The following is a 115,343-nucleotide window of genomic DNA, read 5'->3' as shown; positions in this document are numbered from 1 at the left end:
CCTGCACATTACGGTAATGGGGCCAAAAGGTCGTTGGGTAGAAGTACAGATTCGTAGTGAACGAATGGATGAAATTGCCGAAAAAGGATATGCGGCACATTACAAATACAAACAAGTAGGCGAAAAAGAAGATAGTCTTGAAGATTGGATTAATAAACTTCAGGAAGCTCTGGAAAATCCGGAAACAAATGCTGTAGATTTTGTTGAGCAATTCAAGCTTAACTTATATTCAAAAGAGATTTTTGTGTTTACTCCAGCCGGAGAATTAAAATCTTTACCAAAAGGAGCTACCCCTATCGATTTTGCCTTCAGTATTCACACCGAAGTTGGTATGAAAACCCGTGGCGCCAAAGTAAATGGGAAATTAGTTCCTCTTAGCTACGAATTAAAAAGTGGCGATCAGGTAAGCATTTTAACTTCCGAAACCGCTAAACCAACCGCTAACTGGTTAGATTATGCAACCACAGCACGCTCCAGAAGCAAGATTAAATCAGCTTTACGCGAAGACAAAAAACGCATCGGTGAAGACGGTAAAGAACTGCTTAAACGCAAATTAAAGCAACTTAAAATCACACTTAATGAAGCTTCAGTAAACGAACTCGTAAATTACTTTAAGCTTAAAACGAGTTTAGATTTGTTCTTTCGCGTGGGTATTGGCACTATAGACAATGCCATGTTAAAGGATTTTGCAGCATCAAGAAGCAACACCTTAATGAATTTCATTAAGAGTAAAATCTCAAGAAAACCAACCCATCATGTCACAAAAGAGGAATTAGAGAAAGAAGAAGTTACCTCTAATTACGATTTACTGGTTTTTGGTAAGGAAGAAGAAAAACTTGACTATAAACTGTCCAGTTGCTGTAACCCGATTCCAGGTGATGACGTTTTCGGTTTCCTAACCGTTTCCGAAGGTATTAAAGTACACAAAAAGAATTGCCCGAATGCATTGAGTTTACAATCCAACTATGCTTACAGAATTATGCCTGCCAAGTGGATTGATTCTTCGCAACAGGAATTTTTAGCAACGATAGTTATAACAGGCATCGACCATATTGGATTAGTAAACGATGTAACCAAAATCATTTCTGAAAACATGCATGTTAACATGAAAAGTATCAGTTTTGAAAGCCACGACGGTATTTTCTCAGGAAAAATTAACGTGATTGTTAAGAATAATACCCTTCTGAAAAAGTTATTAGAAAAACTTCGAAAAATTAATGGTATAGATAAGGTTACTAGAGTGTAAAAAAAGTGTAAATTTGCAACGAAATTATGAACGCAAGTACAGATACAAAAAATCAAGAAATAGTAAAAAGTGTTTTTACTAACTTTTTAGAAACCAACGGACACCGTAAAACGCCCGAAAGGTACGCTATATTACAGGAGATTTATAATAACAAAGAACATTTTGATATTGAGTCTCTATATCTTAATATGAAAAACAAAAAGTATCGTGTATCTCGTGCTACGCTTTATAATACCATAGAATTACTTCTGGAATGTGGTTTGGTTAGAAAACACCAGTTTGGACAAAATCAGGCACATTACGAAAAATCGTATTTTGATAGGCAACACGACCATGTTATCCTAACCGATACTGGTGAAGTTATCGAATTTTGTGACCCAAGAATTCAGTCTATCAAAAAAACTATCGAAGAAGTTTTCGATATCGAAATTAATAATCATTCTCTTTATTTCTACGGAAATAGAAAAGCAACTAAATAATATATATTTAAAATGGCAGTAGATTTACTACTAGGATTACAGTGGGGTGACGAAGGCAAAGGGAAAATTGTTGACGTACTTACCTCTAACTACGACATTATTGCGCGTTTTCAAGGTGGGCCAAACGCAGGACACACTTTAGTATTTAACGGAAAAAAACACGTTTTACATACCATTCCTTCTGGAATTTTTCACGAAGACACTATTAATTTAGTTGGTAACGGTGTGGTTATAGACCCTGTAATTTTTAAAGGCGAGCTTGATAAATTAGCTGAGCAAAATGTTGATTACAAAAAATCTTTAGTAATATCTCGTAAAGCACATATTATCTTACCAACGCACCGCTTATTAGATGCGGCTAGTGAAGCTTCAAAAGGTAAAGCTAAAATTGGTTCTACCTTAAAAGGTATTGGACCAACTTACATGGATAAAACTGGTCGTAACGGAATTCGTGTTGGTGATTTAGAATTAAGCGATTGGCAAGAACGATACAGATCCTTAGCCGATAAGCACGAATCTATGATTGAGTTCTACGATGCAAAAATTGAATATAACTTAGAAGAATTAGAAGCTGAATTCTTTAAAGCTGTTGAAGTTTTAAAATCATTAACCTTTATCGATTCCGAAGAATATGTTTACCAAGCTCAAAAATCAGGTAAAACGATTTTAGCTGAAGGTGCTCAGGGATCGTTATTAGATATCGATTTTGGAACCTATCCTTTCGTAACTTCAAGTAACACGACTGCTGCTGGTTCTTGTACTGGTTTAGGTGTTGCGCCTAACCAAATTGGTGAAGTATTTGGTATTTTCAAAGCCTACACTACACGTGTTGGTTCTGGTCCATTCCCTACCGAGTTATTTGACGAAGATGGTGAAACTATGAGCCGTGTTGGTAACGAATTTGGAGCAACTACTGGTCGTGCAAGACGTTGTGGTTGGTTAGATCTTGTTGCTTTAAAATATGCTTGTCAGGTTAATGGTGTTACTCAATTAATGATGATGAAAGGTGACGTACTTTCTGGATTTAAAACACTTAAAGTATGTACTGCTTATAAATATAAAGGAGACGTTATTAAGCATTTCCCTTACAACATCGATCCTGAAAACGTAGAGCCTATCTACACTGAAGTTGATGGTTGGGCTGAAGACTTAACAGGTTTATCTGAAGTTTCTCAACTACCTAAAGCGCTTAACGATTATATCGAATTCTTAGAAAAAGAATTAGAAATTCCGATTACTATCGTTTCTGTAGGTCCAGATAGAAAACAAACAATTTTCAGAAATAAATAATTCATTTTATTTCTATTCAAAATGCAAAAGACCACTTTTTCAAGTGGTCTTTTTTTATCTCATTAACCTAGTTAAATTATATTATACAATAAAGGCGTGCCATAGACACGCCTTATTTAGTTTAGTTTGATAGTTAAACGTTTATATAATAGAGTGACCTTTTATATAAACCGATTCGATTTGATTTTCACCAAATGAATATGGGATAAAGTTATAAGAATTTATTGGTTTCGTCAAAATTAAATTCGCTTCTTTTCCTACAGCAATACTTCCTACGGTATCCTGAAGTCCCATGGCATAAGCCCCATTAATAGTTGCGGCGTTTATAGCTTCTTCTGGTGTTAGCTTCATTTTTATACAAGCTGCCGACACGGCAAAATTCATATTTCCTGAAGGTGACGACCCCGGGTTATAATCGGTTGCTAAAGCCAAAGGTAGCCCTGCATCAATCATTTTTCGTCCTGGTGTATACGGAATACTTAAAAAGAACGAACAGCCTGGCAACGCTACCGGCATGGTTTTCGAACCTTTCAACGCTTCAATATCTTCATCTTTCATTTCTTCTAAATGATCAACCGAAAGGGCTTCATGCTTCACCCCTGCTTGTACACCACCAATCGACGTAAACTGATTCACGTGAATTTTTGAAATTAAACCAAGTTTCTTTCCCGCTTCCATAATGAACTCGGTATCTTCAACTGAAAAATAGCCTTCTTCACAAAAAATATCGACAAATTCGGCTAAGCTTTCTTCTGCAATTTTAGGCATCAGTTTTTCAACCAACATATTTAAATAGCCAGCTTTATCATCTTTATATTCCGTTGGAACGGCATGCGCGCCTAAAAACGTAGCTTTTATAGGTAGCTTGTAATTTTCCTTTAAACGCTTAATCACACGAAGCATTTTTAATTCGGAAGCTTCGGTTAATCCGTACCCTGATTTAATTTCAACAGCACCTGTACCTAAAGCGATAATTTCATCTAAACGGATCTTGGTTTGCTCGTATAAATCGTCTTCAGAAGTTTCCTGAAGTTTCTTCGCCGAATTTAAAATACCACCACCTTTAGCTGCAATTTCATGATACGATAAACCTTTAATCTTATCGACAAATTCGCTTTCGCGATTTCCGGCATACACCAAATGCGTATGCGAATCGCACCAGGTTGGTAATATCATTTTTCCTGTAGCATCAACTACTTCATCGACTTCTACCTTCGGGCAATCCGTCATTGTACCAAAATCTTTAATAAGGCCGTCTTCAACCAACAGGTAAGCATCTTGAATGGTCGGTAAGTCATTCATAGCTTCGCCAGCCACGAAATCTAAACCTGCTTCTCTTACCTGAAGTAATTCTTTTATATTTTTAAATAGTGTACGCATTAAAATAAGTTTTTCAGTAAATCGTCTTCTACTAAATTAGGGATGGTCACCGTTAAATTTGGTGTACGCTCCATTTCACGTTTTATAGCGAATAAAGCCTCATCGTTTCTCGCCCAGCTTCTTCTGGCAATACCGTTATTCACATCAAAAAACAGCATGTTTTTTAATTTAGTATCGGCTTCTTCTGAACCATCCAGCACCATTCCGAAACCACCGTTCATCACTTCTCCCCAACCTACGCCACCACCATTGTGGATAGACACCCAAGTAGCACCTCTAAAGCTATCACCAATCACATTATGAATGGCCATATCGGCAGTAAATTTACTACCATCGTAAATATTTGAAGTTTCACGGTACGGTGAATCGGTTCCACTAACATCATGGTGATCGCGACCTAAAACCACCGGACCAATTTGTCCTGCAGCCACAGCATTGTTGAAAGCTTCTGCGATTTTAACACGACCTTCGGCATCTGCGTATAAAATGCGAGCCTGTGAGCCAACTACCATTTTATTCTTCTTCGCATCTTTAATCCAGGTGATGTTATCCTGCATTTGCAACTGAATTTCCTCAGGTGAATTTTTCATGATGTCCTGCAGCACATTCATGGCGATTTCATCGGTTTTATCTAAATCTTCCGGTTTACCTGAAGTACACACCCAACGGAATGGTCCGAAACCATAATCGAAACACATCGGTCCTAAAATATCCTGAACATACGACGGATATTTAAAATCGATATTATTATCGGCCATCACATCTGCTCCTGCACGAGAGGCTTCTAATAAAAAGGCATTTCCGTAGTCGAAGAAATAGGTTCCTCTTTCTGAGTGTTTGTTAATAGCATCGGCATGTCTGCGCAACGACGCCTGTACTTTTTCTTTAAATACGTCTGGTTCTTCACGGATTAATCGGTTTGATTCTTCATACGATAATCCAACCGGATAATAACCACCCGTCCATGGAATATGTAACGACGTTTGATCGGAGCCTACATGAATGAAAATCTCTTCTTCATAAAAACGCTCCCAAACATCCACTACATTTCCAATAAACGCAATAGAAACCACTTCTTTCTCTTCCTGAGCTGTTCTTACACGAGCCACTAAATCGTCTAAATTATCAACCAAAACATCAACCCAACCTTGCTCATGACGTTTTGTAGCTGCTTTTTCATTTACTTCAGCTGCAATGGTAATACACCCTGCTATATTTCCCGCTTTTGGCTGAGCACCACTCATGCCTCCCAAACCAGCTGTCAAAAATATTTTACCTGCCGGTGTATCACCTTTTGGTAATTTTTTTCTGAAGGCATTCATCACGGTAATGGTTGTTCCGTGAACGATTCCCTGCGGACCAATATACATAAACGAACCAGCTGTCATTTGTCCGTACTGCGTCACACCTAACGCATTAAATTTCTCCCAATCGTCCGGTTTTGAATAATTAGGAATCATCATACCGTTGGTTACAATCACGCGAGGTGCGTTTTTCGAAGATGGAAATAATCCCATGGGGTGACCAGAATACATATGAAGTGTCTGCTCATCAGTCATCGTTGCCAAATACTGCATGGTTAATAAATACTGTGCCCAGTTTTGGAACACGGCTCCGTTACCACCGTATGTGATTAATTCTTCAGGATGTTGTGCTACTGCGGGATCCAGATTATTCTGAATCATCAACATAATCGCCGCCGCCTGAACCGTTTTTGCAGGATATTGTTCAATACCTCTCGCATACATTTTATAAGCAGGCTTGAAACGGTACATATAAATTCTTCCGAAGTCATTCAACTCCTGAGCAAATTCAGGGGCTAATTCTTCATGCCATGCTTTTGGAAAATAACGTAACGCATTTCTGATTGCCAGTTGCTTTTCATCCTTGCTTAAAATATCTTTTCGCTTTGGTGCTCTATTGGCATCTGCCGGATAGTTATATTTTGCTGGTAGTTCTAATGGAATACCTTGTAATATGTGTTCTTGGAATGTCATAGTTGGATTATTTTACAATGAATGCCTGCGTTTTTACTAACTGAATCAATGCATTAATATCATCTTTAAGAATACGATCTTCTTCTAACTTAGCGACCTTACTTCTAATAATAGCGAAGTTTTTCTCTAAGATAACCGAGAAGGTATTCGGGCGACGGAATTCCATGGCCTGCGCGGCATACATTAACTCTATAGCTAAAATCTTTTCGATGTTTCCTAATATCTGATTGAACTTACGCCCTGAAATGCTTCCCATCGACACATGATCTTCCTGACCTAAAGAGGTTGGAACACTATCTGCAGATGGAGGAAAACACAGCGATTTATTTTCGGTTACTAATGCCGCTGTGGTGTACTGCGGAATCATAAAACCACTGTTTAATCCACCACTTGCAGTCAATAATCGTGGTAAACCAAATTTTCCTTCTAATAATAAGTAACAACGTCTATCGGCGATATTTCCTAATTCTGAAGCAGCTATCGATGCATAATCTAAAGCCATCGCTAACGGTTGCCCGTGGAAGTTTCCTCCAGAAATAGCTTCGGTTTCACTTAGTACAATTGGGTTATCGGTTACCGAATTCATCTCGATTTCGGCTAATTCACTTAAATGATAATACGCATTTCTTGACGCCCCGTGAACCTGTGGAATACAGCGCATAGAATACGGATCCTGAACGCGCTCACAGTTTTCATGCGACTTGATATTATTGGAATCTTCAAACAGCATACGCATACGTTTTGCCACTTCTAAATTCCCTTGAAACGGACGAATACTGTGTAGTAATTCTTTAAAAGGCGATGCACTTCCCTGGTAGCCTTCTAAACTCATGGCTCCGGCAACATCGGCTAAATCCAACAGATACTCCATTTTCTTCAAGCCTTTAATAGCATGCGCTAATATAAATTGTGTTCCGTTAATTAAGGCTAAACCTTCCTTAGCAGCCAGTTCGATAGGTTCTAAATGATGTGATTCTAAAACCTGTTTTGCAGGAACAATATCATCACCAATCCAAAATTCACCTTCACCAAATAACGGTAAAAATAAATGTGATAAAGGCGCCAAATCACCTGAAGCACCCACCGAACCTTGCTCTGGAACTACTGGTAATAAATCGTTTTCAATAAAATAGATAATACGTTCAATCACCTTTAAACGAATCCCTGAAAATCCGCGACTTAAAGCATGTACTTTACAAATCAGCATGATTTTAGACAATTCCTTATCAATCGGGTTACCCACACCTACGGCGTGTGTAATTAATAAATTCTTTTGAAGTAAGCTGGTTTCTTCAGGCGATATTTTAACATCACATAAAGGACCAAACCCGGTATTTATACCATATACAGCCTTGCTGGAATTAGCCATAACTTCTACCTTCGCTCTACATTCGTTAACCTTTGCAATCGCATAATCGGTTAATACCCCCTTCATTTTTCCTGATGCTATGTTAAGTACCTTATCTACAGTAAGTTTATCAACACCGTATACAAACATATTTATATTATTAAGTTGAATATTCATTTATTTCTACAAAATTATCAATAAATTTGATACCTAATAATACTATTATTGCTAACAAATAATAACTATGAGTTATCAATTAGAATATAGACACCTAAAATATTTCCTCGCTGTTGCTGAAACTTTACACTTTAGAAAGGCTGCTGAAAAGCTATTCATTTCGCAACCCGGATTAAGCCGACAAATCAAAGAAATGGAAGATGGTTTGGAAGTAAAACTGTTTGACCGACACAACCGACAGGTGAAACTCACGTCTGCCGGCATCTATTTAAAGGAGGAGCTTTCGAAAAACCTGAAGAGTTTAGATGGTATTTTGCATCACGCTAAATTACTGGAAGAAGGTAAAGATGGCCAGCTTAATTTTGGTTACGTTGGTTCGGCGATGCAACATATTATCCCTGATTTACTTTTGAAATTCACAAAATCACATCCCAATATTCTGTTTAGTTTAAAGGAAATGGACAATAACAAACAAATTGAAGGCTTAATAGCGCAAGATATTGATATTGGTTTTGTGCGTCTGGAACGCATCCCTAAAGGATTGATGTCAACTCCCGTTTTAAAAGAACCGTTTTGTTTAGTATTACCAAAAGACCATCATATAAATAACAAGAACTTCGAAAACCTGTCACAATTAAAAGATGAACCTTTTATTCTTTTCGATCCGGAATACAGTTCTTCTTACTATGAAAACGTGATGGACATATTTCATAACAGTGGGTTTTCTCCTTTAGTATCGCACAATACCATTCATGCCGATTCTATTTATAAACTGGTTGAAAACAACTTCGGTATTTCAATCGTTCCGAAATCGCTTCAAAACCATTCAATTTCATCTATTAAATTTATTGAATTAGATAAAATTCCGCAGCGCACCATACTTTCTGCTGTTTGGAATACCGATAACCGCAACCCCATCCTTAACAAAATACTCGCCCTAATTCAAAGCGAAATCTCTTTAAACATCCTATAAACAAAGAAAACACTTAACATTTAACGAATAATTAATACCGCACGACATGGCGCGTCGATTGCTATTTAAATAAAAAGCCTATCTTTGCCGCTTGAAATCCCGAAAGGGTGAGATTCCTCAGAGTGGGGATGTGTTACTGGAAGTTTAGGTTTAAGTATGTCGATTCTCTTCTTATGTAACACCACATAACATAATCGAATACTTATAAAAAAGAATGAGCACATTTCATGATTTAGGTCTTAATAACGACCTATTACAAGCAATTACAGATTTAGGTTTTGAAAAACCAAGTGAAGTTCAAGAAAAAGCAATTCCGCTTTTATTACAATCGGAAGGCGATTTAGTAGCTTTAGCACAAACCGGTACCGGTAAAACGGCTGCTTTTGGTTTTCCAATGCTTCAAAAAATAGATGTAAACAGCCGTACAACACAAGGTTTAATTTTATCACCTACACGTGAGCTTTGTTTACAAATTACAAACGAATTAAAAGCATACGGTAAATACTGCAACGGACTTAATGTTGTAGCGGTTTACGGTGGTGCAAGTATTACCGACCAAGCCAGAGACATTAAACGTGGTGCGCAAATTATTGTAGCAACGCCTGGTCGTATGAAAGATATGATTAGCCGTAACCTGGTTGATATCACTAAAATTGAATATTCAGTTTTAGATGAAGCTGATGAAATGTTAAACATGGGTTTCAAAGAAGACATCAACGATATTTTATCGCACACACCGGCTGATAAAAGTACCTGGTTATTCTCGGCAACCATGCCAAGAGAGGTTGCTGCCATTGCAAAAGACTTTATGCACAACCCGCACGAAATTACTGTGGGTAACAAAAATGAAAGTTCTAACAACGTTTCTCACGAATACTATTTAGTAAACGCCAGAGACCGTTACCAGGCTTTAAAACGTTTAGCCGATGCGAACCCTGATATTTTCTCAGTAGTATTCTGTCGTACTAAAAGAGATACTCAAAAAGTAGCAGAACAACTTATTGAAGACGGATACAACGCAGGTGCTTTACACGGTGATTTAAGTCAGAACCAACGTGATTTGGTTATGAACGCCTTCCGTAAAAACCAGATTCAAATGCTAGTTGCTACCGATGTAGCTGCTCGTGGTATTGATGTTGACGATGTAACTCACGTAATCAACTACCAATTACCTGACGAAGTAGAAACCTATACCCACCGTTCTGGTCGTACCGGACGTGCTGGTAAAACCGGGGTATCTATGGTTATCGTTTCAAAAAGTGAGGTTCGTAAAATAAAAAGTATCGAGCGTATCATTAAAAAAGACTTCCTTAAAAAAGATATTCCAAACGGAATGGAAATTTGTGAAGTGCAGTTAATGTCGCTTGCTAACAAAATTCATAATACTGAAATCAACCACGAGATTGATAAATACTTAACCAGTATTAATGAATTATTTGAAGATACCACTAAAGAAGAATTGATTAAGAAAGTTTTCTCTGTAGAATTTACACGTTTCTTCAATTACTATCAAAAATCAAAGGATCTTAATGTTTCTGAAGGCAGTAACAGAGATGAAAGCGAACGTGAATATAGAGGCGGTAAAAACGATTCTACACGTTACTTTATCAACGTTGGTTCTAAAGATGGTTTCGACTGGATGAAGTTAAAAGACTTCTTAAAAGAGCAATTAAGTCTTGGTAGAGATGATATCTTTAAAGTGGAAACTAAAGACAGTTTCTCTTTCTTTAATACCGAAAATGAACTTAGAGAACAGGTATTAGCACATTTTACCGACTTTAAACACGAAGGACGCTTTGTTAATGTTGAAGTTTCTGAAAACCGCGGTGGCGGCGGAAGGCGCGATGGAAAAAAACGTTCTGGTTCTAAAGGCGGCGAAAGACGTGGCGGAAATAAAGAGGGTCGTCCAAGACGTTCTGGAGATTTCAAAGCTTCAAATGGTGAAAGATCTGGAAAACCAAGAAAACGTTCTGAAGGTGATTCTAAATCAAACATCTCAAGACCTAGACGCTCAAGACGTTAATTTTATAAAAAAGCTAAAAAGACCAAAAACGAAAACTAAGTTATTTCATTTTTGGTCTTTTTTTTATCATCTTTTAAACTTTATCCTAGAAAGAAGTCTTTTGTTAATTTTAAGTCAAAAAAAATTACTGACGCCTTATTTTATTCATTAGTTTAGTACTTTTATAAACGAATAAGCGTTATTTAATTTACATGAAAAATTACCTACTACTTTTCTTTTTACTAGTTTTTTCAACTGTTAGTATAGCACAGGAAGCCGAAAAGGCTTTAGGAGTAGTAGTTAATTCTTCTGATGGTAAACCTCTTGAAAATGTAAACATCGTAAACCTGAATCAAGTTATAGGTACAGCAACAAACAAGCAAGGGGAATTTGAAATTAACGCTAAACCTAATGACACCTTACATTTGTCGTATTTAGGTTTTAAATCTATTAAAGTTCGTGTTACCAATGACTGGCTCAGGTTTGGTTCGGCAACCATAGAGTTAACCGAATTAGCACTAGCACTTGAAGAGGTTGTGGTTAACCAGTTAAAATTAACAGGGTATTTAGAGGTCGATGTGAAGCAGGTTCCTGTAATTAACGACAACTACAGATATCAGATTTCCGGACTACCGAGTACCGGCTACGAAGCAAACTCCGCAGGAACCTTATCTAAAATTGTAGGTTCTATTTTTAATCCAGCCGACTTTTTACATCGTGTGTTTGGTAAAAAACCAAACGAAATGCGAAAACTTAAAAAGATGAAGCAGGACGACGAAATACGAAACCTTCTGGCATCGCGTTTCGACAGAGAAATGCTTACCGCTTTGCTGAATATAGATCGTGTTGATTTAGATGAAATTGTGAGCCAGTGTAACTACTCGAAAGAGTTTATACAAACCGCTAACGACCTTCAAATTCTGGATGCCATTAGCGAATGCTATGAAGAATACAAGTTGTTAAACCGAGAACGTTAAACAACTAAAACATAAACCAATAAAGGAAGCTTAGTGCTTCCTTTTTTATTTCAAAAAAACCTAAATAATTGTTAACTAGAACGTTAAAATTTCCCAAAAGACATTAAGGAAAACTTACAAAACCATAATTTAAACACGAATTAACTTACAAACCGTGTTTATGAATAACTTTACCTGGATATTCCTTTTTATCTTTTCCTTCTCCATATCAGCGCAAAACATAAAGGGAAAGATCTATAACGAAAAATCTACCGCTAAAAATATTGGTGTTTTTAATCTCACAACCAAAAACTACACTTATACAAACGAAGAAGGAGATTTTACTATTGAAGCTTCTACAAAAGATACCCTCCTATTTTCATCAGCGTTTTATAAACCTCAACAACTTATTGTAGAAGACAAGCATTTTAAAATAACTAATGTTATAGAACTTAAAACACAGGTAAACACTCTTGGTACAGTAAACCTGAGTAATACTCCTAAATTCAATCCTAATAAATACCAGGCCAATCTTGCAATGCAAATTGCTAACGACATAAAAAACAGACCACATTTATACAGCCCACCTCCTAACCCGCGAGGTGATTTAACTTTGCTAATAGATTTCTTTAAAGATTTGTTTAAATCAAAAAAAATGAAAGATACTCCTCCCGTTCCTATAACCTATAAAAACTTTTACGCTTTATTTAATACAAATTCGGTTTTCACTGAAAATCTACTGGTAAATGATTTAAATATTGAAAGAAAAAACATTCCGCTATTTTTCGATTATTGCGATACCAAAAAACTAAATGATAACCTTCTGAAACCTGAAAACAAAATGATACTATTAGATAGTTTAATAAAATTTAGCAGAGAATTTAAAAAATATATTGCCGAGACAGATCGTATCCTAATAAAAGATTAATCCTGGTAATAACGTGCTACAATATCATCGTAACTTTTAATAGTTTTTTTAACCCAATCTAAACGTTTTTCAAGTTTTTCCTGTTCGGTTAATTGCCAGTCAATATCACTATGCTTTAATTTCGTGGTAACATGCTGAAGAATGATTGCCGCACTAACCGAAATATTTAAACTTTCTGTAAAGCCATACATAGGTATTTTTAAATAACTATCGGCAGCATTTAAAACCTCATCTGATAAACCTTCGGTTTCTCTACCAAAGAAAAAGCAAGACTTTTTAGTGGCATCGAATTCATGTAACTCACAATCGTTGGTGTGAGGTGTTGTAGCTACAATTTGATAGCCTTTCTCTTTTAAATCGGTTATGCAATCCTTAACGGTATGATATCGGTTTAAATCGACCCATTTTTGAGCCCCCATTGCAATCTCGCGATCTATACGCTTAGAGTTTCGTTCCTCAACAATATTCACTTCCTGTATTCCAAATACATCACAACTGCGAATAACAGCACTGGTATTATGCAATTGATACACGTCCTCTGTAGCTACTGTAAAATGCTTGGTACGTTGTTCTAATACTTTATGGAATTTTTCACGGCGAGAATCGGTTAAATACGTTTCTAAATACTCTAAAAGTTTTTCATCTATCATGCGCCAAAATTAATAAATTTATACCACGAATATTCATAACCTTCATTCAGTAATTATTCTTTAAATGAAAAAACACATCGTTGTACTTACAGGAGCAGGAATGAGTGCCGAAAGCGGCATAAAAACCTTTAGAGATGAAAACGGACTTTGGGAAGGACACGATATTATGGAAGTTGCAACACCTGAAGGCTTTGAGGCTAATCCGGAATTGGTTTTAGATTTTTACAACCAAAGGCGAAAGCAACTTTTCGAAGTAAAACCAAATACGGCTCACAAAACCTTAGCTGAATTAGAAAGCCATTATAAGGTGTCTATCATTACTCAAAATGTTGATGATTTACACGAACGCGCCGGTAGTAGTAATGTTATTCATTTACATGGTGAATTATTAAAAGTGCGCAGCACCTATTACGAAGATGATATTATTGACTGGACAACCGACTTAAAATTAGGTGACACATGTAAAAAAGGGTATCAATTACGACCACATATTGTTTGGTTTGGAGAAGATGTCCCTATGATACCAAAAGCTGTAAGCATTTGTGAAACAGCCGATATCTTATTAATTATTGGTACCTCAATGCAGGTTTATCCAGCTGCTGGTTTAAGACATTATATTCCCCAAGACACACATACTTATTTCATAGACCCTAAACCTAGTATTAGTAATAACTCTAAATTAACCGTTATACCTCAAAATGCTACAGAGGGCATAAAAATCTTTCTGGATTTACTAGCTATTTAATCGATTACAACAGCATACACCTCTAAATAACAGACTTTTACACGAAACATTAACGTTTGTTAACTTGTTTTTTTCATATTAATTATTATCTTTAGAATCCTCTCGTGGTATAAAACGTATACCTTAACCCTGACCTTCAATGCGAGCAACTTAGCTACGCAATAGATTTTATTCTATTTACCAACTACAAACTAAAACAAACAACAACACCATGACACCAAACACTAATGTAGACAAAAAACCTTCTTATGCCTCGTTTTACAACAGACAGGATATCTTAAAAAATGAGCATGAAAAAAAAGATTCCAATCTACCTGAAAGTTCATCCTTAGCAAATGTTAAAGAAACTGAAACTTCTTATCATTATGAATTAAAAATTCCCGGGTATATTAAAGATGATTTTAATTTTTATATCGCCGGAGATAAATTAGTTGTTACTACCGAACGTAGACGACACAACAAACAAGTTGAAGAAAACACACCTTCGAGACATTCTTACTGCTACCCTTCTGCTCTTGTTAAACACAAATTTGCATTACCTGACGATATTGTAAGAAATAAAATAACTGTAGAATATTGTGATGAAGTTTTAAGCTTTAAGTTATTCAAGCAATAACTTACAAGACGAATTTCTGAAATATATCATTTAAAGTCTTTTCCGGGTTTTCACATAGCCCGGAGTGGACTTCAGAACTCTGAATTATAGTACTTCGGGACGCGGTTAACCAATGAAATCGATCAGGTAAATCTAGCGCACCTATTCTTCCTCCTTCTTTTTTTCCTTCACAAACAAGTTCCCAGGCTTCAAGATATTTATTAATTAAATTAATATCTATGTCTTTACAAAAAGCTTCCAGTTTTAAGTTATCGATATGATATTTCACGCCAAGAAATTTCTTCTGCTTGGCATATACAATGGCCCCGATATTAAAGAACTCTCCTCGCTCTACTTTAGGAACCAGTCGAATTATGGCGTATTCAAACTTAATTTTATCTTGCATCTTCAGCCTCTTTAACCAGTTTATCAATCATCGCCAGTTTAGCCTGTAAGTATTCCATATAAGCTATTCTCATCTCTTGCGGATTCATCTTTTCCGATTCGTCTAACAACCAATCTTCGGGAATTAAACCAATAATCTCTTCCAGTTTCTCTTTAGTAAAAATCTGCTTAATTTCGGTAGCCACTATATCTAATTTTGTGGCCCAAGGCAACAACACATGATCTTTTATTAATGGAAACGTTCTGGTAAGATGATTTTTATATAAATCCCAATTATGATGAAAATAAAAACTGGCGCCATTATCTATAACCCACAATTCGTTGTTCCAGGTTAGCAGATTGGTATTCTTTACGGTTCTGTCTATATTACTAATTAAACTATCTAAAAGTACAATTTTCGACGCGGTAATAGGATCAACGGTATTCACCAACGGATCGAAGGTTATAGCTCCCGATAAAAAATGTAACCCGAGATTTAAACCAACACTAAATTTGAGTAAATCCTGAATTTCTTCATCCGGTTCCGTTTTACTGAACGAATCGTCTAAATTCATAAATACCAACTCAGGAACTTTTAAACCAAGGATTCTGGCTAACTCACCTCCCATCAATTCCGAAATCAAGGCTTTCTTTCCTTGTCCGGCACCTCGAAACTTCAGTACATAAAGAAAATCGTCGTCAGCATTTACAATGCCAGGCATCGAGCCACCTTCTCGTAAAGGTTTTATGTACTGAACCACATCAACAGTTCGTATTTCTATTGTTTTACTCATACGGCAAAGATAGAAAAGAATGCCGATTTAAGTCCGGTTGATATTTAAGAAAGTAAGCTGATTTTAAGTGTTCGATTTTAAATTTATTGGTTATCCCAGAAACTCCCCTCTTCCTTTAATTGCTTCTCAAACAACTCAAATTCAGTCAATAATTCTGAAACTAATTCCGGATTTTCACTGGCAACGTCTACACGTTCTCCCAAATCTTTTTCTACCTGAAATAATAATGGACTTTCTTTTGAAGCTACATAACCATAATCATCACCGGTCTGGGAGCCTATACGTGTGTGTAATTTCCAGGCATCTTTTCTAATTGCTGACGGATAATTATCATCATAAGAATAGAAAAACTCAAAGTTTTCAAATTGAGGTGTAGTTGATTCATTCAATAATAAATCACTAATATCGCGACCGTCAATCGTTCTGTCTTTTGGTAATTCAGCTCCTGTAATGGATAGAATAGTAGGTAAAATATCCAGAGTACTTATTGGAGTTTGCTCATTTCTATCACCTTTTATTTTCGCTGGCCAACTAATAATACCAGGCACACGATGTCCGCCTTCCCAAGTCGACCCTTTCCCATCTCGAAATGGTGTTGCATATCCCACTTTTAAACGAGTGTCTCCATATTTTTCACTATCAGAGCGCGTACTCCATTTTATCCATGGTCCATTATCAGATGAAAAAATAATAATCGTGTTATCGCGAATGCCGGCTTCTTCAAGCGCGTTACAAACATCTCCAATCGCAGCATCAAGTTCTTCCATAACATCACCTAATTCACCATTTCGAGATGTGCCTTTAAACTTGTCGCTTACAAATAATCCCAAATGTGGCATATTGTATGGAATATATGCAAAAAACGGATTCGATTTATTCTTTTTAATGAAGTTCACTGCTGCCTTAGTGCATACTCCGGTTAAAGATTCTGAAGTCAACGTATCTGATGGTAAATCTTTTGCTAAAACCTTATACCCCTTAGCCGGATTAGTCCCTTCTGAATCACTTTGCAACAACATAGCATTATTATAATCGTGAGACACATTAGTACCAATCCACTCATCAAAACCATGAGCTAAAGGCAAGGCATCTGGTGTAAAATTATTCTTTTCATTAGGCGTTCCTAAATGCCACTTTCCGAACATTCCAGTCTTATATCCCACTGACTTTAACCCTTCGGCTAAAGTCAACTCATTGGTATGAATATACTGTTTTGTTCCTGGAGCAATTACCCACCAACCTAAACCAGATCTACCAGGATATCGCCCTGTAAGCAAAGAGTATCTCGATGCCGAACAAGCCGCTGCCGTAACATAAAACTGGGTAAAACTAACACCACTTTCTTTAAGTTTGGTGATGTTCGGTGTTTTTATTGTTGGGTTTCCATTATGTGCTACATCTCCATAACCACTATCATCGAGATAAAACAAAACCACATTGGGTTTGGATGTATCAACTTGATCTATCTTAGACGTTGATGTATTACAAGAAAAAAACGACAGCGCTACTAAACAATAAAAAAGGGGGTTCATAAATTTTATTCTAAAAAGGGTATGTTTTAATGCTCCCTAAAGTAAAATAATTTTATGGTTTACCTAATTTATTTAGACAGACGCCAGTTTTAAGCCTTTAAATCGATTTGTTTTAAACTCTCTATGCGATTACGTTTTAAGAAATCGTCGATAGTTTCGAAATGCTCAATAACACGCTGGTCCTTGAATTCGAATACCTTTTGCGATAATCCTTGAAGAAAATCACGGTCGTGAGACACCAAAATCAAAGTACCATCGAAATTCTTTAAGGCTTCTTTAAGTACATCTTTCGATTTTAAATCTAAGTGGTTGGTAGGCTCATCGAGAATCAAAAGGTTTACTGGTTCTAAAAGTAATTTAACCATAGCCAGACGTGTTTTTTCACCTCCTGAAAGCACACCAACTTTTTTATCGATATCGTCGCCTTTAAACATAAAGCCACCTAAAATATTCTTTATCTGCGTACGGATATCGCCTTCGGCAACTTCATCAACGGTTTGAAAAATAGTTAGATTATCATCTAATAACGAGGCCTGATTTTGCGCAAAGTACCCCACTTTTACGTTATGTCCCAATCCACATTGTCCATCAACATCAATTTCTCCCATAATCGCTTTGATCATGGTCGATTTTCCTTCTCCATTTCGTCCAACAAAAGCCACCTTCTCTCCTCTTGAAATGGACATATTAGCGTCTCTAAACACCACATGCTCATCGTAAGATTTCGATAAATCCTTAACCGACACAGGATAATCACCAGAACGTGGTGCCGGAGGAAAACGTAATTTTAAAGCCGAAGTATCAACCTCATCGACTTCAATAATCTCAAGTTTTTCCAACATACGCTCACGTGAATTTACCTGATTGGTTTTCGAATATGTTCCTTTAAAACGCTCAATAAACGCTTTCGTTTCAGCGATAAATTTTTGTTGTTCTTCGTAAGCTTTTAATTGGTGTATTCTTCGATCTTCACGAAGCTGCAAGTAGTGTGAATAATTCGCTTTATAATCGTAAATACGCCCCATAGTAACTTCTATAGTACGATTGGTTATATTATCGATAAATGCTTTATCATGCGAAATAACCATTACGGCTTTCGCTTTATTGATTAAGAAATCTTCCAACCAGATTACCGATTCGATATCGATGTGGTTGGTAGGCTCATCAAGAAGAATTAAGTCTGGTTTTTGCAATAAGATTTTAGCCAGCTCGATACGCATACGGTAACCACCACTAAATTCGCTAGTTAATCGCGTGAAATCTTCACGTTTAAATCCTAAACCACGTAAAGCCTTTTCAACTTCGGCATCGTAATTTACTTCTTCAAGTGCATAGAATTTCTCCCCTAAATCTGATACTTTTTCAATGATTTTCATATAATCATCAGACTCGTAATCAGTGCGGGTTTCTAATTCTTTGTTAAGGCGCGCCATTTCGTCGCGCATTTCAAAAATATGATTAAACGCTTTTGATGCTTCTTCAAAAACAGTACAATCGTCTTCAGTTAATAAATGCTGTGGCAAGTAAGCAATCACAACATCTTTTGGAAAACGTACATTTCCACGGGTTGCTTTTTGTTCGCCTGCAATAATTTTCATCATGGTACTTTTTCCGGCACCATTTTTTCCCATTAACGCAATTTTATCGTTCTCATTAATAGTAAACGACACATCACTAAATAAAGCGCTTCCACCAAACTCGACTGCTAAAGCATCAACTGAAATCATATTCTGAATTTTAAAGGCGCAAAGCTAAAAAAAAGCCATTTAATAATCTACGATAAACTACACGTACAAAAGTTAATTTCCATAAACAGGTGATTACCCTAAAATCTATTCTTAACATTTTAATAAACCTTAGGTTACTTTAAAAAAAAGCTAGCGTAATACTTTGCGTCATTAAAAAACCCTCCAACCAATGATTAAGAAAACCACTTACCTTTTCTTTACTATATTTATTTTAAGTTGTTCAAACGAAGAGACTAACACCTCTATCGAAACTTCTATTACTACTTTTAAAATGAGTCTAGATTACTGGAATAATTTAAAGCAACTTAACCATGCGTCGTACGCTTATACAGTGAATTCAAAAACCGAATTAGGCTACAACGGCACCACCACTATTACCGTTGAAAACGGCATAATCATTTCCAGAGCTTTTGAAATATACTCTCAATATGATGACGAAGCTAATTTTCTAGACTATGAAAACCGAATTATTTTAGGGTCGTTTGTTGAAGATAAGAACTCCATAGGCACATACAATTGTGAATCTAACGACGATGACAATAACAGTGTTTCTTTTTGCAATGCGGCCCCAGCCTTAACAATTGATGAACTTTATAATACCTGTTTAAAAAAGTATTTATCTGTTAATCCGTCATCAAACGAGATTAATTTTAGTGTGGATGACAAAAATATTCTTAAAGATTGTTATTACACTTCCAACTTTTGTGTAGACGATTGTTATTTCGGAATTAAATTAACACATTTTGAATGGCTTTAAAATTTACTTCATTTAAATAAAACCAATGGATTAATTACTTGAATAAGCGCATCCTTTTTCTTAATTTTATAGCAACTAAACAAATAAGATTGGATTTATGAAAAAGAAATTTGTTGCCCTTGTTCTACTAATTTTAACAAGTTCACTCTACTATAATTGCGATGGCAACCATGCCTCACAAGCTAAAAGCCTTTATAACTTTAAAATTAGCTTAGACTCCTGGAAAAACTTAAAGGAATCTAACAATGATTCTTATAGCTACACGGTGAGTTCGCGTTCGGTATTCGGGTCTGGAACTAACACAACCATTACCGTTTTAGATGGTAAAGTAACATCAAGAGTTTATGAATCTTATACTCTTTACAATGAAAACACAGGGCATTATTTAGGTTTTGATAACCGAATTATTCTTGAGGCATTTTCAGAAGAAAAAACGACTTTAGGAACCCATACTTCAGGAGCTCCGGCATTAACCATTGACGAACTTTACAACACATGTTTAAACGACTATTTATCTGTAGATGCCCAAGACAACCATATTACGTTTAATTACGACTCGAATAACATTATTGAAAACTGTTACTATGTTCCCGACGGTTGTATGGACGATTGCGCTGTAGGTGTTTCGCTTTCTAATTTTGAATGGCTAAACGACGACCCAATAATTATAGCGAACCAAGAAGGAGAAACATTTAATTAAATCATTGAAGACTTATTTATTCTTTTCTTCAATCCATTTACTCATAAACTTAGTGCTTTGCATTAAATGGTGCTGAAGCATTTGTCCCGTGAAGTTGTTTAAACGGTGTTGCTCTAAATTTTCAACCGCTTCATTTAAAACTTTTGAAAATGTCTCTTGATGGAATTCAGCATTAAAACGGGTGTTAATAATTTCAAATCCATTTTGCTGCTTGGTTTTCCAAAGCACTTTATTTTGATACAATTCAACAGCTTTTTCTGCAAATTGTTCCGGGTTATCTTCTATAAATCCGTTAGGCTCCAAATCACCAAACATACCCTCTGCTGCAATACTTGACATGATGCAAGGGGTACCGTTTTGCATGGCATCAACCAATTTACCTTTTAATCCGGCGCCAAACCTCAATGGTGCTAAACACACTTTAGCCTGTTGCATTACCTGATGAACATCTTCAGCAAAGCCATTAATTAAAAATCCGTCTTTTGTATTATTCAACTGATTCACTTTTTGCGAAGCATATGCACCGTAAACGTGCATTTCTGCCTGTGGCAACTGCTTTTTAATTAATGGCCAGATGGTTTCTTTTAAATACAGAACTGCATTATAATTGGGCTCGTGCAAAAAATTACCGATCGTTATAAAATCCTGGCGCTCTTCAAATTTTGAAAGTTTCTGAATTTGTTCTACTGAAATATTATCAAGTAGAAAAGGTAAATAAACCAATATGTGTTCAGGTACTTTGAATTCGGAGGTTAAAATCTCTATTTCAGCTTCCGATATCATCAAACTTAAATCGCAACGATAAATACTTGCTATTTCGCGTTTCGCCATATCATTGAACAGATAAGCTTTTGAATATGGCTGTTTATCTTTAAATGCCTGATGTCTACCCTTTCGTAGGCTATGTAAATCTTCGGTATCTAAAATCCGTAAAGCATCGGGACATTCCTGAGCCACGCGCCACCCAAATTGTTCTTCAGTCATAAACCTATCGAACATGACAACCTCAGGGTTTAAGTCCTTTACAAAACCATTAAAACTGGAATCATTCAACTCAATAAACTCCTGTTTAATTCCCAAATCTTCGAGATTTACAGCATTATCGGTTTTGGCACAAGAACTGGCAAAGGTAATCTCATAATTTTCAGATTGAAAAAAATGAATCAACTGCATCATTCTGCTTCCGGCAGCAGAACTCTTAGGTTCCGGCCAGACAAAACCAATAATTAATAAGTGCTTACGCATGAAAAGCCATTTAAATTTTCAGCAAAAATAGGTGATTAAGCTGAAAACTATTCCGGCTGTGGCATCATACTGTACTTAACACGTACTAATTTCGCCCAATCGACAACGGCTTTAATCTGATCTTCAGACAGGTTAGCTTCACCATGAGTAATGGTGTATGATTTTAAAGGCATACTTTTATCTTCTACCATCTCAATAAGTTCTTCAAACTTGTGGTCTTTACGCTTTACTGAATTCCCTACCCAATTTGACACATTAAAGTGCTTTTTTCCGTCCTCAATATGCTCAGCTAGCCAATAATTTACAGGCGTAATATTATTGTACCAAGGGTATCGGGTAAAATCACTATGGCAGTCGTAACAGGTTTCTTCTAAAATAGCTTTTACATCTGCTGGCGGATTAGTTTCAGCTAAAAACGGTTCTACAGAAGCCATATCCCCTTCATTTTTTTCAGGTCCGAAAAATTGAGCGATAACAATTAAAACAAGAAGTGCCAGTAATATTTTTTTTAGTAATTTCATCTATATATTATTTTACCATAAGTTTTAAAAGGTCTAAAATAGGAAATAATAGAATGACTTCAGATGAATTTTATAAAGAATTATCTTATATAACAGCTGCTCGTGATGACCGCTTTCAATTTGCTCAGTTCGTTTTAAATGATATGTCTTTATTTCCCGAATTAATAAACATTTCATTCATGGTTGACGACGAAACATCTTTTAAAGCTGCCAGGATTTTAGAATTCGTTTGTCTGGAATATATTTATGCCATGATACCTCATTTAGATTTTTTTACCAACAACCTAAGTAAAGTCCATTTTGATTCTTCTGTACGCCCCATGGCTAAAATCTGCTCGCTTATTGCCGAGCGTTACACCTCGAAGCAACCCAACCCCATTAAAAAATCGTTAGAGTCTAAGCATAAAGAAAAAATGATTGAGGCTTGTTTTGACTGGATGATTAGCGAACATAAAGTAGCGGCCAAAGTGCATGCCATGGAAACTCTGTTTTTATTGGGGAAAGAAACACATTGGGTTCACCCGCAACTGTTAGACATTTTACACCAAGATTTCCATCATCAAAGTGCTGCATATAAGTCACGGGCAAAGCATATTTTAAATAAAATGAAGAAGCTTAAAAACTTATAAGATTGGTTTTCGCTCTTACGCGTAAAAAAGCTATCTTTGCAACTTGAAAAAAATCAAACATCACATGTCATTATCACCACTTAACGCCATCTCTCCTATTGACGGGAGATACAGAAGTAAAGCAGAAGATTTAGCACCTTATTTCTCTGAAGAAGCTTTAATAAAATACCGTGTTTTAGTAGAAATAGAATACTTTATCGCACTTTGTGAAATTCCTTTACCACAACTTCAAGATGTAGACGCTTCAATTTTTGGAGATTTAAGAGCCATCTACAAAAATTTTTCAAGTGCTGATGCTTTAGCGATAAAAGACATTGAAAAAGTAACAAATCATGATGTTAAGGCTGTTGAATATTTCATTAAAGAAAAATTCGATGCTTTAAACTTATCTCAATACAAAGAGTTTATCCACTTCGGATTAACTTCTCAAGATATTAATAACACCGCTATTCCATTAAGTATTAAAGAAGCCGTAGCCAACGTTTACACTCCGGAATATACTTTGGTTTTAGACAAATTGAAAACTTTAGCAAGTGACTGGTCGGGCATTTCAATGTTAGCAAGAACGCACGGTCAGCCAGCTTCTCCCACACGTCTTGGAAAAGAAATCGAAGTTTTTGTTGTACGACTAGAAGAGCAGTTTAAATTATTAAGCGCAGTTCCTAACGCTGCTAAATTTGGGGGAGCAACAGGAAATTACAATGCACATAATGTAGCATACCCAAACATCGACTGGAAAGCTTTCGGAACTAAATTTGTCGAAGACACCTTAGGATTAAACCACTCGTTCCCAACAACTCAAATTGAGCATTACGACCATATTGCGGCTTTATTTGATACCTTAAAACGCATCAACAATATTATTATCGATTTAGACAGAGACATCTGGACGTATGTTTCTATGGATTACTTTAAGCAAAAAATTAAAGCTGGTGAAGTTGGAAGTAGCGCCATGCCACATAAAGTAAACCCTATCGATTTTGAAAACTCTGAAGGAAACTTAGGAATTGCAAACGCAGTTTTTGAACACTTAGCGGCTAAATTACCTATTTCAAGATTACAACGTGATTTAACTGACAGTACCGTATTAAGAAATGTGGGTGTACCTTTCGGACATACCTTAATCGGATTCAAATCAACTTTAAAAGGTTTAGGTAAATTATTACTTAACGAAGCTAAATTTGCTGAAGATTTAGAGAATAACTGGGCTGTAGTTGCTGAAGCTATTCAAACGATTTTACGTCGTGAAGCTTACTCTAACCCATATGAAGCTTTAAAAGGTTTAACACGTACTAACGAGAAAATAAACCAAAACTCTATTTCAAATTTTATTGATACTTTAGAGGTTTCTGATGCAATAAAAGAAGAATTAAAACGTATTACTCCTGCTAACTATACAGGAATTTAATTTATATGCTAAACGACAAACAATCACTGCTACTCTGTGGTGTTTTAATAGGAATTTATTTTGTATCCGGCGTGCTGGATATTTTAGATAACTATGCCATTAAAACCTTATTAGCCATTATTTTTTTAGTGATTGTTGCCAATTTAGTTTATGTCAATTCGAAAACACACCGTAATAACGAATCTGACGATAATGTATAAAAAAGGGTTGCCGTTTGGCAACCCTTTTTCTTTTAACATTTAACTTGATATAATCTATTTAAAAAAGTTCATCACACTTTTCACTTGCTCTTCATCTATATCGGCTCCCTTCATCAATCCGGCAAGTGTCATCATTTTTTGAGGATTCATATCGTTTCCTAAAACTCGTGCAATTCCGAAGCCAAATTCTTTAGAACTTCCAAAAATCACAACCTCATCGGCTTCATCGTCATCACCAATATATTTCATTACAAATTTATTTCCGCGATCGCTAAACTCTATTAAATCCAGGTATTTTTCGTCGCTTAAAATTGCTTTTACTTTATTTACTTCACTGGTGTAAGCATCAACATTAGTACTATCAGACTTGTAGCCTAAAAAATTTAATCGGCTTACCGAGTTATAGGCTTCCTTTTGGTCTTCGGAAAAATTAGAAGTATCTATATTCAGCATAGAAATTGGAATATCCTGAGAAATAAAACTCGCCGACTCCTGATGATCTACAAAGTAACTTTGTAAACTTGGCGTATTGCCACAACTAACCAAAGTTAGTGCGACAATACAACCTGTGATGATATAATGAACTGTTCGTTTCATGATTGATTGATTTTAGTTTTTATTTCTTTTTCTCTAAATGCTCACCTCCGGAAATATTCATTTTTTCGGTAAGTTTTGAGATTTCATTAAGGTCGATATCTCCTGTTAATGAAACCACTACAGTTTCAAAACGCCGTTTTTTACCGTTTATTTCTATATCACTGTCAATAACCTTATCCATGCCGTTTACAAAGATTAAAAGCTCTTTAACGTGATCGGCATCCTTTCCTTCTTTTACATAGAATTTCACTTCAGATCCATCATCTTTTACTTCCATTAATTCTTCAAGAGCGCTGGAACGTGACTTTACCCATTTTGTAATATCAGACGAAATCGTAGCATTATCGGTAGTAATCGTTTTAAAACTGGTAATACTTTTTACCATATCCATATAGGCTTTAGCTTCCGGATCGTCTACGTTGATACCCATTTTGGCTATCATTTGAAACATTTTAGGTTGGATAGATACGTAAGTTACATCGGAACTCTCATTGTATTTCTCAAAAATATCCTTCTGTGCCATTGCTGCTATTGGCAATAACATTAAAGCTAATACAAATACTAATAATTTGCTTTTCATAGACTGTTTATTAAATTTTATTGTTTTCATTTTGTTCGTTTTTACTGTTGATAAATGGTCAAAAGGAATGCCTTTAATATCATTTTAATTCATTAGATTATGTATAGTTAGGCATTTCATTTTGTTCGTTTTTTAATGATTGGTTTTAAAAATAATTCGGGTTGAGTTTTCCAACTCGTTTAAATAATTTAGTGTTTCATAACCTTTTTCGTATTCATTTAAATAGCCCATGGTTGAAACCCCTTTGTTAAAATGCCCAGAAATCATAGCTAAAGATTTAGCCACTTCGTTATAGGCTTCTTGCGGGTCTTGATATGTTCCTAAATCGTCATTTGATTTTGATGTCGATTTAAAATAAAACCCTACCATTAGAACAGCTACGGCAGCTACAGAAATCCATTTATAGTTATATACTTTCTTAGTTTTTAATGGAACGTGTTTCGTAAATTGTTCTTGCTGGCTTACTTTAAAGTAATTAAACATAGACTTATACATCTCTAAATGTGGCGGTACTGTTTCTTGCGCAAAATATTTTTTCAACAGTTGCTCTTCTTTTAGCGATGTTTCGCCGTTCTCGTACTTTTCAAGTAACTTTTCTATACTATTTAATACCATAATTATGTGTATTAGTCAATTTCTCTCTTATTGTTTTTCTTGCTCTTGACAAGGCCACTCGTACCGCTGTATTATTCATTTCCAGCATTTCGGCAATCTCGTCCAAATCATATTCCTCTATATCCCGCAGCTGAACAATTAATTTTTGTTGTTCGGGTAATTCTTCAATTATTTTAGACACCCAGTTAACACTATCGCTTACTTCAACCTGCTTTTGCAAAGATGTATTTCCGTCCTCATAATTACTATGAACAATTTTTAGATTTTGTGCTTGTTTCGACTTTAATTTATCGAAGCAAAAATTCTTGGTCATCGTCATTGAAAAGGCTTCTACATTCTTATACCCTTCTATTTGTTTCTTATTATTCCATAACTTCAACAAAACCTCTTGTGTAGCATCTTCAGCTTCCTCTGTAGATATCAGTAATCGTTTAGCTAAACGAAATACCTTATCTTTAAATGGCATCACAATATTTAAAAACTCTGTTTGAGTCATTTTAATTTTTGGTTTTGGTTGGTTAAAATAGCTTTATTTAGGCTATTTGATATTACGACGAACGACTTTATATTTTGTTACAAAAAATTTTAATTTACCTGATAATGTCGTTACATTTACAACATTTCACCTTTATTATGTTGTTATGAAGATAGTAAAATTGCCCGTTAACCTACTTTTCGCCCTTATTTTTGGACTTTCATTTTTATTTAGCTGTACAGAAAATGAAGAAACCATCATTCAGGAAACTGAAGAAACCGAAGACACACCTGTTTCCTTAAATAATGAAGTAAACGAATTTGTTTGGGCAGGACTAAACGAAGTGTATTTATGGCAGCAGGATGTACCTGATTTAGCTGATGACAAATTCACAACTTACGATGAATATTATACATTTTTAAATGGTTATAACACACCTGAAAGTTTATTTGATGATATGCTATATCAAATTGACGTGGTGGACAGATTCAGTTATATTGTTGATGATTATGTTGCTTTAGAAAATTCTTTTCAGGGAACATCCAACTCAAACGGATTAGATTTTCAACTAGTGCGATTATCAGGATCTGATGATGTTTTTGGATATATTCGTTATGTGGCCAACAACTCTGATGCTGCTTCAAAAGACATAAACCGTGGCGAATTCTTTTTAACTGTAGATGGTGTTCAAATTACAGTAAACAATTATATTGACTTACTGTTTGGTTCTAATAACACCTACACTTTAGGTATGGCCGATATTACTAATAATACCATCGCCTCTAATGGTAAAACAGTTGAATTAACCAAAACCGAATTTACCGAAAATCCAATCTTAATCAACAAGGTAATTGAAAGCAGCGGTATTAAAATAGGGTATTTAATGTACAATAGTTTTGTTGCCAATTTTGATAATGATTTAAACAATGCTATAGCCGATTTAAAATCTCAAAATATTAACGAATTAGTTTTAGATCTAAGGTACAACCCGGGAGGTTCTGTTAGATCTGCCATTAATTTATCAAGCATGATTACAGGTCAATTTAACGGCGGTATTTTTTCTACCGAAAAATGGAACGATAAATATCAGGCCTATTTTGAATCGAATAATCCGGAATACCTTATCAATCGTTTTACCGATAAATTAGCCGATGATACCGCGATTAATTCCTTAAATCTGAATAAAGTATATATTTTAACCACCGATGGTTCGGCTTCTGCCAGTGAATTGGTAATTAATTGCCTTCGTCCTTATATAAATGTTGTACAAATAGGTACCGCTACAACAGGAAAATATACTGCATCGGTAACCTTGTATGATTCTCCAAATTATGGTCGTGATAATGCGAACCCAAATCACACCTACGCTATGCAACCTTTGGTACTAAAATCGGCAAACAAAAATGGTGTCTCAGATTATTATCAGGGGCTAACACCAGATTACTTAATTACTTATCAAACAAGTTCAGGGGCTACTGCAGAGGGAGAAGATTTATTAAATATGGGAACATTAGGTGATGAAAATGAAGTGTTTTTAGCTAAAGCCATTTCTTTAATAACAGGATCTTCCAGTAAATTAATGAATCAAAAATCTACACCTAGTATAGACATCAAACGCATTGCAGATGCAAAAGACTTTACGCCTCTTGGAAAAGGCATGTATAAGAATTTAGAGTTCCCTGTCAAATAAATAACGTATATTTTCAGTTATTAGGAACAATAACAAAAATTAGTAACCCAAAAATATGATCCGAAATATAAAAACCCTGACACTTTTGTGTTTGGTTTCCTTTTTAAATTTTAGCTGTTTTGAAGACAACGACGACAATCAAATTGCTGCAAGTGCAATAAGTGATTTTGTTTGGCGTGGAATGAATGTTTTTTATTTATACAAAGACAACATACCTGATTTAGCAAACGACCGTTTTTCATCAAATGCTGAATACGCTGCTTATTTAAATAGTTTTTCAAGTCCGGAAAGTTTATTTGAAAACTTAATTTACGAACGTGAAACTGTCGACAAATACAGTTGGATTGTAGACGATTATATTGCATTAGAGCAACTTTTTAGTGGCGTTTCAACCAGTAATGGTATGGAATTCATATTATTTTTACAACCAAACAGTTCCACTAACCTAGTTGGTATTGTCCGTTTGGTTTTAAACGATAGCGACGCTGAAACGAAAGGAGTAAAACGTGGTGATATGTTTAATGCCATAAATGGCATTCCGCTTACAACAGCAAATTATTCAAGTTTATTATCTGCTTCTAATTATACCATAAATTTGGCAACCTACAACGACAATGGCACTTCTGAAAACACAGATGACACTATTGATTCAAATGGAGAATCCATCAGTTTAAGTAAATTAGAATACACCGAAAACCCAATTTACTATACCAATATTTATGAAGTAAACGGACAAAATGTTGGTTACCTGATGTACAATGGCTTTACCGCAAATTACGACACTCAGTTAAACAATGTATTTGCCAATTTTAAAGCAAACAATATTCAGCATCTTATTTTAGATTTAAGATATAACCCTGGCGGCTCTGTAAACTCAGCTATTTTGTTAAGCAGTATGATTACAGGACAATTTAATGGCGAAATTTTTAGCACAGAAGAATGGAATAGTGATTTTCAAACTGCTTTAGAAAATGAAGATCCTGAATTACTAATTAACCGATTTAAAAATAATGATGATGGTACAGCCTTAAATAGCCTAAATCTGGATAAGGTATACGTTATTGCTACAGATGCTTCTGCTTCAGCCAGCGAACTGGTTATAAACAGTTTAGACCCTTACATTAATGTTATCCATATTGGTGATTATACGACAGGAAAATATCAGGCGTCTACCACACTTTATGATTCAGAAAACTTTACACGCGAAGGGGCTAATCCAAATCATACTTATGCCATGCAACCTTTAATTTTTAAATCGTTAAATGTTGTTGGGAACACCGATTATGATAACGGACTTACTCCTGATATTCCAATGGAAGAGAGCTTTCTGAATTTAGGCATGATAGGTGATGTAAATGAAACCTTATTAGCCACTGCCTTAGCTGATATTTCTGGAGCTACCAGCAAAATTTCACAAATTAAAAATTCCCCTAAAACTGCTTTTAAACTTTTTAAAGACAGTAATAGCTTTGAACGCTTTGGAAACGAAATGTATGTAGAGAAACCATTACCTAATAATATTTTTAATAATACCATTTTTGAATAAACATAAAACCTACTTTAACTGGAGTTCAGGAAAAGATTCTGCCCTGGCACTTTACCATTTATTACAAGACGAACAATATACGGTCGATGAATTAATCACAACCATTAATACGCATTACAACAGAGTGTCAATGCATGGTTTACGAAAAGAACTTCTAGAGGCTCAAACCCAATCTATAGGCATTAAATCGAGTTTTATTGAACTTCCCGAAATGCCCGATATGGTAACTTATGAGATGAAAATGCTCGAAACCGTTGTCCGCCTAAAAACTGAAGGCTTTACGCATACAGCTTTTGGAGATATTTTTCTTGAAGATTTAAAAGCCTATCGTGAAGCGCAACTGGCAAAACAAAATATATCGGCGGTTTTTCCCATCTGGAAACGTGATACCAAAGAATTAATGCATGAATTTTTAGATTTGGGTTTCAAAACAATAATCGTTTGTGCCAATTCTAAATTCTTTAATGAAGATTTCGTTGGCACCGTTATCGATAAAAATTTTATTGACAACCTTCCTGAAGGTGTTGACCCTTGCGGTGAAAATGGTGAATTTCACACGTTTTGTTTCGATGGGCCTATTTTTAAAAACCCTATTGAATTTAAAATTGGAGAAAAAGTATACCGAGAATACGATAACCCGAACACCGATAATTCAGTTTGCGAAAGCGACAAATACGGCGTTTGGTACTGCGATTTAATTCCGAATTAATATGTACACAACATAAAAAAGGGCGTTCCATTTAGAACGCCCTTTTTATTTCAAAATTTAAATATATCTATAAACTGATATTCAAACCTACATTAACATTTCTACCCTTTGTGGTATAACCTATAACTTCAACATAATCTTCATTTAATAAGTTGGTTACTCCTGCAAAAAGTTTCAATCTGTTTTCTAATAATTTATGGCTGAAATATAAATCTACTAAAGAAAACGAATCTAAGTCTACATTTTGGTAAATGGAAAAATCGGTATCCATTCTACTTCCTACAAACTGATAATTTAAAGACGCATAAGTATTCACACTAAAATTATACCCCAAACCAGCATTAGCTTTATGTTTAGGTAAACGTAAACGTGTTCCATCAATTAATTCGGTAAAGGTATAATTTGCTGTAAACACAACAGCATTACAAGGTTTCACCTCTGCTTCCACCTCAACCCCCTGTACTTTAGCATCGGTCGTTGCATTTTCGTAACCTGTAGTATAAATAATTGTGTTCTCTTCATCTCTATGGAAATATAAAGCATTCAATCGAATCCCTTTTTCAGTATTGAACTCTAACCCTCCTTCAATGGTTAAATTCTCCTCTGGTTCTAAATCAGGATTTGCACCATAATAACCAAATAACTGCGATAAATTAGGAGCTATAAATGAGGTCGCATACGATCCGAAAGCTTTTACATATCCTTCAGTTAAAGGCAAACTATACGAAGGATTTACATTATAAACCAGATGCGAACCATATTCACTATGGTTATTTAAACGAGCACCGGCATTAATATTTAATCCGAAAGGCGATACATAAACAGCATTTAAATAGGGATCGGTGTTGGTATAGCTTTCTTCGTCTGCAAATAAACTTTTATATTCTGTAAAATTTAAACCAGCAATTGTAAAAAGCGTCTCGTTAAACACATACTTATTGAAAGCATCAACTACAAAACTCCCTGCTTCATTGGTGGTAGAATAATCTGAAATACTTTCTCTGTCTATTTTAGAGTATGCTGCATTCACTTGTACACTTCCGTTGACATACGTAAATTTAGGTGAAATCCCTACTCGTGTTTGTTCGCTGTGGTATTCATCGTCGGTATCTGCTAAAGTGTAAGAAGGCGCAGGAAAACCATCGATATCGGTTTTCAATTTATCATAACTTGCAAATGCCAAAATATTAAAAGCATCATTAAACTCGTACCCTAATTTAAGGTTAGTATTAAACCTGTTAAAAGTGTCTTCCTCTGGATTGTCTGATTTTGCCGCCGATAAACCATCTACAAAACGATTGCCAAAACTTGCCAAATAATTAAATTTGTTAGCCGTTCCATTCACCGAAACATTATTGGTAAAACTCGAAGGGTTATAATCTGAATCATCCTGAGATTGATTCGTTCCTATTACCGACATAAAATTTCCAGAAACCGTATTGCTTGAAGCCTTTTTTGTGGTGATGTTAATCACAGCTGTTGCAGCAGCATTACCGTACAAGGTACTGGCTGCTCCCTTTATAATCTCTATAGATTCAACGGTGTTTAAATCGAAAAGACGTAAATCGAACTCATTAGACACCAAGGAAGGGTCGTTAACAGCAATACCATCTACCAAAATTAAAACCTGTCTGGTACTACCTCCGCGCACATAGTATCCTAAATTCTGACCTTCAACACTTCGGCTTCCGTTAATTTCAATACCACTTTTCGTATTGATTAATTCTGCAATGTTTTTTCCTTGATTGTTTTCTATTTCCTGTCTTGAAATTTTAATTACCGTTTTACCTGAATGCTCACGCTTTAATTCGAAACGCGAATCGGAAATAACAATTTCATCTAATTCCTCAATTGTTGCTACTTCCTGATGTTGTTGGGCAAAACCAACCATAGATATACCAAAACACAGTACACCAAAAACACTTGTTTTTTTGTTCATTTTAATGAATAATTACTCGAGAACCGCATGGATTTACATACGTAAACTTTTATCCCGAAAGTTTAACTTATTTGTTTTGAAAATGGCAGGTCTCCTGACTTGCGTCTTCATGCTGGTCTTCCCAAAGATTACTCTTCAGTGACATTGAAGTTTTGCATGAAGCTTTGTAGCTTACAGTTGCGGGAACAGTTCTGGAATTACACCAGATTCCCTTTTAATTCGTTGGCGTGAAGCCAACAAAACCAAATTTCGCAGCAAAAGTAAACCTTTTAGTCTAATGTTTTATTCAAAAGATTAATTAATCTTACTTTTGACACAAATTTTATTCATCTTGAAAAAAACGTTTTTAATAGTCCTATTTTTTATTACGCTTATAGCTTGTAAAAAGAAAACTAAACCAGTTGAAATTTCAAACCAACCCGTTACTGAAATTCCATTAAACTACGCCAAAGGTTTTTCTATAAGCGCAACAAATCAATATAAAATTCTAACCATATCTAACCCATGGCCAAATGCTGATAAAGTTTATAAATATGCTTTGGTTGAAGATAGCATACTTCCTAAAATAGCTTTAAACCCTAATGAATTTGATGGCATCGTCACACTTCCAATAAATAAAATAGTGGTGACCAGTACCACACATTTACCGGGATTAGAACTTTTAAATGCAGAAAATACTTTGGTAGGATTTCCCGGAACCGATTTCATTTCATCTGAAAAAATAAGGGCTCTGGTAGATTCCGGAAACATTAGAGAGCTTGGAAAAAATGAAGGTATAAATACCGAAGTTTTATTAGCAACCCAACCCGAGGTTGTTGTTGGTTTTGGTATTGACGGAAAAAACAAATCTTTGGAAACCATAAAAAAATCTGGAATTCCGGTAATCTTTAATGGGGATTGGGTAGAAAGTTCTCCTTTAGCAAAGGCCGAATGGATAAAATTTTTCGGGGTATTATTTAATAAAGAACAACAGGCAGATTCCATCTTTAATCGTATAGAAACCGACTATTTAGAAGCTAAAAAACTAGCTAAAAACACACAAACAAGACCTACCATTTTAAGTGGTGCTATGCACAAAGACATTTGGTATTTACCTAATGGAACAAGTACCGAGGCTCAACTTCTTGAAGACGCACATACTAACTATCTATGGAGCGATTCTAAAGGAACAGGTAGTTTATCCTTAAATTTTGAAACCGTATTTGCTAAAGCCAAAGATGCCGATATCTGGTTAAGTCCATCAAATTATACCAGTATGGAAAGTCTTAAAAATGGAAACCCACATCATGCGACCTTTAAAGCTTTTGAAACTAAAAATATTTACTCATTCACAAATACCACTGGAGCCACCGGCGGCGTTTTGTATTTTGAGTTAGGCATGACCAGACCCGATTTAGTTTTAAAAGACCTGATTAAAATTTGTCATCCGGAACTCTTAAAAAATTATGATCTTTACTTTTTTAAACGCTTAGAATAATTGACATCCTTAAAAACATATAAGATATCATTTTTGGTACTTACCGTTTTGTTGGTAATGTGCTTTTTTACCAATATAAGTTTAGGTTCGGTTTACATTCCTTTAAAAGATGTTTTTAATAGTCTAACAGGTAGTAATACCTCGCAGGAATCATGGAATTACATTATTATTAACTACCGCTTACCTAAAGCTGTGACTGCTATTTTAGTTGGTTCAGGGTTAGGTATTTCCGGATTACTCATGCAAACCTTATTCAGAAATCCCTTAGCAGGCCCGTTTGTTTTAGGAATCAGCTCGGGAGCCAGTTTGGGGGTTGCAACCATTATTTTAGGATCGGGTTTATTCGGAAGTGTATTCGCTGCCTTTTTAATGTCGAAATGGAGTGTTGTTATTGCTGCCAGTTTAGGAAGTTTTCTTGTTCTTTTTGCAGTCTTAATCACCTCTTTAAAAGTTCGGGATACCATGGCCATTTTAATTATCGGACTTATGTTTGCCAGCATTACAGCTTCAGTAGTGAGTATGCTCTCATATTTTGGTTCTGCCGAACAGTTACAGCAATATATTTTCTGGGGATTTGGAAGTTTAGGCAATTTATCGTGGCATGAACTCTTAATATTTTCAATAATTTACAGCTTCGGATTGTTAATTAGTATCGGCTCTATAAAATCGTTAAACACTTTGTTATTAGGTGAAAATTACGCCAAAAGTTTAGGTTTAAATATTAAAAGAAGCCGTTTAGCTATCATCATTGCTACAAGTTTACTTGCCGGAACTATCACTGCTTTTGCCGGCCCTATAGCGTTTATTGGTTTAGCTATTCCGCATTTAACACGCCAGATTTTCAACACCTCAAATCATAAAATTTTATTACCTGCCGTGTTTTTGTTTGGTTCGATAATTATGCTGGTTTGCGATAGTATTTCTCAGGTTCCAAATAGTGACTTAACCCTTCCAATCAATGCCATTACGGCTTTAATTGGTGCTCCGGTAATTATCTGGTTATTGGTAAGAAAACGTAAAATGATATTTTAAATAGATAAATTTCAGTGGAAAACAACAAACAACATATCATTTTAAAAACCGAAAATTTAAGCATTGGTTATATTTCCAAAAAAGAACAAACTGTTATTGCTTCTAACATTAATATTGAATTGCATCAAGGCGAATTGGTTGGACTTGTTGGTGCCAATGGTATTGGGAAATCTACACTGCTTCGCACGCTTACCAAGGTACAAACTCCAATTAACGGACGAGTTTTTATAAACAACAAACCCATAGAAAAACAAAGCGCCATTGATTTAGCTAAAATTTTAAGTTTGGTGTTAACCGAAAAAATGATTTCTAAAAACTTATCGGTTTTCGAATTGGTGGCATTAGGAAGACAACCTTACACTAATTGGGTTGGAAACCTAACGAACGAAGATATTAGCGTTGTTAATCAAGCCTTGGAGCAAACCCACATTGAAGATATCAAGCACAAAAAATGTTTTGAATTAAGTGATGGTCAGCTGCAGAAAGTCATGATTGCAAGAGCGTTGGCTCAAGATACTAATCTGATTATTCTGGACGAACCAACAACGCATTTGGATATGTATCACAAAGCATATATTTTAAAATTGCTTAAAAAACTAGCCAAGGAAACGGGGAAAACCATTTTGTTCTCATCACACGAAATTGATCTGGCTATTCAGCTATGTGATAGTATGATTGTTATGACTAAAGGTGAAGTGGAAATCGATCAGCCCTGCAACCTGATTAAAAGTGGAGCTTTTGAAAAATTATTTCCTAAAGACCTTATTGCTTTTGATGAAAAAACCGGAAGTTTCCGCATTAAAAAGTAACAGGACTTTCTTATTATCAACAATTTAACTAAATTTATATCAAAGCTTCCTCATAATCAATCAGTTTCTACACCTACCCCTTAGGTAAATTAAAACAACCCTAAACGATTGATATTATGAAAACTAAACTAACCATTTTGTTTACAGCTGTTATACTGTATGCAACGATTTCATATAAAATAAACCGGGAAGACACTTTTGATTACACCAGTAAAATTGGTGCTAATTCTATTAGCTGTACCTCTACTGCGTTTCTTTTAGAAAATATAGACTCAACCAAACAAATCGCCCCACTTTTTGAAAATCTGGGTAATCACAATTATAAAGTAAGCACTAAAAACGAATTAGCTCAACGATTTTTCAATCAGGGTATTCGATTAACCTATGCCTTTAATCATGCTGAGGCACATCGCTCTTTTATGGAAGCATCACGGTTAGACCCGAATTGTGCCATGGCATTCTGGGGGCAAGCCTATACACTAGGACCGAATATAAACGATCCTCAACCTGATGATGAGCGAAAACTTAAATACAACGAAGCTATTGCCAATGCTGTGAAGCAAATGAAAAATGCATCGCCCAAAGAACAGGCGCTTATTGAAGCTTTAACACATCGCTATTCTACCGATTTAACCAAAGATGTTGAGGAACTGAATATGGCTTACATGAAAGCCATGGAGAACGTTGTAGCTCAATATCCTAACGATAGCGACATACAAACGCTGTATGCTGCATCAGTAATGAATACGGTTCCATGGAATTACTGGGACAAAAAAGGGAATCCTTCGCCTAATATAGACAAAGCTAAATCAGCTTTAGAAAAAGCCATGGAGCTAGATCCTGATAACCCGGGAGCTCACCACTATTACATTCATATGGTAGAACTACCTAAACCAGATAAGGCTGTACCAAGTGCAGAAAAACTGGCTTCTCTCATGCCAGCTGCTGGACATATTGTACATATGCCATCCCATATTTACATAAGAGTTGGTCGTTATAAAGATGCCGTTGAAGCCAACCAAAAAGCCATTTTAGCTGATGAAGACTATATTTCTCAATGCTTTTCGCAAGGCATGTATCCGTTAGGATATTATCCGCACAACATTCACTTTCTATGGTCGGCTTCCAGTTTATTAGGCAATAGTCAACTCGCAATTGAAGCGGCGAAAAAAACCGCTGAAAAAGTACCGGTTGGTGAAATGAAAGAACTTCACTTTTTACAAAACTTTGCATCAACGCCTCTACTCGCCTACACCCGATTTGGTAAATGGAATGATATTTTAACCTATCCAAAACCAAATGATGACATTAAACATTTAAAACTCATCTGGCATTATACAAGAGGGATTGCATTCACTCGAAAAAATAACTTAAAAGAAGCCAAAGAAGAACTTCAAGCAATTAATATTCTGATGAATGATCCGGATATGGCAACCAATTTAGCCACTGGTTTCGATAGCGGCACCATCCTTGCAAAACTAGCTTATGAAATAGTTTCAGGTGAAATCGCGGCAAACACTAAAGATTACAACACCGCTATTACCCATTTCGAAAAGGCTGTCGCAATTGAAGACGATTTAATTTACAACGAACCCTCGGCGTGGCATATTCCGCCAAGACAAAATTTAGGAGACATATTAATGAAAGCCAAACGATATGAAGACGCCGAAAAAGTCTATAAAGAAGATTTAGTCAATTTAAGACAAAACGGCTGGTCGTTAATGGGATTATATAACAGCTTGCTTGCTCAAGGCAAAACTAAAGAAGCGAAAAAAATAAAAAGCGAATTTAATAAAGCCTGGCAAGACAGCGATATAGCCATTACAACATCGGTGCTGTAAATAACTTTTAAAAATTCAACATAATATACGTTCGTAAAAAATTTATCTTTGAATAAATACATTTTTACATGAACGACAACCTCATTCTTATTCTTGTCATTGTTATTTCGGCGGGTATCGGTGCCTATATTGGTATGCTTATCAACAAATTAAAAGGCAAAAGCGAACTGAGCGCCTTAACGGAACGCAATGCTATTTTGCAGCAGCAATTTAGTGACATGAAGCAAGCTTCAGTATCTGAACTGAATAAACAAACCGAAATGTTCAACAAACAGATTATTGAATTCAAAGAAACGATTTCTAAGGTTGAACATGAGCGTGAAGACATTCGTCGTGAAAAAGAGTTTTTAAATTCTGAATTGGCTATAAAAAACACAGAATTTGAAAATCTGAAACTTAAAAACGAGGAACAAAAAAGTGAAGTAGAAAAGCTTCAGGAAAAATTCACCAAAGAGTTTGAAAATTTAGCTAACAAGATTTTAGACGAAAAATCGGAGAAATTCACCCTTCAAAATAAAGAAAACCTAAAACATATTTTAAATCCGTTACAGGAAAAAATACAAGGCTTCGAGAAGAAAGTTGAAGATTCTCAAAAGGAAAGCATTAGTATGCATTCGGCCTTAAAGGAGCAATTATTGGGGCTTAAAGACCTTAATCAGCAAATGACCAAAGAAGCCACAAACCTGACACGCGCCTTAAAAGGTGACAGTAAAATGCAGGGAAACTGGGGCGAATTGGTATTGGAGCGTGTATTAGAAAAATCGGGATTAGAAAAAGATCGTGAATATTTTGTTCAGCAAAATTTCACTTTAGATACCGGTGCTCGCGTATTACCCGATGTGGTTTTACATCTGCCGGATAATAAGAAAATGATTATTGACAGTAAAGTTTCATTAGTTGATTACGAACGCTATGTAAATGCTGAAGATGAAGACAAATCTAATTTTTTAAAAGCGCATGTCAACTCCATTAAAAAGCATGTCGATCAACTTTCAGAAAAAAACTATCAGGATTTATACGATATCGAATCGCCTGATTTCGTATTGATGTTCATCCCGATAGAACCTGCTTTTGCCGTAGTAGTTAACGAAGATAACAGCATATACAATAGAGCTTTTGAAAAGAATATTGTTATTGTAACCCCTTCTACCCTTTTGGCGACCCTTAGAACCATCGATACGATGTGGAACAACGAAAAGCAGCAACAAAATGCTATTGAAATTGCTACACAAGCCGGTCGTCTTTACGATTCTTTTGTCAACCTTACCGACGAATTAATTAAAGTCGGAAACCAGATAGGAACCGTTCAAAAATCGTACGAGAGTGCCATGGTAAAACTAACTGGAAAAGGCAATCTGGTTAAACGTGTTGAGAACCTTAAAAAGCTAGGAGCAAAAGCCACAAAACAGCAAAACGAAAAACTATTAAAACGTGCTGAAGAGGAATAATTAAATCTTTTAGCTTCAATAAATTATAAGGAACACCTGTATTACACAGGTGTTTTTTATTTACGGTATTTTCAAGACCTAAGTATTTTTACTGAGAAAATAATTTTAAAAAACTTAATTATTTTAAAACTCACGAAAAATAAATTTAAGCTTAGAATAACTCAAAGAGATATAATTATATTAGATAAATATTAGAATTTCAATCTCCTAAAAATTAATTATTAAGTCATTACTCATGTTTAAAACCATAGAAGAATCTCAAATAACCTTAACCCAATTAATGCTGCCATCGCATTCTAATTTTAGTGGAAAAATACACGGTGGTTTTATTTTGAGTTTAATGGACCAGATTGCGTTTGCCTGCGCCTCAAAACACTCCAGAAATTACTGTGTAACGGCCTCTGTTAATAAGGTTGATTTTTTAAATCCTATTGAAGTTGGTGAACTGGTAACCCTAAAAGCATCTGTAAACTTTACCGGTAGAACCTCTATGGTTATAGGTGTTCGCGTAGAAAGTGAAAATATTCAAACCGGAGAGAAAAAGCATTGTAACTCATCATACTTTACTATGGTTGCCAAAGACGAAAATGGTAAAAATGTACCCGTTCCCGGAATTATTTTAAAAACGAAAGACAGTGTACGCCGTTTTGCAAGAAGTATCGAACGCCAGGAACAATCGAAACACCGAAGTTCTAAATTTAAACCTTCTGGATTTGTTATTGAAGATTACATCGATATTGTTAAGCAACAAAATGCTCAGGTCGAGTTGTAAAATTTTAAAATCATCAATATTTTTTATTTTTTTTTTGAAAGGCGGGGTAGGAATTTCAACAAGTATCTTGTTATATATGCATATAACAATTAACATAATTCCTAAATCAAAAAAAATGAATTTAAAGACATTAAAAACCTACTTATTTATTGGAATTTCTATTATCTCATTAAGCTTTTTTCAAAGTTGTAATGATGATAAAAATGACAGTCCTTCAAGAGTTCAATTAAAATTAGTTGATGAAATAGGCGATTACGAAGAAGTCAACGTTATAATTACAGATATTCAATATAATGCCACCGATAGCGAAGCAGGCTGGCAAAGTTTTGACCCTGCAGAAGCATATCCTATTGAAGTTGATTTAACAGAACTTATCGCGGGCAATAGCCTTTTATTGACGGATCAATTAATTCCGGCAGGAATGATGAAACAAATCAGACTTGTTTTAGGTGATGGTAACACCCTTAAATTAGAAGGTGACGACACATTAATCCCTTTAGATACACCAAGCGCAATGCAATCTGGTTTAAAATTAAATTTAAACACTGTATTAGAAGGTGGTTTCACTTACACTTTTATTCTTGATTGGGTGGTAAGTGAATCTATTGTTGAATCAGGAAGTACTGGCAAGTACAATTTAAAACCTGTAATTAAAGTCAATGCTGAAGTTAATTCTGGGTCTGTAAGTGGTACTGTAGTTGAAACCATTGAAGAGACTGAAACGGCTATGGAAGGCGTTACCGTAGAAATTTACAATGCTGAAGCTGTTAAAATTACCGACACCATGACCGATATGGATGGAAACTTCCTATTCCAGGGTCTTGAGGCAGGAACATACATATTAAAAATAACCAGAGAAGGTTACAACGAGTATAGTGCAGAAACCACTGTTTCGGTTGGTGAAGTAACTGAAGCAGGAACCATTGTACTAACCGCAGTTACCCCTTAAATTTCCTCATAAACTTCGGAAATAATTTTATTTAGGCTTTTAAGGAATACACATAAAAAGTGCTTTCTTGAAAGCCTAAATCAATATAATTAGCAATCTTAAAAACGAATACGAAACGTTGCAGGTATTTTTTCTGCTTTTAAATGTCGTTTTTTTTTGCTAAATTTAAAAAAAAATGCAAAAAAGGTATTACATATATATACTTGCCGTTTTCCTTATTGCACTTTATTTTGGTTATAGTTATATATACCAAGATCACAGAAATATTGAAACAGAATCAGCCGATTTTGTAATTGAAGCTTCTGCGCTTAATGAGGCCTTCATACTATCCCCTGCTCAATCAGAACTTAAATATATAAACAAAACCATTGAGGTTTCGGGTATTATAACCGACTTAAACCAAACAGACATGACATTAAACAACAGTGTATTTTGTCAGTTTAGTAATAGTATTCAACCTCCCCAAAAAACAAATACAATTGTCAAAGTTAAAGGACGTTGTATTGGATTCGACGATTTATTAGAACAGGTAAAACTGGATCAGTGTAGTGTTATTAATAATTAATTAAACAACTACCACATGAAAACAATTCTACTCCTTTTTGTATTAACTGCTTGTGGAATACATGCACAAAGCATTCACGACCTTAACTGGCATACTTCTGTTGGTACCAGCTTGAATTTAACTATAAAAGTTGGAGAAACCGTAAGATGGACTTGGACAGATAACTTACGTCATTCCGTTGTAAGTCAACCAGGAAGCTCAGAATCTTTTGATAGCGAAGAATTTACAGAAATAAATCACGTTTTCGAGTATACCTTTACCGTCGTAGGTACTAATCCTTATATATGTGGAGTTCATACTCAAACTATGGGAGGTACTATAACCGTTGAAGAAGCTTTAAGTGACAAAGAGTTTTCCATAAAAAGCATCACCTTATCGCCAAACCCTGCAAAAGAATTATTGACTTTAAACATACCAAATGGATTAGATTTAAAAACGGTTTCTATTTTCAATATTCTTGGTAAAGAAATCAATAGCACACCCTATTTGGGTAATAAAATCAATATTTCTAATTTAACCTCAGGCATGTATCTATTAAAACTTAGTACATCCAATTCAAGCATAACCAAGCGCTTTTTTAAGCGTTAAACTTTTAAACATAATTAACTAAACTACTTTATACATGAAACACCTGCTTATTTTTCTTTTTTGTATTCCTATACTGGTTTACGCTCAGGATGATTTATTAGATGAAATAGACACTGATGCATCATCTCAATACGCCTCGGCCGCTTTTAAAGGACTTAAAATTGTAAACTTTGAATCTACAAAGCTAGTCGCCAAAGGCGAATTTACTTTTGTGGTAGCACACCGGTTTGGAAGCTTAGAAAATGGTATCGATACCTTTTTCGGACTAGATGATGCCGTAACCCGATTAAATTTCATTTTCGGTATTACCGACGATTTAAATGTGAGCGTCTCCAGAAGTTCGTTTCAAAAAATTTATGAAGCTGCTGCAAAATACACTTTAATTAAACAGGAAAACAATGGTTTTCCACTTACAATAGTAGGATACAATTCCATATTAATAAATACAGGACTGGAGAAAGACAACCTTCCGCTTTTAGAATTTAAACATCGACTGGGATACACTGCACAAGTATTGGTATCCAGAAAAGTTAATTCTAATTTATCACTTGAACTGGCTCCTACGTTTTTTCATGATAATTACGTAACTATTGACGAACAGGATAATTCTCAATTTGCTTTAGGTTTTGGTGGTCGTTATAAACTAGGTAAACGCTGGTCTTTAAACGCCGATTATGGATGGCATTTAAACCGTGCCGACAATTCTCCGTTTAAAAATCCGTTATCTATTGGTATAGATTTAGAAACCGGAGGTCATGTTTTTCAAATGCACTTCACCAATGCTCAAGGTATGAACACCAACACCTTTTTAGGACAGGGTACCGGAGATTGGAGCGATGGCAACATTTATTTCGGATTTAACCTAAGTCGTGTATTTTAACTTGTTATAATATGAAACAATCTACCTTAATATTATCTCTTTTTTTCATTTGCTTATTTAACTGCGCCAATGATAGCGAAGACGATTTAATTGAAATAACACCACTCCCAAATGTGGTTACCTATAGCAAGGATATAAAAACTATTATTGATAATAATTGTACTTCTTGTCATGGCAATACACCTAACAGCGGCGCCAGTGTCTCATTAATTACCTATGCTAACGTAAAATCTGCAGTACAGAACAATAATTTAATTAGCAAGATTAATGGTAATGGTCCAGGGGCACAAATGCCATTTGGTGCTCCTAAATTACCACAGAACCTTATCGATCTCTTTGAAAAATGGGAAACTGATGGATTACTAGAAAACTAAATAACTTTAAACTCTCTACTATGAATTTTAAATCTCTTTTTTACGGTTTAGCGATAGCGCTTTTTATTTTTAACTGTTCGAGTAGCAGTGATGATGACATGACGGCTCAACCAGACCCCGACCCAGGTCCAACACCTACTGAAAAAGTGACCTACAATGCCGATATTAAAAGTATAATTAGTAGTAATTGTACGTCTTGTCATGGAAGCACACCTACAAACAGTGCTCCAATGTCGTTAACAACATACGCTCAAGTTTCAAGCTATATAAATAGTATTTTAGACAGAATTAACCGAACAGGAGCTGGTAAAATGCCGGTTAATGGCACTTTATCTACAACCCAAAAAAACCTGATCCAAAAATGGAAAGATGATGGTTTACTGGAAAATTAATCTGGGATTTGACAGAATGTTTTAAATAAAACCTTAAAATTTCACAATGAAATATCTACTCTATTGCATAGCATTTATCAGCTTAAATGTCTTTGCTCAGGATAAATATTTAACCAAAACAGGCACGGTTGCCTTCGAGGCTTCTGTTCCTTCATTTGAAGAGGTTAAAGCCACAAACCATTCGGTAACTGCTATTCTAAATGCTGAAAATGGTGAATTTGCAGCGCTAGTTCTTGTAAAAGGTTTCCGGTTTAAAAATGCCTTAATGGAAGAACACTTTAATGAAAACTATGCTGAATCAGACACCTACCCTAAAGCAACCTTTAAGGGTCGTATTGATGCCTTTAATTTTCCAGATATAAAACAAAATACAGCGCTAACCATTAGTGGAGAACTCAGCTTTCATGGCAAAAGCAAAACCTTAAACAAGGTTCCTATTGTTATTTCAAAAGTGAATGACATTCTTGAAATTTCTGGCGCTTTTAAGGCTTATGCTTCCGATTTTGATATTGAAATTCCGAAAATAGTTAGTAACAAAATAGCTGAAACGATAGATGTAGTTTTCAATTTTAAACTTACAAAAAAGTAATTCGGATTTTATTATCTTTAGCCTATATCAAATCATTACCATGAAAAAATTTCTTTATAAATTGATTGCAGCCATTGTTATTATAACGATTGGATATTTTTGCTTTGTTTACTATGTTCCCTATAGCGAGGGTGTTCGCTCAGGAGATTTAATTAAATTTAGTAACAAAGGTATGTTTACAAAAACCTGGGAAGGCGAATTAAGCCAGGGAGTTTCAGAAGAGCAACGCTTTGCTTTTTCGGTGGAAAAAGGCAACAAAAAAATTATCGAAGACCTACAAAAATATCAAGGTCGTTTTGTTAGACTCACCTATTTTGAACGTTACCGAACTTTCTTTTGGTTGGGGGACACCAAATATTTTATAACAAAAGTTGAAGAAGATAAGGAACGACAAACCTTATATAAGAAATAAAAAAAGCCGCTTTAAAAGCGGCTTTTTCATGTATTTAATTCAAGATTATTTACTCAAATACATTTTACGTCTTGAGTATAAATCGTAAAACTCATCGTCTTTTAAGCTCTCAATAAATAAGATACTTTCTCCTGTACTCTTCATCTCTGGCCCTAATTGTTTATTTACTTTCGGGAATTTATTAAAAGAGAATACCGGTTGCTTAATCGCGTACCCTTCTAATTGAGGATTAAAGTTAAAATCTTTAACTTTCTTATCTCCTAACATGACTTTAGTAGCGTAGTTTACGTAAGGCTCACCGTAAGCTTTAGCGATAAATGGTACCGTTCTAGATGCTCTTGGGTTTGCTTCAATAATGTAAACCACATCGTCTTTTATTGCAAACTGAATGTTAATTAATCCAACAGTATTTAAAGCTAATGCAATTTTCTTCGTGTGATCTTTAATTTGCTGCATTACCAAGTCTCCTAAGTTGAACGGAGGTAATGTTGCATTACTATCACCTGAGTGAATTCCACAAGGCTCGATGTGCTCCATGATACCGATGATGTAAACATCTTCTCCATCACAAATTGCGTCAGCTTCAGCTTCAATCGCACCATCTAAATAATGGTCAAGTAACAATTTGTTGTTAGGGATTGTTCTTAATAAATCTACTACGTGCTTTTCAAGCTCTTCTTTGTTGATTACAATTTTCATTCCTTGTCCTCCTAATACATAAGATGGTCTTACAAGGATTGGGAAATCTAATTTATCAGCAACTTTTAAAGCTTCTTCAGCAGACTCAGCAGTATCGAATTCTGGGTAAGGAATGTTATTCTCTTTTAATAAGGTTGAGAAACTTCCTCTGTCTTCAGCTAAATCTAAAGCTTCGTAGCTTGTTCCAATAATTTTAATACCGTAACGGTCTAATTTTTCAGCAAGTTTTAAAGCGGTCTGACCACCTAACTGAACAATAACACCTTCTGGCTTTTCATGTTTGATGATGTCGTAAATGTGCTCCCAGAATACCGGCTCGAAGTATAATTTATCTGCTGTATCGAAATCGGTTGAAACCGTTTCTGGATTACAGTTAATCATGATGGTTTCGTAACCAGCTTCAGCAGCAGCTAACACCCCGTGCACACAACAGTAATCGAACTCGATACCTTGCCCGATACGGTTTGGTCCAGAACCTAATACAATGATTTTCTTTTTATCAGAAACCACACTTTCGTTATCTGCATAACGTTTTCCGTCTGCAGTTTCCATATCACTCTCGAATGTTGAGTAATAGTAAGGCGTTTGCGCTTTAAACTCGGCAGCACAAGTATCTACTAATTTGTAAACACGGTTAATACCTAATTCTTCACGTTTATTATAAACTTCACTTTCTAAACAACCTAACATGTGAGCAATCTGTCTGTCACCGTAACCTTTTTGTTTAGCTTCAAGTAAAAGTTCTTTATCTAATGTATCAATTGTATACGTAGAAATTTCCTTTTGTAATAAGAATAACTCTTCGTATTGTTTTAAGAACCACATATCAATCTTAGTGATTTCGTGGATTCTGCTTAACGGAATACCCATAGCGATGGCATCGTAAATGGTGAATACACGATCCCAAGACGCATAGGTTAATTTCTCGATAATTTGATCGTAGTTTTTGTTCTCTTTACCATCGGCACCTAAACCATTACGCTTAATCTCTAAAGATTGTGTTGCTTTATGAAGTGCTTCCTGGAAAGAACGACCAATACCCATAACCTCACCTACAGACTTCATTTGAAGACCTAAAGTTCTGTCTGACCCTTCGAACTTATCGAAGTTCCAACGTGGTATTTTAACGATTACGTAATCTAAAGTAGGCTCGAATAAAGCCGAAGTAGATTTTGTAATTTGGTTTTGCAATTCATCTAAGTGGTAACCGATAGCTAATTTCGCAGCGATTTTAGCAATTGGATATCCAGTTGCTTTACTTGCTAAAGCCGAAGAACGAGATACACGAGGGTTAATCTCGATAGCGATAATATCTTCCTGATCGTCTGGCGATACTGCGAACTGTACGTTACATCCACCGGCAAAGTCACCAATACTACGCATCATTAAGATAGCCATATCACGCATTTTCTGGAATGTACTATCACTTAAAGTCATTGCCGGAGCAACGGTGATAGAATCTCCAGTGTGGATTCCCATTGGGTCCATATTTTCAATAGAACAGATAATAACTACGTTATCGTTAGCATCTCTTAAAAGCTCTAACTCGTACTCTTTCCATCCCATCATTGCTTTATCAATCATTACCTCATGGATAGGAGAAATTTCTAATCCGCGAGTTAATAATTCATCATAATCAGCCTCATCATATACGATAGCCGCTCCTGCTCCACCTAAAGTGAACGACGAACGGATACATAATGGGAAACCAAATTCCTGTGCAATTTTCTTTCCTTCTAAAAATGAGGTTGCAGTTGCCTGAGGAGCCATTTTTACTCCAATCTTCTCCATTAATTCACGGAACTGCTCTCTGTCTTCGGTAATATTAATAGCATCGATATCAACACCAATAATGTCTACTCCAAAATCTTTCCAGATTCCTTTTTCATCTGCTTCAATACATAAATTTAACGCTGTTTGTCCTCCCATTGTTGGTAAAACAGCATCAATTTGCGGATGTTCTTTTAAGATTTTAATAATAGACTTGGTTGTTAACGGTAGCAAGTAAACATGATCTGCCATAGAAGGATCTGTCATGATTGTTGCTGGGTTAGAATTGATTAATATTGTTTCAATTCCATCTTCTCTAAGAGATCTTAAAGCTTGAGTTCCAGAATAATCAAATTCACATGCCTGTCCTATAACGATAGGACCCGAGCCAATTATTAATATCGATTTAAGTTTTGAATTTTTAGGCATTTTTCCTGTTTATGTATTCTAATTATGTATGTTACTGTAGTAAGTGATAAGTATGCATAAAAAAAGGCGTTACACTAAAGCAACACCTTTATATTATAACAATATAATATCATTATTTTTTATGTCTAGATTCAGTCGATACAGACAATTTTTTTCTTCCCTTAGCTCTTCTGCGAGCAAGTACTTTTCTTCCATTAGCAGAAGCCATTCTTTCTCTAAAGCCATGTTTGTTTCTTCTCTTTCTTTTCGATGGCTGAAATGTTCTTTTACTCATTATCTTGTATCTTTAAAAATCTGAATTGTACTTAATTATTATTTCTTTGGGTTCCTCCAAAACTGAGCGCAAATATACAAAGACTTTTCACATTGACAAACGTTATTTAAAAAAATATTTTGAAATAATTTTTTGATACGTTTTCGAGCCCTTCATAAGCCTATTTATTTAGGATAATCGCCCGCTTTTTGTTAATTATCTTTTATTCTATTTTGATAAAATTTTAGTTTATTTGCAAATCGAATAAAGGTAACCAGGTTTTAAAAAGCCTATTAAACACTACAAACCTAATAAAAATGTACAATAAAATTATAAAACTTATCATAGCGATCGCCATTTTCGGGTATGCTATTTATCAATTTGTTGAGAATAATATTGGTAATGGTATTATGCTTATACTACTATCTTTAATATTTGTATTCTTATATTTTAAAAACGAATTTATTTTACTGGCATTTTTAAGATTACGTAAACAGGATTTTGATGGTGCTAAAAAATGGTTAGATAAAATTAAAAACCCTGAAAGTGCTTTAGTAAAAAAACAACAGGGCTACTACAACTACCTACACGGTTTAATGGTATCGCAGTCTAATGTTAATGAAGCTGAAAAATTCTTTAAGAAAGCGGTAACTTTAGGATTATCTATGGATCATGACTTAGCTATGGCTAAATTAAATTTAGCTGGAATTGCTTTTTCTAAACGCAGAAAGCAGGAAGCTCAGAAATTATTGAGCGAAGCTTCTAAATTAGATAAACAAGGCATGCTTGCCGATCAAATTAAAATGATGAAAGATAATATGAAGCGCGCACAAGGACCAAGTCAACATTACGGTGCTGGCGGATCGATTAGAGCACAAAAAAGAAGAGGATAATTTCCTTCTAAATAGGATATAAAAAAAGCACATCTAAATGATGTGCTTTTTTTTTATCTATACATTATTAATCTTAATTGTAATACCCTTCTTTTGGAATATCAATCTCATACATTTTTCGAGACTTGTTATTCAGGTGTGGTTCTCTTAACCAAGGGTTGTGCAATTTCAATATCTTGTAATTAATACCAAAACCTTCAGCAAACTTAGTAAAGTCGGTTACCGCTGAATCCACTTTCACTTTATAGGTAGGCACTTCCTGATATAAATCTTTTTCTCTAAAGTTGAATCCGTATTTCGCAGGATGAGATAAAATTTCTTTCAACGCAACGATTCTAAACAAATAACGCCCTGTTTCTTCCCCTAAAAGTAAATCGTAATAATCTGTTACATTTTGCTCTCTTAAACGTCTTGCCACACCAGCATTACCTGCATTGTAAGCCGCTGCTGCCAATGTCCAGCTTCCTAAATTGTTTTTTGCATCCAATAAATACTTACAAGCAACTTCAGTAGATTTTTCAAGATTATAACGCTCATCAACATTATCATTTACTTCTAATCCATTTTCTTTTGCTGTTGCTGGCATAATTTGCCAAACACCTCTTGCTCCTGCAGGAGACACGACATTGGTTAAGCCACTTTCTATTACGGCCAAATATTTAAAATCATCGGGGATACCATTCTTCTTCAAAATAGGCTCGATTACCGGAAAATATTTATTGGCACGCTTAAACATTAACAACCCGTTAGATTGCCAATACGTGTTAACCAACAACTCTCTATCCATACGCTCTAAAATATCAGGATTTTTTAATGGCAAAGGTTCTCCCGAAAACTCCAAATCATCTGGTACCTGAATGGCATAAACGTTATAATCGTTTATCAATTTCTTCTCAAAATTTTCATCTGTTGGCGCGTCTTGCAGAGCATAAATAAATAACGCACATAAACTTAATAATCCCACAAACGCCAAGGCTTTCTCTATAATCTTCATCGCTAAAAAGTTTTTCTCTAAAGGTAATAAAATTGATTATGCTTCTAAAATAATCTGTGGCAAATTTTCATTGAACCATTTATATTTATTGATAATCATAATATGGGTTCCTCCCTTTATAATTATACAATTTTTAATATTCTTAATTGGAAATACAGAATCGTTATCACCATGAATATGAACCAAACCCTCAGGAACAATTGTTTGACTCCAACATACCATCTGTTCTATAGCCCAGCTTAAATATCTGCTATCGTTTACCGACAGGTATTTTTTATATAAATCCAAGCGCTTGGTAACATTATTGCCAAAAGCATATTTAGCAACAACGTCAATTTTACTTGCTAATTGTGTAGGCACTAATTTATAAGCCATAGTAGCCTTTGCTATAAGCATTTGCCTTGGTAGTTCATTCTGTTGTTTAACACTCGATACAATAATTAGTTTTCTAACCGAAATATGCTTACTCATCTCCTGCACCAATACACCACCAAAAGACACGCCAACCAAAACAACATTGTCAAATTCTATATGTTCACATATACGTAAGGCATAATCGTTAATCGACTCCTCTCTTTCTGGCATTATCCACTCTAAAAAGTGAAGTTTAAATTGCGGCTCCGGAAATTTGATATACTCAAAAATTTTAGGGCTTGCCGCCATACCCGGCATAAAATATACATGTATAGTTTCTGTTGCCATAGTTAAATATACTTTATCTATTTTAAAATCCTCAAACGTACAAACACTAAACATTTATACAGCAAGGCATTAAGGCGCCATTTACTTTCCTTTAAGGATTATTTTTCGTAACTTGCAAAACAAAGTTATACAAATAGCACCCACTTTTTTAACGATTCCTAAGAAATAAAAACAATCATGATTGATGCCGCAGAATTAGTAGACAATGATTTTTTACGTCAGTTTGAACTGAAAATTGATAGCCACTTAGCTAAGATTGAGTACTCACTTCAAGAACGAAAAATTTTTTTAACCAAGCTTATCATTCCTGAACAGATTAAAGATGATGAATTCAGGAAAGAATTTTTAGAAGCTGTGTTTAAATCAATTGAAGAACGCAATTTAAGCGTTGTTCCTACAAGTCCTGAAATAGCTAAGTTTGTGAGAAGCAACCGAAAATACAAGCGCATGCTGCCGGTTGGTGTTAGAATTTAATTTTTAAAATTTAAAACATAAAAAAATCCAAAACCTTAAGGTTTTGGATTTTTCTTTATATCTAATTTGATTCTTAAAGTCTTGTATAAACCAACGTAATATCTTTTGTTTCTAAAATATCTGTTTTAGCAATATTGTGAATCTTCTGAGCATTTTTATAAATCATTGTTAATGTATTACCACTAACAACCGCTTCTCGTTCATTAATAAAAACACTTGAGCCCTTATGCTCATATGACGCAGCGAAACCTATAGAACCTTCATTATCACACTGCACCTGATATACATATACACCTAAAGTTTCGTTCAGGCTAATCATAACACTCGGGTTAAAAGTTAAATTTGACACCACAGTACCATCAACAGAGAATGTTAATATTTCCAAACTCTCACAAGAAACCTCTTCTATAAGATTAGTACTTAAAACAGAATCTCCATTTAAATCGACAGGAATACCAACTGTCCAGGAGGTTAACTTCCAAGTTCCTTCAACAGCATTATCGTTAACATCTACAGACTCTGTGTTACAGCTTGTAAATAATGCAAGAAATATAAATAGTATTGGAATCAATGATTTCATATAATTTGGGACATTACATGCGCTAAAATATATGGTAAACGCCCAAACTACAGAAAAAAACAGTTGAGTTGCCTGTTTTTTCAGATTAACTAAACATTAAACTGCCAATTCGTTGGTAAATTCAAACCTTACCAAGCCATCTGTATCAATTTTGGTTAACTTCACTTCGTGTAGAGTATTGACCAATTCCGGATTCCAAGGCGCTTTTACTTTTACGTAATTTTCTGTAAATCCGTGAATATAGCCCTCTTTATTTTCTCCTTCAAAAAGCACAGTTCTCGTGGTTTCTATCTGACTTTCATAAAATGCACGACGCTTTTTAACCGATAAACCTCGTAACATTTTACTACGCTTAGAACGTACATTATTAGCTACCACGCCATCCATTTCGGCTGCCTCCGTATTATCACGCTCTGAATACGTAAACACATGCAGATATGAAATATCCAGTTCATTTAAAAAGTTATAGGTTTCTAAGAAATGTTCATCTGTTTCCCCTGGAAAACCAACAATAACATCTACCCCAATACAGGCATGCGGCATCACTTCTTTAATTTTTGAAACACGATCTACATATAACTCACGCATGTAACGGCGCTTCATTTTCTTTAGTATATCGTTACTTCCGCTTTGTAATGGCACGTGAAAATGCGGCACAAAAGCTCTGGATTTTGAAACCAAATCAATTGTTTCGTTTTTCAATAGGTTAGGTTCTATAGATGAAATTCGTAAACGCTCAATACCATCTACTTTATCCAGTTCGGTAACCAGATCTAAAAAGGTATGCTCGTGTTTTTTATTACCAAATTCTCCTTTTCCGTAATCACCAATATTTACACCGGTTAAAACGATTTCTTTAATATTTTGAGCTGAAATTTCTCTGGCATTTTTAAGCACATTTTCCATAGTATCACTTCTGGAAATACCACGTGCTAAAGGAATTGTACAGTAAGTACATTTATAATCACAACCATCCTGAACTTTTAAAAAGGCACGTGTTCTGTCTCCAATAGAATAACTACCTACATAAAAATCGGCTTCTTCAATCTCACAGGAATGCACTTCCCCTAAATCGTTCTTGGTTAAATCGTTAAGATAATCGGTAATTTTGAATTTTTCTGTAGCTCCTAAAACCAAATCTACCCCATCTACATCGGCTAATTCCTGAGGTTTCAATTGGGCATAACATCCTACGGCAGCAACAAAAGCATCTGGGTTTATCTTCTGAGCCTGCTTCACGATACTTTTAAAACGCTTATCGGCATTTTCAGTTACCGAACACGTATTTATCACATATATATCTGCATTTTCAGAAAAATCCACACGATCGAACCCTTCTTCAGAAAAACTTCTTGCAATTGTTGAAGTTTCAGAAAAATTAAGTTTACAGCCTAACGTATAAAATGCTACCTTCTTTCTTGAATCCATAACCTTTTTAAAAACGTGCAAAGATAAGAAAAAAAGAGCGTTTCTAATCGAAACGCTCCGAATTTCAGGACATAACATAAATTATAAGCCCACAGTGAGAGACTTGAAAATAGGATTTGCCAATAATAGCAAATTTGCTTAACCATTAATTAGGACACACATTTTCTTAAAAAGTCACTAAAATCATCAATGAAACCTTAAAAATAATTTAGATATAGAACACAAAACTGCTATTTTTGAAACACCTTAATACTACCAATGTGATAAAAAAACAAACTCGTATTTTCGTTTTATTAAATTGTTTTACAGCAATTCTTTTATGCTTTTCATGTGATTCTAAACAAAAAAACAATCGAGATCATTTAGTTTTTAAATATAACGAACACAAAAACATTGGTTCTTTAGACCCTGCCTTTTCAAAAGACATAGCCGATATCTGGGCTACTAATCAACTTTTTAACGGGTTAGTTCAAATGGATGACGACATGCAGGTATTACCTTGTATTGCAAAAAGCTGGACCATTTCTGAAGATGCCTTAACTTACAATTTCTCACTTCGTAGCGACGTTAGGTTTCATAAACACGAACGCTTCGGAAAAGATTCCACAAGAACTGTTACTGCAGCAGATTTTGAATATAGCCTGAACAGATTACTGGACAAACAAGTTGCTTCTCCGGGAAGCTGGGTTTTAAATAAAGTCAACAACTTTAAAGCTGTTAACGACACCATTTTTCAAATAACCCTAAAACAACCATTTCCTGCCTTTCTTGGTCTACTAACCATGAAATACTGTAGTGTGGTGCCTAAAGAAATTGTAGAATTTTATGGTAGCGATTTCAGATCTAACCCTATTGGCACCGGACCTTTTAAATTAAAACGCTGGGAGGAAAACATAAAACTGGTATTCAGAAAGAACGAAAACTATTTTGAAAAAGATACAAACGGAAATAAACTACCGTATCTTGAGGCTATAGCCATTACATTTTTACCGGACAAACAAAGTGAATTTTTACAATTTGCTCAAGGAAACATTGATTTTGTTTCGGGATTGGATGCTTCGTACAAAGATGAAATACTGACTGCCGACGGGAAGTTACGAGATTTGTATAAATCTGAGGTTAATATGATTCGTGGCCCCTATTTAAACACTGAATATTTAGCGTTCTATATGGATGCTGAAGTTCCTGAAATACAGTCTGAATACATCAGAAAAGCGGTAAATTATGGTTTTGACAGAAATAAAATGATGATTTACCTGCGTAATGGCATTGGTATTCCGGCAAACGGTGGATTTATCCCAAAAGGCTTACCTGGCTACAACGATAATATCGGATTTACTTACCAACCCGAAAAAGCCAAAGATCTTGTTACTAAATTTAAAGCTGAAACCGGTATAGAAAACCCTGAAATTACCATCACAACAACCAGCAACTATTTAAGTTTTTGTGAATATATTCAGCGGGAAATTCAAAAAACAGGATTACAGGTTCATGTTGATGTTATTCCTGCGGCTACTCTAAAAGACGCTAAAGCAAACGGGAAATTAGATATGTTTAGAGCCAGTTGGGTGGCCGATTATCCTGATGCCGAAAATTACTTATCGCTTTATTACAGTAAAAACTTTGCTCCCAACGGACCAAACTATACGCACTTTAAAAGTGAATCATTCGATACTTTATACGAACAGGCTTTTAAAGAAACAAATACCGAAAACCGAAAACAGCTGTACACTAAAATGGATAGCTTGGTCATGCAACAAGCCCCGGTAGTTGTTATGTTTTATGACGAAGTTGTTAGATTTACCAGAAAAAATGTAATGGATTTAGGTATTAACCCAATCAATTTATTAAACTTAAAACAGACAAAAAAAGTAAAGCACGATTAATTATCAATGCTTTTGCCTATATCCTGAATTTCATCCTTTATAATTACAACATTATTTTTCCAACGAGATTCTAAGAATTTATAAAATCCATAAAGCGTTAGCAAACCAACAGGTATCCCTAAATAGCTTATAGACGAATTATTATCCCAATCAATATACCAGTTGAATACAAATTCATCAAAAATAACTAATCCGATTACAAAAAGTACCATTGAAGCGTAATACACCACAATACTCAAAATAGCAAACAACCATTGATTCTGATTGTACCGACCAGCTAATTCATAAAACTTTTTGCCGATAAAATAAATAAAAAAGATACCTAACATAAGTAACAGATAGAATTAAATAAAAAAGAGAAACACCTTATTTTTAAAGGTGTTTCTCTCAAATATAGAAAATGATTTTTAATTCTCCTGAAAAATCTATTGACGTCTGTACTTCGCTGTTTCCTCAAAAATGTGTTCAAAAATAGCCTTATCCTGCTCTGTTAAAGACAAATTACGTCTAGACATGACCACTTCCATCACTTCAAAAGCCTTTTTGGTTGTGTAGGTTGTAAATCCGGCGCTTCCACCCCAACTATAACTTGGCACAAAATTTCTTGGGAATCCACTTCCAAAAATATTAGCACTTACCCCAACTACTGTACCTGTATTAAACATGGTATTGATCCCACATTTACTGTGATCTCCCATCATTAAACCACAAAACTGCAATCCGGTTCTGGCAAAACCTTCGGTTTCATAATTCCATAGTCTAACTTCAGCGTAATTATTTTTAAGGTTAGAATTATTAGTATCGGCCCCTAAATTACACCATTCACCTAATACAGAATTGCCTAAATACCCTTCATGACCCTTATTGGAATACCCAAAAATAACAGAGTTCTTAACCTCTCCTCCAACTGTACTGCTAGGCCCTACCGTGGTTGGTCCATAAATTTTAGCTCCCATTTTAACTGTAGAAGATTGCCCTAATGAAAAAGGTCCGCGAATTAAAGACCCCTCCATTATTTCGGCGTCTTTACTAATATAAATTGGTCCGCTACTCGCGTTTAGGGTTACAAACTCAAGCTTAGCCCCCTCTTCAATAAATATATTTTCAGCTGCAATAATGTTGCAACTCGATGGAATTGGTTGTGAGCGTCTTCCTTTAGTTAACAGATTAAAATCTTCCTGTATAGCTTCTCCGTTTTTAGAAAATATATCCCAGGTGTTTTCAACTTTAATCAATTCATCATGAAACTCTAAAGCTTCATAATTCTCAAAATTAATATCATCCTGAGTATCCTTGGTATAAAATGCAATAACATCTTCATCTTTAAAAATCGCCTGATTTTCCTGTAAATCTTTCACCATTTCTACCAATTCAAAATTTGGTAAAAACGACGCATTAATCATAATGTTTTCGTCCATCTCTACCATGGGGTATTTATCAGATAAATAGTCTTCCGTTACCGTAGTAGTGGTAGAATCTAAAAAGGTTTCCCATTTTTCGCGAATGGTTAAAATACCAATTCTTATATCTGCTACCGGACGTGTAAAAGTAAAAGGGAGTAAATTATTTCTGGACGGACCATCAAAAAGGATGTAGTTCATAACGTTAGGACGTATTAATTAATACCTAAACAACCTGTGTTTTGGCATCCCAAAAATAGCTTAATTAACGAAAACAAAAAAGCCTTCAACATAAAATATTGAAGGCTTTTAATATTATATAAAGTACTAAGATTATTTGCTAAACTTAGCGTATTTGTTTTTGAATTTATCAATACGACCAGCAGTATCTACTAATTTAGATTTACCAGTGTAGAATGGGTGCGATGTTCTTGAAATCTCCATTTTAACAAGTGGATACTCAACACCATCAACCTCAATAGTTTCGTTAGTGTTTGCTGTAGACTTAGTTAAAAATACATCTTCGTTAGACATATCTTTGAATGCTACTATTCTATAATTTTCTGGATGTATACTTTTTTTCATCGCTAAAGCTTTTATTCTGTTCAATTTTGGAAGTGCAAAAATAAGCATTTTTTACAAACTACCAATACTTTTTAATATTTTTTATTTAGATTTAAATTGTAACGATTTTCTATCTTTGACAACTAATCATTCAACTTACCTTATAAACGCAAAAATATGGAAAAATCTTTAAAATCTATAGCTACTAACTGGGGACTCTTTCTAGGAGCTTTATTAGCAGGTATTATTGTGGTTGCCTATGCTGTAAATCTGGACCTATTAAATAATATGTGGGTTGGTATTTTTATTCTAGTAGCTATTATTGCTTTTGGAATTATATCTGTAGCTAAAGTAAAACAAGCTCAAGATAGCTTTGCTTCTTTTAAGGAGGCTTTTACTTCTTTCTTTCTTACCGCATTAATAGGTTTGGTGATATACACTTTGCTTACATTTGTCTTATTTAGCGTAATAGATACTGAAGCTGGTGCCGTGTTAAAAGAAAAAACAATAGAAAACAGGGTTGAAATGATGAAAGGGTTTAATACCCCAATAGATGATATTGCTAAATATGTAGAACAAATGGAAACTCAAAACATTTTTTCTCTATTAAATATGCTAAAGGGATTAGCCATCTATCTGGTTCTTTTTAGCATCATAGGCCTTATAGTTGCAGCGGCAATGAAAAAAAGTAAGCCAGCCATTGAATAATTTAAGTATTTTTGATTTTTACAAATATCTGAAAGTCTTTAAATGAATATATCAGTAGTCATACCACTACTTAACGAACAAGAATCTTTAACAGAATTACATGATTGGATTGCAAAGGTTATGCAATCCAATCGTTTTTCGTACGAAATCCTATTTATTGATGATGGTAGTACCGACGATTCCTGGAAAATTATACAACAATTATCGAAACAAAACGAAAGTGTAAAAGGCATTCGTTTTGCTAAAAACTTTGGCAAATCTCAGGCCCTGCATGCCGGTTTCGAAAAAGCGCAAGGCGATGTAGTAATTACCATGGATGCCGATTTACAGGATAACCCGGACGAAATTCCAGAACTATACGACATGATAACCAAAGATCGTTTCGATTTGGTTTCTGGATGGAAAAAGAAACGCTACGACTCAGTTATTGCTAAAAATTTACCTTCCAAATTATTTAACTGGGCGGCCCGTAAGACCTCAGGCGTAAAGCTTAATGATTTTAACTGCGGACTTAAAGCCTATAACAACGATGTTGTAAAAAACATTGATGTCAATGGTGAAATGCACCGTTATATCCCTGTACTGGCTAAAAATGCTGGTTTCAACAAAATTGGCGAAAAAGTGGTTCAACATCAGGCCAGAAAATACGGTGAAACTAAATTTGGTATGAACCGCTTCATAAACGGCTTCCTTGATTTGATTACCATTTGGTTTATTTCACACTTCGGTAAACGCCCAATGCATTTATTTGGGGCTTTGGGTGTCCTTATGTTTATTATCGGATTTGCATTTTCATTTTATTTAGGCATTGATAAACTCTTTTTAAATCCGTCAGGAAGATTGATTACAGAACGTCCACAATTCTTTTTAGCCCTGTCAACCATGATTATTGGCACACAATTTTTTGTTGCAGGCTTTCTTGGTGAGATGATTTTACGATCGAAACAAGATAAAAAACGCTATTTAATCAAGGACGAGACTTCAAATTTTTAACGAAATAAAAAAAATACTGAGAATCCTTCAAATGTCTTAAAAAATAAGGCTTACAAAGGGTTCTTTTATTTTTTTTTAATAACTTTAAAACAGTTTCATACCCTTCAAAAATTGAAACCAACAAACTAAACTAAGTACAATAATTTCTTTTTTTGAAAATATATTTTAAAACACATTATGATACACATCGAACCAAAAATTTTAGACCGAATTAACACCTGGTTAACCCCAACTTTTGACGAAGAAACACAAGATTTTATAAAAAACAGTATTGCTCACAACCCAAAAGATATTCAGGAGAGCTTTTACAAAGATTTAGAATTTGGTACCGGAGGTATGCGTGGTGTTATGGGTATTGGTACGAACCGTATTAATAAATATACACTTGGAAAAAGCACACAAGGCTTAAGCGACTATTTGCACAAATCATTTCCTGGAGAAACACCAAAAGCCGTTATTGCTTACGATTGCCGCCACAACAGTAAAACTTTAGCAAAGGTAGTAGCTGATGTATTTTCGGCTAATGGCATTGAAGTGTATTTATTTGAAGACTTACGCCCTACACCAGAATTATCGTTTGCTGTAAAACATTTAAACTGCCATTGCGGAATTGTTTTAACAGCTTCTCACAACCCACCAGAATACAACGGATATAAAGTATATTGGCAAGATGGTGGACAGTTAGTACCACCACAAGATGGTGAAGTTATCACTATGATTAACGATATTGATTATTCTGATATTAAGTTTGAAGCTAACGATGCTTTAATCCATTATATCAGCACAGATGTTGATAATGCATTTATAGAAGCATCAGTAAAAAACGGATGCGTTGGTGCAACCCAAGCCGCAAAAGACGATTTAACTATCGTATTTACCTCTTTACACGGAACATCGATTACTGCTGTTCCTGAAACCTTAAAACGTGCCGGATATAAAAATGTTCATATTGTAAAAGAACAGGAAGTACCTAATGGCGATTTCCCTACGGTAGCTTCTCCAAACCCGGAAGAGCCAGCTGCTTTAAAAATGGCTTTAGAATTAGCTGAAAAAGTGAATGCCGATATCGTTATTGGAACCGACCCCGATTGCGATCGTTTAGGTGTTGCTGTTAGAAACAGTGATGGCGAATTACAATTGCTTAACGGAAATCAAACCATGTTAATGATGACCGATTTCTTATTAAAACAATGGAAAGCTGAAGGCAAAATTAACGGAACCCAATTTATTGCTTCAACCATCGTATCAACGCCGATGCTAAATAAACTGGCTGAAGCTTATAATGTAGAAAGTAAAATTGTTTTAACAGGATTTAAGTGGATTGCCAAATTAATTAAAGACTATCCGCAATTAGACTTTATTGGTGGTGGTGAAGAAAGTTTCGGCTACATGGTAGGTGACTTTGTACGCGACAAAGATGCGGTAACTTCTACCTTATTAGCTTGCGAAATTGCTGCCATTACAAAATCTAACGGAAGCTCTTTTTACAATGAATTAATAAAACTTTACGTTGAGCACGGCTGTTTTAAAGAAAAACTGGTATCTCTGACTAAAAAAGGAATTGAAGGTGCACAGGAAATTACTCAAATGATGATTGATGCCCGCGAAAACCCGCTTAAAGAAATCAACGGGTCAAAAGTTGTTAAACTGGAAGATTACGACACATCGATTGCCAAACATTTATTAACGGGAGAAGAAACTACTATTGATGTACCAAAATCGAACGTATTAATCTATTATACAGAAGACGGTAGTCAGATTGCTTTAAGACCTAGTGGTACCGAGCCAAAAATTAAATTTTACGTGAGTGTTAATACAAAATTAAACTCTGCAGAAGATTTCAAAACCGTTGAAGCAGAATTAGACACTAAAGCGGAAACCATTTTAAAAGACATGAAGCTTATCTAATTATTAACAGTAAAGAAGTCAAAAAATTGTTAAACAGATATATTTAATTTAAATAGCTATATCTTTGTAAAATATGCATGCTTTTATGTTTTTCATAAAAGCATGTTTTTTTAACACACCTTTTTAAATGAAGCAATTTTTCAACATTTTACAATACGCAAAGCCATATAAAAGCTATGCTATTGGTCACATTATTTCAAACATATTTTACGCACTTTTCGGTGCACTATCTTTCGTTGCTCTTATCCCTATGTTGGATATTCTATTCGAAAAGAATTCTAAAAAAATCACCGAAGCTCCCGTATATGAAGGCTTAAGTCATTTAAAGGATTACTACAAAGATTATCTTGCTTATCAGGTAAATCAGTATACAGAAAGTGAACCTCAAAAAGCACTATTACTGGTTGTTGGCTTAATCATAATTTTATTCCTTCTTAAAAACATCTTTGGCTATTTAGCGAATTACTTCATGGTATTTTTAAGAAATGGTGTAGTGCGTGATTTAAGAAATAACGTTTATCAAAAGACTATAGAACTTCCGCTTGCTTACTTTTCTGAACAACGCAAAGGTGATATTATGGCTCGTGTTACTCAGGATGTTGCAACGTTACAATATTCTATGCTTCCTGCTTTAGAATTAATCTTCCGTGAACCATTAACGATTATTTTTACAATCATCATGATGGTTATCATAAGTTTTAAATTAACCCTATTCGTATTCATTTTCATTCCTTTAGCAGGATTAATTATTTCTAGAATTGGCAGGAGTTTAAAACGAAAATCAGATCGTGTTCAAAAAGAACAAGGAATTCTTTTATCGACTTTAGAAGAAACTCTAACGGGGTTACGTATTATAAAAGGATTTAATGCTGAAGAAAAATTTAATGACAGATTCCAAAATTCAACGAATCGTTTTTTTAATTTTTCTAACAAGCTTTTAAATAGACAAAATTTAGCCTCTCCAACAAGTGAATTTCTTGGAATTCTAGTAATTTCAGTGCTTTTATGGTATGGAGGTCAATTGGTACTTGTTGACGGCTCATTAGACGGGAGTTCTTTTATTGCATACATAGGTTTAGCTTATAATATTATGGTGCCTGCAAAAGCTATTTCTCGCGGATTATACAACATCAAACAAGGTGATGCAGCTGCCGAACGTATTCAGGAAATTATCGATGCGCCAAACCCATTAAAAGACAAAGAAAATGCTATCGCTAAAACAGGGTTCGATGCTGAAATCGTATTCGAAAACGTTTCTTTTAAATACGATAAAGACTATGTGCTTAAAAACTTCTCATTAACCATTTCTAAAGGTGAAACCATTGCTTTAGTGGGACAGTCCGGAAGTGGAAAATCGACTATTGCGAATTTAGTAACCCGTTTTTATGACGTTAATGAAGGTCGCATCTTAATTGATGGTATCGACATTCGTGAGCTGACTACCTACTCACTTCGTAACCAATTAGGAATTGTTACTCAAGATGCTATTCTGTTTAACGACAGCATTAAAAACAACCTAAAATTAGGTAAAGACAATGCTTCAGACGAAGACATTATCGATGCATTGAAAGTAGCTAATGCCTGGGAATTTGTAAAGGAATTACCAGAGGGCATTAATACTAATATTGGTGATGCCGGTAACAAATTATCCGGAGGACAAAAGCAACGTTTAAGTATTGCCCGTGCCGTACTAAAAAGTCCTCCTATTATGGTATTAGACGAAGCAACTTCCGCTTTAGATACCGAAAGCGAACGTTTAGTACAGGTAGCTCTGGAAAATATGATGAAAAACAGAACATCTATAGTTATTGCACACAGATTGTCAACCATTCAAAATGCCGACAATATTATTGTCATGAGTAAAGGTGAAATTGTTGAGAAAGGTAAACACAGCGAACTTATTGCTAAACAAGGTGTTTACCAAAAGCTTGTAGAAATGCAAAGTTTTGAATAAACAATCATTTTAATGGATATAAATAAAAAAGGATAGAGCCCCAGGTTTCTATCCTTTTTTTATTCTAAGTAAACAAACAAAATAAGACACAACCTCACATTCTATTTTAACTTATTTTTATAATCAACACATTAAACTTTCTGTAATTTTATAGGTCTAACCTTTAATGCATTTAGTGATTGACGAAGATTTATTAATTGAGCAACTAAAATCTGACTCTGTAAAAGAAGAAGCTTTTAGACACCTTATAACGCTTTACAAAGAGCGCTTATATTGGCATATCCGAAATATTGTGAAATATCACGACGATGCAGACGATGTTTTACAAAACACTTTTATTAAGATTTATAAAAATATTCATAATTTTAAAGGAGAAAGTAAACTATTCTCTTGGATGTACCGTATAGCTACTAACGAGTCGATAACATTTATTAATAAAAATGCTAAGCGACTGCAAACCAACAATGAGGAAGCACAGCAATTAGCTATAAATAATTTAACATCCGATGTGTATTTTGAAGGTGATGCCATACAGCTAAAATTACAAAAAGCCATAGCCACCTTACCAGAAAAACAACAACTGGTTTTTAATATGAAATATTTTCAGGATTTAAAATTCAAGGATATGGCAGAAATTTTAGAAACCAGTGAAGGTGCTTTAAAAGCATCTTATCATATAGCAACAAAAAAAATAGAAGCTTATTTAACTAAAGATTAAACCTTTAGTTAAAAATAAAGTCTTACTTATATGAGTCAGGAAAAACTACATACTATCAAAAATTCAGGATTTAAAGTCCCAGAGAATTACTTCGATACTTTAGAAGACAGGTTGTTTACCCAAGCAAAACTTAAAGCATCGACAGATTCTTCTGGATTTACTGTTCCTGAAAATTATTTAGACACGCTCGAAGACAAGATTCTTAGCCAGGTTTCTAAGCAGCAGGAAGAACCTAAAGTTATTTCTCTGTTTAACAGAAAAAATCTGCTTTATGCTTCAAGTATTGCTGCTGCAGTTACCTTATTGTTTACACTTTCCATCCAAAAAACGAAACCTATGTTAGACGGTGTAGACAATGAAACGCTAGAAAGTTATTTATTAAATGAAGATATCGATTTATACGAAATAGCCTCAAGATTAACAGTTGAAGACTTAGCCGAAGAAAATTTTAAAGAAGTAAAAATTGATGAAGCAACCTTTGAAGACTACATTCTTAACGATGTAGACCTTGAAGGTATAATGACTAATTAAAAGTTTGTTATGATGAAAAAATTAATACTCCCTATATTATTTCTTTTAATTTCAGTCACTGGATTTGCCCAAGGTCACGACGAAAAATTTAAAGAACTAAAAATACCTTTCATTTCAGAACGCCTAAATTTAACTCCTGATGAAGCTGAAAAGTTCTGGCCGATATATAATGATTACGAAGAAGTATCATCTAAAATAAGAAATGACATTCATGGTATTCAGTATAAAATAAAAAAGAACATTAACGATTTATCAAATGAAAAAGCAAAAGAATTGCTAGATAAATTAAGTGCTTCGGAAAGAAAACGAATCGATGTCGATGACAAATTAAACCGGGACCTCCTTAAATTCTTACCTCCAAAAAAAGTATTAATTTTAAAAGGAGCTGAAAAAGAATTCAAAAAACGACTGTTTGACAGTTATTTAGAAAAAAAAATGAAATCTGAAAAACGATAATAAAAAAAAGGAGCTTTAAAAAAGCTCCTTTTTTTTATTCCCTAAATGTTAGTTTGGCTATTCGTTTTGAACCTCCTGCATACGCTGTAGAATCGTTTATAAATCGTATAGTATAAAAACCCTCATCACTTAAATGCATCCACGATTCTCCACCATCTTTACTGTAATCAATCCCTTTAAAACCAGTGGCAATCAATTCCTTTCCTTCTCGATTTGGCAAAAACTGTACACAGCTTCGATAGCCAGGCATTTGTCCATCAGCGACCAGATTCCAGGTTTTACCGCCATCAACGGTTTTCATCTTATTGGCTTTATTTGCATCTGGCTTTGTAAAATCTCCTCCAATGGCATAACCTAAATTATCATCATAAAAAGCAACAGAATATATACCTTCAGTTTCAGCATCCTGAATCATAGGTGACTTTGTTACGGTCCAGGTTTTCCCTTTATCTTCTGTTAAATATACATTACCTTTCGTAGTGGCAACCCAGGCTTTATCTCCCATTACTGCAATATTGGTATTACTAGCGGCAAAAGCCCCTTCTCCAACTTCTCCTTCTGGTAAATTTTCACAAGACATCTTATTCCAGCTCTGTCCACCATCGCGAGTAATAATAATGGATAAACAACCATCTACACTATCACCAACGGCTACGCCTTCAGTATCATTCCAAAACGTCATGGCATCATAAAATACGCCTTCGGTGGTTTCTTTGTAAACTAATTGCATTCTGCCATCATCACCAGTTTTATATAACAAAGCTGGATTTTCAATACTCAACATAAAAAAATCAGATGAAGTATGTGCTACAGCTCTAAAATGAAGATTTAAAGAATCATATTGCTGAACCGAACTTTGCCACATTTTAGTATTTGGGTTATACAACCCAAACATTCCATTGTTCGCTGCAAAAGCCAGACTTTTGTCATTTAGAATTTCAATCGCACGCACACTTAATAATGAATCTTCAATAATTTCTTCAACGGCTACCGATTTAAAATCCCTAGGAATAAATTCTGCTTTCTTCTGGCAGGAAAATAATGTTGTAATCAATAAAAGGGTAACGAATAACTGTTTCATATATAGTATGTATTTGTTTTAAAATTGAATAATATACATCTTGTTACGTACAAACGCGCTGTTATAGCTCATTTTAAAGTCGAAATTTTCGCTAAATGTATAAAAGCTATGTAAATAAAAACTTAAAGCTATAAACAAATTAACTTTTAAATGTACCTTTGCAGCCTCATATTTTATTTACAATGCGATTACACAGAAATTTATGCTTCTCAGTTATAGATGGTTTAACTCTAATCTTTAACGAAGGACAATATGCCGACAAAGTTATTCAACAACTTTTAAAACGCGACAAGCGTTGGGGAAGTCGTGACCGTGCTTTCGTTGCCGAAACAACTTACGATATTGTACGTTGGAAACGTCTTTATGCTGAAATTGCTGAAGTTAAAGAACCGTTTGACAGAGATAATCTGTGGCGCATGTTTGCTGTGTGGGCAACCCTGAAAGGTATTAAATTACCGGATTGGAAATATTTTGAAAACACACCAACTCGTAAAATTAAAGGACGTTTTGATGAGTTATCGAAAATCAGAAAGTTTAAAGAATCTATACCTGACTGGATTGATGCCATTGGCGAGAAAGAATTAGGAGCTGATGTCTGGTCTAAAGAAATCGAGGCTTTAAACGAACAGGCCGATGTTATTTTACGTGTAAATACACTAAAAACTACTAAAGAAAAACTTCAGGCTGAACTATTCGATTTAGATATTGAAACCGAATTTTTAGCCGATTATCCATATGCTTTAAAATTAAAAGAACGTGCTAATGTATTTTCTACAGAAGCGTTTAAAAACGGATTGTTTGAAGTTCAGGATGCCTCTTCTCAATTAGTGGCCGATTTATTAGATGTAAAACCTGGTATGCGCGTAGTAGACACCTGTGCTGGTGCGGGGGGTAAAACCTTACATATTGCTTCTTTAATGGAAAACAAAGGGCAAATTATTGCTATGGACATCTATGCTAACAAGCTTCATGAGCTAAAACGTCGTGCAAAACGTAATAGCGCTCATAATATCGAAACTCGTGCTATTGACTCTACCAAAGTAATTAAAAAGCTTTATGATAAAGCAGACCGTGTTTTAATTGATGCACCATGTTCTGGTTTAGGCGTTTTACGTCGTAACCCAGATGCGAAATGGAAACTTGAAGAAAGCTTCTTAGACCGTATCAGACAAACACAACAAGATATTTTACAACAATATTCTAGAATGGTTAAACCAGGAGGCAAATTAGTTTACGCAACTTGCTCGGTGTTACCTTCTGAAAATCAACAACAAGTTGAAAAATTCTTAACATCAGAATCAGGAAAAGACTTTATATTTGTAAAAGACGATAAAGTATTATCGCACAAATCTGGTTACGATGGATTTTATATGGCGCTTTTAGAAAAGAAAGCCTAAACCAAAACATATACTGTTTCATCTGACCATCAAAACCCATAAATTGATTCAGATGAAACAGCTTTACTTGTTATCTTTCTTCCTTCTTTCAACTTTCGTTTTTGCCCAAATACCTTCAGGATACTACGATTCTGCTACAAGTACAGGAGCTACCTTAAAAACACAGTTATTTAATATTATAAACAACAACACCAATAGTTCCACAGTAGCTAATTATGGTGATTTATGGACTTTATATGATCAAGCTGCCTTCAAAGATAGTTACTACGATAATGATAATAGTTTGGTTGATTTATACACTGAAATTCCTTTATCACCTGACACTTTTAACTTTACAACCATAACAAATCAATGTGGAAATTATAATAGTGAAGGTGACTGTTATAATAGGGAGCACGTTATTCCTAAGTCTTATTTCGGAGGTGATAATTCATACCCAATGTATTCTGATGCTCATTTTGTTTTTCCTTCAGACGGTTATGTTAATGGAAAACATGCTAATTACCCGTATGGCACAGTAAACTCTGCTTCATATACTTCTTCAAACGGCTCTAAACTAGGGAGTAGTTCTGTTTCCGGATATTCGGGATCTGTTTTTGAACCTATCGATGAATTTAAAGGTGATGTTGCAAGAGCCTACTTTTATTTTATAACACGCTACGAAGACCAACTTTCTACTTTTTACACCAATTATGCGTCAAGTGAAGTAAGTGCAATGTTTGATGGAAACACCTTCCCTGGAATAGAATCTAACTTTTTAAATATTCTATTAACTTGGAACAATTTAGACCCTGTTAGTCAATATGAAATTAATAAAAATAACGAGATCTATAACTTTCAAGGCAATAGAAACCCTTTTATAGACGACTCAAGCTATATCACAAAAATATGGGGAACTGCTTTATCTACTAATGATTTCACAACCCTTAACTTAAAAATCTACCCAAACCCGGTTAAAGACCATTTTATTTATATTTCTACCACACAAGATTTAGATGCCATCATCTACAATGTTTTAGGTAAAGAAATTCTAAAACAACATCTAAACACAAACAATAAAAAAATGGATGTTAGCGCACTTAATAAGGGTGTGTATTTGTTAAAACTTAGTTCCGATTCTGGAACCATCACTAAAAAACTAATAAAGCAATAATGTAATACTGATATAACCAAAGACCATCGAAATGATGGTCTTTTATTTTTATGATATGACCGAAGATTTTATCGCACATATTTCAAAACAAATTAAAGCTCCCATTGAATCTATACATTCAGTTTCGGGCGGTGATATTTCGTCTGCTTATAAAATCATAACTTCAGGTCAAAGTTATTTTCTTAAAACCAATACCATTTCCAATGCTTTGCAAATGTTTCAAACTGAAGCGGAAGCTCTAAAAACCATAGCCAACACTAATACGATTTCAACTCCAAAGGTTTTGGATTACTCTCAGTTTAAAAACACCTCCTTTTTACTTCTTGAATTTATTGACAGTAAATCACCCGATTCAGAAGATTTCAAAACTCTGGGAAGACAACTAGCCGAACTTCACAAAAATACAAATGCTTATTTCGGCTTACAGCAGGACGATTTTATTGGAAGTCTTATTCAATATAATAAACCTACTGATTCCTGGAACTCCTTTTACGTTAACGAACGGCTGTATCCTCAGCTACAATTAGCAATCCAAAGACAATTACTACTGGAATCTGAATGTCCTTCAAAAGGGCAGATGTTAAACAAACTAAACCCCTTATTTCAAAACATAAAACCTTCGCTTTTACATGGCGACTTATGGAGCGGGAATTATTTAATTGCTACAAATGGAAAGCCATATCTTATCGATCCGGCAATGTATTTCGGGGATTCGGAAGTAGATATTGCCATGACAAAACTCTTTGGTGGATTCTCTGAAGACTTCTACAAAGCCTATCATAATATGATACCAGAAGATGAATTCACATCTAATCGCATCGAAGTTTATCAATTGTATTACCTGTTAATTCACCTTAATTTATTCGGAAAAAGCTATTATTCATCAGTGATTAATCTCCTTAAAAAATACTTTTAAACTCCTTGAAAAACATCCTATTAATTAATCAAAAATGCTTTCATAAAAAAAGCCATTTAAATGACTAAAAAAGTGTATTTTTGCATTTTCAAATTACAACCATAATACATCTAAAATGATTCATTTCTTTGGAAACGTAACCGGTAAAGTTTTTGCCGTTCAGACAACAAAAGAATTATCAACCGAAACCATTGCTAAATTAACATGGTTATTTGGCAATCAGCCAAAAATAGAGCAAGCATCGCTGGATGCTTTTTTTGTTGGACCACGTGCGGCTATGATTACGCCTTGGAGTACCAACGCTGTTGAAATCACTCAAAACATGGGGATTTCAGACATCATTAGAATTGAGGAATTCGAAGCTGTTTCTGAAGATTTCAAAGGTTACGACCCAATGATTTCTGAAAAATTCAACGGATTAAACCAAGAATCATTCACCATTGATATTCAACCAGAGCCTATTCTGGATATTGAAGATATTGCGGCTTACAATGCTCAGGAAGGGCTTTCTTTAAGCGACGAAGAAGTGGCTTACTTAGAAGGTGTTTCTGAAAAAATTGGTCGCCCGTTAACCGATTCTGAAGTTTTCGGTTTCTCTCAAGTAAACAGTGAGCACTGTCGTCACAAAATTTTCAATGGAACATTTGTTATTGATGGCGAAGAAAAACCGACGTCATTATTTAAAATGATTCGTAAAACGTCTGAAACAAATCCTAACGATATTGTTTCAGCTTATAAAGACAACGTAGCGTTCATTAAAGGACCTGTTGTTGAGCAATTCGCTCCTAAAAGTGCTGATAAACCAGATTTTTACGAAACTAAAGATTTCGAATCTGTGATTTCATTAAAAGCGGAGACGCACAACTTCCCGACTACTGTAGAGCCTTTTAACGGAGCTGCAACAGGTTCAGGAGGTGAAATTCGTGACCGTTTGGCAGGAGGAAAAGGATCTTTACCTTTAGCTGGTACTGCGGTTTATATGACCTCTTACTCGCGTTTAGAAGAAAATCGTCCTTGGGAACAAGCTATGAATGAGCGTAAGTGGTTATACCAAACACCAATGGATATCTTAATTAAAGCGTCTAATGGTGCTTCAGATTTTGGTAATAAGTTCGGTCAGCCATTAATTTGTGGTTCGGTATTAACATTCGAGCACGAAGAAGATGCCAGAAAATTAGGTTTCGACAAAGTAATTATGCAAGCCGGAGGTATTGGTTACGGCAAAGCCGACCAAGCCTTAAAAGCAACACCAAAAGTTGGAGATAAAGTGGTTATCCTTGGTGGTGAAAACTACCGTATTGGTATGGGTGGTGCTGCAGTATCATCGGCTGATACTGGTGAATTCGCTTCAGGTATCGAATTAAACGCAGTACAACGTTCGAATCCTGAAATGCAAAAACGTGCTGCCAATGCGGTTCGTGGTATGGTTGAAAGCGATGAAAACTACATTGTTTCTATTCACGATCATGGTGCTGGTGGACACTTAAACTGTCTTTCAGAATTAGTTGAAGAAACTGGTGGACACATCGATTTAGATAAATTACCTGTAGGAGATCCTACATTATCAGATAAAGAAATTATCGGTAACGAATCTCAGGAACGTATGGGATTAGTGATTGCCGAAAAACATATTGAAACATTACAAAAGATTGCCGATCGTGAGCGCTCACCAATGTACACTGTTGGAGATGTTACTGGTAATCACCGTTTCACATTTGAGTCTAAGACCAATGGTCACAAACCAATGGATTTAGCTATGGATGATATGTTTGGAAGTTCTCCAAAAACATACATGCACGATAAAAAAGTGGCTCGTAATTATGCCGATGTTGCTTACAACAAAGAAAACTTCTATGATTATTTAGACCAGTTATTACAATTAGAGGCTGTCGCTTCTAAAGACTGGTTAACCAATAAAGTAGACCGTTGTGTTGGTGGAAAAGTAGCCAAACAACAATGTGCCGGACCATTACAATTACCGTTAAACAACGTTGGTGTAATGGCCTTAGATTACAAAGGAAAAGAAGGTATCGCAACCTCTATCGGACACTCGCCAGTTTCAGGATTAATCAATCCGGTAGCTGGAAGTAGAAACTCGATTACTGAAGCTTTAACTAACATTATCTGGGCGCCTTTAAAAGACGGATTACAAAATGTGTCTTTATCGGCAAACTGGATGTGGCCTTGTAAAAATGAAGGTGAAGATGCGCGTTTGTATGAAGCTGTTGAAGCGGTTTCAGAATTCGCAATTGATTTAGGCATCAATGTGCCAACTGGAAAAGATTCCTTATCAATGAAGCAAAAATACCCTAACGAAGAGGTTATTGCTCCTGGTACCGTAATCATTTCGGCTGCTGCAAACTGTATCGACATCAATAAAGTTGTTGAGCCTGTATTCCAAAAAGGTGCTGGTGATGTGTATTACATCAACTTATCACAAGATAACTTTAAATTAGGAGGAAGTTCATTTGCTCAGGTGGTTAACAAAATTGGTAACGACACTCCAAATGTTCAATCTGCTGCTTACGTTAAGAACGTATTCAACACCATTCAACAACTCATTCTTGACGGACAAATTGTTGCCGGACACGATGTGGCTTCTGGTGGATTAATCACTACCTTATTAGAATTATGTTTTGCTGACAACAATTTAGGTGCTGAATTAGATATCACGGCTTTAGCTGAAAACGATTCATTTAAAGTGTTATTTGCTGAAAATGCAGGTTTAGTAATTCAGTCGAAAGATGCTTCAATCGAAACGGTATTATCTGCTGCTAATATTGAATTCTTTAATATTGGTAAAGTCTCAGAAAGTGATGTATTAAGCATCATCAACGGAACGGATGTATTCACCATGACGGTATCTCGTTTACGTGATATGTGGTACAAAACATCGTTCTTATTAGACCAAAAACAAACAGCTAACGGTTTAGCACAAGACCGTTACGACAACTATAAAAATCAACCATTACAGTACACCTTCCCAAGTCACTTTACAGGAAAACTTCCTGTAATCGATGCAAGTAAGCCAAGACCGAAAGCAGCGATTTTACGTGAAAAAGGAAGTAACTCTGAGCGTGAAATGGCAAACGCTATGTACTTAGCTGGATTTGATGTAAAAGACGTGCACATGACCGATTTAATTTCTGGTCGTGAAACCTTAGAAGACATTCAGTTCTTAGGTGCCGTTGGTGGATTCTCAAACTCAGACGTTTTAGGTTCTGCTAAAGGATGGGCCGGAGCTATCAAATACAACGAAAAAGCGAATGAAGTGATTAAAAACTTCTTTAAACGTGAAGACACGCTTTCAGTTGGTATTTGTAACGGTTGCCAGTTATGGATGGAATTAGAATTAATTAACCCAGAGCACGAGGTTCATGGTAAAATGGTTCATAATGATTCTCATAAACACGAAAGTTCATTTACTTCAGTAACTATTCAGGAAAACAACTCGGTAATGCTTTCAAGCTTAGCAGGAAGTACTTTAGGAGTTTGGATTTCTCACGGTGAAGGTAAATTTAACTTGCCAGAATCTGAAGACCAGTACAACATTGTTGGTAAATACGCTTACGCGGAATATCCACACAATCCTAATGGTTCTGATTATAACACAGCCATGATGTGTGATAAAACAGGGCGTCACTTAGTAACGATGCCACACATAGAGCGTTCTACATTCCAATGGAACTGGGCACATTACCCAAGCAACAGGCAAGACGAAGTATCGCCTTGGGTTGAAGCTTTTGTGAATGCCAGAGAGTGGATTGCAAACAAATAATTCAAAATTCATTATATAAAAAAACCTCTTCCATTTAGAAGAGGTTTTTTTTCCCAATAAATATAAATTAAGCCAAAGCTAATTCTTTCTCTTTCTTATGTTGTGCTTTAACCACCAATTGCTTCATTAATAGCGACACAATAAAAGCTATTACGAATAATCCGGAAAAGACGGCTAACGTAGTATCCAAAGAGCCTGTAGCCGATTTAACAACATCGTAAATGGTTGGGCCTATAATTCCTGCCAGTGCCCAGGCCGTTAATACCATACCGTGAATTGCACCTAACTGTTTCGTTCCAAACAAATCACCTAAAAAGGCGGGCAAGGTTGAAAAACCACCACCGTACATGGTTATCACGGTAAATAAAATCACTAAGAATGTTAACTCTACCGATATTTTGGGTAGGAAATAGAAAGCTAATATTTGAAAAACGAAAAAGATGATATATGTATTAGCTCTTCCTAAATAATCTGAAAGACTGGACCATAACAACCTACCCAGACCATTAAAGACTCCTATTAATCCAACAATAGCAGCAGCTTCCATGGGTGTATAATTTAGTTTTTCCTGCATCATAGGGCTGGCTGCCGAAATTATAGCAATACCACATGAAATGTTGATAAACATCATTATCCATATATAGTAGAAACGTCTGGTTTTCAACGCTTCATTGGCATCAATATTTGCCATATCAGCCTTAATGACTTTTCCCTCTCCAGCTTTAAATCCTTCTGGCATATATCCCACAGGAGGACGTTCAATATATCGTGCAGATGATAAAATAATGACCATATAAATGGCTCCTAAAATATAAAATGCATTTGCTACTCCAACAGCATCAAATAAAGACTGCATAATTGGCCCAAAAATTAAGGCTGAAAATCCAAATCCCATAATAGCCATTCCTGTTGCTAGACCTCGTCTATCGGGAAACCATTTTACCAGAGTACTTACCGGGGTAATATACCCTAAACCGAGTCCTATACCACCAATAACTCCGTAACAAAGATAAAATAGTGTTAACGACTCTAGTTGTACTGCCAATCCTGATCCCAAAATACCAATACCATAAAAAATTCCAGCCGTTGTTCCACTAACTTTTGGTCCTACTTTTTCAACCCAGCGTCCTAAAAATGCCGCAGACAACCCTAGTAAAAGAATTGCTATTTTAAATGCCCATTTTATAACGCTTCCATCAACTTCAAAAATATCTTTAACTGGGTTAGTCATTACAGAATAAGCATAAACAGAGCCTATTGAAATATGTATCCCAACTGCAGATGCTGCAATTAACCATCTGTTTTTTAGTTTTTGTCCGTTCATAATTAGTTGGTTTTAAATTTGATTAGTTCACTTCTTACTTCCTATAAAAAGGATTGTATACCGTAAATGCCTTTAAACATCCCCACCGTAAACACAGCTGAAACGCAAACAACAAGTATAGCCAACGGTATTATAAACTTATCTGCTATGGATAAATTTTTAGGTCTGTCTTTATCGCCGATTAAGCCATTATTATCTAAAAACATAGCTAACGCCCATGCTAATACCGGATTGGTCACCATGGCTGTAAAAATACAAACCCCGGCAGCCTGAGCACAGGCACTTTTTTTAACCATTTGTATACCAGCTTCAATCATTGGTAAAAACACACCTACAAGTAGTGCTATACATCTTACCGGAGGCCAGACAGCAACATCCATCGGACTACCTAAAAAAGCAACCGCCATAACCATAAGTCCTAGTAAAATAGCTCCTGCCGGAATTGGTCTTTTTGCAATGGCTGCAGGAATCATGTAAGTTCCCCAAGACGAGGTTATATTTCCTCCACCAACAGCAGTTCCAACCATTTGACGGAAAGAACACATGGTCATAGTATCGTCTACATCCATTAATACTTTTTCTGTTTTCTTAGGATAATTCATCTCCTGAAAAATACGATGTCCTAAAAAGTCTGGCGACCACATGGCCACAGCAAGAATAGCAAAAGGTAAGGACGCTATAAAATGCTGAGCAGTAGGTAAACCAAGCATCCAGCCTTCTTCGGTACTACCCCACCAATACGCAGGATTTAAATTAGGTAATCCCATTTGTGTGGTAAACTGAAGATCGAAACCTGCGCCACTAATCAATGCTATAGCTAAGGCAGCAGCTGCTGCTGCAGGAATGGCTAACCAACGTTTATCAATTCTGGCAAGGTAACTGTATAAAACAACGGTTACCGCTAGGATAATTAATCCTAAAAATCCCATAGAACCCGCAGTAACGGTTTCTGACTCTAGCCCCATTCCCCAGGATTGAATTGAATTTATCTGACTAATGGCACCCGTAAATCCTAAAAATATAAGTAATCCGCCAGCGACACCTTTACTGGTTAAATCCACCAGTCGAGACCCCAATTTAAAGACACTGAGTAAGAGTCCTAAAACACCAATTAAAATGGCTAATGCCAAAGGGTGGGCACCTGCCAAAGCAATACTGGCAATCAAAGGAATCATTGGTCCGTGATTCCCTGCTAAATTAGCCCTTGGATTAAAAAAACCAGAAGCCAGAATAACAAATAAAAACGCAGGTATAATCATTTCTACCCGCGATACTTCAATAGCAAAATCTTTACCTAATGTAACATGCTCCCATGCTTCAGAAAGTCCATTAGCCCAGGCCATCATTACAGAGGAATACATAGCAATAATACCGAGGGTTCCTGCCAATGCCGGAACAATATCTTCCCATTCAAATCTGTAATCTCTTCCCGGTAAATTAAGCCTGAATCGTTTAGGTTTCATGATTTGTAATTCATGATCCAGATATTCTGATCGGCTTTCGAAGTCTGATGCCGGTCTATGCGCTTCTTTATATGTTTTCATTTTGAAATATTATTAGGGGTCAGTTGGTTTAATTTGATTATAAGTTTAGTAATATCTAATCCATTGCTTGTTAATTCACTTTCACTTCTTTAAAATAATTTTGTAATACTTGAACGGCATCGTTAATTTCTTCTTCAGTATTTTCTCTTGCATCCATTAACGGATACTCCCATCCTAAGGCTTCCCATTTATGAATTCCTAACTTATGATAAGGTTGTAATTCAATTTTTTCAATCGTTTCATAATTCTGGAAGTATTCTCCAAGTGCTTGTAGTAATTCTGGTTTGTTGGTTATACCAGGAATAAGCACATATCTCAACCACATAGGTTTTCCTGAAGCTTCACGATGTTTAGCAAAGTTGAATGTTGTTTCTTTATTTTTTGCGCCTGTTAATGTCTCAAATCCCTCTTCAGTCATGTGTTTTATATCTAACATCACTAAATCGGCATAGCTATCAAGTAATTCTTCTGTAAAATGATTTAAAATGCGTCCGTTAGTATCAATATTGGTATGAATACCTTCTTCCTTTAATCGTTTAAAAAAAGGAATTAAAGCTTTAGACTGTAATAGGGGTTCTCCGCCGGAAACCGTAACGCCTCCCTTTTTTCCAAAATAAGGTTTAACTTTTAGCGCCATTTGAACCAAATCTTCAATGTGATATTCCTCTCCTCCATGGGTATCTATGGTATCCGGATTGTGGCAATACTGGCATTTTAATTTACAGCCCTGTAAAAATACAACCATACGAATACCAGGCCCATCATGGGTTCCAAAGGATTCAACAGAGTGCACATTTAATATATTATCTTGATAGTGTAGAGACATAACCTTTTAAGAATACCTGAAAGAAAGTGTTTTTGTCGACTCTTTCTTCCAGGTATTTCTGACTTAAATTGATATTAAAAAAGTTTACATGGATTCATGAAAAGAACGTGTAATAACTTCAAGCTGCTGTTCTTTTGTTAATCTTACAAAGTTTACAGCATATCCTGAAACACGAATGGTTAACTGTGGATACTCTTCCGGATGTTCCATTGCATCGATAAGTGTTTCCTTATTCAACACATTAATATTAACGTGATGTGCGCCTTTAGAGAAATAACCATCTAAAATTGTTGTTAGATTCTCTATTCTAGTTTCTTCATTGTGTCCTAATGATTTTGGAACAATAGAGAAGGTATTTGAAATACCATCCTGAGAATCTTGATAATTAATTTTAGCTACAGAGTTTAATGATGCAATGGCGCCTTTAGAATCTCTACCATGCATTGGGTTTGCTCCTGGTGCAAAAGCTACTCCTTTGGCTCTACCATCTGGTGTTGCTCCTGTTTTCTTACCGTAAACCACGTTAGATGTAATGGTTAATACCGATAAGGTAGGCTCTGCATCTTTATATACAGCTAACTGTTTTAATTCGCTATTAAAATCGGCTACGGCATTAGCTGCTAAAACATCTACACGATCATCGTCGTTACCGTAGCAAGGGAATTCACCTTCAATTTTAAAATCGACAGTTAATCCTTCCTCGTTTCTAATTGGTTTTACTTTAGCATATTTAATTGCTGATAATGAATCGGCAACAATTGATAAACCTGCAATACCGTAAGCGATATTAATACTTGGGTTGGTATCGATTAAAGCCATTTGTGCTTTTTCGTAATAGTATTTATCGTGCATGTAGTGAATAATATTCATAGAATCGTTATACACTCGTGCTACTTGTTTCATCGCTACTTTAAAGTTAGCCATGACCTTATCGTAATCTAAATACTCTCCTTCAAGCGGTGCAATACCATCAACCATTGGAGTACCGGTCATTTCACAACGTCCTTCGTTAATGGCCAATAACAGCGTTTTTGCTAAATTGGTTCTTGCTCCAAAGAATTGAATTGACTTACCAATAGCCTGGTGAGATACACAACATGCGATTCCGTAGTCATCACTTCCTCTGCTTTTTCGCATTAAGGCATCATTTTCAAACTGAATAGACGACGTATCAATCGCAACTTTAGAACAGAAATCTTTAAAATTTTGTGGTAAATCCTCAGACCAAAGAATCGTCATATTTGGCTCTGGTGATGGCCCTAGATTATATAATGTGTTTAAGAATCGGAAAGAGGTTTTAGTTACTTTAGTTCTTCCGTCTTCAAACATACCTCCAATAGCTTCAGTTACCCAAGTTGGATCTCCTGCGAAAATCTCGTCGTAAGCTCCCATTCTTAAGTGACGCACCATACGTAATTTCATTACGAACTGGTCAATATACTCTTGTGCTTCTTGCTCGGTGATAAGTCCTTCTTCTAAATCATTTTGGATGTATATATCTAAGAATGTAGACACATTACCTAAAGACATCGCTGCTCCATCTTGTTCTTTAACCGCTGCCAAGTAAGCCATATACGTCCATTGTACAGCCTCTTTAGCTGTTTCAGCCGGACGACTTAAATCTAAATCGTATTTAGCGCCTAAAACAATCATGTCTTGAAGTGCTCTAATTTGTTCTGCTACTTCTTCACGTAAGCGAATAACAGCATCTGTCATTGGCCCCTCAATATTGGCTAAATCGGCTACTTTAGATTCAATTAAAAAATCAATTCCATATAAAGCAACTCTTCTGTAATCTCCAATAATTCTACCTCTGGCGTAATTATCTGGTAAACCGGTTAAGAAACCTAGTGAACGGAATTTTTTAATTTCGTCGTTATAAGCATCAAAAACACCATCGTTGTGTGTTTTAACATACTTAGAGAATAATTCGGTTAATGCCTCATTTGGCTTTAAATCATGTTCTGAAAGTGCTTTTTGTACCACTTTAAATCCTCCGAAAGGTTTCATGGTACGTTTTAACAATTCATCGGTTTGTAAACCTACAATTACTTCATTTTCACGATCTATATATCCCGCATTAAATGCGCTGATTGTAGATATGGTATCGGTATCTACAGAACGAACACCATTATGCTGACGTTCTTCCTGAATAGCCTTTTTACATACATCCCATAACTTAAGGGTTTTTTCGCTAGGTCCAACTAAAAATTGATCTGTTCCATGATAAGGAGTAATGTTTTCTAATACAAAATCTCTAACATCGATTTGTTTTGTCCAAATTCCACCTTTTAAACTTTTTGTTTCCATTTTATGCCTGGTTAAATGTTATAATAATCATTTCTATTTAAGCTACTTCAAAAGTAGAAACATGACACTTCTAAAAAGATGACTTTTATCATGAAACCCATAATAATGAAGCTTTTAACTTCTTATATTTTTACGAAAACGTTTGAATTAAACCCGATAAAAAACAAATAATTTACACTTTTATTGAATTTACCTCAGAAAGAATAACATCCTATTATTTTAGTAGAATTTTTGATGACTTTTAATGAAAAACTATGTGATTTTCATAAAAATAAATGAATCTCTCAAATAATTTAACCAAGTTGTTTACTGCTCTCAGGGAAACATTGGTCTAAAAAAATATGATATCTAAGTTTAAATTTTAATTTTAGTGGCTTCTTAAACTATAAAACTTAATTGATTTGAAAATGCATTCTATTTCAAATATTCTTAAAACCTATTTTACTGTTATTACCGTTTTAACCGGAATTCACCTTTTTGCCCAATCTCAAAAAAAACCTAATGTAATTGTTATTTACACCGACGACCAGGGTGCTATCGATTTAGGCAGCTATGGTGCAAAAGATATTTATTCACCAAACATAGACCAGCTTGCTAAAGATGGTACTCGTTTTACCCAAGCTTATGTAGCGGCACCCGTTTGTGCGCCATCCAGAGCTGCACTTTTAACAGGTCGCTATCCTCAAAATGCGGAACTTACAGGAAATACCTCGGCTGAACCAGGAAGTTCCGGACTTCCAGCCGAACAGTATACTTTAGCTGAATTATTTAAGGATAATGGTTACAGTACAGGCCATATAGGAAAATGGCATCTTGGTATGGATGAGGCTTCAAGCCCTAACGGACAAGGCTTCGATTATTCCTTCGGACACTTAAGAGGTTGTATCGATAATTATTCGCACTTCTTTTACTGGGAAGGTCCAAACACGCATGATTTATATGAAAACGGAAAAGAAGTCTTTTACGACGGACAATACTTCCCTGATTTAGCTTCCGATAAGGCTATAAATTATGTTGAAGAACATAAAGATGAACCGTTTTTTATGTATTACGCCATAAATATGCCGCATTACCCGTATCAACCAACTCAAAAATGGCGTGATTATTATAAGAATGTTGAAAAACCACGTGGCGACTACGCTGCATTTATCTCCACTATTGATGAGCGCATTGGCTTTTTAATGGATAAACTAGACGATTTAGGCATTCGTGAAAATACGATTGTCATCTATCAATCAGATAATGGCTATTCCACCGAAACACGTGCTTTTGGCGGCGGCGGAGACGCTGGTCCTTACCGTGGTGCTAAAAGTAGTTTGTTTGAAGGCGGTATCAGGCTCCCAACCATTATCAGCTGGAAAAATAATTTACCCGAAAGCATCGTAAACGATGAGTTTTTAATGAATATCGACTGGATGCCTACACTGGCTAAGCTTTGTAAGCTTGATAAGATCAAAACTGAAATAGACGGGATAGACATGTCTGATATGATTAAGCGTCCAAATACAGCTTCTAAAAGAACCTCAGCTTTCTGGAAATATGGCAAACAATGGGTGGTTAGAAAAGGAAACTGGAAACTAATTGGTTTCCCTAAAGATACCTCTAACAAAGGAGAATTAAATTTAGAAGAAGACGTACTGTTTTTATCGGATTTAAGTCAGGATGTTTCCGAAATGGTAAACCTTGCTTCAAAATACCCTGAAAAAGTAAAAGAACTAACTCAGGAATTCTTATCATGGAAACACGGTCATGAAGAAGATATTCCGAAGAAAATAGAAAAAGTATCCAATTTAGCCGTTGGTGCAACTATTAAAGCAACATCTGCGCTTAACAAATCATATAACAATGCCGATTTATTAATTGACGGCAAATTAGGCTATACCGATTATGCTTCCGGCCAATGGGTTGGTCAGGAAGGAAAGAACTTAGAATTTATTATTGATTTAAATTCAGTGAAAGCCATTAAAAGCATCAGTGTTAATTCGCTTATCAATTCCGGTAACTGGATTTTTCCGCTACATGCTATGGAAGTTAGTTTTTCTGATGACGGAAAAACCTTTGGTTCTTCAAAAGATATTAAGAGAGATGACAATAAAGCAAAAACTGAAAACACAACGGAGCGCTTAACAATTAACGTCGATAAGAAAAGCCAGTTCATTAAAATTAAAGCTGAAGGCATAGGGAACTGCCCGAAAGGTCATCCCGGAGCTGGATTCCCTGCCTGGTTCTTTATAGATGAAATTATTGTTGAATAATTCTTTAAAATTATGAAACCTTTTAAATCATTATTATACATAACATGTACGTGTCTTCTATTTAGTTGCAATTCTTCTAAAAAAGAACAGAAAACAGAAAGACCGAACATATTATTTATCATGTCCGACGACCATACGTCACAAGCCTGGGGTATTTATGGCGGAGTTTTAAAAGATTATGTTCAGAACAAAAACATAGAAAGACTGGCAGATCAGGGTATGGTTTTAAACAATGCCTTTTGCACGAACTCTATTTGTGTTCCGAGTCGCGCAACCATTCTTACCGGACAATACAGCAATAAAAATGGTGTATATACATTAAGTGACGCCTTGCATTCCGATAGTTTAAACATTGCTAAAGTGTTACAAAAAAGTGGCTACCAAACCGCCATTATTGGGAAATGGCATTTAAAAGAAGAACCGTCCGGATTCGATTATTACAATATTTTACATGACCAAGGACGTTATTGGGATCCTATTTTAAGAACTGCCGAGAATTTCAACAAGCCCGCTGAAGCGTGGGATGTGCACAAAGGCTTTTCAACCGATGTGATTACCCAACTATCTTTAAATTGGCTGAATCAAAGAGATAAAAACAAGCCTTTTATGCTCATGACGCATTTTAAGGCAACGCACGAGCCCTTTGATTACCCAGAACGTTATAAGCATTTATATAAAAATATTGAGGTCCCTGAACCTGCGTCGCTTTACGATTTTTCACCTGAAACTACAGGGCGCTCTATTGTAGGTCAAAAACTTGAAAACTTAAGCTGGCGTTACGAACAAGCCTCTAACGACCCCGATGCCTGGTGGTGCCAATACCCGGGCTTGCCATTTTACACCAAAGGCATGGATAGCATTACTGCCCGAAAAGCCGTTTATCAAAAATTAATAAAAGATTTTATGCGATCTGGTGCGGCTATAGATGACAATATTGGTAAGATTCTGGACTATCTGGAATCTTCTGGTTTAGCCGAAAACACCATTGTTATCTACACTGCCGATCAGGGTTACTTTTTAGGGGAGCATGGCTTTTTCGATAAACGCTTAATTTATGAAGAATCACTTCGTATGCCTTTTGTTATTCGTTACCCAAAAGAAATTGAAACCGGAGGTCGTTTAGATGACATTATTTTAAACATTGACTTCGCTGCCTTATTTGCTGATTATGCAGGTGTACAGCAACCAAAATCGTTTCAGGGAAGAAGCTTTAGAGAAAACCTTAAAGGACATACATCCGAAAATTGGAGAACCTCAGCCTATTACAGATACTGGACCAATCATCCGGAAAGACCAGGACATTTTGGTATAAGAAACAAACGTTATAAACTGGCACTATTCTACGGACAATCGTTAGACATGACAGGCTCTTCAAAAGAAAGTACCGAACCGGCGTGGGAGTTTTATGATTTAGAAAAAGACCCGAAAGAAAACCATAATGCCTACAACGATTCAGAATATCAGGATATCATTAAAGACATGAAAGTTGAATTGATAAAACAACGTGAAGCGGTTGGCGATACCGACAAACAATATCCTGTCATGCAGGCCATTTTTGAGACCCACTGGAATTAAGTACATAAACACATAGAAAAAGCAAAAAGGTCAGGAACGCATTCCTGACCTTTTCTAATTTAAAACATAATCAACTCTAGTATATAAATATACTAAACTCTTCTTTCTGCTTTTATGGTGGCTTGCGCCGAAACTAACCTGGCAATTGGCACTCTGTATGGCGAACAACTTACGTAATTCATTCCTGTGTTATAACAGAATTCTACCGAGCTTGGTTCTCCCCCATGCTCGCCACAAATACCAACTTTTAAATTAGGTTTTATACTTCTACCACGTTCAGTTCCTAACTGAACTAATTGTCCAACGCCTTCCTGATCCAGAACTTCAAAAGGATCTACTTTTAAAATACCTTTTTGAATGTAAATTGGCAGGAACTTACCGGCATCATCTCTCGAATATCCGAACGTCATTTGGGTTAAATCGTTTGTTCCGAACGAGAAGAAATCGGCGTGTTCAGCAATTTTATCGGCTAATAAAGCGGCTCTTGGCACCTCTATCATAGTCCCAACCGAATACTCGACTTTATCATTGCGTTCTTCAAAAATGATTTTCGCTGTTTCTCTAATAATGCATTCCTGAGCAATAAACTCATCAACAGTACCAACCAGTGGCACCATAATTTCTGGTTTACAGGAAATGCCACGTTCTTTTAAATTAAGCGCTGCTTCTATAATGGCTCGGGTTTGCATCTCTGTAATTTCAGGATAGGTATTTCCCAGACGGCAACCTCGATGTCCTAACATAGGGTTAAACTCTTCCAGTTCGGCTACTTTATTTTTAACCGCCTGAAGTGATATATGCATTTCCTCTGCCAGTTCTTTTTGAGTTGCTAACTGGTGAGGCACAAATTCATGTAATGGTGGATCTAATAACCGAATCGTAACCGGAAGGCCTTCCATTGCTTCAAAGATACCTTCAAAATCGGAGCGTTGCATAGGTAATAAATCTTGTAGAGCCTGTTTACGTCCTTTCACTGTATCGGCGAGAATCATTTCACGCATGGCTTTTATTCGATCGACTTCAAAGAACATATGCTCAGTTCTGGTAAGTCCGATTCCTTCTGCTCCAAAGGTTCTGGCTATTTTAGCATCTTTAGGCGTGTCGGCATTGGTGCGCACTTTCATTTTTGCGTACTTATCAGACAGCTTCATGATTTCTGCAAATTCACCGCTTAATTCGGGTTCTACGGTTTCTACTTTCCCTTCAATAATATTTCCGGTAGATCCGTTTAAAGAAATCCAGTCGCCTTCATGATACTCATGACCATCAACAGTTAAGGTTCGTGCTTTATAATTAATTTTTAAAGCACCAGCTCCCGAGATACAGCATTTGCCCATGCCACGAGCCACAACGGCTGCGTGGGAGGTCATTCCACCGCGAGCGGTTAGAATACCTTTGGCAATATGCATCCCTTCCAAATCTTCGGGTGAGGTTTCAATACGAACCAGAATACTGTTTTTAAACTTAGCAGCTTCATCGGCAAAGAAGACTATTTTTCCGGTTGCAGCCCCCGGCGATGCTGGTAAACCTTGAGCTATAACATGAGCGCGTTTTAATGCTTTAGGATCAAATACCGGATGAAGTAATTCATCTAACTTGTTCGGCTCAATTCTAAGCAGAGCTTCTTTTTCATCAATTAAACCTTCATTTAATAAATCCATGGCAATTTTAACCATTCCCGCTCCGGTACGTTTACCATTTCTGGTTTGTAAAATCCATAATTTACCTTCCTGAATGGTGAACTCCATATCCTGCATATCGCGGTAATGCTTTTCAAGTTTTTGCTGATAGCCATCGAGTTCTTTAAATAAACCTGGCATCACTTCTTCCAGAGACGGATAATTTTCCTTTCTATCTTCTTCTGAAATCTGAGCCAGTTCTGCCCAGCGTTTAGAACCTAAAACCGTGATTTGCTGTGGCGTTCTAACTCCGGCAACTACATCTTCTCCCTGTGCATTGATTAAATATTCACCATTAAATACGTTTTCACCGGTTCCGGCATCACGGGTAAAACAAACACCTGTAGCGGAACTATTTCCCATATTACCATACACCATGGCCTGTACATTTACAGCAGTTCCCCAGTCGGCTGGGTAGCCATTCATATTTCTATAATACACCGCACGATCGCCATTCCAACTGTTAAACACAGCTATTATGGCGCCCCATAACTGTTCCCATGGATTGGTTGGAAAACTATGTCCGGTTTGTTTTTTAACGGCTTCTTTAAAATCGTATACTAAATCTTTTAAATCCTGAACAGTAAATTCGGTATCTAACTGAATGCCGCGTTTACCTTTTAGGTTTTCCATAATTTCTTCAAAAGGATCGATATCGTCTTTTGAAGCTGGTTTCATTCCTAAAACCACACCGCCATACATTTGAATAAAACGGCGGTAAGAATCCCAGGCAAATTGTTCGTTATCTGTTTTTTTAGCTAAACCCAGCACGACTTCATCATTCAATCCTAAATTTAAAACGGTATCCATCATACCTGGCATAGAAACACGAGCTCCGGAACGTACAGATACCAATAACGGATTGTCCTTATCGCCAAACCGAGTTCCCATTAAAGTTTCAATATTTGTTATTGAAGCTTCAACTTCATCTCTAATCATATCTATTACCGCGACTTCACCCAGCAAATTATACTCGGTACAAACCTCGGTTGTTATAGTAAATCCCGGCGGAACCGGTATTCCAATGGCACTCATCTCGGCCAGATTGGCTCCTTTACCTCCTAAAAGATTTTTCATTTTACTGTTTCCGTCCGCAACCTTGTTACCAAATCGGTAAACTCGGGTTTTTTCTGCTTCAAGTAATTCCATAGTAATATCCCGTTTAGTTAGACACTTTAGTGTGTCATAAAATTACTTCATAGAGACCGCCATTTAAATGATATAAATCATATTATAATCTTTTAAATTTTCCTATCAATACTTTTATTAACCTACCTTTGTAACAGGCATGGATTTTGCTATTGAAAACTAAAATGGTTCAAATTTGAAAATCATTTTTAATTCTTTATTTTGCGGTACCAGAAACTAAGACTAAATAATGGCAAACATTACGAGAATTTTTGACTTTCCTTATTATCAGTTAAAGACTTATAATTTAGACAAAGCACTAACAACAAAATATAATAACGAGTGGGTATCTATATCGACTCAGGAATTTATTGACCAGGCGAATGCTATTAGTCGAGGATTGCTTCGATTGGGTGTTAAGCCAAACGATAAAATTGCCGTTATTTCGTCGTCTAACCGAACCGAATGGAATGTCTTAGATATAGGCGTACTGCAAATCGGAGCTCAAAACGTACCTATTTACCCTACAATTGCTTCAGAAGATTATGAATACATTTTAAATCATTCTGAATCGACTTATTGTTTTGTATCCGATATTGATGTTTTAGAAAAACTAAACAGTATTAAGGCAAACACAAAACTACAGGGCGTTTATACTTTCGATAACATTGAAGGCGCGGACCACTGGTCAGACATTTTAAAATTAGGAGAAGACACCGAAAATCAAGACCAAGTTGAAACCCTTAAAAACGGTATTAAAGCAGAAGATTTAGCGACTATAATTTATACTTCAGGAACAACAGGAACACCTAAGGGCGTAATGTTATCTCACAATAATTTGGTATCAAATGTACTAGACAGTGACAGACATGTACCTTTTCAACACGGTAAATCTAAAGGCTTAAGTTTCCTTCCGGTTTGTCATGTTTTCGAACGTATGATTTTGTACCTATATATGTATTGCGGTGCTGAAATCTATTTTGCCGAATCGATTGATAAAATGAGCGATAACTTAAAAGAAGTTAGACCCCATGTTATGACTGCCGTACCTCGACTCTACGAAAAAGTATACGATAAAATTATAGCTAAAGGTGCCGAATTAACGGGTTTAAAAAAGAATATTTTCTTTTGGGCTGTAAATTTAGGTTTACGTTATGAGCCCTACGGACAAAATGGCTGGTGGTACGAATTTCAATTAAAATTAGCCCGAAAACTCATTTTCAAGAAATGGCAGGAAGCTTTGGGTGGCAACATAGAAATTATGGTCTCTGGAAGTGCCGCATTGCAACCTCGATTAACGCGTATTTTTGCTGCTGCGGGACTAACAATTCTTGAAGGCTACGGTCTTACTGAAACATCACCTGTTATTGCTGTTAACGATATGATAAATCATGGGTTTAAAGTAGGAACCGTTGGAAAAGTCATAGATAATGTTGATGTAAAAATTGCTGAAGACGGCGAAATTCTTGTTAAAGGACCTAATGTTATGATGGGATATTATAAGGATCCTGAGCGTACCGCCGAAGTGATGACAGACGGTTATTTCCACACTGGAGATATAGGTGAGTTTGATAATGAAGGTTTCTTAAAAATTACCGATCGTAAAAAAGAAATGTTTAAAACCTCGGGTGGCAAATATGTAGCTCCTGCCCTGTTAGAAAACAAGTTTAAACAATCGCGCTTTATCGAACAAATTATGGTTATTGGTGAAGGCGAAAAAATGCCTGCTGCCCTAATTCAATTAAATTTCGATTTTGTTAAAGAATGGGGTAAACGTCACCATATCATCTTCAAAAACAATGAAGAGATGATTACCAATCCGCAATTATTAGAGCGCATTCAGGCTGAAATTGATGTTGCCAATGCCGACTTTGGTAATTGGGAACAAATAAAGAAGTTTGAAATCACTCCAGATGTGTGGTCTATTGATGCCGGACACCTAACACCTACCATGAAATTAAAACGGAAGGTGATTAAGGAGATCTATAAAGACCTGATTGATAAAATCTACCGTCCTTAAAACGGTTACACGCTCCGCTTCTATTTCTTTGGGGTAACTCTGTTAAAATTCATTAATTTATTATGCGCGCATAATAAATTTTCATATATTTGAAATAACCATCAAATTTAAAAAATGAAAATGAATTACACCCTAACACATTTCAATACACCTAATTTGGTTAAGATATCTAACATCTGCCCCTATGTAAATCCATAAGTACTCTCAGATGAAAGAAAAGACAACTAAAGAACCAACCATCGATTATGTATTAAGAACAACCTGGCTCACCGTACAAAAGATGTATAACGAAGAAGCTGCTAAATTTGGAAGCACCATGGCAACCGGTTTTACATTATTAAGTATAGATCCCGAAAAAGGCACTGCTTCAACAGCCCTAGGTCCTAAAATGGGTATGGAAGCTACAAGTCTCTCACGAATTTTAAAAACCATGGAAACCAAAGGACTTATAGAACGACGTCCTAATCCAGAAGATGGTCGAGGCGTTATTATACACCTTACCGAATTTGGTCGCGAGAAAAGAGAATATGCTAAAAACCAGGTTTTAATTTTTAATAACACTATTAAAAACCACATTTCAGAAGACAAATTAAAACACTTTTACGAGGTAACCGATTTAATTAATGAAATGATTTCGAACAAGAAAATATACAATCAAAACGATTAGAAGTATATAAAAACCATGACTAAACGAAGAATGAAAAAAGTAGCCATTATTGGTTCTGGAATTATGGGTAGCGGTATCGCCTGCCATTTTGCAAACATTGGTGTCGATGTCTTGCTATTGGATATTGTTCCCAGAGAACTTAATGATGCCGAAAAGGCCAAAGGCCTGACATTAAATGATAAAATTGTTAGAAACCGCATAGTAAATGATGCTTTAGGTAAGGCATTAAAATCGAACCCCTCACCTATTTATCATCAAAAATTTGCCTCACGGATTACCACTGGAAATCTTGAAGACGACATTAGTAAAGTAGCCCATGTCGATTGGATTATGGAAGTCGTTGTTGAACGCCTTGATATTAAAAAGCAAGTCTTCGAAACTTTAGACAAACACCGAACTCCCGGCACCTTGATTACTTCAAATACATCAGGTATTCCTATTCATTTTATGAGTGAAGGCCGAAGTGAAGATTTTCAAAAACATTTCTGTGGGACACACTTTTTCAATCCCACACGCTATTTAAAACTATTTGAAATCATTCCAGGACCTAAAACGTCGTCTAATGTTTTAGATTTCCTGAACGGATATGGTGAACAATTTTTGGGTAAAACTTCGGTTGTTGCCAAAGACACACCTGCATTCATCGGTAACCGTATTGGTATTTTTGGCATTCAAAGTTTATTCCATCAGGTAAAAGAATTGGGCTTAACAATCGAAGAAGTCGATAAATTAACGGGGCCGGTAATTGGCAGACCTAAATCGGCTACCTTTCGCACAGTCGATGTGGTAGGTTTAGACACTTTAGTTCATGTGGCAAATGGCATATATGATAATTGCCCGAATGATGAGGCTCATGAGCTTTTCAAACTTCCGGATTTCATCAATACCATGATGGAAAACAAATGGTTGGGCAGTAAAACAGGACAAGGGTTTTACAAAAAAGTTAAACATGCCGATGGATCAAGTGAAATACTATCATTAGACCTCGACACACTGGAATACCGTAAAAGTAAAAAAGCCAACTTCGCCACTTTAGAGCTTACTAAAACTATTGATAAAGTCATCGAACGCTTTCCAATTTTAGTTAGCGGAAAGGATAAAGCAGGCGCCTTTTACCGTAAAAACTTTGCGGCGATGTTCGCTTATGTTTCTAATCGTATTCCAGAAATATCAGACGAACTTTATAAGATTGATGATGCCATGAAAGCCGGTTTTGGCTGGGAACATGGCCCGTTTCAAATCTGGGACGCTATTGGCATTAAAAAAGGTATCGACATCATGACATCTGAAGGTTTAGAACCTGCATCTTGGGTAAATGACATGCTTACTTCGGGAAGTAAATCATTTTACACCATCAAAGAAGGGGCTACCTATTTCTATAATATTTCAAGCAAATCTCAGGAAAAAGTTCCAGGACAAGATGCCTTTATCATATTAGATAACATCAGAAAATCTAATGAAGTTTTTAAAAATTCAGGAGTTGTTATTGAAGATTTAGGTGATGGTATTCTTAATTGCGAATTCCAAAGTAAAATGAATACCATTGGAGGCGATGTTCTTGCTGGATTAAATAAAGCAATAAATATTGCTGAAAAAGATTTCGATGGATTGGTTATTGGTAACCAAGGTGCAAACTTCTCCGTAGGTGCTAATATCGGCATGATTTTCATGATGGCTGTCGAGCAGGAATACGACGAGTTAAATGCTGCCATAAAGTATTTCCAGGATACCATGATGCGCCTGCGCTACTCAGCTATCCCAACCATTTCAGCGCCACACGGCATGACACTTGGTGGTGGGTGTGAACTATCCATGCACGTGGATAAAGTTGTTGCTGCGGCAGAGACTTATATCGGATTGGTTGAATTTGGCGTTGGAGTTATCCCTGGTGGTGGCGGTTCTAAAGAAATGGCGTTGCGGGCTTCAGACGCTTTCAGAAAAGGTGATGTGGAATTGAATACATTACAGGAGTATTTCTTAACCATTGGTATGGCCAAAGTATCAACCTCAGCTTACGAAGCTTTCGATTTAGGCGTGCTTCAAAAAGGAAAAGATATTGTTGTAATAAACAAAGACCGACAAATTGCAACAGCCAAAGCTCATGCCAGATTAATGGCAGATGCCGGCTATACGCAACCCATAAAACGTAACGATGTTAAAGTACTTGGTAAACAAGCCTTGGGAATGTTTTTAGTTGGAACTGATGCCATGGAAGCTTCCAAATACATTAGCGAACACGACCATAAAATAGCCAATAAATTGGCTTACGTTATGGCTGGTGGCGATTTAAGTGAACCTACTCTGGTAAGCGAACAGTACTTATTAGATTTAGAGCGTGAAGCCTTCCTGAGTTTATGTACCGAACGTAAAACTCTGGAACGTATTCAGTACATGCTAAAAACAGGTAAACCATTAAGAAACTAAACTAAAATGAAACAAGCATATATAGTAAAAGCATATAGAACGGCAGTTGGAAAAGCTCCTAAAGGCTTATTCCGCTTCAAGCGAACTGATGAGTTGGCTGCTGAAACCATTCAGTATATGATGAAAGAATTACCCCAACTCGACAAATCGCGCATTGATGATGTTATTGTGGGTAATGCCATGCCTGAGGGTTCTCAAGGACTTAACATGGCTCGATTTATTTCTTTAATAGGTTTGAATAGTGTGGATGTTCCCGGAGTTACTGTTAACAGATTTTGTGCTTCAGGTATTGAAACCATCGGAATTGCAACAGCTAAAATTCAAGCCGGAATGGCCGACTGTATTATTGCCGGTGGTGCTGAAAGTATGAGCGCCGTCCCTATGACTGGATTTAAACCTGAACTAAGTTACGATACCGTTAAAGCCGGACACCCAGATTATTATTGGGGTATGGGAAATACAGCCGAAGCTGTCGCCAATCAATTTAAAGTGTCTCGTGAAGATCAGGATGAATTTGCCTACCGTTCTCACATGAAAGCCTTAAAGGCACAAGCTGAAAATCGTTTTCAGGATCAAATTGTTCCCATTGAAGTCGAACAAACCTACATTGATGAAAACGGTAAGAAAGCAACAAAAAGCTACACAGTTACAAAAGACGAAGGACCACGTGCAGGAACTAATTTAGAAGCCTTAGCAAAATTGCGTCCGGTATTTGCTGCCGGCGGAAGTGTAACTGCTGGTAACTCTTCTCAAATGAGTGACGGCGCTGCTTTCGTCATGATTATGAGTGAAGAAATGGTTAAGGAACTTAATTTAGAACCCATTGCACGCCTTGTAAATTATGCAGCAGCTGGTGTAGAACCACGCATTATGGGTATTGGTCCTGTAAAAGCCATTCCTAAAGCCTTAAAACAAGCTGGTTTAAAACAAGCCGATTTAGAGCTTATTGAATTAAATGAGGCCTTTGCGTCGCAATCCATTGCCGTCATCAGAGAACTAGATCTTAATCCCAATATCGTTAATGTGAACGGAGGCGCTATTGCGCTTGGACACCCATTAGGCTGTACCGGAACAAAACTTTCCGTCCAGCTGTTTGATGAAATGCGCAAACGTAATATGACAGGTAAATACGGTGCAGTAACCATGTGTGTCGGCACAGGTCAAGGTGCCTGTGGAATTTTTGAATTTTTAAACTAAAAAGAACTTAATACTATTATTAATATGGAAGCAACAGAACAAGATATTTTACGTGGCGGACAATTTTTGGTAAAAGAAACCAACTGTGAAGATGTGTTTACTCCCGAAGATTTTAACGAGGAACAACGCATGATGAAGGATGCCGTTACCGAGTTTGTAGATCGCGAATTATGGCCTAACAAACCTCGTTTTGAAGCCAAAGATTATGCCTTAACCGAATCCTGCATGCAAAAAGCGGCTGAAATGGGATTCTTAGGCGTTTCCGTTCCTGAAGCATACGGCGGTATGGGTATGGGATTTGTTGACACCATGTTAGTCTGCGATTATATTTCAGGTGCCACAGGGTCTTTCAGTACGGCATTTGGTGCGCATACTGGTATTGGAACCATGCCTATCTTATTATATGGTACCGAAGATCAAAAACAAAAATATGTACCAAAATTGGCGTCAGGCGAATGGTTTGGTTCTTATTGTTTAACAGAGCCAGGCGCAGGTAGTGATGCCAACTCAGGAAAAACCACTGCTACCCTATCTGAAGACGGTAAAAGCTATAAAATTAATGGTCAGAAAATGTGGATTTCCAATGCGGGATTCTGTAGCTTAATGATAGTTTTTGCTCGCATTGAAGATGACAAATACATTACCGGATTCATCGTGGAATACGATTCAGCAAATCCTAACGGAATCACTTTAGGGGAAGAAGAACATAAATTGGGAATTCGTGCCTCTTCAACGCGTCAGGTGTTTTTCAATGACACTGTAGTTCCTATTGAGAATATGCTGTCTACAAGAGGCAATGGTTTTAAAATTGCCATGAATGCCCTTAACATTGGACGCATAAAATTAGCAGCTGCCTGTTTAGATGCACAACGTCGCACCATCACCGAATCGGTGAAATATGCAAACGAGCGCATTCAATTTAAAACGCCTATTTCAAGTTTTGGAGCCATGCGTCAAAAAATTGCTGAGATGGCCACGAATTGTTGGGTAGGTGAAGCAGCGAGCTATAGAGCCGCAAAAAATATTGAAGACCGTATTGAAATAAGAAAAGCAGAAGGAAAAGACACGCATCAGGAAGCTGAACTTAAAGGCGTAGAAGAATATGCCATTGAATGTTCCATTTTAAAAGTGGCGGTTTCAGAGTTTATTCAGCATTGTACCGACGAAGGTATTCAAATTTTTGGAGGTATGGGATTCTCTGAAGATACACCTATTGAATCGGCTTGGAGAGATGCCAGAATTTCAAGAATCTACGAAGGAACAAACGAAATCAATCGCATGCTTTGCATTGGGATGCTTATCAAAAAAGCGATGAAAGGTCATGTTGATGTCCTGACTCCTGCCATGGCAGTTAAAGACGAACTTATGAGTATTCCTTCATTTGAATCACCAGACTATTCAGCTTTATTTTCAGAGGAAAAAAACATCATTAAAAATCTTAAAAAACTGTTCTTAATGGTGGCAGGTGCAACGCTTCAAAAATATGGAGAAGAGATTGAGAAGCACCAGCAACTTATGCTAGCCGCTTCCGATATTTTAATTCAAATCTATTTAGCAGAATCGGCAATTTTACGTGCTGAAAAAATGGCTAAAAAAGAAGGCGAAGACAAAGCAAAAGAACAGATAGCCATGGCAAAACTGAATTTATTCCATGCTATTGATGTGATTGAAACAGCAGGTAAACACTCCATCATTTCATTTTCTACGGGAGATGAGCAACGTATGATGCTTATGGGCTTAAAACGTTACATTAAATACGTGAATATGCCTAATATTATAGAACTAAGAAACATTATTGCCAATAAGGTTATTACTGAAAACAAGTACTGTTTCTAAAACATAAAGTGACTAATTTAATTTATAAAAGCGTTTCAATGTAATTATTGAAACGCTTTTATTTTTTAAGTATTTTAGTAGAAATTAAAAGTTTATGAAACAAACTACAATTTATATTTTACTATTCTTTACTTCAATAATTACAGCACAAACCAATCAAAAAATCTACGATATTATTGATGCCATTTCTGCCGAACGAATTGAAAAAGACATTGAAACTTTAGTGAATTTTGGAACCAGAAATACCTTTAGCGACACCTTATCAGACACAAGAGGTATTGGTGCTGCGCGTCGATGGATAAAACAGGAATTTGAAAATATTTCTAAAGATTGTAATAACTGCCTTGACGTTTTTTACCAGAAAGATTATGTAACCAAAAAAGGAAATAATCGAGTACCTCATGACGCCTGGGTGGTTAATGTTATTGCTATTCAAAAAGGCACAAAATACCCAAACAGTTATATTATTATGAGTGGCGATATAGATTCTCGAGCCAGCGACACTATGGATTTCACTACCGATGCACCAGGAGCCAACGATAACGCCTCCGGAATGGCTGGAACTATTGAAGCTGCCCGAGTTTTATCGAACTATAAATTTGAACACAGTATTGTATATGTAGGCCTATCTGGTGAAGAGCAAGGTTTATTTGGTGGCAAAGGCTTAGCTAATTATGCCAAAAACCATAACTGGGATATTGTTGGCGTTTTTAACAACGATATGATTGGAAATATAAAAGGTGTTGATGGTGTTATTGACAACCGTGCTTTTAGAATTTTCTCGGAGCCTGTGCCAGCTAACGAACCCGAACAAACCAGAAACCTACGTCGTTTTTATGGTGGTGAAGTCGATGGAATCTCCCGTCAGTTGGCAAGATACATTCACAAAACTACCAAGACCTATATGCCCGAAATGAACCCCCTGATGATTTACAGGTTAGACCGTTTTGGGCGCGGCGGTCACCATCGTCCGTTTAACGACTTAGGCTTTCCTGCCATTCGTATTATGGAGGCCCATGAAAATTACACACACCAGCATCAGGATATCCGTGAAGAAAACGGTATAAAGTACGGCGATGTTTTAGAGCATGTTAATTTTGAATACGCAAAAAAACTCACGGCTGTAAATGCTATTAATCTGGCTAGCCTGGCCTCTGCCCCTCCCGCACCTAAAGAAGTTGCTATTGGTGGTATTGTTGAAGCTTCAGCTAAATTAAAATGGAATAAAGTGGATGGCGCTAAAGGCTACAAAATATACTGGCGCGATACCACTTCACCTACCTGGGATTATAGTCGATACGTTGGTGATGTTTCGGATTTTACGTTAGAAGGGTTTGTTATTGATAATTATTTCTTCGGCATTGCAGCAATTGATGAAGATGGCTTTGAAAGCATTGTTACATTTCCAAATGCCATCATTAGAAATTAACATAGATTTAGCAGCCTTTTATATGGGTTTTTAATTAATTTACGGTTTAAACACAAACTAATGAACACCCGTTTTTTACTATTTTCTATATCGTTTTTAGCATTATCTCTTTCGGCGAAAGCCCAGTTAATGACCGATAAAAATGAATTTACACAACAAGACACCTTACGAGGTAGTATAACTCCCGAACGTTCTTGGTGGGATTTAACCTATTATCATTTAGATGTGGAAATAGCCCCTGATAAAAAATTCATCTCAGGAAAAAACACCATTCAATATAAAGTTTTAGAGCACCAATCGGTGATGCAAATCGATTTACAGGAACCACTTAAAATTACCAAAGTAACTCAAAATGGAAAATCCTTAAAAGTAGTTCAAAATGGTAACGCTCATTTTGTCTATTTAAAAAAGAAACAGGAAATTGGTAAAACTAATAGTATAGAAGTCTATTACGAAGGACATCCTAAAGTAGCCGTTAAAGCCCCATGGGATGGTGGTTTTTCTTGGAAAACAGACAAAAATGGCAATCCGTTTGTGGCAACCTCTTGCCAAGGTCTTGGAGCTAGTGTTTGGTGGCCTTGTAAAGACCACATGTACGACGAGGTAGACAGCATGGATATTAGTGTAACGGTTCCGAAAGGATTAATGGATGTCTCAAACGGGCAATTTGCTGGAAAAACTGAAAATGAAACCTCGACCACTTACAACTGGACAGTAAAAAACCCTATAAACAACTACGGAGTTAACGCCAATGTCGGTGATTATGTGCATTTCACTGAAATATACGACGGAGAAAAAGGGCCTTTAAAAATGGACTATTATGTGCTTCGTGATAATTTAGAAAAAGCTAAAGAACAATTTAAACAAGCTCCTAAAATGATGAAGGCGTTTGAATACTGGTTTGGACCATACCCTTTTTACGAAGATGGATTTAAAATTGTTGAAACGCCATATTTAGGTATGGAACACCAAAGTTCGGTAACCTACGGAAACGGTTTTAAAAATGGCTATTTAGGACGTGATCTTTCAGGAACGGGATGGGGTTTAAAGTTCGATTTCATTATTGTTCACGAATCGGGACACGAGTGGTTTGCCAACAATATCACTTACAAGGATGCCGCAGATATGTGGATTCATGAAAGCTTCACAAATTATTCTGAATCGCTCTATTTAGAATATTACTTCGGAAAAGAAGCCGCTTCAGAATATGTTATAGGCATTAGAAAAAACATTTTAAACGACAAGCCAATTATCGGGCCATACAATGTTAACAAAGAAGGTTCTGGCGATATGTACTACAAAGGGGCTAATATGATTCATACCCTTCGTCAATTGATTGAAGATGACGAAAAATTCCGAAACATTTTACGCGGTATGAATGAAACTTTTTATCATCAAACAGTTACGACGCAACAAATCGAAAATTATATTAGCAAACAAACAGGTTACGATTTACAACAATTTTTCGACCAATATTTAAGAACAACAAAAATTCCAACACTGGAATATTCAATTAATAATAAAGAGCTTAAATTCCGTTGGACAAACATTGTTGAAAAATTCGACATGCCGGTACTTGTATCACTTAACGGAAAAGCGCAATGGATTTACCCAAAAGCAGATTGGAAAACTATTCCGCTTGACGGTTCGGAAAACACTTTTAAAGTTGATCCTAACTTTTACATCGAAACAAAAAAATTATAACATAAATGCTGCCTGAACTTTACTTTAAAACCGATACAGAATGGCGCAAGTGGTTACATGACAATCACAGTAAAGCAACGGGCATTTATTTAATTTTTTATAAAGTAGACCACGAAAACGACAGCATGCGTTGGGAAGAAGCGGTAAAAGTGGCGCTTTGTTATGGTTGGATTGATTCTACGGTTAAAAGTTTAGGTGACGGCAAACGCCGACAATACTTTACCCCCAGAAATCCTAAAAGTGTATGGAGTGCGCTTAATAAAAAATACATTCTAGAATTAGTTGCAGATAACTTAATGCATACAAGTGGTTTGAAAACCATTGAAATCGCAAAAGGAAATGGTAGTTGGTCGGCTTTAGACGATGTTGAAAATGGTATCATCCCTGAAGATTTACAACAAGAATTCGATAAACATACCGAAGCTTACAATAACTACCTCAACTTTGCGCCTTCCTACAGAAAAAGTTATTTGTACTGGCTAAATCAAGCCAAGCGTGAAGCCACAAGGAAAAAGCGCATAACTGAAATCCTTCAATTATGCGCTGATAATATAAAATCGAGAGGTTCTTATTAATGTTCTAATTATTAAAATGAGAATAAATACTCGACTCCATTGAGCGCTGGTTTATAGAACTATTAAAAATCGCTAAAATACGCTTAGCAATTCCTGTCCAGCCAAAATTTCGACGTGCAAAACGAGCCCCTTCAACCGACAATTCATTACGCAATTTAGGATATAATAACGGCATAGACATCATGGCTCCAAACTCTAATGGACGATGCGGATCAGCGAATAACGCCTGATTTCCAAAATCGATTAAATCATATAGACCACCATGTACGGTTACCACACTTGGGGTACCACAAGCCATAGCCTCAATAGCTACCATACCAAAAGGTTCATAACGCGAAGGCATGGCAAAAATATTCGCAGATCGGTATACATTTGCCAAATCGGCATCGGCAATGTAATTTTTCCAGGTAATCTTGTCTAACACTCCTAATTCTCCTGCTAACTTTTTTAAGCCTTCAACCCCTTTATCATCTTGCTTTGAATTATCGCCTCCAATAGCAGCCACCAATCGCGCTTCCGGACAAAGTTCAAAAACGGTTGGTAACGCCTGAATTAACAAATCGTAGCCTTTATTATGAGCCATTCTTCCTAATGCTAAAATATCGGTAGGATGTATATCGTATTTTGCTCTTATTCTGTCGTTTTCTTTTGAAGGAACCGGGTAAAAGCGGTTTTCGTCAATGCCAGGAGGAATCATACCACAATTTCGAGGCAATACATCATATTGTTGCGTTAATAAATCAACCTGAGGTAAGGTAGTTGCAATCACATAATTACACATTTGATAAACGAAATATTCTTTTCTAATACGCTCTTTAAAACGGTATTTTTTTTCCATATCCTCTTCACTCATATCGCTTCCCATAGTATGCTGCTTCCACCAACCCAAAGAATGAGGTGTGTGTACATGGCAAATGCCTAATTCTTCGGCTATTTTTTGTCCTGCCCAACCCGCATCCCAGTAATGCGTATAAACTACATCATACTTTTTACGTTCCTTTTGAATAGCCGCCAGACAGTTGGTTACAAACTTTTTCAGGTGGTCGTGCATGTCTTCTTTTCTAATGAATTTTTTTCCTCCAAAAGGAATACGCCAAACACTGTAATTTTCATCGACGTGATCGTATTCCGGCTGATCTTCAAATTGTCGGGTTACCAAATCCACTCGTTTTCCTAATCTGCTAAAACGTTCTGCGAGCTCTAAAACATAAACTACTTGTCCTCCCGTATCGGGTTTTCCTAATTCGGCATTAGCACCTACATATCCGTGCAAAGAGATCATTAAAATTGACTTCATAATATATATTTTAGTTATTAATTACTTTTAAATCGTTACAAGCAGAAATGTACTGAGCCGCAGACCACGCCTGATAGGCTTTCCCCATAGCTTTACCTGAAGTTCCATGAGCCCACTCGGTAAATTCCCATTCTTCGGTTAACCCCTGTTTATTAATTAAGGCCAGTTTATACAACTCTGAAATAGCGACTTCACGTAATCCCAGCTTATTAACAAACTTCACCCAGAATCCTCCAACAAAAGGCCATATACCTCCATTGTGATAATGATGCGGAAGATTTAACAAATTAACGGTGTAATAAGGTCTCCAATCCGGATCACCAGGCGTTACTACTGGATACACATTTCTTATAGGGAATGGATCGTTAACGCCTACTCCTAAAATAAATTTGAAGGTTTGATGCGCTTTTTCGGCATCGACCGTGCCATGTAAAAAGGCTAAAACGTTTCCAAAAATATCACAACGCCAGCTAAAATCGAAAGGTGTGGTTTGCGCAATTAAATAGGAAGTATCACCAAGAGTAAACTGACGCTCGGCAAAGGATACCGACTGAAATAATTTTTGTTGTGTTGATGGCCAAAAATTTTGAAGAATCTCCTTTTTAATAACCTGAGACCATCGAATGTATTCGCCTGCTTCTTCATAATCACCCAACATTTCCAGCATTCGACCGTAACATACATTAGCACGATACCATAAAATTTCGTCGTATAGGATATTATAACTTCCTCCAAATAAATCGGTCCAATCGCCTGCTTCAGGTATTTCCAACAAAGCATCATTATTACTGTCATGAGCACCAAGCCAACGCATAGTTTCTTTGATATCTGAAATATATTTACGAAGAAAATCGATATCCTTAGTAACGTTTACATACTCGTAAAACGCAATAACTACCCAAATACCACTATCAATCGAGCAAATACCACCTACCCCAGAATAATCGGCGACATTATCTTTTATGCGCACATTAGACGGAATCTGACCATTTCGTGAAATATGTTCGAATAAAGTCACTAAAGTTTGACGCTGGCATTTATGAATTTCTTCATCGTGAATAAGTGATAGCGAACCAATAACCGTAATAGCACCATCACGTGCCCATACACTATGGTAATTCTCATCGGTACCACTTGGTACATTATCTTTTATAGAACACGCTGAAAATCCGAGTGGTGTTATATTCTTCTTTAGTGCAATAATAGCCTTTTCATAGCCTTCGCGTATTAGTTCTAATTTTTCCTTGTCGTCATCTTCAGCAATATGATTTAATTCCTGCTGTATAAAATAATCATCGGTATGATCTTCTTCCAGACATGTTTTAGCTTCTTCTGGCAAGACTTTATAATACACCAAACCTTCAATAACACCATCACCATGATCGCCTTCGGAATGATACACCTGTCTGTATTTTGTGAATTTATATAGTTCTTCGTGTGCGTTAGCAACTACGATGCCTCGAATACCTTTCATATTAAACATGGCAGAATCGTTTCCGCTATCGCCGGCAACCAAAACGTTGTCGGCTGTTAAATTGAGTTTAGTTAACAGCCACTGCAAGGCATTACCTTTGTTTGCCCATTTTGGAAGTACATCCAGAAACTTATTACCCGAGTATACAATATTCACCAACATATTAGCTTTGACAAAATCGGCTTCAATACTCTCAATAAGTTCATCGTTGGCATCATGAAAAAAGTAACTGCGTTTATAGGAATGCTGAAACTTTGCTGGCTGATCGCTAATAGGATGATCGATGCTTTGAATTAGCTTTTCAACAGCATCTAAATCCCAACCTTCATCTAAAACATCATTAAACTCTTTAACTATGCAATCCTTATTACAATCGTAAATTAGAGTACCAACGCCACCTATTATATAATCTGGTTTGGGAAGCACCCCTTTTTTAATAAGCCGCAGAACATCATCTATTAACCGTCCGGTATTATAAGTGAGTATGACATCCTCAGGTTTATAGGTCTTCCAGATTTTTTTAAAATTACTTTTAAGCGTGTGAAATTCTATTAACGTGTTATCAATATCAAAAGAAAGGAGCTTGATAGGACTCTTAGTAAGGTTTGTTTCCATATTAAGAAATTCTGAAGCGTTTTTATTTGTTTTTTATTAAAAAACCACGAAAAACACATGGTTCTTGCTTAATATACACAAAAAATCACGAAAAACAGATCAAAAACGACACTAACAAAACCTTTAGAAAGACTTTTTAGGGGTATAAAAAAAATTAGTGGTTTAAAATACAGATTTGCAAATTAAACCACCATATACCGTGAATATGAAAAAAGAAGGAAATTTCATCTAAATACCACTTATAAAACTTCCATAAGGATCTTTAAATTGCATGCCGTCTGAAAAACGATGCTTACTTAATTGGTTGAATTCTGAAAGTCCCCAGAGTACAAATTCTTTCATAAAATAACTGTCTATCGGATTCAGTTTAGGCTGATATTTTCCTAACAAATCGTTTAACGGACTTACACCATCTAATAGACTTTTGTATTCCTTGTCACGCAAACTATCACCCAATTCAAAACCATCTTTCTGATTGAAGAACCAAGAAATGATATCATCATAAGGCGTTTCTTCTTCCTGTTTCTTTAGTTTTTCAATTTTAGGAAAGTATTGTACAAATAAACTTTTCACTGCTTCACCAATTAAATTATAAGCCACAACAGCCGCTCCTTCCTGTTCGCCTTCATACACCAGTTCTACTTTTCCGGTAATAGAAGGAATAACCCCCATAAAATCTGATAAACGTACCGTTGTAGTTTCATCGCCTGCAAGTAAAGCACGACGCTCGGCAGTACTTAATAAATTTTCTAAAGCTGTAATACTTAAACGAGCGCTTACACCACTTTTAGCATCGATATAATCGCTTTTACGCGCTTCAAAAACAATCTGTTCTAATAAATCGCGGGCTAAATCCGGAACCACAACGGTCTCTTTCTGACTTTCCTCCAATTTTGCTTCTTGTTCTGTAATCTGTTTAGCCGTTTCAATATTAACCGGATAATGCGTTAATATCTGTGAGCCAATTCTATCCTTTAACGGTGTAACAATACTACCTCTGTTAGTATAATCTTCAGGATTGGCGGTAAACACGAATTGAATATCTAAAGGTAATCGCAACTTAAATCCACGGATTTGTATATCTCCCTCCTGCAATATATTAAATAAAGCCACCTGAATTCGGGCTTGCAGGTCGGGCAACTCATTAATCACAAAAATGGAACGGTTGGCCCGAGGAATCATTCCATAATGAATCACACGATCATCGGCATAACTAAGTTTCAGGTTTGCTGCTTTTATTGGGTCAACATCACCTATAATATCAGCCACAGTAACATCGGGGGTCGCCAATTTTTCAGCAAAACGTTCACTGCGATGTAACCAGGCAATTGGAGTATTATCACCTTTTTCTTTAATTAGTTCTGTTGCATATCGAGAAATTGGATGAAAGGGATCGTCGTTAATCTCAGAACCTTCAACAAAAGGAATATACTCATCTAAAAGATTCAGCATTAAACGCGCCAAACGCGTTTTCGCTTGTCCGCGTAATCCAAGTAGATTAATATTATGTCTTGATAAAATAGCACGCTCTAATTCGGGAATCACAGTATTTTCATACCCGTGAACACCTTCAAAAGTCGTTTCCTTATTTTTTATTTTTTGAATCAGATTATCTCTTAATTCGTCCTTAATAGATTTACTTTGATAACCTGATTTCTTTAAGTCTCCAAGTGTTTTTATGTTTTCAATATTCATAAGCTATCCTCTAATTCTCTTTTTTCTATTGGTTTCGTAATCTTCAAAAATCATTTCTCCTAAACCTTTAATGCCAGTATAAAAGGCTTTGCCCTGATTGGCATAGGTAAACTCCCTGACAAATTGCATTAAGTAATTGTCTTTTGCAATCATAAAGGTTGTAATAGGAATATGCAAACGTCTGGCTTGCTGTGCCATGGCATAACATTTATTAACGATATTAGGATTTAGTCCAAAACTATCTTTAAAATACTCGCCATTAGATAACCGCAAACAACTAGGTTTTCCATCGGTGATCATAAAGATTTGCTTATTGGTGTTGCGTTTTCTTCGAAGTAAATCCATTGCCAGTTGCAATCCGGCTACCGTATTGGTATGGTAAGGTCCTACTTTCAAATAGGGTAAGTCTTTAATTTCTATTTGCCAGGCATCGTTTCCAAATACTAAAATATCTAAGGTATCTTTTGGATATCGAGTAGTAATTAATTCGGCTAAAGCCATGGCTACTTTTTTTGCCGGTGTTATACGATCTTCACCATATAATATCATACTATGGCTAATATCTATCATAAGCACCGTGCTCATTTGCGATTTATGAAGGGTTTCCTCAACTACTAAATCACTTTCCGATAGGTTAAAATCTGAAATGCCGTGATTAATTTGAGCATTTTTTAAACTTTCGGTCATGGACACCTTGTCCAAGGCATCACCAAACTGATACCCCCGAAAATCTCCGGTATGCTCATCACCTACTCCAGGACTTTTACTTCGATGATTACCCTGTCCGCTTCGTTTTATTTTTCCGAAGATTTGATCTAAAGCCTGCTGACGAATGGCGCGCTCGGTTTTGGCAGTTATTGCCATACCACCATTACCATCTGGATCAAGTTCTTCACGAATAAAGCCTTTCTTGATAAGGTCTTCGATAAAATCGTCTATAGAATAGTCTGGAGTGGTTAATTTGTATTCTTTATCGAGTTCACGCAACCAATCGATAGCCTCATCGAAATCACCAGAAGTATGCGTTATTAATTCTTTAAAAATTTCGAATAAAGTATCGAAAGGTGATTTATTCGGTGCTTCGTACGACTTGAAAACAAATCCTTTTCTTGTAGTATTATCGTGTGTCATAGCTGTATAAAAATACTATATTTTTACACACCAAACACAGTTATACAATTAGAAATATCTATGGCAATCAGAAGAATGCTAATAGTTTCTATTCAACACGCTTCAATCCTTCAAGGTCTTCAATTTTAATTTTTTTACCTGAAGTTGAAATTAAACCTTGTTTTTTAAACTGAGAAAGTACCCGAATAGCAGACTCGACAGCTGTACCTACAATATTGGCATAATCTTCACGAGATAAAACCACACTTAAAGTCTTATCTGAATTTGTTCCGAAGCTTTCGTAAAGGTAAACTAATGTCTCGGCTAAACGCTGACGTACCGATTTTTGAGCCATATTAACAATAATATCATCGGCTTGTCTCAAATCGTTAGCCATATCTTTTAAAACATCCAGGGTAAAATTGGAATTTTTCTGTAGATCACTAATAATTTCAGATTTAGGAATAAAGCAAACTTCCATATCGTTTAAGGCTACGGCACTTAAATTTGCTGTCTCATCTGTTACCAACGAGCGCTGCCCAAGTAAGTCTCCTTTCACTACCAACTTTACAATTTGATCTTTACCGTTGGCACTTAATTTAGATAACTTACAAACCCCATCGCGGATACAAAAAACCCCATTTATAACGTCTCCTTCTTCAAAAATAGTTTCTCCTTTTTTGATTATTTTAGAAGTTTTGCACCCGGAAATACGCACCAATTCATCTTTGGTAAGCGATTTTAACGAATTAAATTGCTTAACAATACATTGTTCACATTTACTCATACCTGAAATTTATATGTTCGGTAAAAATACTTAAAATTCATGATAAAAGTCATATATTGTAAGGAGTTCTTTTGGGAATTTTGTTACAGGTATAATAATGAGCAAATTGTATGGATCAAGAAAATTGTTTCCACTGTGGCGACGTATGCGATTCGCAGGCTATTACATTTAACGATAAAACATTCTGTTGTAATGGTTGCAAGACTGTATATGAAATTTTTTCAGAAAACGACTTAACCTGTTACTACGACTTACAGGCAGCACCTGGTGCAACCCCAAAGGACATTGAAGGTAAATACGATTTTTTATCTCAGGAAAACATTATTGAAAAATTAACCGAATTTAACGATGGTAAAACACAGATTACCACACTTTATATTCCGCATATTCATTGTAGTTCATGTATCTGGATTTTAGAAAACCTCAACAAATTAAATCCAGGCATTTCTGCTTCCCAGGTGAATTTCGGCAAAAAAAATGTTCGGGTAACCTACAATACTCAAGACACATCACTTAAAGATGTTGTGATTCTTTTAAGTAGTATTGGCTATGAACCGTATATATCTCTTGACGATTTCAAGACCGGAAAAGCACAAGTTAACCGCTCACTTATTTACAAATTAGGGATCGCAGGTTTTGCCTTTGGAAATGTCATGTTCTTATCCTTTCCTGAATATTTTGAAGTGGGCGAATATTGGTTAGAGCAATACAAACATTTGTTTCGCTGGCTTATGTTTACCTTTTCGTTACCTGTAGTGTTTTATGCTGGTCAGGATTATTTTATTTCGGCCTACAAAGGTTTACGTAAAGGGCTTTTAAATATAGATGTACCTATTGCTTTGGGCATCGCTGTACTTTTCATTCGCAGCACCATAGATATTATTTTCGATTTGGGCTCGGGGTTTTTCGATAGCCTGACCGGATTGGTTTTCTTTTTATTACTCGGAAAGTTTTTTCAACAGAAAACCTATTCATTTTTATCCTTCGAACGCGATTACAAATCCTATTTCCCTATTGCCATAACTAAAATTGAAAATGGCATAGAAACCCCTATTCAGGTTTATGATATTAAACAAGGTGACCGACTATTAATTAGAAACGAAGAATTAATTCCTGCCGATGGCATTTTAATTAACGGTAATGCCCAAATAGATTACAGCTTTGTTACCGGTGAATCTAAAACAGTCAGTAAAGATTCAGGTGATAAACTTTTTGCCGGCGGCAAGCAAACAGCCGGACTTATAGAAATGGAAGCTTTAAAATCGGTAGAACAAAGCTACCTAACACAGTTATGGAGTCATGATGTGTTCAATAAAAATAAGGAAGACCATTTTACCACACTTACCAATGCCATTAGTAAACGTTTTACTATTGCCATATTAAGTATTGCTGTATTAGCAACAACGTATTGGTATGTTGTTGATGCTTCCAAAGCTATTAATGTTTTTACCGCTGTTCTCATAATTGCCTGTCCCTGCGCTTTGGCTTTAGCAGCTCCATTTACTTTCGGAAATCTGCTTCGTATTTTTGGCAAACTAAAATTCTACGTAAAAAACGCTTCGGTTATTGAGCAGTTAGCTGAAATTAATACGGTTATTTTTGACAAAACAGGAACAATAACCTCAAATGAAAAAAGTATTGCGACTTATGATGGTGATATGCTATCTGCTTCAGAAGAAATTCTATTAAAAAATACACTTCGCGGTTCTAACCATCCGTTAAGCAGAACCCTTTACGACATTCTGGATGAACACAATATTATTTCTTTAAATCATTTTGAAGAACATTTAGGAAAAGGTATTGAAGCATCTTACCTAAACGACAATATTAAAATTGGCTCGGCGAGTTTTGTGGGAGGCAGTGATCCATCAATTTTAAACACAACCGTACATATTAGCACCAACAATCAATACAAAGGAAAATATACCTTCTATAACAGCTACCGTACAGGTTTATCTAAACTATTTAATAAACTTAAACAGGAATTCGATTTAGTTATCCTTTCGGGTGATAATGCCGGAGAACAGGAAAATCTAAAAAAACTTCTACCTGCCAAGACCAAATTGATTTTCAACCAGAAACCAGATGACAAGCTGGAATACATAAAATATCACCAGACCGAAGGTGCCAAAGTACTTATGGTTGGCGATGGTTTAAACGATGCCGGAGCACTGGCACAAAGTAATGTAGGGATTGCGCTATCAGAAAATGTGAATGTCTTCAGCCCTGCCTGCGATGCTATTTTAGACGCTTCAAAATTTAATCAGCTATATCAATTTATTAAAGCCTCTAAACAGGCCATAACTATAATTAAGTGGAGTTTTGTGCTTTCTTTTATTTACAACAGCATTGGACTTTACTTTGCGGTAACCGGGCAATTAGCACCTGTTATTGCAGCGATATTAATGCCATTAAGTTCTATTAGTGTTGTGGTATTTACCACTATTGCTACAAACTTTATAGGTAAGAAGATAAAATAAAGGTTATTTTTTTAAACATGATAAAAGTCATGTTTTAAGAAACCTTTCACATTTAATTTTGACCCGTAACTTCAATAGGTATGAGTGTTATATATATGTTATTAGGTATTAGCATCGTGGTGGCTATTGTCTTCTTCGTTGCTTTTATTGTTGCTGTTAAGAAAGGACAGTACGATGATGATTACACCCCTTCGGTAAGAATGCTTTTTGAAGACGAATTAGTAAAAGACCAATCGAAAACAACCATTAAAAACAAAAAGACCAATTAATCATTATGGAAGTACAACAATTTTACTACGACAACAAGATTGTTAAAAAATTCTTATTTGCTACCATGCTTTGGGGAGTTGTAGGAATGCTTGTAGGCTTGCTCTTAGCCTTTTTATTTTTGTTTCCAAACCTAACCGACGGAATTCCGTGGTTAAGCTTTGGGCGACTAAGACCACTACACACCAACGCCGTTATTTTTGCCTTTGTAGGTAATGCCATTTTTGCCGGTGTGTATTATTCCTCTCAACGCCTTTTAAAAACCAGAATGTTCAGTGATGTACTGAGTAACATTAACTTCTGGGGGTGGCAATTAATTATTGTGGCCGCAGCCATTTCCTTGCCTTTAGGATACACTACATCAAAAGAATACGCCGAACTGGAATGGCCTATTGATATTGCCATTGCTTTAGTTTGGGTAGCCTTTGGCGCCAACTTAATAGGAACGATTTTAAGACGTCGTCAACGTCACTTATATGTTGCCATCTGGTTCTATTTAGCAACGTTTGTAACAGTTGCTGTACTACATATTTTTAATAATATAGAACTTCCTGTAAGCGGTATGAAAAGCTACTCGGTTTACGCCGGTGTACAGGATGCCTTAGTACAATGGTGGTACGGACATAATGCCGTTGCATTCTTTCTAACTACACCTTTCTTAGGATTAATGTATTACTTTGTACCTAAAGCAGCGAACAGACCTATCTATTCATACCGTTTATCTATCATCCACTTCTGGTCTTTAATCTTTATTTATATCTGGGCTGGTCCTCACCACTTATTATATACCGCATTACCTGAGTGGGCGCAAAACTTAGGTGTTGCTTTCTCTGTCATGTTATTAATGCCTTCTTGGGGTGGTATGATTAACGGACTACTAACCTTACGCGGTGCCTGGGACAAAGTTCGTGTAGACCCTGTTTTAAAATTCATGGTGGTTGCACTAACCGGATATGGTATGGCTACATTTGAAGGTCCGATGCTATCTCTTAAAAATGTAAATGCTATTGGTCACTTTACCGACTGGATTATTGCTCACGTACACGTTGGAGCACTTGCATGGAACGGATTTCTTGCCTTTGGTATGATTTATTGGTTAGTTCCTAAACTATTTAAAACACAATTATACTCTTTAAAACTTGCTAATGCGCACTTCTGGGTAGGAACCTTAGGTATTATTATTTATGCCTTACCTATGTACGTTGCCGGATTTACTCAAGCTAGTATGTGGAAACAGTTTAACCCAGACGGCACCTTAATGTATGGTAACTTCCTGGAAACTGTAACCGAAATTATTCCAATGTACTGGATGCGTGCTATTGGTGGTTCGTTATATATCTTCGGAATGTTTATTCTGGCTTATAACATTATAACCACTATTAGAAAGTCGCAGAATGCCGTAACCGACGAATTAGCTGAGGCTCCTGCACTGGAGCGTGTGTCTAAACACCGTGTGGCTGGTGAAGGATGGCATACCTGGTTAGAACGTAAACCAATTAAACTTACCATTTATGCAACCATCGCCATTTTAATTGGTGGTATTGTACAAATCGTTCCGACTTTAATGGTAGAATCTAATATTCCAACCTTAACAAGTGTTAAACCTTATACTCCTTTAGAGTTAGAAGGACGTGATATTTACATCCGTGAAGGTTGTGTGGGCTGTCACTCACAAATGATTCGTCCGTTTAGAAGTGAAGTAGAACGCTACGGAGAATATTCGAAAGCTGGAGAATATGTTTACGATCACCCGTTCTTATGGGGTAGTAAACGTACCGGACCGGATTTACACCGTGTTGGTGGTAAATATTCAGATAACTGGCACTTAAACCACTTATACGATCCACAAAGCACCTCTTCAGGGTCTATTATGCCAGCTTATCAATGGTTGGTTAAAAACAGACTGGACAAATCGAAAACCGAAGATAAAATGCGTGCTATGGTTAGTCTAGGTGTTCCGTATACCGAAGATGACATTGCCAATGCTCAACAGCACATGCTAGACCAAGGAACTAAAATCGAGAAAAACCTGTATACCGACCCAGATTTTGCTGCAAATTATGAAGCAGACAAAAAAGCTGCCGGTACAGATTTTACCGAAATGCGCAATCGTGAAATTGTAGCTGTTATAGCTTATTTACAACGATTAGGAACCGACATTAAGGTTAAAGATTCTGAAATTTCTTCAACTAAAAACTAAACGTCATGATGAAATTTATAAAAAACCATATGGAGACCATTGCCGGGGTAGAGATCTACCCTATCATCTCCCTGCTAATCTTTTTTATCTTTTTTGTTGTACTATTTTGGTGGGTTGTTACTGCTAAAAAAGATTATATAAAAACTGTTAGTAACCTACCACTAGAAAACCAAAACGACCAAACATTATGAGACAATCATTCCCTTCATGGTTAAGAGTTCCAATAATATTCTTTGCGATATTTTTCTTAGCCGAATTCCTTATAGATTCCGGAGACAAACCAGCCTTTGTAGAATACCCGTTACTGGCACTATTCCTTTTACTGGTCATCTTTATTTTAATTGCAATAGAAGGTATAGTAAGCTCTATGAAGTCTATACTTTATCAAAGTTTAGACGAAGCTGCAAAGGCACGCTTTGATGCTGAACAAGAAACACCTTCTAAATTCATTCAATGGGTTAAAAATTTATATAAGGCACTTGCAGGTACAAAACCCATTGAAAAAGAACACGAAATTATTCTGGATCACAACTACGATGGTATTCAGGAATTAGATAACGATTTACCACCGTGGTGGTTATATGGGTTCTATGCTTCAATCGTTTTTGCTGCAATCTATTTACTACGTTTCCACGTTTTTAATGGCGAAGGACAATACGACGAATTAAATACTGAATATGCTGAAGCTCAAAAAGCCATTGAAGAATACAAGAAAACCGCTAAAGACTTAGTAGATTTCAATACTGTTGAACTATTAACCGATGCTTCCGATTTAAGCAACGGTAAAAAAATATTCGATGCCAACTGTATAGCTTGTCATAAAGCTGACGGTGGTGGTGGTATCGGACCTAACTTAACCGATGAATACTGGATTCTTGGTGGTGGTATTAAAAATGTATTTAAAACAGTTTCTGAAGGTGGCCGTGATGGAAAAGGTATGATTGCCTGGTCTAAAAACGGATTAAAACCATCAGAAATTGCACAAGTATCAAGCTATGTTTTAAGCTTTCAGGGCACAACCCCTGCCGAGCCTAAAGCTGCTGAAGGAGAAATTTGGAACGACGCAAACTAAAACGTTAAACACCTAACAAAAAACCTAAAACCAAAACAACTTGGAAACACCTAGCAACGAATCGTTCAGAGATAGTATTGGTACTATGACCAAAGAAGGAAAGCGTGCCTGGGTGTACCCTAAAAAACCCGGCGGCAAGCTATACGAGTACCGCAAGATAACAAGCTACGTATTGCTGGCCTTTTTGTTTGCCGCTCCGTTTATTAAGGTCCAAGGAAATCAATTTTTGATGTTTAATGTTTTAGAGCGTCGTTTCAATATTTTCGGTTTTCCATTCTGGCCACAGGATTTCTATTTGTTCGTTTTGTCCATGATTATAAGTGTCGTGTTCATCACCTTATTCACAGTGGCATTCGGGCGCGTGTTTTGCGGTTGGGTTTGTCCGCAAACCATTTTTATGGAAATGGTCTTCAGACGTATTGAATACTGGATTGAAGGCGATCGTAATAAACAACGCAGGTTGGATAACCAAGAATGGAACGCCGAAAAAATAAGAAAGCGTGGCCTGAAATGGTTTATATTTTTAGTCATCTCGTTTCTTATTGCTAATATATTTTTAGCCTATTTAATTGGTAGCGATAAGCTTTTACAATACATTGGTGAAAGCCCGTTTAACCATTTAGGCACACTTGTTCCACTTATTATTTTCACTGGGGTATTCTATTTTGTTTTTGCCTGGTTTAGAGAGCAGGTATGTATTATTGCTTGCCCTTATGGAAGATTACAAAGTGTACTGCTTGACAATAAATCTATTGTAGTAGCGTACGACCACAAACGTGGTGAAGGCGAAAGCGGAAGAAAAAAATTCAGAAAAAATGAAGACCGTCAGGCCTTAGGTCATGGCGATTGTATAGACTGTTTACAATGTGTTCACGTTTGCCCTACCGGTATCGATATTCGAAACGGTACGCAACTGGAATGTGTAAACTGTACCGCTTGTATTGACGAATGCGACCATATTATGGAAAGCATCAACCTGCCTAAAGGGTTAATTCGTTATGCCAGTGAAGACGAAATAGAAAAGAAACAAAAATTCAAACTTACAGCCCGAATGAAGGGCTACATAGCTGTTTTAACTATTTTAATAGGCGTATTTACAGGGCTTCTGCTTCTTCGAAACGATGTTGAAGCCACTGTGTTACGTTTACCAGGACAGCTCTATGAACGTAAAGGCGATAATATTATCAGTAATATTTTCACCTACAAACTGGTTAACAAAACCGTAAAAGAAATAGACAACGTAAGTTTTAAACTTAGAAAGTATAACGGAGAAATTAAACTGGTTTCGGCCAGCGATAATTTTAAAGTACCAAAACAAGGCATTGCCGAAGGCACCCTGTTTATAGAAATAAATCAAAGTGAATTATCAGGAGACAAAAATAAACTGATTATAGAAGTTTATAGCGATGATGAACTTATTGAAACAACCAGTGTAAATTTTCTAGGACCTAGAAGTTATAATTAAAAAATAAGACAGATGAAATTCAATTGGGGAACAGGTATTGCCTTAGCGTTTGTAGCTTTTATAAGCTTCATTATGTATTTTATTATAACTATGAGTGTCGATAAAAAATACAATCATGATTTGGTTACCGAAGATTATTACGGTCAGGAACTGGAGTTTCAAAACGACTTAAATAAAGAAAATAACGCTAAAAATTTAGCTCAAAATATTACATACAATATATCAGCAGAGGGGTTGATAATTAATTTTCCCAGTGATCTAGATTACACAAAAATTACAGGTAAAGTGTTCCTATACAGACCATCTAATAAACAATTCGACTTTGAAACGCCTATTTCATTGTCAAACCACAATTTGCTCATACCTGACAAACGTTTATTGGATGGTCGCTGGAACATTAAAGTAGACTGGAAATATAACGAAAATTCTTATCTCTATAAAAAAGAAATTATATACTAGATGCTTTGGTCTGCACTCATATTTGGTATTTTAGGAAGTTTCCACTGTGTTGGTATGTGTGGCCCTATTGCCTTTATGCTACCTGTAGACCGCAGCAATTCGGTTAAAAAAATCGCTCAAATCTTCTCATATCATATTGGGCGTTTATTAGCTTACAGTATTATAGGACTGCTTTTCGGCTTTATTGGTAAAAGCTTTTACCTGTTTGGTATGCAACAGCAATTATCTATTGCTATTGGTATTTTAATGATTGTAATTATTTTAATTCCGACACAACTATTTAATAAATACAATGCTTCAAAACCTATTTATAACCTTATTGCTAAAGTAAAGTCTGCATTAGGAAAAGCCCTTAAAAAGAAAACTGCCGATACGTTTTTAACTATAGGCTTTCTTAACGGATTTTTACCTTGTGGATTGGTTTATATGGCCGTGTTTGCTGCCATCACCATGTCATCTGCATTTCAAAGCAGCTTATACATGATGTTGTTTGGGTTAGGCACTATTCCGTTGATGACCTCAGCCATTTACCTTGGTAAATTTTTAAACAGTAGCATTAAGCAACGTATTCAGAAAGCTGTTCCTGTTTTCGTGGTAATCATTGGTCTTCTATTTATTCTTCGTGGTTTAGGTTTAGGTATTCCTTACCTGTCTCCTGCTCCTGTTGTAGAACTTGCCACGAGTTCTATAGACTGCCATTAAACATTTCTTATTCAACATGATAACCAACTGATTTTAATCATTTTTCAGTTCTACGGTATTCTGTAATTTTAAACATGGTAAATTCTTGTGTTGAAAGATGAATGTTCCCTGAATCGATTTTACTAAAAACGCATTAATGAACCCGCCATATTTAAAAACCAATAAAACTAATGCTCATGGAAACTTTAGATTTACAAAAATGCGAGTACATTTTGCACAACAACTACGTTGGCCATTTGGCCTATATATATAATAATCGCCCGTTTGTAGTTCCCATCACCTATTTGTACAATAAAGACCATATTATTATTGGTTATTCAGGTGAAGGTCACAAAATTAATGCTCTTCGATTAAACCCTAATGTGGCTCTTGAAGTTTCAGAAATTGATGCCATAGACAAATGGAAATCGGTTGTGGTTCACGGCACTTATCAGGAACTATCTGGTAGTGGAGCTAAAGCCATGTTACACGAATTTTCTTTAGGAGTTAAAGAAGTCATTCTAAATAACGAAGGACGCGATTTAGATTATATTCAAGAGTTTTCGGCTAAGGTAGAAGAAGATTCGCCTGTTATTTACGCCATAAAAGTAGACGAAATAACAGGCAAACTCAGAATATAGTCACCACTGATAAATAACAAATTCTATACAGTCATTGAAAACAACTGGGTATCCGGTTGTTTTCTTTGTAATAACACATCAAAAGCCATGCATACATTTCTAACAAAAGGTTTACCTTTTGATGTTACAACAATACTGCTCTTCTTAATTTCTATTAAACCATCACGTTCCATTTCTGCCAGACGACTTAAAACCTGTGGTAATTCATCAAAATATAAATTATCATTACTCCAACTGGTTTTAAACTGACACATTAAGTTTAAAACATGTTTTCGAATAATAAGGTCTTCATCATTTAAAATATGTCCGCGGTATACAGGAATAATATTTTCTTTCAATAAATGATAATAAGCCTCTATGCTCTTTTCATTTTGTGCAAACCCATACCAGCTATCACTAATAGACGAAACGCCCAAGCCTATCATAGCCTGGGTTTTTGATGAGGTGTATCCCATGAAATTACGGTGTAATTTCCCGTTAATCATGGATGTGTAAAGGGTGTCTGTTGGTAAAGCAAAATGGTCCATCCCTATTTCGTGATAGCCGATATTAGTTAGCAATTGTTTTCCTAATTGATATTGTTCGCGTTTCAATTCTGCCGATGGTAAATCTTCATCATTAAATCCGCGTTGTCCGTTACCTTTTATCCATGGCACGTGTGCATAGCTGTAAAAAGCCAAACGGTCAGGTAATAAAGCCTGTGTTTTTAAAATGGTTTCTTTAACGTGTTCTAAGGTTTGAAATGGCAAACCAAAAATAATATCATGACCTACCGAAGTGTAACCTACTTCTCTGGCTAACTCGGTAGCGCGTTTTACATGTTCAAATGGTTGTATTCTATGAATCGCTTTCTGTACGGTTTCATTATAGTCCTGAACACCAAAGCTTACACGACGAAAACCTACATTGTATAAAGCCTGTAAATGTTCTCGCGTGGTATTATTCGGGTGGCCTTCAAAACTAAATTCATAATCTTCAGCAACTTTGGCATGTTTTAGAATGCCTTCAATCAACAATGTTAAATGCTCCGGAGAAAAGAAAGTCGGTGTACCACCTCCTAAATGAATTTCTTTAATCACTGGTTTTTCATCAAACAACTCCAAGTATAAACTCCATTCTTTTAAAACAGCCTTAATATAAACCGGTTCTACACTATGCTGCTTAGTAATACGTTTATTACAACCACAAAATGTACATAAACTTTCACAGAATGGTAAATGAATATATAAACTCAAGCCTTCGGAGGCATTACTTGCCTTAAACGATTTTATTAGCGAAGCTCTCCAGTTTTTCAGAGAAAAAGTATCTTGATTCCAATAAGGTACCGTCGGATAACTGGTATATCTTGGCCCAGCAACATTGTACTTATTGGTTAGTTGTTTTATCATGGTGGTTTTTTAAAGTTCAAAAGTATCCTTATTCTTTTGTTAAAAACATGACTTATGTCATGTATAAACATATGCAATTAGTATATTAGTACTCTATTTCACATCTTAAAAAAATTCTTAATTCATGAAAAAAATAAGTTACCTGATTATTGTTTTGGCATTAAGTTTCGTAGCCTGTAAAGACAATAAAAAAGAGACCTCTACTGAAGAAAACACAGAAATTACGACTGCAGAAAAGTTTGTGGTAAAACCAGAAGCTACTTCGGTAAAATGGACCGCCTACAAAACCACAGATAAACTACCAGTTGGAGGAGAATTTACCGTATTAAAATTCGATGAAAAAACGGGAGCATCAGCTGAAGAAGCTCTAAATAATTTAAACTTCACTATTCCTGTAAGCAGTTTATTTACTAAAGATCCATCAAGAGATACAAAATTAAAGGAATCCTTTTTTGGGGCTATGTTAGATACAGACCTTATTGATGGAACCATTAAAGTAACAAATGGTAATTATGTAGCCACTTTAACTATGAATGGTGTTACAAAAGATTTACCTCTTACTTTTGAGGTTACCGATGAACGCCGTGTAAC

At 35.9% G+C, this 115,343-nt stretch carries 101 protein-coding genes and 1 riboswitch (2 of these 102 only partly in view); of the genes, 65 read left to right on the top strand and 36 right to left on the bottom strand.

Annotated elements, in window-relative coordinates:
• The 3 genes in view from NO995_RS13115 to NO995_RS13105 are tightly spaced (at most 26 nt apart) and all read left to right on the top strand, a layout consistent with a single transcriptional unit that may run on beyond the window.
• Window positions 1-1,246: the 3' portion of a bifunctional (p)ppGpp synthetase/guanosine-3',5'-bis(diphosphate) 3'-pyrophosphohydrolase gene (locus NO995_RS13115; RefSeq protein ID WP_258227898.1), read on the top strand. It extends 980 nt beyond the left edge of the window; the window shows 1,246 of its 2,226 coding nt (coding positions 981-2,226); the start codon falls outside the window, past its left edge; its stop codon occupies window positions 1,244-1,246.
• Window positions 1,247-1,272: 26 nt separating this feature from the next.
• Window positions 1,273-1,725, top strand: a complete 453-nt coding sequence (locus NO995_RS13110; protein ID WP_240572846.1) for a Fur family transcriptional regulator — start codon at window positions 1,273-1,275, stop codon at window positions 1,723-1,725.
• A gap of 12 nt (window positions 1,726-1,737) precedes the next feature.
• On the top strand, window positions 1,738-3,015 hold the full coding sequence (locus NO995_RS13105) for an adenylosuccinate synthase (RefSeq protein WP_258227897.1): 1,278 nt from the start codon (window positions 1,738-1,740) through the stop codon (window positions 3,013-3,015).
• Between the two features lie 141 nt (window positions 3,016-3,156).
• Here the strand turns inward: NO995_RS13105 and hutI are convergent, their stop codons facing one another.
• From hutI to hutH, 3 genes are read right to left on the bottom strand one after another with little or no spacing between them, the layout of a single operon-like run.
• Window positions 3,157-4,395 (bottom strand): imidazolonepropionase, encoded by a 1,239-nt coding sequence (hutI, locus tag NO995_RS13100; RefSeq protein WP_258227896.1) that lies wholly within the window; start codon window positions 4,393-4,395, stop codon window positions 3,157-3,159.
• Window positions 4,395-6,392 carry a urocanate hydratase gene (locus NO995_RS13095; RefSeq protein WP_258227895.1) on the bottom strand — a complete coding sequence of 666 codons (1,998 nt, stop codon included), beginning with the start codon at window positions 6,390-6,392 and terminating at the stop codon, window positions 4,395-4,397. The genes hutI and NO995_RS13095 overlap by 1 nt, the downstream gene beginning before the upstream one ends.
• Before the next feature lie 7 nt (window positions 6,393-6,399).
• Window positions 6,400-7,890 carry a histidine ammonia-lyase gene (gene hutH, locus NO995_RS13090; RefSeq protein ID WP_258228018.1) on the bottom strand — a complete coding sequence of 497 codons (1,491 nt, stop codon included), beginning with the start codon at window positions 7,888-7,890 and terminating at the stop codon, window positions 6,400-6,402.
• 94 nt (window positions 7,891-7,984) lie between these two features.
• Here hutH and NO995_RS13085 point away from each other — a divergent pair, with 94 nt between their 5' ends.
• The 4 genes from NO995_RS13085 to NO995_RS13070 all read left to right on the top strand — a co-directional run bounded on the left by NO995_RS13085 (window position 7,985) and on the right by NO995_RS13070 (window position 12,776).
• Window positions 7,985-8,890: a LysR family transcriptional regulator gene (locus tag NO995_RS13085; protein ID WP_258227894.1), complete on the top strand. Its 906-nt coding sequence runs from the start codon at window positions 7,985-7,987 to the stop codon at window positions 8,888-8,890.
• A 214-nt stretch (window positions 8,891-9,104) separates the two neighbouring features.
• On the top strand, window positions 9,105-10,913 hold the full coding sequence (locus tag NO995_RS13080) for a DEAD/DEAH box helicase (RefSeq protein ID WP_258227893.1): 1,809 nt from the start codon (window positions 9,105-9,107) through the stop codon (window positions 10,911-10,913).
• A 191-nt stretch (window positions 10,914-11,104) separates the two neighbouring features.
• Window positions 11,105-11,869: a carboxypeptidase-like regulatory domain-containing protein gene (locus NO995_RS13075; RefSeq protein WP_240572840.1), complete on the top strand. Its 765-nt coding sequence runs from the start codon at window positions 11,105-11,107 to the stop codon at window positions 11,867-11,869.
• Window positions 11,870-12,029: 160 nt separating this feature from the next.
• Window positions 12,030-12,776, top strand: a complete 747-nt coding sequence (locus NO995_RS13070; protein ID WP_258227892.1) for a carboxypeptidase-like regulatory domain-containing protein — start codon at window positions 12,030-12,032, stop codon at window positions 12,774-12,776.
• Here the strand turns inward: NO995_RS13070 and NO995_RS13065 are convergent.
• Window positions 12,773-13,426, bottom strand: coding sequence for an RNA methyltransferase (locus NO995_RS13065; RefSeq protein WP_258227891.1), 654 nt, complete (start codon window positions 13,424-13,426; stop codon window positions 12,773-12,775). The two genes, NO995_RS13070 and NO995_RS13065, sit on opposite strands and share 4 nt — an antisense overlap.
• 64 nt (window positions 13,427-13,490) lie before the next feature.
• Between NO995_RS13065 and NO995_RS13060 the strand changes: the two genes are divergently transcribed.
• Both NO995_RS13060 and NO995_RS13055 read left to right on the top strand, forming a co-directional pair.
• The gene (locus NO995_RS13060) at window positions 13,491-14,171 is read left to right on the top strand and encodes an NAD-dependent deacylase (protein WP_258227890.1); all 681 of its coding nucleotides are present in this window, start codon (window positions 13,491-13,493) and stop codon (window positions 14,169-14,171) included.
• Window positions 14,172-14,382: 211 nt separating this feature from the next.
• Window positions 14,383-14,787 (top strand): Hsp20/alpha crystallin family protein, encoded by a 405-nt coding sequence (locus NO995_RS13055; RefSeq protein WP_258227889.1) that lies wholly within the window; start codon window positions 14,383-14,385, stop codon window positions 14,785-14,787.
• A 1-nt stretch (window position 14,788) separates the two neighbouring features.
• Here NO995_RS13055 and NO995_RS13050 read toward each other — a convergent pair whose 3' ends face one another.
• The 4 genes from NO995_RS13050 to NO995_RS13035 form a co-directional block, all read right to left on the bottom strand.
• Entirely contained in the window at window positions 14,789-15,172 is a 384-nt protein-coding gene (locus NO995_RS13050; protein ID WP_258227888.1) for a DUF3037 domain-containing protein, read from the bottom strand.
• Window positions 15,162-15,944 (bottom strand): HipA family kinase, encoded by a 783-nt coding sequence (locus tag NO995_RS13045; protein WP_258227887.1) that lies wholly within the window; start codon window positions 15,942-15,944, stop codon window positions 15,162-15,164. Before NO995_RS13045 ends, NO995_RS13050 begins: the two co-directional genes overlap by 11 nt.
• Before the next feature lie 83 nt (window positions 15,945-16,027).
• Window positions 16,028-17,476, bottom strand: a complete 1,449-nt coding sequence (locus NO995_RS13040; RefSeq protein WP_258227886.1) for a sulfatase — start codon at window positions 17,474-17,476, stop codon at window positions 16,028-16,030.
• Window positions 17,477-17,565: 89 nt separating this feature from the next.
• Complete coding sequence (locus tag NO995_RS13035) at window positions 17,566-19,203, bottom strand: ABC-F family ATP-binding cassette domain-containing protein (protein ID WP_258227885.1); 1,638 nt, start codon at window positions 19,201-19,203, stop codon at window positions 17,566-17,568.
• Between the two features lie 190 nt (window positions 19,204-19,393).
• Here NO995_RS13035 and NO995_RS13030 point away from each other — a divergent pair, with 190 nt between their 5' ends.
• Together NO995_RS13030 and NO995_RS13025 are read left to right on the top strand one after the other, a co-directional pair.
• The gene (locus tag NO995_RS13030; protein ID WP_258227884.1) at window positions 19,394-19,981 is read left to right on the top strand and encodes a hypothetical protein; all 588 of its coding nucleotides are present in this window, start codon (window positions 19,394-19,396) and stop codon (window positions 19,979-19,981) included.
• Window positions 19,982-20,078: 97 nt separating this feature from the next.
• Window positions 20,079-20,681: a hypothetical protein gene (locus NO995_RS13025; RefSeq protein WP_240572830.1), complete on the top strand. Its 603-nt coding sequence runs from the start codon at window positions 20,079-20,081 to the stop codon at window positions 20,679-20,681.
• Between the two features lie 12 nt (window positions 20,682-20,693).
• Here the strand turns inward: NO995_RS13025 and NO995_RS13020 are convergent, their stop codons facing one another.
• A complete protein-coding gene (locus NO995_RS13020) occupies window positions 20,694-21,926 on the bottom strand; it encodes a glycosyltransferase family 4 protein (protein WP_258227883.1) in 1,233 nt (410 codons plus the stop codon).
• A gap of 47 nt (window positions 21,927-21,973) precedes the next feature.
• Complete coding sequence (locus NO995_RS13015; RefSeq protein WP_258227882.1) at window positions 21,974-22,447, bottom strand: heme-binding domain-containing protein; 474 nt, start codon at window positions 22,445-22,447, stop codon at window positions 21,974-21,976.
• 53 nt (window positions 22,448-22,500) lie between these two features.
• Here NO995_RS13015 and NO995_RS13010 point away from each other — a divergent pair, with 53 nt between their 5' ends.
• The 3 genes from NO995_RS13010 to NO995_RS13000 all read left to right on the top strand — a co-directional run bounded on the left by NO995_RS13010 (window position 22,501) and on the right by NO995_RS13000 (window position 24,684).
• Window positions 22,501-23,076 carry an adenylosuccinate lyase gene (locus tag NO995_RS13010; protein ID WP_258227881.1) on the top strand — a complete coding sequence of 192 codons (576 nt, stop codon included), beginning with the start codon at window positions 22,501-22,503 and terminating at the stop codon, window positions 23,074-23,076.
• A 64-nt stretch (window positions 23,077-23,140) separates the two neighbouring features.
• Window positions 23,141-24,484, top strand: a complete 1,344-nt coding sequence (gene purB, locus NO995_RS13005; RefSeq protein ID WP_258227880.1) for an adenylosuccinate lyase — start codon at window positions 23,141-23,143, stop codon at window positions 24,482-24,484.
• A gap of 5 nt (window positions 24,485-24,489) precedes the next feature.
• On the top strand, window positions 24,490-24,684 hold the full coding sequence (locus NO995_RS13000) for a hypothetical protein (protein WP_258227879.1): 195 nt from the start codon (window positions 24,490-24,492) through the stop codon (window positions 24,682-24,684).
• 54 nt (window positions 24,685-24,738) lie between these two features.
• Here the strand turns inward: NO995_RS13000 and NO995_RS12995 are convergent, their stop codons facing one another.
• The 4 genes from NO995_RS12995 to NO995_RS12980 form a co-directional block, all read right to left on the bottom strand.
• Window positions 24,739-25,281 (bottom strand): DUF4252 domain-containing protein, encoded by a 543-nt coding sequence (locus NO995_RS12995; RefSeq protein ID WP_258227878.1) that lies wholly within the window; start codon window positions 25,279-25,281, stop codon window positions 24,739-24,741.
• 19 nt (window positions 25,282-25,300) lie between these two features.
• Window positions 25,301-25,891: a DUF4252 domain-containing protein gene (locus NO995_RS12990; RefSeq protein ID WP_258227877.1), complete on the bottom strand. Its 591-nt coding sequence runs from the start codon at window positions 25,889-25,891 to the stop codon at window positions 25,301-25,303.
• 102 nt (window positions 25,892-25,993) lie between these two features.
• Window positions 25,994-26,476, bottom strand: a complete 483-nt coding sequence (locus NO995_RS12985) for a hypothetical protein (protein WP_258227876.1) — start codon at window positions 26,474-26,476, stop codon at window positions 25,994-25,996.
• Window positions 26,463-26,972, bottom strand: coding sequence for an RNA polymerase sigma factor (locus NO995_RS12980; RefSeq protein WP_240572821.1), 510 nt, complete (start codon window positions 26,970-26,972; stop codon window positions 26,463-26,465). Before NO995_RS12980 ends, NO995_RS12985 begins: the two co-directional genes overlap by 14 nt.
• A 145-nt stretch (window positions 26,973-27,117) precedes the next feature.
• Between NO995_RS12980 and NO995_RS12975 the strand changes: the two genes are divergently transcribed.
• The 3 genes from NO995_RS12975 to NO995_RS12965 are packed head-to-tail and all read left to right on the top strand — an operon-like array spanning window position 27,118 to window position 30,896.
• Window positions 27,118-28,641 carry a S41 family peptidase gene (locus NO995_RS12975; RefSeq protein ID WP_258227875.1) on the top strand — a complete coding sequence of 508 codons (1,524 nt, stop codon included), beginning with the start codon at window positions 27,118-27,120 and terminating at the stop codon, window positions 28,639-28,641.
• A gap of 55 nt (window positions 28,642-28,696) precedes the next feature.
• Window positions 28,697-30,187 carry a S41 family peptidase gene (locus NO995_RS12970; protein ID WP_258227874.1) on the top strand — a complete coding sequence of 497 codons (1,491 nt, stop codon included), beginning with the start codon at window positions 28,697-28,699 and terminating at the stop codon, window positions 30,185-30,187.
• Window positions 30,180-30,896 carry a diphthine--ammonia ligase gene (locus tag NO995_RS12965; RefSeq protein WP_240572818.1) on the top strand — a complete coding sequence of 239 codons (717 nt, stop codon included), beginning with the start codon at window positions 30,180-30,182 and terminating at the stop codon, window positions 30,894-30,896. The genes NO995_RS12970 and NO995_RS12965 overlap by 8 nt, the downstream gene beginning before the upstream one ends.
• A gap of 67 nt (window positions 30,897-30,963) precedes the next feature.
• On the opposite strand, the gene NO995_RS12960 is transcribed toward NO995_RS12965, so the two are convergent.
• Window positions 30,964-32,835: a TonB-dependent siderophore receptor gene (locus NO995_RS12960; protein ID WP_258227873.1), complete on the bottom strand. Its 1,872-nt coding sequence runs from the start codon at window positions 32,833-32,835 to the stop codon at window positions 30,964-30,966.
• A gap of 66 nt (window positions 32,836-32,901) precedes the next feature.
• Window positions 32,902-33,088: riboswitch (cobalamin riboswitch) on the bottom strand.
• A gap of 78 nt (window positions 33,089-33,166) precedes the next feature.
• On the opposite strand from NO995_RS12960, the gene NO995_RS12955 reads away from it, so the two are divergent.
• The 14 genes from NO995_RS12955 to NO995_RS12890 all read left to right on the top strand — a co-directional run bounded on the left by NO995_RS12955 (window position 33,167) and on the right by NO995_RS12890 (window position 44,963).
• On the top strand, window positions 33,167-34,312 hold the full coding sequence (locus tag NO995_RS12955) for an ABC transporter substrate-binding protein (RefSeq protein WP_258227872.1): 1,146 nt from the start codon (window positions 33,167-33,169) through the stop codon (window positions 34,310-34,312).
• A complete protein-coding gene (locus NO995_RS12950; RefSeq protein ID WP_258227871.1) occupies window positions 34,313-35,344 on the top strand; it encodes an iron ABC transporter permease in 1,032 nt (343 codons plus the stop codon).
• A 14-nt stretch (window positions 35,345-35,358) separates the two neighbouring features.
• On the top strand, window positions 35,359-36,153 hold the full coding sequence (locus tag NO995_RS12945; RefSeq protein ID WP_258227870.1) for an ABC transporter ATP-binding protein: 795 nt from the start codon (window positions 35,359-35,361) through the stop codon (window positions 36,151-36,153).
• Between the two features lie 116 nt (window positions 36,154-36,269).
• Window positions 36,270-37,994, top strand: a complete 1,725-nt coding sequence (locus NO995_RS12940; RefSeq protein ID WP_258227869.1) for a hypothetical protein — start codon at window positions 36,270-36,272, stop codon at window positions 37,992-37,994.
• A gap of 68 nt (window positions 37,995-38,062) precedes the next feature.
• The gene (rmuC, locus tag NO995_RS12935; protein WP_258227868.1) at window positions 38,063-39,442 is read left to right on the top strand and encodes a DNA recombination protein RmuC; all 1,380 of its coding nucleotides are present in this window, start codon (window positions 38,063-38,065) and stop codon (window positions 39,440-39,442) included.
• 235 nt (window positions 39,443-39,677) lie between these two features.
• On the top strand, window positions 39,678-40,214 hold the full coding sequence (locus tag NO995_RS12930; protein ID WP_240572812.1) for an acyl-CoA thioesterase: 537 nt from the start codon (window positions 39,678-39,680) through the stop codon (window positions 40,212-40,214).
• A 115-nt stretch (window positions 40,215-40,329) separates the two neighbouring features.
• Window positions 40,330-41,163 (top strand): DUF4382 domain-containing protein, encoded by an 834-nt coding sequence (locus NO995_RS12925; protein ID WP_258227867.1) that lies wholly within the window; start codon window positions 40,330-40,332, stop codon window positions 41,161-41,163.
• Between the two features lie 175 nt (window positions 41,164-41,338).
• Window positions 41,339-41,728, top strand: a complete 390-nt coding sequence (locus NO995_RS12920) for a hypothetical protein (RefSeq protein ID WP_258227866.1) — start codon at window positions 41,339-41,341, stop codon at window positions 41,726-41,728.
• A gap of 15 nt (window positions 41,729-41,743) precedes the next feature.
• Window positions 41,744-42,316, top strand: coding sequence for a T9SS type A sorting domain-containing protein (locus NO995_RS12915; RefSeq protein WP_258227865.1), 573 nt, complete (start codon window positions 41,744-41,746; stop codon window positions 42,314-42,316).
• Between the two features lie 34 nt (window positions 42,317-42,350).
• The gene (locus NO995_RS12910; RefSeq protein WP_258227864.1) at window positions 42,351-43,196 is read left to right on the top strand and encodes a DUF5777 family beta-barrel protein; all 846 of its coding nucleotides are present in this window, start codon (window positions 42,351-42,353) and stop codon (window positions 43,194-43,196) included.
• 11 nt (window positions 43,197-43,207) lie between these two features.
• On the top strand, window positions 43,208-43,570 hold the full coding sequence (locus NO995_RS12905; protein ID WP_258227863.1) for a hypothetical protein: 363 nt from the start codon (window positions 43,208-43,210) through the stop codon (window positions 43,568-43,570).
• 20 nt (window positions 43,571-43,590) lie between these two features.
• The gene (locus tag NO995_RS12900) at window positions 43,591-43,962 is read left to right on the top strand and encodes a hypothetical protein (protein ID WP_258227862.1); all 372 of its coding nucleotides are present in this window, start codon (window positions 43,591-43,593) and stop codon (window positions 43,960-43,962) included.
• A 46-nt stretch (window positions 43,963-44,008) separates the two neighbouring features.
• Entirely contained in the window at window positions 44,009-44,551 is a 543-nt protein-coding gene (locus NO995_RS12895) for a YceI family protein (RefSeq protein ID WP_258227861.1), read from the top strand.
• A gap of 40 nt (window positions 44,552-44,591) precedes the next feature.
• Complete coding sequence (locus NO995_RS12890) at window positions 44,592-44,963, top strand: 6-phosphogluconate dehydrogenase (protein ID WP_240572804.1); 372 nt, start codon at window positions 44,592-44,594, stop codon at window positions 44,961-44,963.
• A gap of 45 nt (window positions 44,964-45,008) precedes the next feature.
• On the opposite strand, the gene carB is transcribed toward NO995_RS12890, so the two are convergent.
• Together carB and rpmH are read right to left on the bottom strand one after the other, a co-directional pair.
• Window positions 45,009-47,861, bottom strand: a complete 2,853-nt coding sequence (gene carB, locus NO995_RS12885; RefSeq protein WP_258227860.1) for a carbamoyl-phosphate synthase large subunit — start codon at window positions 47,859-47,861, stop codon at window positions 45,009-45,011.
• 112 nt (window positions 47,862-47,973) lie between these two features.
• On the bottom strand, window positions 47,974-48,135 hold the full coding sequence (rpmH, locus tag NO995_RS12880; RefSeq protein ID WP_188215129.1) for a 50S ribosomal protein L34: 162 nt from the start codon (window positions 48,133-48,135) through the stop codon (window positions 47,974-47,976).
• Between the two features lie 296 nt (window positions 48,136-48,431).
• On the opposite strand from rpmH, the gene NO995_RS12875 reads away from it, so the two are divergent.
• The gene (locus NO995_RS12875; RefSeq protein ID WP_258227859.1) at window positions 48,432-49,007 is read left to right on the top strand and encodes a DUF2892 domain-containing protein; all 576 of its coding nucleotides are present in this window, start codon (window positions 48,432-48,434) and stop codon (window positions 49,005-49,007) included.
• 73 nt (window positions 49,008-49,080) lie between these two features.
• Here the strand turns inward: NO995_RS12875 and NO995_RS12870 are convergent, their stop codons facing one another.
• Together NO995_RS12870 and NO995_RS12865 are read right to left on the bottom strand one after the other, a co-directional pair.
• On the bottom strand, window positions 49,081-50,001 hold the full coding sequence (locus NO995_RS12870) for a lytic transglycosylase domain-containing protein (RefSeq protein ID WP_258227858.1): 921 nt from the start codon (window positions 49,999-50,001) through the stop codon (window positions 49,081-49,083).
• Between the two features lie 36 nt (window positions 50,002-50,037).
• Complete coding sequence (locus tag NO995_RS12865; RefSeq protein WP_258227857.1) at window positions 50,038-50,703, bottom strand: alpha/beta hydrolase; 666 nt, start codon at window positions 50,701-50,703, stop codon at window positions 50,038-50,040.
• A gap of 177 nt (window positions 50,704-50,880) precedes the next feature.
• Here NO995_RS12865 and NO995_RS12860 point away from each other — a divergent pair, with 177 nt between their 5' ends.
• A complete protein-coding gene (locus NO995_RS12860) occupies window positions 50,881-51,177 on the top strand; it encodes an N-acetyltransferase (protein ID WP_240572799.1) in 297 nt (98 codons plus the stop codon).
• A gap of 73 nt (window positions 51,178-51,250) precedes the next feature.
• Here NO995_RS12860 and NO995_RS12855 read toward each other — a convergent pair whose 3' ends face one another.
• Window positions 51,251-51,757 carry a hypothetical protein gene (locus NO995_RS12855; protein WP_258227856.1) on the bottom strand — a complete coding sequence of 169 codons (507 nt, stop codon included), beginning with the start codon at window positions 51,755-51,757 and terminating at the stop codon, window positions 51,251-51,253.
• A gap of 96 nt (window positions 51,758-51,853) precedes the next feature.
• Window positions 51,854-53,185, bottom strand: coding sequence for a tRNA (N(6)-L-threonylcarbamoyladenosine(37)-C(2))-methylthiotransferase MtaB (gene mtaB, locus NO995_RS12850; protein WP_258227855.1), 1,332 nt, complete (start codon window positions 53,183-53,185; stop codon window positions 51,854-51,856).
• A gap of 260 nt (window positions 53,186-53,445) precedes the next feature.
• On the opposite strand from mtaB, the gene NO995_RS12845 reads away from it, so the two are divergent.
• Window positions 53,446-55,071 (top strand): ABC transporter substrate-binding protein, encoded by a 1,626-nt coding sequence (locus NO995_RS12845; RefSeq protein WP_375141557.1) that lies wholly within the window; start codon window positions 53,446-53,448, stop codon window positions 55,069-55,071.
• Here the strand turns inward: NO995_RS12845 and NO995_RS12840 are convergent.
• The 3 genes from NO995_RS12840 to NO995_RS12830 all read right to left on the bottom strand — a co-directional run bounded on the left by NO995_RS12840 (window position 55,068) and on the right by NO995_RS12830 (window position 57,056).
• A complete protein-coding gene (locus tag NO995_RS12840) occupies window positions 55,068-55,400 on the bottom strand; it encodes a hypothetical protein (RefSeq protein ID WP_258227854.1) in 333 nt (110 codons plus the stop codon). The two genes, NO995_RS12845 and NO995_RS12840, sit on opposite strands and share 4 nt — an antisense overlap.
• Before the next feature lie 96 nt (window positions 55,401-55,496).
• Window positions 55,497-56,672, bottom strand: coding sequence for a GlmU family protein (locus NO995_RS12835; RefSeq protein ID WP_240572794.1), 1,176 nt, complete (start codon window positions 56,670-56,672; stop codon window positions 55,497-55,499).
• 132 nt (window positions 56,673-56,804) lie between these two features.
• A complete protein-coding gene (locus tag NO995_RS12830) occupies window positions 56,805-57,056 on the bottom strand; it encodes a type B 50S ribosomal protein L31 (protein ID WP_240572793.1) in 252 nt (83 codons plus the stop codon).
• A 156-nt stretch (window positions 57,057-57,212) separates the two neighbouring features.
• Between NO995_RS12830 and NO995_RS12825 the strand changes: the two genes are divergently transcribed.
• The 7 genes from NO995_RS12825 to NO995_RS12795 all read left to right on the top strand — a co-directional run bounded on the left by NO995_RS12825 (window position 57,213) and on the right by NO995_RS12795 (window position 64,303).
• Window positions 57,213-57,743, top strand: coding sequence for a DUF4199 domain-containing protein (locus NO995_RS12825; RefSeq protein ID WP_258227853.1), 531 nt, complete (start codon window positions 57,213-57,215; stop codon window positions 57,741-57,743).
• Window positions 57,744-57,785: 42 nt separating this feature from the next.
• The gene (locus tag NO995_RS12820) at window positions 57,786-58,736 is read left to right on the top strand and encodes a glycosyltransferase family 2 protein (protein WP_258227852.1); all 951 of its coding nucleotides are present in this window, start codon (window positions 57,786-57,788) and stop codon (window positions 58,734-58,736) included.
• Window positions 58,737-58,913: 177 nt separating this feature from the next.
• Window positions 58,914-60,644 carry a phospho-sugar mutase gene (locus NO995_RS12815; protein ID WP_258227851.1) on the top strand — a complete coding sequence of 577 codons (1,731 nt, stop codon included), beginning with the start codon at window positions 58,914-58,916 and terminating at the stop codon, window positions 60,642-60,644.
• A 127-nt stretch (window positions 60,645-60,771) separates the two neighbouring features.
• Window positions 60,772-62,598, top strand: coding sequence for an ABC transporter ATP-binding protein (locus tag NO995_RS12810; RefSeq protein ID WP_258227850.1), 1,827 nt, complete (start codon window positions 60,772-60,774; stop codon window positions 62,596-62,598).
• Window positions 62,599-62,764: 166 nt separating this feature from the next.
• Window positions 62,765-63,316, top strand: a complete 552-nt coding sequence (locus tag NO995_RS12805; protein ID WP_258227849.1) for an RNA polymerase sigma factor — start codon at window positions 62,765-62,767, stop codon at window positions 63,314-63,316.
• Window positions 63,317-63,346: 30 nt separating this feature from the next.
• Window positions 63,347-63,847 carry a hypothetical protein gene (locus NO995_RS12800; RefSeq protein WP_258227848.1) on the top strand — a complete coding sequence of 167 codons (501 nt, stop codon included), beginning with the start codon at window positions 63,347-63,349 and terminating at the stop codon, window positions 63,845-63,847.
• 9 nt (window positions 63,848-63,856) lie between these two features.
• Window positions 63,857-64,303, top strand: a complete 447-nt coding sequence (locus NO995_RS12795; protein ID WP_258227847.1) for a sensor of ECF-type sigma factor — start codon at window positions 63,857-63,859, stop codon at window positions 64,301-64,303.
• A 34-nt stretch (window positions 64,304-64,337) separates the two neighbouring features.
• Here NO995_RS12795 and NO995_RS12790 read toward each other — a convergent pair whose 3' ends face one another.
• A complete protein-coding gene (locus tag NO995_RS12790; RefSeq protein ID WP_258227846.1) occupies window positions 64,338-65,384 on the bottom strand; it encodes an oxidoreductase in 1,047 nt (348 codons plus the stop codon).
• Between the two features lie 182 nt (window positions 65,385-65,566).
• Between NO995_RS12790 and NO995_RS12785 the strand changes: the two genes are divergently transcribed.
• From NO995_RS12785 to purL, 4 genes are all read left to right on the top strand, one after another.
• Window positions 65,567-66,781 carry an RsmB/NOP family class I SAM-dependent RNA methyltransferase gene (locus NO995_RS12785; RefSeq protein ID WP_258227845.1) on the top strand — a complete coding sequence of 405 codons (1,215 nt, stop codon included), beginning with the start codon at window positions 65,567-65,569 and terminating at the stop codon, window positions 66,779-66,781.
• Between the two features lie 52 nt (window positions 66,782-66,833).
• On the top strand, window positions 66,834-67,934 hold the full coding sequence (locus NO995_RS12780; RefSeq protein ID WP_258227844.1) for an endonuclease: 1,101 nt from the start codon (window positions 66,834-66,836) through the stop codon (window positions 67,932-67,934).
• Between the two features lie 31 nt (window positions 67,935-67,965).
• Window positions 67,966-68,850 (top strand): fructosamine kinase family protein, encoded by an 885-nt coding sequence (locus NO995_RS12775; RefSeq protein ID WP_258227843.1) that lies wholly within the window; start codon window positions 67,966-67,968, stop codon window positions 68,848-68,850.
• Window positions 68,851-68,965: 115 nt separating this feature from the next.
• The gene (gene purL, locus NO995_RS12770) at window positions 68,966-72,628 is read left to right on the top strand and encodes a phosphoribosylformylglycinamidine synthase (protein ID WP_258227842.1); all 3,663 of its coding nucleotides are present in this window, start codon (window positions 68,966-68,968) and stop codon (window positions 72,626-72,628) included.
• A gap of 67 nt (window positions 72,629-72,695) precedes the next feature.
• Here the strand turns inward: purL and NO995_RS12765 are convergent, their stop codons facing one another.
• The 4 genes from NO995_RS12765 to pflB all read right to left on the bottom strand — a co-directional run bounded on the left by NO995_RS12765 (window position 72,696) and on the right by pflB (window position 78,632).
• Window positions 72,696-73,952: an OFA family MFS transporter gene (locus tag NO995_RS12765; RefSeq protein WP_258227841.1), complete on the bottom strand. Its 1,257-nt coding sequence runs from the start codon at window positions 73,950-73,952 to the stop codon at window positions 72,696-72,698.
• Between the two features lie 41 nt (window positions 73,953-73,993).
• Window positions 73,994-75,496 (bottom strand): DUF3360 domain-containing protein, encoded by a 1,503-nt coding sequence (locus NO995_RS12760; RefSeq protein ID WP_258227840.1) that lies wholly within the window; start codon window positions 75,494-75,496, stop codon window positions 73,994-73,996.
• A 70-nt stretch (window positions 75,497-75,566) separates the two neighbouring features.
• Window positions 75,567-76,322 (bottom strand): pyruvate formate-lyase-activating protein, encoded by a 756-nt coding sequence (gene pflA, locus NO995_RS12755; protein ID WP_240572778.1) that lies wholly within the window; start codon window positions 76,320-76,322, stop codon window positions 75,567-75,569.
• 84 nt (window positions 76,323-76,406) lie between these two features.
• The gene (gene pflB, locus NO995_RS12750) at window positions 76,407-78,632 is read right to left on the bottom strand and encodes a formate C-acetyltransferase (protein ID WP_258227839.1); all 2,226 of its coding nucleotides are present in this window, start codon (window positions 78,630-78,632) and stop codon (window positions 76,407-76,409) included.
• 407 nt (window positions 78,633-79,039) lie between these two features.
• Here pflB and NO995_RS12745 point away from each other — a divergent pair, with 407 nt between their 5' ends.
• Both NO995_RS12745 and NO995_RS12740 read left to right on the top strand, forming a co-directional pair.
• Window positions 79,040-80,887: a sulfatase-like hydrolase/transferase gene (locus NO995_RS12745; protein ID WP_258227838.1), complete on the top strand. Its 1,848-nt coding sequence runs from the start codon at window positions 79,040-79,042 to the stop codon at window positions 80,885-80,887.
• Between the two features lie 12 nt (window positions 80,888-80,899).
• Entirely contained in the window at window positions 80,900-82,462 is a 1,563-nt protein-coding gene (locus NO995_RS12740; protein ID WP_258227837.1) for a sulfatase, read from the top strand.
• 92 nt (window positions 82,463-82,554) lie between these two features.
• Here the strand turns inward: NO995_RS12740 and ppdK are convergent, their stop codons facing one another.
• On the bottom strand, window positions 82,555-85,290 hold the full coding sequence (ppdK, locus tag NO995_RS12735; RefSeq protein ID WP_258227836.1) for a pyruvate, phosphate dikinase: 2,736 nt from the start codon (window positions 85,288-85,290) through the stop codon (window positions 82,555-82,557).
• Window positions 85,291-85,519: 229 nt separating this feature from the next.
• Between ppdK and NO995_RS12730 the strand changes: the two genes are divergently transcribed.
• The 8 genes from NO995_RS12730 to NO995_RS12695 all read left to right on the top strand — a co-directional run bounded on the left by NO995_RS12730 (window position 85,520) and on the right by NO995_RS12695 (window position 97,121).
• Window positions 85,520-87,289, top strand: a complete 1,770-nt coding sequence (locus NO995_RS12730) for a long-chain fatty acid--CoA ligase (protein ID WP_258227835.1) — start codon at window positions 85,520-85,522, stop codon at window positions 87,287-87,289.
• Window positions 87,290-87,497: 208 nt separating this feature from the next.
• Window positions 87,498-87,956, top strand: coding sequence for a MarR family winged helix-turn-helix transcriptional regulator (locus NO995_RS12725; RefSeq protein ID WP_240572770.1), 459 nt, complete (start codon window positions 87,498-87,500; stop codon window positions 87,954-87,956).
• Between the two features lie 15 nt (window positions 87,957-87,971).
• Window positions 87,972-90,380: a 3-hydroxyacyl-CoA dehydrogenase/enoyl-CoA hydratase family protein gene (locus NO995_RS12720; protein ID WP_258227834.1), complete on the top strand. Its 2,409-nt coding sequence runs from the start codon at window positions 87,972-87,974 to the stop codon at window positions 90,378-90,380.
• 6 nt (window positions 90,381-90,386) lie between these two features.
• A complete protein-coding gene (locus NO995_RS12715) occupies window positions 90,387-91,577 on the top strand; it encodes an acetyl-CoA C-acyltransferase (protein WP_258227833.1) in 1,191 nt (396 codons plus the stop codon).
• A gap of 24 nt (window positions 91,578-91,601) precedes the next feature.
• Window positions 91,602-93,413, top strand: a complete 1,812-nt coding sequence (locus NO995_RS12710) for an acyl-CoA dehydrogenase family protein (protein WP_240572767.1) — start codon at window positions 91,602-91,604, stop codon at window positions 93,411-93,413.
• A 94-nt stretch (window positions 93,414-93,507) separates the two neighbouring features.
• A complete protein-coding gene (locus NO995_RS12705) occupies window positions 93,508-94,842 on the top strand; it encodes a M28 family metallopeptidase (RefSeq protein WP_258227832.1) in 1,335 nt (444 codons plus the stop codon).
• Between the two features lie 60 nt (window positions 94,843-94,902).
• A complete protein-coding gene (locus tag NO995_RS12700) occupies window positions 94,903-96,546 on the top strand; it encodes a M1 family metallopeptidase (protein ID WP_258227831.1) in 1,644 nt (547 codons plus the stop codon).
• Window positions 96,547-96,551: 5 nt separating this feature from the next.
• A complete protein-coding gene (locus NO995_RS12695) occupies window positions 96,552-97,121 on the top strand; it encodes a YdeI family protein (RefSeq protein WP_258227830.1) in 570 nt (189 codons plus the stop codon).
• A gap of 4 nt (window positions 97,122-97,125) precedes the next feature.
• Here NO995_RS12695 and NO995_RS12690 read toward each other — a convergent pair whose 3' ends face one another.
• The 5 genes from NO995_RS12690 to NO995_RS12670 form a co-directional block, all read right to left on the bottom strand.
• Window positions 97,126-98,418 (bottom strand): glycosyltransferase, encoded by a 1,293-nt coding sequence (locus NO995_RS12690; protein WP_258227829.1) that lies wholly within the window; start codon window positions 98,416-98,418, stop codon window positions 97,126-97,128.
• A gap of 10 nt (window positions 98,419-98,428) precedes the next feature.
• Window positions 98,429-100,507, bottom strand: coding sequence for an HAD-IIB family hydrolase (locus NO995_RS12685; RefSeq protein WP_258227828.1), 2,079 nt, complete (start codon window positions 100,505-100,507; stop codon window positions 98,429-98,431).
• Window positions 100,508-100,735: 228 nt separating this feature from the next.
• Window positions 100,736-102,202 (bottom strand): sigma 54-interacting transcriptional regulator, encoded by a 1,467-nt coding sequence (locus tag NO995_RS12680; RefSeq protein ID WP_258227827.1) that lies wholly within the window; start codon window positions 102,200-102,202, stop codon window positions 100,736-100,738.
• A 3-nt stretch (window positions 102,203-102,205) separates the two neighbouring features.
• A complete protein-coding gene (locus NO995_RS12675; protein WP_258227826.1) occupies window positions 102,206-103,333 on the bottom strand; it encodes a VWA domain-containing protein in 1,128 nt (375 codons plus the stop codon).
• Window positions 103,334-103,421: 88 nt separating this feature from the next.
• Window positions 103,422-104,099: a Crp/Fnr family transcriptional regulator gene (locus tag NO995_RS12670; protein WP_240572759.1), complete on the bottom strand. Its 678-nt coding sequence runs from the start codon at window positions 104,097-104,099 to the stop codon at window positions 103,422-103,424.
• Between the two features lie 110 nt (window positions 104,100-104,209).
• On the opposite strand from NO995_RS12670, the gene NO995_RS12665 reads away from it, so the two are divergent.
• From NO995_RS12665 to NO995_RS12625, 9 genes are all read left to right on the top strand, one after another.
• Window positions 104,210-106,579, top strand: a complete 2,370-nt coding sequence (locus NO995_RS12665; RefSeq protein ID WP_258227825.1) for a heavy metal translocating P-type ATPase metal-binding domain-containing protein — start codon at window positions 104,210-104,212, stop codon at window positions 106,577-106,579.
• A gap of 80 nt (window positions 106,580-106,659) precedes the next feature.
• Window positions 106,660-106,848, top strand: coding sequence for a cbb3-type cytochrome oxidase assembly protein CcoS (gene ccoS, locus NO995_RS12660; RefSeq protein WP_188215089.1), 189 nt, complete (start codon window positions 106,660-106,662; stop codon window positions 106,846-106,848).
• A 5-nt stretch (window positions 106,849-106,853) separates the two neighbouring features.
• A complete protein-coding gene (gene ccoN, locus NO995_RS12655) occupies window positions 106,854-109,046 on the top strand; it encodes a cytochrome-c oxidase, cbb3-type subunit I (RefSeq protein WP_258227824.1) in 2,193 nt (730 codons plus the stop codon).
• A gap of 5 nt (window positions 109,047-109,051) precedes the next feature.
• Window positions 109,052-109,237, top strand: a complete 186-nt coding sequence (locus NO995_RS12650; RefSeq protein WP_240572756.1) for a CcoQ/FixQ family Cbb3-type cytochrome c oxidase assembly chaperone — start codon at window positions 109,052-109,054, stop codon at window positions 109,235-109,237.
• Window positions 109,234-110,118 (top strand): cbb3-type cytochrome c oxidase N-terminal domain-containing protein, encoded by an 885-nt coding sequence (locus NO995_RS12645; RefSeq protein ID WP_258227823.1) that lies wholly within the window; start codon window positions 109,234-109,236, stop codon window positions 110,116-110,118. Before NO995_RS12650 ends, NO995_RS12645 begins: the two co-directional genes overlap by 4 nt.
• Before the next feature lie 40 nt (window positions 110,119-110,158).
• Window positions 110,159-111,583: a cytochrome c oxidase accessory protein CcoG gene (ccoG, locus tag NO995_RS12640; protein ID WP_258227822.1), complete on the top strand. Its 1,425-nt coding sequence runs from the start codon at window positions 110,159-110,161 to the stop codon at window positions 111,581-111,583.
• A 12-nt stretch (window positions 111,584-111,595) separates the two neighbouring features.
• Window positions 111,596-112,042 (top strand): FixH family protein, encoded by a 447-nt coding sequence (locus NO995_RS12635; RefSeq protein ID WP_258227821.1) that lies wholly within the window; start codon window positions 111,596-111,598, stop codon window positions 112,040-112,042.
• Window positions 112,043-112,744: a sulfite exporter TauE/SafE family protein gene (locus NO995_RS12630; RefSeq protein ID WP_258227820.1), complete on the top strand. Its 702-nt coding sequence runs from the start codon at window positions 112,043-112,045 to the stop codon at window positions 112,742-112,744.
• Between the two features lie 176 nt (window positions 112,745-112,920).
• The gene (locus NO995_RS12625; protein WP_240572751.1) at window positions 112,921-113,364 is read left to right on the top strand and encodes a pyridoxamine 5'-phosphate oxidase family protein; all 444 of its coding nucleotides are present in this window, start codon (window positions 112,921-112,923) and stop codon (window positions 113,362-113,364) included.
• A gap of 23 nt (window positions 113,365-113,387) precedes the next feature.
• Here the strand turns inward: NO995_RS12625 and hemN are convergent, their stop codons facing one another.
• Window positions 113,388-114,752: an oxygen-independent coproporphyrinogen III oxidase gene (gene hemN / locus NO995_RS12620; protein ID WP_258227819.1), complete on the bottom strand. Its 1,365-nt coding sequence runs from the start codon at window positions 114,750-114,752 to the stop codon at window positions 113,388-113,390.
• A gap of 124 nt (window positions 114,753-114,876) precedes the next feature.
• Between hemN and NO995_RS12615 the strand changes: the two genes are divergently transcribed.
• Window positions 114,877-115,343: the 5' portion of a YceI family protein gene (locus tag NO995_RS12615; protein WP_258227818.1), read on the top strand. It continues 157 nt past the right edge of the window; the window shows 467 of its 624 coding nt (coding positions 1-467); its start codon is at window positions 114,877-114,879; its stop codon lies off the right edge, out of view.

The organism is Aestuariibaculum sp. M13, from assembly GCF_024723255.1.
GTDB classification, from domain to species: domain Bacteria; phylum Bacteroidota; class Bacteroidia; order Flavobacteriales; family Flavobacteriaceae; genus Aestuariibaculum; species Aestuariibaculum lutulentum.
Note: the sequence above shows the minus strand (reverse complement) of the source record. Positions and strands in the feature narration are given on the sequence as shown.

Bases quoted from the DNA above. Each gene is read 5' to 3' on its own strand.
- NO995_RS13095 (WP_258227895.1), bottom strand. From the start codon at position 6,392: ATGACATTCCAAGAACACATATTACAAGGTATTCCATTAGAACTACCA.
- ccoN (WP_258227824.1), top strand. From the start codon at position 106,854: ATGGAAGTACAACAATTTTACTACGACAACAAGATTGTTAAAAAATTC.
- NO995_RS13000 (WP_258227879.1), top strand. From the start codon at position 24,490: ATGCTAAACGACAAACAATCACTGCTACTCTGTGGTGTTTTAATAGGA.
- NO995_RS12745 (WP_258227838.1), top strand. From the start codon at position 79,040: ATGCATTCTATTTCAAATATTCTTAAAACCTATTTTACTGTTATTACC.
- NO995_RS13020 (WP_258227883.1), bottom strand. From the start codon at position 21,926: ATGCGTAAGCACTTATTAATTATTGGTTTTGTCTGGCCGGAACCTAAG.
- NO995_RS13015 (WP_258227882.1), bottom strand. From the start codon at position 22,447: ATGAAATTACTAAAAAAAATATTACTGGCACTTCTTGTTTTAATTGTT.
- pflB (WP_258227839.1), bottom strand. From the start codon at position 78,632: ATGGAAACAAAAAGTTTAAAAGGTGGAATTTGGACAAAACAAATCGAT.
- NO995_RS13055 (WP_258227889.1), top strand. From the start codon at position 14,383: ATGACACCAAACACTAATGTAGACAAAAAACCTTCTTATGCCTCGTTT.
- NO995_RS12670 (WP_240572759.1), bottom strand. From the start codon at position 104,099: ATGAGTAAATGTGAACAATGTATTGTTAAGCAATTTAATTCGTTAAAA.
- hemN (WP_258227819.1), bottom strand. From the start codon at position 114,752: ATGATAAAACAACTAACCAATAAGTACAATGTTGCTGGGCCAAGATAT.
- NO995_RS12680 (WP_258227827.1), bottom strand. From the start codon at position 102,202: ATGAATATTGAAAACATAAAAACACTTGGAGACTTAAAGAAATCAGGT.
- NO995_RS12795 (WP_258227847.1), top strand. From the start codon at position 63,857: ATGATGAAAAAATTAATACTCCCTATATTATTTCTTTTAATTTCAGTC.
- NO995_RS12920 (WP_258227866.1), top strand. From the start codon at position 41,339: ATGCAAAAAAGGTATTACATATATATACTTGCCGTTTTCCTTATTGCA.
- NO995_RS13050 (WP_258227888.1), bottom strand. From the start codon at position 15,172: ATGCAAGATAAAATTAAGTTTGAATACGCCATAATTCGACTGGTTCCT.
- NO995_RS12740 (WP_258227837.1), top strand. From the start codon at position 80,900: ATGAAACCTTTTAAATCATTATTATACATAACATGTACGTGTCTTCTA.
- NO995_RS12675 (WP_258227826.1), bottom strand. From the start codon at position 103,333: ATGACACACGATAATACTACAAGAAAAGGATTTGTTTTCAAGTCGTAC.
- NO995_RS13060 (WP_258227890.1), top strand. From the start codon at position 13,491: ATGAAAAAACACATCGTTGTACTTACAGGAGCAGGAATGAGTGCCGAA.
- NO995_RS12860 (WP_240572799.1), top strand. From the start codon at position 50,881: ATGATTGATGCCGCAGAATTAGTAGACAATGATTTTTTACGTCAGTTT.
- NO995_RS12960 (WP_258227873.1), bottom strand. From the start codon at position 32,835: ATGAACAAAAAAACAAGTGTTTTTGGTGTACTGTGTTTTGGTATATCT.
- NO995_RS12790 (WP_258227846.1), bottom strand. From the start codon at position 65,384: ATGAAACAGTTATTCGTTACCCTTTTATTGATTACAACATTATTTTCC.
- NO995_RS12630 (WP_258227820.1), top strand. From the start codon at position 112,043: ATGCTTTGGTCTGCACTCATATTTGGTATTTTAGGAAGTTTCCACTGT.
- NO995_RS12910 (WP_258227864.1), top strand. From the start codon at position 42,351: ATGAAACACCTGCTTATTTTTCTTTTTTGTATTCCTATACTGGTTTAC.
- NO995_RS12975 (WP_258227875.1), top strand. From the start codon at position 27,118: ATGAAGATAGTAAAATTGCCCGTTAACCTACTTTTCGCCCTTATTTTT.
- NO995_RS12625 (WP_240572751.1), top strand. From the start codon at position 112,921: ATGGAAACTTTAGATTTACAAAAATGCGAGTACATTTTGCACAACAAC.
- pflA (WP_240572778.1), bottom strand. From the start codon at position 76,322: ATGTCTCTACACTATCAAGATAATATATTAAATGTGCACTCTGTTGAA.
- mtaB (WP_258227855.1), bottom strand. From the start codon at position 53,185: ATGGATTCAAGAAAGAAGGTAGCATTTTATACGTTAGGCTGTAAACTT.
- NO995_RS12840 (WP_258227854.1), bottom strand. From the start codon at position 55,400: ATGTTAGGTATCTTTTTTATTTATTTTATCGGCAAAAAGTTTTATGAA.
- NO995_RS12715 (WP_258227833.1), top strand. From the start codon at position 90,387: ATGAAACAAGCATATATAGTAAAAGCATATAGAACGGCAGTTGGAAAA.
- NO995_RS12820 (WP_258227852.1), top strand. From the start codon at position 57,786: ATGAATATATCAGTAGTCATACCACTACTTAACGAACAAGAATCTTTA.
- NO995_RS12900 (WP_258227862.1), top strand. From the start codon at position 43,591: ATGAATTTTAAATCTCTTTTTTACGGTTTAGCGATAGCGCTTTTTATT.
- NO995_RS12690 (WP_258227829.1), bottom strand. From the start codon at position 98,418: ATGAAGTCAATTTTAATGATCTCTTTGCACGGATATGTAGGTGCTAAT.
- hutH (WP_258228018.1), bottom strand. From the start codon at position 7,890: ATGTTTGTATACGGTGTTGATAAACTTACTGTAGATAAGGTACTTAAC.
- NO995_RS12650 (WP_240572756.1), top strand. From the start codon at position 109,052: ATGATGAAATTTATAAAAAACCATATGGAGACCATTGCCGGGGTAGAG.
- NO995_RS12985 (WP_258227876.1), bottom strand. From the start codon at position 26,476: ATGGTATTAAATAGTATAGAAAAGTTACTTGAAAAGTACGAGAACGGC.
- NO995_RS13040 (WP_258227886.1), bottom strand. From the start codon at position 17,476: ATGAACCCCCTTTTTTATTGTTTAGTAGCGCTGTCGTTTTTTTCTTGT.
- NO995_RS12980 (WP_240572821.1), bottom strand. From the start codon at position 26,972: ATGACTCAAACAGAGTTTTTAAATATTGTGATGCCATTTAAAGATAAG.
- NO995_RS12730 (WP_258227835.1), top strand. From the start codon at position 85,520: ATGGCAAACATTACGAGAATTTTTGACTTTCCTTATTATCAGTTAAAG.
- NO995_RS12710 (WP_240572767.1), top strand. From the start codon at position 91,602: ATGGAAGCAACAGAACAAGATATTTTACGTGGCGGACAATTTTTGGTA.
- NO995_RS12990 (WP_258227877.1), bottom strand. From the start codon at position 25,891: ATGAAAACAATAAAATTTAATAAACAGTCTATGAAAAGCAAATTATTA.
- NO995_RS12835 (WP_240572794.1), bottom strand. From the start codon at position 56,672: ATGAACTACATCCTTTTTGATGGTCCGTCCAGAAATAATTTACTCCCT.
- NO995_RS13075 (WP_240572840.1), top strand. From the start codon at position 11,105: ATGAAAAATTACCTACTACTTTTCTTTTTACTAGTTTTTTCAACTGTT.
- NO995_RS12765 (WP_258227841.1), bottom strand. From the start codon at position 73,952: ATGAACGGACAAAAACTAAAAAACAGATGGTTAATTGCAGCATCTGCA.
- NO995_RS12940 (WP_258227869.1), top strand. From the start codon at position 36,270: ATGAAAACTAAACTAACCATTTTGTTTACAGCTGTTATACTGTATGCA.
- NO995_RS12720 (WP_258227834.1), top strand. From the start codon at position 87,972: ATGACTAAACGAAGAATGAAAAAAGTAGCCATTATTGGTTCTGGAATT.
- NO995_RS12995 (WP_258227878.1), bottom strand. From the start codon at position 25,281: ATGAAACGAACAGTTCATTATATCATCACAGGTTGTATTGTCGCACTA.
- NO995_RS12970 (WP_258227874.1), top strand. From the start codon at position 28,697: ATGATCCGAAATATAAAAACCCTGACACTTTTGTGTTTGGTTTCCTTT.
- NO995_RS12635 (WP_258227821.1), top strand. From the start codon at position 111,596: ATGAAATTCAATTGGGGAACAGGTATTGCCTTAGCGTTTGTAGCTTTT.
- ppdK (WP_258227836.1), bottom strand. From the start codon at position 85,290: ATGGAATTACTTGAAGCAGAAAAAACCCGAGTTTACCGATTTGGTAAC.
- NO995_RS12915 (WP_258227865.1), top strand. From the start codon at position 41,744: ATGAAAACAATTCTACTCCTTTTTGTATTAACTGCTTGTGGAATACAT.
- NO995_RS13065 (WP_258227891.1), bottom strand. From the start codon at position 13,426: ATGATAGATGAAAAACTTTTAGAGTATTTAGAAACGTATTTAACCGAT.
- NO995_RS12815 (WP_258227851.1), top strand. From the start codon at position 58,914: ATGATACACATCGAACCAAAAATTTTAGACCGAATTAACACCTGGTTA.
- NO995_RS13085 (WP_258227894.1), top strand. From the start codon at position 7,985: ATGAGTTATCAATTAGAATATAGACACCTAAAATATTTCCTCGCTGTT.
- NO995_RS13010 (WP_258227881.1), top strand. From the start codon at position 22,501: ATGACTTCAGATGAATTTTATAAAGAATTATCTTATATAACAGCTGCT.
- NO995_RS12775 (WP_258227843.1), top strand. From the start codon at position 67,966: ATGATGGTCTTTTATTTTTATGATATGACCGAAGATTTTATCGCACAT.
- NO995_RS12665 (WP_258227825.1), top strand. From the start codon at position 104,210: ATGGATCAAGAAAATTGTTTCCACTGTGGCGACGTATGCGATTCGCAG.
- NO995_RS12695 (WP_258227830.1), top strand. From the start codon at position 96,552: ATGCTGCCTGAACTTTACTTTAAAACCGATACAGAATGGCGCAAGTGG.
- NO995_RS13035 (WP_258227885.1), bottom strand. From the start codon at position 19,203: ATGATTTCAGTTGATGCTTTAGCAGTCGAGTTTGGTGGAAGCGCTTTA.
- NO995_RS12725 (WP_240572770.1), top strand. From the start codon at position 87,498: ATGAAAGAAAAGACAACTAAAGAACCAACCATCGATTATGTATTAAGA.
- NO995_RS12805 (WP_258227849.1), top strand. From the start codon at position 62,765: ATGCATTTAGTGATTGACGAAGATTTATTAATTGAGCAACTAAAATCT.
- NO995_RS12870 (WP_258227858.1), bottom strand. From the start codon at position 50,001: ATGAAGATTATAGAGAAAGCCTTGGCGTTTGTGGGATTATTAAGTTTA.
- NO995_RS13080 (WP_258227893.1), top strand. From the start codon at position 9,105: ATGAGCACATTTCATGATTTAGGTCTTAATAACGACCTATTACAAGCA.
- NO995_RS13110 (WP_240572846.1), top strand. From the start codon at position 1,273: ATGAACGCAAGTACAGATACAAAAAATCAAGAAATAGTAAAAAGTGTT.
- NO995_RS12875 (WP_258227859.1), top strand. From the start codon at position 48,432: ATGTACAATAAAATTATAAAACTTATCATAGCGATCGCCATTTTCGGG.
- NO995_RS12905 (WP_258227863.1), top strand. From the start codon at position 43,208: ATGAAACAATCTACCTTAATATTATCTCTTTTTTTCATTTGCTTATTT.
- NO995_RS12865 (WP_258227857.1), bottom strand. From the start codon at position 50,703: ATGGCAACAGAAACTATACATGTATATTTTATGCCGGGTATGGCGGCA.
- NO995_RS12780 (WP_258227844.1), top strand. From the start codon at position 66,834: ATGAAACAGCTTTACTTGTTATCTTTCTTCCTTCTTTCAACTTTCGTT.
- NO995_RS13105 (WP_258227897.1), top strand. From the start codon at position 1,738: ATGGCAGTAGATTTACTACTAGGATTACAGTGGGGTGACGAAGGCAAA.
- NO995_RS12705 (WP_258227832.1), top strand. From the start codon at position 93,508: ATGAAACAAACTACAATTTATATTTTACTATTCTTTACTTCAATAATT.
- carB (WP_258227860.1), bottom strand. From the start codon at position 47,861: ATGCCTAAAAATTCAAAACTTAAATCGATATTAATAATTGGCTCGGGT.
- NO995_RS12810 (WP_258227850.1), top strand. From the start codon at position 60,772: ATGAAGCAATTTTTCAACATTTTACAATACGCAAAGCCATATAAAAGC.
- NO995_RS12825 (WP_258227853.1), top strand. From the start codon at position 57,213: ATGGAAAAATCTTTAAAATCTATAGCTACTAACTGGGGACTCTTTCTA.
- purB (WP_258227880.1), top strand. From the start codon at position 23,141: ATGTCATTATCACCACTTAACGCCATCTCTCCTATTGACGGGAGATAC.
- purL (WP_258227842.1), top strand. From the start codon at position 68,966: ATGATTCATTTCTTTGGAAACGTAACCGGTAAAGTTTTTGCCGTTCAG.
- rpmH (WP_188215129.1), bottom strand. From the start codon at position 48,135: ATGAGTAAAAGAACATTTCAGCCATCGAAAAGAAAGAGAAGAAACAAA.
- NO995_RS12645 (WP_258227823.1), top strand. From the start codon at position 109,234: ATGAGACAATCATTCCCTTCATGGTTAAGAGTTCCAATAATATTCTTT.
- NO995_RS13070 (WP_258227892.1), top strand. From the start codon at position 12,030: ATGAATAACTTTACCTGGATATTCCTTTTTATCTTTTCCTTCTCCATA.
- NO995_RS13045 (WP_258227887.1), bottom strand. From the start codon at position 15,944: ATGAGTAAAACAATAGAAATACGAACTGTTGATGTGGTTCAGTACATA.
- NO995_RS12895 (WP_258227861.1), top strand. From the start codon at position 44,009: ATGAAATATCTACTCTATTGCATAGCATTTATCAGCTTAAATGTCTTT.
- rmuC (WP_258227868.1), top strand. From the start codon at position 38,063: ATGAACGACAACCTCATTCTTATTCTTGTCATTGTTATTTCGGCGGGT.
- NO995_RS13030 (WP_258227884.1), top strand. From the start codon at position 19,394: ATGATTAAGAAAACCACTTACCTTTTCTTTACTATATTTATTTTAAGT.
- NO995_RS12855 (WP_258227856.1), bottom strand. From the start codon at position 51,757: ATGAAATCATTGATTCCAATACTATTTATATTTCTTGCATTATTTACA.
- NO995_RS12700 (WP_258227831.1), top strand. From the start codon at position 94,903: ATGAACACCCGTTTTTTACTATTTTCTATATCGTTTTTAGCATTATCT.
- NO995_RS12685 (WP_258227828.1), bottom strand. From the start codon at position 100,507: ATGGAAACAAACCTTACTAAGAGTCCTATCAAGCTCCTTTCTTTTGAT.
- NO995_RS12800 (WP_258227848.1), top strand. From the start codon at position 63,347: ATGAGTCAGGAAAAACTACATACTATCAAAAATTCAGGATTTAAAGTC.
- NO995_RS12830 (WP_240572793.1), bottom strand. From the start codon at position 57,056: ATGAAAAAAAGTATACATCCAGAAAATTATAGAATAGTAGCATTCAAA.
- NO995_RS12930 (WP_240572812.1), top strand. From the start codon at position 39,678: ATGTTTAAAACCATAGAAGAATCTCAAATAACCTTAACCCAATTAATG.
- NO995_RS12890 (WP_240572804.1), top strand. From the start codon at position 44,592: ATGAAAAAATTTCTTTATAAATTGATTGCAGCCATTGTTATTATAACG.
- NO995_RS12760 (WP_258227840.1), bottom strand. From the start codon at position 75,496: ATGAAAACATATAAAGAAGCGCATAGACCGGCATCAGACTTCGAAAGC.
- NO995_RS12925 (WP_258227867.1), top strand. From the start codon at position 40,330: ATGAATTTAAAGACATTAAAAACCTACTTATTTATTGGAATTTCTATT.
- NO995_RS12785 (WP_258227845.1), top strand. From the start codon at position 65,567: ATGCGATTACACAGAAATTTATGCTTCTCAGTTATAGATGGTTTAACT.
- NO995_RS13025 (WP_240572830.1), top strand. From the start codon at position 20,079: ATGAAAAAGAAATTTGTTGCCCTTGTTCTACTAATTTTAACAAGTTCA.
- hutI (WP_258227896.1), bottom strand. From the start codon at position 4,395: ATGCGTACACTATTTAAAAATATAAAAGAATTACTTCAGGTAAGAGAA.
- ccoS (WP_188215089.1), top strand. From the start codon at position 106,660: ATGAGTGTTATATATATGTTATTAGGTATTAGCATCGTGGTGGCTATT.